Consider the following 115343-nt stretch of genomic DNA (forward strand, 5'->3'; position numbering starts at 1 on the left):
GTGGCGGCAACTGGGCGGCAAGCGCCGGCATATTCTGTTTTCCCGCAAGCGGCTGGTGGCTCAGGCCCAGGCAGCATTGCGTTATTAATCTTTTTACCCCCCAACCTTCAGGAGTTTCAGTTGATGGAATTGTCAGCATTAACGGCCATTTCCCCGGTCGATGGCCGTTACGGCAGCAAAACCGAGGCGCTGCGCGCCATTTTTTCCGAATTTGGTCTGTTGCGTTTTCGCGTGGAAGTGGAAGTGCGCTGGCTGCAGGCGCTGGCGGCCGAGCCGGCCATTGCCGAAGTGCCCGCCTTCTCTGATGAAGCCAACGCCCTGCTTGACGCCATCGTGGCCAACTTCAATGAAGCTGACGGTCAGCGCATCAAGGACATTGAGCGCACCACCAACCACGACGTAAAAGCCGTGGAATACTTTCTGAAGGAAAAAGTAGAAACCCTGCCCGAGCTGGCTGCGGTGAGCGAGTTTATTCACTTTGCCTGCACCAGTGAAGACATCAACAACAACGCCCATGCCCTGATGCTGAGAGCCGGCCGCGATGATGTGGTAGTGCCTTATTGCCAGCAGCTGGTGGATGAAGTGAAGCGCCTCGCCGCTTTGTATCGCGATCTGCCCATGCTGAGCCGCACACATGGTCAGCCCGCCTCCCCCACCACTCTGGGTAAGGAAATGGCCAACGTGGCCTACCGCCTGGAGCGCCAGCTCAAGCAAATCAAGAGTATTGAACTGCTGGCCAAGATCAACGGTGCCGTGGGTAACTATAACGCGCATATCTCCGCCTATCCGGAAGTGGACTGGCACGCTTTTTCTGAAAAGTACGTGACTGGTCTGGGTCTGACCTGGAACCCCTACACCACCCAGATTGAACCCCACGACTACATTGCCGAGCTGTTTGATGCGGTCGCCCGTTTCAATACCATACTGCTCGACTTTGACCGGGACGTATGGGGTTATATCTCTGTGGGTTACTTCAAGCAGAAAACCGTGGCCGGCGAAATCGGCTCCAGCACCATGCCCCACAAGGTCAACCCCATCGATTTTGAAAACTCCGAGGGCAACCTGGGGCTGGCCAATGCCATCTTCAACCACCTGGCTGCCAAGCTGCCGGTGTCCCGCTGGCAGCGCGACCTGACCGACAGTACCGTGCTGCGCAACCTGGGTGTGGCCGTAGGCTACTCATTGATTGCCTATCAGGCCACCCTGAAGGGTATCAGCAAGCTGGAAGCCAACCCGGACGCGCTGGCCGCCGATCTGGATCAGAACTGGGAAGTGCTGGCCGAGCCGGTGCAGACCGTCATGCGCCGCTACGGTATTGAAAAGCCCTACGAGAAGCTGAAAGAGCTGACCCGTGGCAAGCGGGTAGACGGTGCCGGCATGCGCGCCTTTATCGACACCCTGGAACTGCCCGAGTCCGTTAAGGATGAACTCAAGCAACTGACTCCCGCAAACTATATCGGCCGCGCGGTTAAACTGACTGACGAGCTGAAGTAATACTCAAACAGGACGAAGCAAGCCTGCTTCGTCCTGCTTCACAAATTTGCTTTGCTGCTTTGGTGGCAGCTTGCGGCAGACCACAAAACGCTCACTCCCCCTTCGCTTTCCTTTCGTTGATGTTATTAACATATGCTCCGGACTTAATGAGGAGCAACGGTGTAATGAACAGTCGTACGGGAGAAATGGCGCATATTGTGATGCGCGGATTTGATGCGTTTCACCGCTATTTTCTGGTGATCACACAAGGTGCAAAAAGCCGCTTTGAAGCTCAGGACTGGAGTGGCGTGCAACTGGCCTCACGCCGGCGCATCTGGCTGTATGATGAATATGTGAATAATACGGTGCGTGCCGTCCTCGACTATAACCGGGGTCCGCTGCGCCACCATGAGCTGAAAGCCCTCAAACAGTCTTTCAATGACTTGCTGATCGGCCACCCTAATCCGGATATGGCCGAGTCTTTCTACAACTCGGTATACCGGCGATCTACCCGTCATCGCAGCATTCGTGCCGAAAATCTTTATATCCATCCCTTTGTGCCTCAGCCCGGCGAGCAGGATCTTTCATCATGCACCTGGCGCTATACCATGGCACCGGGAGAAATAGCGCATACCTTGCGAGCCTTGCTTGCCCGCCTGAAGCTGGACAGGCCTTTTATTCAGCTTGAACAGGGTCTGGCCCAGGCTGAACAAAAGCTGGCCGAACAAGGACTGGCAGACGCATCTCTTGAACTGACCGTGATTAATACTCTGTTTTACCGCAACAAGGGAGCTTATCTGATTGGCCGCCTGGAGCGGCCTGAAGGGCCTTTGCCTTTTATTATTCCGCTGATACATGGTGACGGCGGCCTGCTCCTGGATACCCTGCTGCTCAGTCATGATGATGCGTCCATTCTGTTTGGATTTGCCCGGGCCTACTTTATGGTCTGGTGCCCCGGACCTTCACTGCTGGTACAGTTTCTGCGCCCTCTGCTGCCCAATAAGTCCGACTATGAAATTTACAACGCCATCGGCTGGCAGAAGCACGGAAAAACCATTTTCTACCGGGACTTTCTGCAGCACCTGCAGCATTCAAAAGATAACTTTGTCCCTGCCAGAGGTATAAAAGGCATGGTGATGTGCGTCTTTACCCTGCCCTCCTTTGACGTGGTATTCAAAATCATTAAAGATCACTTCACACCACCCAAAACCGTAGATCGTGATACTGTCAAGGCAAAATACCGGCTGGTAAAACAGCATGACAGAGTGGGCCGAATGGCCGACACCATGGAGTTTACCAACTTTGAATTGCCCCTTAACCGCATCAGCCCCGAGCTGCTTGATGAGCTGCAAAGGGAGGTCCCTTCGTTATTAACCATTAAAGATGACCGGTTAATCATTCATCATCTGTATACCGAGCGGCGCATGACGCCTCTTAACCTCTATCTGGATCAGGCGGAAGGAGAGCAACTGAGTGATGCGCTTGAAGAATACGCCAATGCACTCAAGCAGCTGGCAGCGGCCAATATCTTTCCCGGTGACATGCTGTTCAAGAACTTTGGTGTTACCCGTCATGGCCGGGTAATTTTCTATGACTATGATGAAATCGCCTATATGACAGAATGTCATTTTCGCGACATTCCCAGAACCGACCATCTTCAGGATCAGCTCAGTCCTGAGCCCTGGTACTCGGTAGGACCCAGTGATGTATTCCCGGAGGAGTTTAAAACCTTTCTGCTCTATAACCCCCGTATTCGTGCTGCCTTTAACGAACAGCATATGGAGTTATTCAGCGCACAGTACTGGCGACAGTTGCAACGCAACATTGAGCAGGGACGAGTAGCAGATATATTTCCTTACCGCCGGCGGCAGCGGTTTAAATATAAGGATGGTGAGGAGTGAGGTGATCTCCTCACTCCTCACACAAACATCAAAGCTGTGGATGGCCCAGGGGTTCGCGGGAAATCAGAACACCGTTAAGATCGGAGTAAACGTAGTCACCCGGCTGAATGGTGACACCTGCAAAAGTGACCGGCACGTCTACCACACCTTCGCCGCGCTTCTCGGAGCGGACAGGGCAGGCCGCCAGCGCCTTGATCCCCAGAGAAAGTCCCCCAAGCGTGCCGGCATCGCGAATGGCACCATGAATAACAATGCCTTCCCAGCCATTTTCCAGCGCTTTTTCAGCCAGCATATCGCCCATCAACGCGCAACGCAGCAGGCCGCCACCGTCCACGACCAATACCTTACCGGTCCCGGGCTGAGCAACCAGCTCCCTGACCCGGGAGTTGTCTTCATAGCAACGTACCGTGACCGCCTGCCCCCAGAACAGCGGACTGGCACCAAAATCGCGGAAGATGGGATCCAACACTTTTACTTTATCTGCATGTTCATCACACAGATCCGGCAACAAATCGAGCATGTGTCCTCCGTTATCAATACAGGCTCAGACCTGAGCCCCGGGCTGCAGAGTGTAACAGTTCGCTAAAAAAACAGCAGTTTTGTTAAATTGATGCTTGACCTGGATCAAACCAGGCCATAAAACAATTTAACAATATCCGCCGCAAACTGTTGTTATGCCCCTGTTAACTGTTAAAATAACATCAAACTATTAAAAGGACCTCTGTTCTTCCCGTTTTCTAATCTGTTGGGTATGACGCAGCAACTGCATGGGATGCATATAAAAAATAATAACTGCACTGTGGTCCAGGCGGGCCGTTTTCGCTTGATATCGTAAGTTTGTTACACAAAAAACGGACAACTCAGCCTTCGCTGCTATCACAGTGCCGATGACAGTATTTTTACATTCAGAGAACAGGTAAGCTCATGCAGACTCCACACATTCTTATCGTTGAAGACGAACTGGTCACCCGCAATACCCTTAAAGGCATTTTTGAGGCAGAAGGCTACGCTGTACTGGAAGCCACCGATGGCGAAGAGATGTACAAAGCCCTGTCCAGCCATAAGGTGAACCTGGTCATTATGGACATCAACCTGCCCGGCAAGAACGGTCTGCTGCTGGCCCGTGAGCTTCGCGAGCAACACAATCTGGCGCTGATGTTCCTCACTGGTCGTGATAACGAAGTCGACAAGATCCTGGGCCTTGAAATCGGCGCCGACGACTACATTACCAAGCCCTTTAACCCTCGCGAGCTGACCATTCGTGCCCGTAATCTGCTGGGTCGTACCATGCAGGCTCCCGATGCTCAGGAAGATGACAAGCAGGTAGAAGCCTATCGCTTCAACGGCTGGACTCTGGACATCAACAGCCGTGCATTACTCAGCCCCAACGGTGAAGTGTTCAAGCTGCCGCGCAGTGAATTTCGTGCCATGGTGCATTTCTGTGAGCATCCGGGCCAGATCCAGAGCCGTGCCGAGCTGCTGAAGAAAATGACCGGCCGTGAGCTCAAGCCTCACGATCGCACCGTGGACGTCACCATTCGCCGCATTCGCAAGCATTTTGAGTCGGTGCCCGACACTCCTGAAATCATCGCCACTATTCACGGCGAAGGCTACCGTTTTTGCGGCGAGCTGGAAGGGTAAACGCCCGTCATGCCGGGTCTTGATCCGGCATTCTGAATTCCGGCTCAGGGCCGGAATATGAAAAGCCAGCCCACACACCGAAAAAAATACCGGCCAGATGGCCGGTATTTTTTTGCAGGTAAAGCCTTACAGCACGTTAACGGCATTCAGCTCACGGAACGCCTGCTCAAGGCGGGCGATCATGCTGAGCTGACCTTCACGCAGCCAGACACGGGGGTCGTAATACTTTTTGTTGGGCTTGTCGTCGCCGTCCGGATTGCCTATCTGCCCCTGCAAATAGGCTTCCTTTTCCTTGTAGTAATTCATCACGCCGGCCCAGGTGGCCCACTGAGTATCGGTGTCGATGTTCATCTTGATCACACCGTACTCGATGGATTCCTTAATCTCTTCCGCAGAAGAGCCGGAGCCGCCATGGAACACGAAGTTCAGAGACTTGGGTGCCAGGCCAAACTTTTCCGAGACGAACTTCTGGGAGTTATCCAGAATTTTCGGGGTCAGCTTGACGTTACCGGGCTTGTACACACCGTGCACGTTGCCAAAAGACGCGGCAATGGTGAACTTGTCACTGATGGCACTCAGCTTCTCATAGGCATAAGCCACGTCTTCCGGCTGGGTGTACAGCAAAGAGCTGTCCATGCCGGTATTATCAACGCCGTCTTCTTCACCACCGGTGCAGCCCAGCTCAATTTCCAGGGTCATGCCAATCTTGCTCATACGCGCCAGGTACTGAGCACAGATCTCGATATTTTCTTCCAGGCTCTCTTCAGAGAGATCAATCATATGAGAGCTGAACAGCGGCTTGCCGGTTTCGGCAAAGTGTTTTTCGCCGGCGTCAAGCAGGCCGTCAATCCAGGGCAGCAGTTTTTTGGCGGCGTGGTCAGTGTGCAGTATCACCGGCACACCATAGGCTTCAGCGACCGCATGCACATGACGGGCACCGGAAATGGCACCCAGAATGGCAGCCTGATGGCCTTCCATCTTAAGCCCCTTACCGGCGAAGTAGGCGGCACCGCCATTGGAGAACTGCACAATCACCGGTGATTGAACCTTGGCTGCAGCTTCAATGACAGCGTTAACCGAATCGGTACCCACAACGTTAACCGCCGGCAGGGCAAATTTACCGGCCTTGGCGATTTCAAAAATCTTCTGCATGTCATCGCCGCTGACTACACCCGGCTTGACCACATCGGAAATCTTCTGAGACATTATCTTGCTCCTGTAAGCTTGCTTACGGCCGGAGTAACCAGCCGCAGTAGTAAATAAGAGTTAGCCCTGAGCACGTTGCTCCAGAATAGCCACCGCCGGCAGAGTCTTGCCTTCTACAAACTCAAGAAAAGCACCGCCACCGGTGGAAATGTAAGATACCTTGTCCTTGATCCCAAACTTGTCGATGGCCGCCAGAGTATCGCCGCCACCGGCAATGGAAAAGGCATCGCTCTCGGCAATGGCGTTGGCCACGACTTCGGTGCCGTGAGCAAACTGATCAAACTCAAACACACCCACCGGGCCGTTCCACAGAATGGTTTTGGCTTCTTTCAGGATCCTGGCCAGGGCGTCGGCAGAGTCGGGGCCAAGATCAAAAATCATATCGTCGGCTTCCACTTCGTTAACCGGCTTGACAGCAGCATCGGCCTGCTCGGAAAACTCGGTGCCCACCACAACATCAGTGGCCAGAGGAATGGCACATTCGGCTGCCAGCTTTCTGGCGGTATCGAGCAAGTCGGGCTCATAGAGTGATTTACCCACATCATGGCCGGCCGCCGCAATAAAGGTATTGGCAATACCGCCTCCCACTACCAGCTGATCGGCCACCTTGGACAATGACTCCAGTACGGTCAGTTTGGTAGATACCTTGGAGCCGCCTACTATGGCCACCATGGGCCGGGCGGGCTTATCCATGGCCTTGGCCAGGGCCTCCAGCTCGGCAGACAGCAGCGGACCGGCACAGGCCACGGGGGCGTATTTGGCAACACCATGAGTAGAAGCCTGGGCACGATGTGCTGTTCCAAACGCATCCATCACAAAGACATCACAGAGCGCAGCATACTGGCGCGACAGGGTCTCATCGTCTTTTTTCTCGCCTTTGTTAAAGCGCACATTTTCCAGTACCACCAGCTCGCCCTCAGCAATATCGAGGCCATTCAGGTAATCACTGGCCAGACGCACCGGCACAGACAGTTTGCCAGCCAGATAGTCCACCACCGGTTGCAGAGAGAACTCGTCGGCAAACTCACCTTCAGTGGGGCGTCCCAGATGCGACGTCACCATCACCTTGGCGCCCTTGGCCAGGGCTGCTTCAATCGTGGGAAGAGAAGCGAGAATACGGGCATCTGAGCCGACTTTGCCGTTTTTTACCGGCACGTTCAGGTCAGCACGGATCAGTACCCGCTTGCCGGACAGGCTGAGTTCATTCATTTTGATGACAGACATATTACGTCCTCTAAATTGGCAGTACGGTTGTGTTATGGATTTATTTTCCCGCGGCCAGCCAGGCCAGACTGGTGTCCAGCATGCGGTTGGCAAAGCCCCATTCGTTATCACACCACATCAGCATTTTAATCAGGTTGGCATCACTGACCCGCGTCTGGGTGCCGTCAATAATGGAAGAATGGGGATCGTGATTAAAGTCTACCGACACCAGCGGCGCTTCGGTGTAATCAAGAATACCTCGCAGTGGTCCGGCGGCGGCGTCTTTCAGTACCCGGTTCACCTCTGCTACTGACGCATGCTTTTCCACAATAATACTCAGATCCATGGCGGTCACGTTAATGGTAGGAACACGCACGGAGATAGCCTCAAACTTGCCGGCAAAATGTGGCAAAATGCGCTCAACCCCTTTAGCCAGCTTGGTATCTACCGGAATAATGGACTGACTCGCTGCACGGGTCCGGCGCAGATCGCTGTGATAAGCGTCAATCACCTGCTGATCGTTCATGGCGGAATGAATGGTGGTGATATTGCCACACTTGATGGTAAATACTCGATGCAGGGTCTCGATCACCGGTACCACGCAGTTGGTAGTGCATGACGCGTTGGAAACAATGGTTTCATCACCGGTCAGCTGCTGATGGTTAACCCCATACACTATGGTGGCATCCACATCGCTGTCGGCCGGGTGGGAAAACAACACCCGCCCCGCTCCCGCGGCCATGTGCAGGCCGGCATCAGCACGGCTTGACAGCACACCGGTGCAATCGAGCACCAGATCTACGCCAAGCTCGCTCCAGGGCAACTTGTTTGCTTCTGGCTCGTGACACAAGCGAATAAGATCGTCACCAATACGCAGATGGTGACCATCCAGCGTTACTTCCTGACCAAAACGACCATGGCTGGAGTCATAACGGGTAAGATGCGCCATGGCTTCAGGTTCAGCCAGCTCGTTAATGGCCACAATTTTCATGTGTTGATCAAGTCCACGCTCATAAAAAGCGCGCAACACACTGCGGCCGATACGGCCGTAACCATTAATGGCGAGTCGAATCATGGCTGTTTGCTTCCTGCTTGGCTCAAGGCTCAGTATTTAAAACAATGCCAAGTCTAACGAGGATTGAAAGCAAGGGGAATGGTGAAGGCAGTGATACAGGCCCGAAAAAGGAAAAACCCCGGCCAGTGGCTGGCCGGGGGAACAAAATTCACACAACTTCCAGATCAGGCTCAGGCTCGGTAACAATCGGAATAACCTCTGCCTGTCCGGCTTGTTGCTGCAACCAGTGCAGCACTCTGGCAGGGTAACAGTCATCCGCCGACCAAATACAGGCGGGCGGGGTCGAGACAGCCTTCATAAGCGGCACACTATCCATGGACTTGTCCTCGCTGATTGAAACCAGACTCAGAATACCGCCGGTCAGTGACGGTTTAATGACACTACCCCATTTCTGCATGAAAGGCCAACCCGTGCGCATCAGGCCGGTATCTGCTCCGCTTTTTCGGCCTCAGGTACAGTCAGCTCCAGCTCCATCTGACCAGCACTGGCCTCGGCAATGGCTTCCTCTTCCAGATCCGGAAACACCTCCTCCATGGGCAAGTCCACAAATTCTTCATTCCGGGGATCCAGCTCGGTGATCACCCCGGCAGTGTCTACCGGCGTAGCAATATAAGCCGCTTGCTCTTCCACCGGTAATTCAGGAGTACGCCGCTGCCACCACCAGGTGTAAGTACCCAGCAACAGCGCCACACCGGCACAACCGATATAAAGCCCCTGAGGGCCGAGCCAGCTCATCATGGCGGAGCTGAACAGCGGCCCCAGGGAGCTGCCAAGCCCATAACTCAGCAGCAGGGTGGTGCTGGCAGCCACAATATGCTCAGCTTCCATACGGTCATTGGTAATGGCCACCGCCACCGGGTAGATGGAAGCCACCATCCCCATATAGAGAGCTGAGAAACCAATCAGAATGCCCAGATGATAACCACCGGCAATAATCACGCCGGCCGCACTCAGGGCTATCACCAGATTGATGGCCAGCATGATGCGGCCGCGATCCAGCCGGTCACACAAGCGCCCCAAAGGCCAGGCAAACAGAATAAAAGTAAAAATGGACGCAGCCATAAAATAAGACAACTGATCCACCGGCAGCCCCACCTGAATGGCATAAACCGGTGCCATGGCATAAAAACTGCTGATCAGCACACCACTGCACAGGGCCGCCAGCAGGCCTACCGGCGCACTGCGCACTATGGCCTTCAAACTGATACGCTCACTGTGCTCTACCGTAGGTGCTTCCATGCGCGTCAGTGACAGTGGCACCAGAGCGGCGGTCAGCAAAATGGCCCCGAGCGTAAAAGGCACAAAGGCGGCGGGATCGATAAAGCCAATCAGCAGCTGACCGGCGGTGGCCGCCATGTAAGCACAAATTTGGTAAGCGAAAAACAGGGTAGCCCGGTTATCACTGGTAGCCACGGCACTGAACCAGCTTTCAATCACCACAAAACTGCCGGCCACGGCAATGCCGCTCAGCGCACGCAGCAGCGCCCAGATAATAATGCTGTCGGTAAGCGGAAAAATCAGAGTAGAGCTGGCCAACACAGCACTGAACACCGCAAAGGCACGAATATGCCCTACCCGCTTGATCATTCTGGGGCCATACAGTGAACCCAGCACAAAGCCCACCGAATAGCACACCATAATGCTGCCGATAAGCGTCGGCTCCACCTGCCTGAGCCCCAGGTTAACGCCCAGCAGGGTCATCACAAAGGTATTCCCCCCCATCAGCAGAAATACACTGAAAATAAGCGACGACAGCGAGATAACCAGACGTCTTATCATGATGGCAACACTCTGAATAAAAAATGAATATTGCTCAGATTGGCAGCAAGCCGCGGAGCTGAACAAGCCTCATTCATTCAAAACCCGCGACAGATCACTGTTCTTGTCTCTTCACCGGAATGAATGCTGAAAGGAGGGCAAAAGGAGCAGGTTCACGACCAGGATGGCATTGGCCGGACGCTACAGGGAGGTACTCGAAACGTGTCGGGAAGCCGGCCGTTTGGCCGACTTTTTCTGTACATACAGGCGACACCGCCCACAAACAAAAACCCCCGGCCTGAGGCCGGGGGTTTTTCGTTAAGCAAAAGCCGGGCTTAACCCTGAGCTTTCAGCTTGCGACGGTAGGCGTGCAGCAGCGGTTCAGTGTAACCGCTGGGCTGAGTGGTACCCTCGAACACCAGAGCACAGGCTGCCTGGAAGGCAATGCCGTCAAAGTCGGGAGCCATGTTGCGATACAAAGGATCACCGGCGTTCTGCTCGTCTACGATGGCGGCCATGCGCTTCATGGACTCCATGACCTGCTCTTCAGTCAGAATGCCGTGGCGCAGCCAGTTGGCAATGTGCTGAGCAGAAATACGCAGGGTAGCGCGGTCTTCCATCAGGCCCACGTTGTTGATGTCGGGCACCTTGGAGCAGCCAACACCCTGGTCGATCCAGCGAACCACGTAACCCAGGATACCCTGAGCGTTGTTGTCCAGCTCATTCTTGATCTCATCTGCAGTCAGGGCATCACGATCAGCCTTGGTCAGCAGCGGAATGGTCAGCAGATCATCCAGCTTGGCAGGCTTGCGCGACTTCAGCTCGTCCTGACGCTCTTTCACATTTACCTGATGGTAGTGAGTGGCATGCAGCACGGCGGCAGTCGGAGACGGAACCCATGCAGTGTTGGCACCGGCCAGCGGGTGAACGATTTTGGTTTCCAGCATGGTGGCCATGTTATCGGGAATCGCCCACATGCCTTTACCGATCTGGGCTTTGCCCTGCAGACCGGCAGCCAGACCCACGTCTACGTTGTTGTTTTCGTAAGCATTGATCCACGCCTGTTTACGCATGTTGCCCTTGCGTACTACGGCGCCGGCTTCCATGCTGGTGTGGATTTCATCGCCGGTACGATCCAGGAAACCGGTGTTGATAAATACAACACGGTCACGGGCTTCATAAATAGCAGACTTCAGGTTGGCGCTGGTACGACGCTCTTCATCCATGATACCGACTTTCAGCGTGCTCTCCGCCAGACCCAGTACTTTTTCGATGCGGCCGAACAGTTCAACAGCAAAGGCCACTTCTTCAGGACCGTGCATCTTGGGCTTAACGATATATACACTGCCGGTACGGGAATTACGGAACTGGCCGTTGCCCTTGAGGTCGTGAATGGCGATCAGACAGGTTACCAGACCGTCGATGATGCCTTCCGGAACTTCGTTACCGTCTTTGTCCAGAACGGCTTCGTTGGTCATCAGGTGACCCACGTTACGGACAAACAGCAGGCTGCGGCCGTGCAGAGTAAAGGCTTCACCCTGCGGATTCAGATATTCGCGATCCGGATTCAGGGCACGAATGATTTCTTTATCGCCCTTCTGAATTTTCTGGGTCAGGGTGCCTTTCATCAGGCCCAGCCAGTTGCGGTATACGCCGACTTTGTCTTCGGCATCCACCGCCGCTACGGAATCTTCGCAGTCCATGATGGTGGACAGGGCCGCTTCAACGATCAGATCCTTGATGCCGGCCTTGTCGAGTTTGGCAACCGGGTTGGCAGCATCGAACTGCAGCTCAATGTGCAGACCGTTGTTACGCAGCAGTACCGAAGCAGGTGCAACAGTGTCACCCTTATAACCGGCGAACTTGTCGGCATCGGCCAGAGTAGTGATATCACCGTTTTCCAGCGTGATCTGCAGCTGACCGTTAACAACGGCATAAGCAGTGGCATCGGCATGGCTGCCGGCAGCCAGGGGAGCGGCCTGATCCAGCAGATTACGACCCCAGGCGATTACCTTCTCGGCACGACGCGGGTTCAGTGACTTGGTTTTTTCAGCGCCATCCGTCTCGGCAATGGCATCGCTGCCATACAGAGCATCATACAGGCTGCCCCAACGGGCGTTGGCGGCGTTCAGGCAATAACGGGCATTATTGACCGGAACCACCAGCTGCGGGCCGGCCAGTGTCGCCAGTTCAGCATCTACGTTGGTGGTGGTAATTTTGTAGTCTTCCACCTCCGGCACCAGATAGCCGATGTCGGTCAGGAATTGTTTGTAGGCCGCGGCATCGTGGGGCTTGCCAGCATTGGCATGGTGCCATTCGTCAATCTGCTTCTGCAGTGCATCGCGCTTTTCCAGCAGAGCGCGGTTTTTAGGGGCCAGATCGTTAACAATCTGTTCCATGCCACTCCAGAACGCGGCGGGCTCAACGCCGGTACCGGGAATGATTTCATTAACTACCAGATCATGTAGAACGGTAGCGACTTGCAAAGTGCCGAGGTGAGTACGTTCCGTCATAGTTGCTTCTTCTATTCTAGTTGTCAGTAGTGTTCGACCGATCACTAACCCTAATCGCATGGGAGCGATAGTTTACCTGCGAAGGAGGAAAGAGGCAAAGTCGAATTGTTTTATATAGTCACAGGATCTTCACAATTTGTGAATAAAAGATTATTACCAAAAATTTATTACTTATAATTCAAACATATGGTCAAAGCGCTGGAATTTTAACCTTTGATTCAGGATCCATCAAGGATCGGGGATCAGTTTGGCGCTTTGGTCGCGTCTGCATACAAAAAAACGCGCCGAGGCGCGTTGTTGTAAAACCGTTCTGCTCAGTCCAGCATGCTGTGAATATCTTCATCACTGATGTGGCGCACATCTTTTCCCTTCACGAAATAAATGATGTATTCGCAGATGTGCTGGACTCTGTCTCCTACCCGTTCCAGGGAGCGGGCGCACCAGAGCACATTAAGCACATGAGGAATGGAACGTGGATCTTCCATCATAAAGGTCATCAGCTCGCGAATAATCGACTCGTATTCTCTGTCTACCTTGTCATCTTCCTTGTGCACTTCGATGGCCGCCTCCACATCCATGCGGGCGAAGGCATCAAGCGACTCGTGCAGCATGCGCACGGTACGCCGGCCCATGTTCTCCATGGACACCAGCGGCGGCTGCTTTTTATTGGCATTGTCGAGCAGCATCATGCCGATGCGTTTGGCCACATCACCGATACGCTCCAGATCGGTAATGGTCTTGATAATGGCCAGCACCAGACGAAGATCCGAGGCTGCCGGCTGGCGCTTGGCAATAATGCGGGTGCACTCTTCATCAATCTGCACTTCCAGCGCATTAACCTTGTGATCGTTGGCCACAATCTGCCGGGCTGTGGTCATGTTCTGCTCATGAATGGCAGTAATGGCATCGGTCAGCTGCTGCTCTACCAGCCCGCCCATCACCAGCACCTGATTGAGCACCCCTTCCAGCTCGGTATTAAACTGGCCTGAAATATGTTTATTAAGATTCAGCTTATCCATTGCGGGCTCCTTAGCCATATCGACCGGTAATATAGTCTTCGGTCTTTTTCTTGCTGGGGGTGGTAAACAGGGTGTTGGTATCGGCGTACTCAATCAGTTCCCCCATATACATAAAGGCGGTCTGATCCGACACCCGCGCCGCCTGCTGCATGTTATGGGTCACAATCACCACAGTGTATTGAGATTTTAGGGTGTTGATCAGCTCTTCAATCACCAGGGTGGAAATGGGGTCCAGCGCCGAGGTGGGCTCATCGAGCAACAGTACTTCCGGCTCGATAGCAATGGCCCGGGCAATCACCAGACGCTGCTGCTGACCGCCGGACAGGCCAAAGGCATTGTCGTGCAGCCGGTCCTTTACTTCATCCCACAGGGCAGCCCCGCGCAGTGAACGCTCCACCGCCTCATCCAGCCGGCGGCGATCATTAATGCCCTGCAGCCGAAGGCCGTAAACCACGTTTTCATAAATGGATTTAGGAAAGGGATTGGGACGCTGAAACACCATGCCAACTTGCCGGCGCAACGCCGCCACATCCACTTCCTTGCCGTAGATATTCTGGTTATGCAGCAGAATTTCACCTTCTATGCGGCAGGTTTCCACCAGATCGTTCATGCGGTTAATACAACGCAGCAGGGTAGACTTGCCACAGCCGGACGGACCGATAAACGCAGTGACCTGCCCTTTGCTGATATTCATGTTGACATCAAACAAGGCCTGCTTGGCACCGTAGAACAGATTAAGCCCGCGCACTTCCAGTGCCGTCTGTTGCAGTGACGGAGCCTCGGTAACAATATCCTGATCCAAAGTGGTCGCCAGGTTAATCATGGTTTGTACCTCTTTCAATGTTGGCAGGCTGAATTACTGATCCAGCGAGCGGAATTTTTCACGCAGATGATTACGAATACCGATGGCGGTCAGGTTAAGCCCCACAATGACGGTGACCAGCAGGAATGAAGTGGCATATACCAGGGGGCGGGCCGCCTCAACATTGGGGCTCTGAAAACCCACATCATAAATATGAAAGCCCAGATGCATGAATTTGCGATCCAGATGCAGATAGGGAAAGTTGCCGTCCACCGGCAGATTGGGTGCCAGCTTAACCACTCCCACCAGCATCAGTGGGGCTACTTCCCCCGCCGCCCGTGCAATGGCCAGAATAAGGCCGGTCATGATGGCCGGGCTGGCCATGGGAATAATGATGCGCCAGAGGGTTTCTGCCTTGGTCGCCCCCAGCGCCAGCGAGCCCTGCCGTACCGAGGTGGGTATGCGTGACAACCCCTCTTCGGTAGAGACAATCACCACCGGCAGGGTCAGAATGGCCAGAGTCAGCGCCGACCAGAGCACACCGGGCGAGCCAAAGGTAGGGCTGGGCAGGGCTTCGGGATAAAACAGCTTATCGAGAGAGCCACCCAGCATATACACGAAAAAACCAAGACCAAACACACCGTAAACAATGGATGGCACCCCGGCCAGATTGATCACCGCAATGCGAATAACCCGGGTCAGGCTGTTCTTGCCGGCATACTCATGCAGATAAATAGCGGCCACCACTCCCAGCGGAGTAACAATAATGGCCATCAGGATCACCATGAACACAGTGCCGAAAATGGCCGGAAACACACCACCTTCCGTATTGGCTTCCCGCGGGTCACTGCTCACAAACTTGCCGATGGCAGTAAACCAGTGTCCGGACTGTGCCAGCAGGCTCATGTTGTTAGGCCAGGCCACATCCAGTACTTCGCCAAGCGAAATGGTCACCTCCTGACCACGCATGTCTCGTACTATCACGCTGTCGCGACGGGCCTGTTCACGCAGGGCAAACAGCTCTTTTTCCAGTACACGATAGTCAGCACGCAAGGTTTCTTCCTGAGCACGGATATCGGCCAGCGCATCGTCAGTCAGCTCTCCGTCCAGTTCCAGACCACGCTGTTTCAGCCGCAGCCGCTCAAGCTGATGGTTGATGCTGCCAATATCCCCTTTTTGCAGCGTTTCCATACGTTCGTTCAGCTCGTCTACACGAGCAATACGGGATATCAGCTGCTCATGCGTATCACCTGCAACGCTGCTGCCGTTTTCCAGCACCCGTTCAACATAACCATAAAAATTGCCGTTATGAGAACGTTCAATGACCGCCAGGTCTGCCGGTTCGCTACGGGAAATAATGTCGGTTTCCAGGATCCAGCGAAAATCGAGAGGCACGAACTCCCGGTTGCCGGTTTTTACCAGATAACGGGTCAGGCTTTCTTTGGTCACCCCTTCAAGTGCCAGTCCGGCACCACGCAGCTGGGCCACCGGCACCTGTTCACGATCATGAATTTCACCGATCACGGTATAGCGCTCTCCTTCCGGCGTGCTCAGCTGCCATTCATAGATGGTATGCGGCCAGAAGTAAGTAAGACCACGCCAGCCAATCATCAATAACAGGCCAAGCACTGCTACCAGGCTGAGGCTGACTGCACCGCCGGTCATCCAGATCCAGGGCGTCCCTGATTTGAACCATTTATTCATCGTATCGCCCCTTACATTGAGCTGTACTTGTCACGCAGCCGCTGACGCACGAACTCCGCAATCGTATTGAACAGGAAGGTAAACACAAACAACACAAAGGCCGCCAGGAACAACACCCGGTAGTGAGAGCTGTTTACTTCCGCTTCCGGCATTTCCACCGCTATATTGGCCGCCAGGGTACGCATGCCGTTAAAAATACTTAAGTCCATCACCGGCGTATTGCCGGTGGCCATCAGTACTATCATGGTTTCCCCTACGGCCCGGCCCAGCCCCATCATGACCGCCGAGAAAATTCCCGGGCTGGCGGTCAGCATGACCACCCGGGTCAGGGTCTGCCATGACGTTGCGCCCAATGCCAGAGAGCCGTTGGTGAGATGCCGGGGCACCGAAAACACGGCGTCTTCAGCAATAGAGAAAATGGTAGGAATAACGGCAAAGCCCATGGCAATGCCCACCACCAGAGAGTTGCGCTGATCAAAGCCCACGCCCAGCTCATTGGTCAGAAAACTGCGGGCATCACCGCCAAACAACAGGTTTTCTACTGCCGGACTGAAAGCAAAACAGGCCCAGCCCACCAGCACTACCACCGGCAGCAACACCAGACTGTGCCAGCCTTCGGGCACGGCATTGCGCAGCCGCTTCGGTAAAAAGCGCCAGCCAAAGGCAGTCAGCAGCATGGCCGCTGGCATCAGCACCAGCACCAGCACCACACCGGGCAGATGCGTTTCAATTAAGGGTGCCAGCCAGAGACCAGCCAGAAAACCGAGAATGACGGTGGGCAGGGCTTCCATGATTTCTACCGTCGGCTTGACCACCTTGCGCAACCCGGGCGACATGAAATAAGCGGTATAAACCGCACCGGCAATGGCGATGGGCACCGCAAACAGCAGCGCATAAAAGGCCGCTTTCAGGGTCCCGAAGGAAATAGGCACCAGACTCAGTTTGGCTTCAAAATCACTGCTGCCGGAGGTGGACTGCCATACATACTGGGGTTCGGGATAGCCTTCATACCAGACTTTGGTCCACAGCGCTTTCCAGGTCACTTCCGGATGCTCATTCTCCACCTCAAAGAAAGCCAGACGATTATTTTGCTCCAGCAACAGCAGATTATTACGCGGAGACAGGGCAAGGGACGAGACGTTTGCACCAGCCAGGGTGTCCGAGAAGAGATGACTGTCACCCGTGGTATGGAAAATATCGATATCACCCCGGGTACTGACAGTCACAAAGCCCTTACGGTTAATTTCATTGGCTATCTGCGCTACCGGTCCTGCGGCTTCAAACTCACGAATGAAGGTAAACTCGCGTTTACCGTCTTTGGCCACTTCAAACCACTGAGACACAACGCCGTTATCATTGCCAACCAGCAAGGAATTGCCGCCGGCCAGCAATATCATGGTGCTGATATTCCCCCCCGGTGCATTCATGGAAATGACAGAACGCAGCCGTACCTGATTGATGTTACGCACATCATATACCGACACTTCATTGCCACTGCGTACAAACATAAAACGCAGATTTGGCGTGACCAGCATCTGATCTACCCGGGCCGGCAAACCGGGAATCGCGACCTGAGTCGGCGTCAGCTCAAGTTCACCGGTGAGAAAGTTTTCCTTGCCGGCAAAGCGGGTCAGCACCATATCACCGCCGGCCACTACGGCTGCAGTCAGCAGATCCTCACCATTGGTCGCAAAGCTCAGCCGCTCAAGCGCCCTGCCCTGTTCGTCCACCTGCAGCGGCGCTGCACCAAAAGGCTGAGTGATGCCGGGGGTAATGGTGCGCACATTATCGGGATAGCTGACATCAAATTTGGGTGCCAGCACCCGTATGGTACCGTTATCAAAACCATAGGCCACCATGGGCTTGCCATCGTTGGCCGCGGCCGTGGTGATGTTTCCGGGCACCGACTCGCTGGCCAACAGCGCCCCGTTTTGCCGCAGGGAATAAAAGTGAATATCGCCGAGGGCCGAAAAAGTAAAGGCCTGCTCGTTCTGCTCCTCCACTCCCAGCAGCAACGGTGCTTTATCTCCGGCAAGGGCAAACTCCCCCGCCGGCGTCACCTTGGCTCCGTTAAAAATCGGTTTTACCACATACAACAAATAGAAAAAGATAAGCAGCAGGGCCACCAGTACAATAATGCCGCCGGCGGTCACGCCCATACGGGCTGCTCTGTCCTTGAGCCAGCGCTTGCGGCTGCCGGTCAGGGCCATGGTTTGAGTCTGGGTTGACATGCAGTCACTCCGTTTGCTTTGCAACTGCACGCATTCTATGGCGATGAAATGACAATTTTGTTACAGAGCACAAAAGCGGGCCGCCAGCCTGTAAAAAAAACCGGTGGCGTGTATCTTGAACAATGAAATGGTTTCATTCATCAAGGAGAGAAGGTATGAAAACCCTGGTCGCCACCCTGATAGGTCCCGATAAAACCGGGCTGGTAAGGCAGCTGGCTGCACTGGTGCGCCGGCACCACGGCAGCTGGCAGAGCAGCGCCATGAGCGAACTGGCCGGCTATTTTGCCGGTATTGTGGAAATACAGGTGCCCGCTGAGCACAGCGAGGCACTGGAACAGGCGCTGCTGTCACTGCCGGACTTTCAGGTCCAGCTGGTGGAAGGGAAAGGGCCTGCCCCCCATGGCCAGCGGTTAAAACTGACCGTCACTGCCAATGACAGGGTCGGTATCATCGACGAGGTCACCGACATCATTAACAGCCTGAATATCAGTGTCAAAACCCTGAAAACAGACAGCCATCCCGCTGCCATTACCGGCATTGCCCTGTTTGAAGCACAAAGTACCCTGACGCTGCCTCACGGTCAGACCCTGGAAGATCTGCAAACCCGGCTGGAAGCCCTGAGTGATGATCTGGTAGTAGATATTGAGCTGATATAACCGTCAGCCGGTCTGCTGGCGGGCGGCTTTTTTTTCGGCCCGCCGGCGCTTGAAAAAAGCACTCAGCTGGGCGGAACACGGCTCAGCCAGTACCCCCGACTGCCAGTCAATGCGATGATTCAGCCCGGGCGTGGCCAGCAGTTGCAGCACTGAATCCACCGCGCCGGTTTTGGCGTCACTGGCACCGTAGACCAGACGCTGAATACGGCTGTGCACCATGGCCCCGGCACACATGATGCAAGGCTCCAGAGTCACATAGAGTGTGCATTCCAGCAGGCGATAATTACCTAAATGTGCGCCAGCCTGACGCAGCGCCATAATCTCGGCATGAGCGGTGGCATCGTGATGGCCGATGGAGCGGTTCCAGCCCTCACCCACACAGTGCCCGTTGTGCACCACCAGGGCCCCTACCGGCACTTCTCCTTCCTGCTCGGCCCGCATTGCCAGCGCCATGGCCCGGCGCATCCAGTATTCATCTTGCTCGTTCATTACCGCCTCCTGAAGGCGGCTATTATGGCAAAAGCCGGCCCGGCTGCAAGCAAAGCAAAAAACAGCCGTAAAAACCGCCAGCACGGACAATAAAGCGACAAACGAACACAAAAGCCTGAAACAGGGCTTGCAGCAAAGCAGGCAGATCTTTATAGTTGCACTCGATTCGGCGTGTAGCGCAGCCTGGTAGCGCACTGTCATGGGGTGTCAGGGGTCGGAGGTTCAAATCCTCTCACGCCGACCAAATCATCCTGAAAAAGCCCACTGCAATGCAGTGGGCTTTTTTGTTGTGTTATGCCTTGTACTCCATCAACAGCACCTGCACCGGCTGGCCATGACGCTCAAGCCGGCGCTGCTCTACTTCAATAAAACCCATGGCCTCAAAAAAAGGCCGGGCATTAATGCTGGCATCACAATACAGACGGCTCAGCCCTCTTGATGCGGCTTCGGCCTTGAGTCGCTGCATCAGGGCACGACCTATGCCTTCCCCCTGCCTGTCATGATGCACATAAAACAAGTCAATACGGCCGTCATCGTCCAGCTCGGCAAAACCAAGCAGCCGCTTTCCTTCCATTGCCACCAAAGGCCGGGTGCGTATAAAACGGCTGACCCAGCGCGGCTCGTCATAATCCTCAGGTGCCCAGACCGCCCGCTCACTTTCACTGTAATCGGCCTGACTGATCCGGTGCACGGTATCGTGGAACAACTGCCAGATACTGCCCGTTTCACCACTGTGGATCGTCCTGATTTCCATAATTGCTCCTGCGTAGATACTGCTTACATGCTTCCTTCTCTATATAGCCACAGTTACTGCCAAGAAAAAAGTGGTCTGGCAGCCAGTTTCTGACGCTTAAGCCGATTTCTTATACTATTGGACTAACAAAGCCCTGTTAATGAACATAAAAAAGCCCCGGACCAGCCGGGGCGCAAACAACAACCATAACGAAACAGTAAAACCTTACAGACCCAGCTTCTTGAGATCCGCTTCTACTACGGCAGCGGGCACAGGCACATAGCCGTCTTTATCAACAATCTGCTGGCCCTGTTTGGACAGCATCAGCTTGACGAACTCGGCTTCCATCGGTCCCAGAGGCTTGTTCGGGTGCTTGTTCACATAAACATACAGAAAGCGTGACAGCGGATAGTCGCCGCTGATGGCGTTATCGGCATTGGCTTCCACATAATCAGCAGAGCCGGCCGGTGCCAGAGGAACGGCACGTACACTGGACGTGCTGTAACCCAGACCGGAATAACCGATGGCATTCAGGGAAGAAGACACTGACTGTACCACGGACGCAGAGCCGGGCTGCTCATTTACGTTGTTCTTGAAATCACCTTTACACAGCGCCTCGTCCTTGAAATAACCGTAGGTGCCGGACACAGAGTTGCGGCCATAAAGCTGAATATCACGGTTGCTCCAGTCACCATCCAGACCGGCCTGACCCCACTGGGTAATTTGCTCGGCCATGCCGCAGGCCAGGGTGCTGGAGAAAATGGCATCTACCTGATCCAGGCTCAGGCCATCAATCGGATTGTCTTTGTGGACGAACACGGCCAGCGCATCAATGGCCACACGAATGGGCGTGGGCTTGTAACCATGACGCTTTTCAAAGGCTTCAATTTCATTGCTCTTCATGGCGCGGCTCATGGGGCCGAACTGGGAGGTACCCTCGGTGAGGGCCGGCGGCGCGGTAGAAGAGCCGGCTGCCTGAATTTGCACGTTGACGTTAGGATACTGGCGCTTAAATTCTTCCGCCCACAGGGTCATCATATTGGCCAGGGTGTCGGAGCCGACAGAAGACACGTTACCGGATACACCACTGACTTTCTCATAATCCTTCAGCGATTCATCTACGGCAGCAGCAGCTGAGGCAGCGGCCATGGTGAATGTTAAACCCAGTACAGTTGCCAGTTTGTTCAGTTTCATCCTTAATCTCCAGTAAGTTCGGTCTTTCAAGACGCGGCCAGTATGGTTGCCGGCAATGACAATGCTATGAAACCCTGATGACGGTTTTATGACAGGGTGTCAGTTACTCTCTGGCTGCTGTCGGTAACCAGCAGCCGGGCAGGCAAGACAAAGCTGAAACAACTGCCTTTACCGGCGCGGCTGCTGATTTCAAGATGGCTGTCATGGTGGCTGAGTGCATGTTTCACGATGGCAAGCCCGAGCCCGGAGCCGCCGGTCTGACGACTGCGGGCCTTGTCAACCCGGTAGAAACGCTCGGTCAGGCGGGCAATGTGCTCCGGGGCTATGCCCTCGCCGTTGTCGGTCACGGCAAAACGGCCGGCCTCTCCTGCCCGCTTCCATTCCACCACAATATGGCTGCCTGCCGGTGTGTGACGCACGGCGTTATACACCAGATTGGAGACGGCGCTGCGCAACTGCTCCGGCTCACCTCGCACCTTGAGACCGGGTTCGACATCAAAGCTGAAGGTATGTTGTCGCTCGCCGCTCAGGGCCACGGCTTCCTGCTCCAGCATATGCAGCATGGCCGGCATATCCACTACCTTGCTGAAGTCGGGCTGAGTGGCAGCTTCATAGCGGGTCAGGGTCATCAGCTGATTGACCAGGGCGTCCATGCGCTGGGTCTGCTCCAGTAACACCCCTTGTGTTTTCTGCCAGCGCTGCGCAGAAGGCAGCTCTTCCAGCATTTCCAGGTAGCCTTTTAATACCGTCAGCGGCGTGCGCAACTCATGGGACACGTTGGCTACAAAGGACTTGCGCACCTGCTCCAGACTGCGCAACCGGGTCACGTCCCGCACCACCAGCAGCGCCTGATCATCGGTATAAGGCATGATGCGGCATTCCAGCAGCCGCTCTTCACTGAGGGGAGAAGGCATTTCCAGCGGCTCACGAAAGTCTGCCCGCTTCAGGTAAGCAATAAATACCGGCATGCGAATCAGGTTGCCGATATGCTGGCCGGCATCGTCGGGCCAGCGAAATCCCAGCAGCTGCTGAGCCAGCTTGTTACACCAGATAATACTGCCATCGCGGCGAATCACCACGGCAGCATCGGGCAGGGCCTCGGCACCTTCCCGAAACCGGCGCACCAGTCGTGCCAGCTCACGCCGCCGGGCTCGCTGGCGCTGCTGTAACCGGTAAATACCGTTAAAGATTCCTTCCCAGCTGCCCTTTCCTTCCGGTGGGGTCAGGCTACGATCCTGCCACAGCCATATCGATAAGCGACGCTGGGAACGGTAGTGCAAAAACAGCTGTATGATGGTGCCAGCCAGCAGACCGGCCGCCAGGTTGCCCGCCAGCAAGCCGGCAAAGCCCAGCACGGAATAAAACAGCGCCCAGCGCCACCAGCGGCTTTGGCCGGATGTTTGTTGCTGCATAAAGCCTCAGAGGCGAACGGAAAAACGGTAGCCGGCACCCCGTACCGTCTGAATCAGCTGGTCATGGCCACCGGCAGAAATGGCCTTGCGCAGCCGGCGAATATGCACATCCACGGTACGGTCTTCCACAAATACATTGGTGCCCCAGACGTTATTGAGCAGTTGTTCGCGGCTGTAAACCCGCTCCGGATGCGTCATAAAGAAGTGCAACAGTTTGAATTCGGTCGGCCCCATCTCAAGTTGCTGGCTGTCAGTACTGACACGATGGCTCAGCGGATCCAGCCGCAGTCCCTGCACTTCAATCACATCTTCCACCGAGGTCGGTGCCACCCGGCGCAATACTGCCTTCAGGCGGGAAGTGAGTTCTTTGGGTGAAAACGGCTTGGTAATGTAATCATCGGCACCCACATCCAGGCCCTTGATTTTGTCTTCTTCTTCAGCCCGGGCGGTCAGCATGATCACCGGGATCTGACGGGTCAGCTCGTCTTGCTTCAGATGTTTGATAAGCTGAATACCACTGCCACCGGGCAGCATCCAGTCGAGCAGAATAAGCTCAGGATAAGGCTCTTTAATCAGCTCCAGAGCCTGGTTGTAGTCTTCGGCTTCCTGCGTTGCAAATCCTTTTTCTTCAAGCACGAAACACAACATTTCACGAATGGGTGCTTCATCCTCAACCACCAGTATTTTCCGTGTCATTTTCCCTTGCCTCTTGAGATGGGTCTTTTGGATGGAACCCATTATTGGAAGCAAGTATGACATTTTTATGAAACCATGACGCAAAGGTTTCATTTATAAGGCGGTATTAAAGCCCATGCACAGCTGTGGCTGGCCTGTGCCCGGATCCGTGCTTTCATCAGTAACGGTAAAACCGTGCTGACGATAGAAGTTCACTGCGATATCGTTTTCACAATATACGTTTAAGATCAGCTGCTTGCGACGGCGTTTGGCGGTGGCCATCAGGGCCCGGCCAATGCCTTTTTGCTGGCAGTCCGGACGAACAAACAGCGCCGCCAGATAATTATCTGCCAGCGCAATAAACCCCTGTATATGCCCTTCCCGCTCGCACACCCACACTTCTGCCGAGGGCAGATAGCGGGCCCGCATCTGTTCCTGCTGCTGCCACCAGTAGGCGGCAGGCACAAAATCGTGAGCCTGCAAGGATGCCAGCAACCAGACATCCAGGATGGCATCAGTATCTTCCGGCCTGGCCTGTCGTATCATTCCCTTTCCTCCGCCCCCGCTGATAACGTCATTGTATGGAGTCGCAGCCGGCCGGCGCGCGAATTTGTTCACCTCTGTGAGCAGGGTCCGCATTTATCATTCGGTAATGAACCACTGATCACAAAGTCGGATTACAGTACAATGCCTGTTTTTCGGCTCATGACCGAGGACGCCATGTGGTTTAAGAATCTGCAAGTTTACCGTTTTACCCGCCCCTTTGAACTCAGCCTCGAGGAGCTGGAAACCCAGCTGGAGAGCATGACTTTCAGCCCTTGCGGCAGCCAGGAACAAGCCAAGTTTGGCTGGATTTCCCCGCTGGGCAAGCAGGGCCAGGCCCTGACCCACAGCGCCGGCAATCAGATTTTGCTCTGTGCTAAAAAAGAAGAAAAAATGCTGCCGGGCTCTGTGGTCAATGATGAAGTCGCTGAAAAAGTGGAGTCTCTGGAAGCGGAACAGGGCCGGGCCCTGAAGAAAAAAGAAAAAGATGCCATCAAGGAAGAAGTGATTGTCAGCCTGCTGCCCCGCGCCTTCAGCCGCTTTCAGCAAACCTGGGCCTGGATTAACCCTGATGACGGCTTTATTGCCGTAGATGCCAGCTCCGCCAAGCGTGCCGAAGATCTGCTGGCGCTGCTGCGCAAGTGTATCGGCAGCCTGCCGGTGGTGCCTCTGGCCATGACCACGCCTCCGGAGCTGACCCTGACCGACTGGCTTAAAGAAGGTGCCGCTCCCGCCGGCTTTGCGCTGGAAGATGAAGCCGAACTGCGCTCGGCACTGGAGCACGGTGGTATTATTCGCGCCAAGCAGCAGGATTTGCTGAGCGATGAAATGAAAGCCCACCTCGACGCCGACAAACTGGTCACCAAACTGGCGCTGAACTGGAGCGAGGCCATCAGCTTTATTATCGGCGATGACATGAGCATCAAGCGGCTCAAGTTTTCCGAAGAGCTGCGCGAGCAGAACGATGACGTAACCAGCGAAGATGCCGCTGCCCGCTTTGACGCCGACTTTGCCCTGGTCACCGGCGAACTGTCCCGTTTTATTCCCGAGCTGATTGACGCCATGGGGGGGGAAGAAAGCCGTTAATCGGACTCGGCTACAGCCCGCCGCCAGACACCTCTTTTTGCCCCCCAAACGTGGGCCTGCAACATACAGATTCCGCGCTCAGTCCCTGAGCTCCAGCCATAAAAAAGCCCCGCTCGCTGGCGGGGCCTTGAATATCTGCTGCAGACCGGACTTAGTTGGCCAGGGATTCGGGCAGATGCTCGCGAATGGTGGACAGCATGCTTTTCAGTACCTTGGGATTGGCACAGACCACGTTGCCGCTGCGATCAAAATTGTGGCCACCTACAAAGTCGGTCACGATGGCACCGGCTTCCCGGGCGATCAGACTGCCGGCGGCGGTGTCCCAGGGCTTGAGGCCCAGCTCCCAGTAACCGTCTACCCGGCCGGCGGCTACATAAACCAGATCCAGGCTGGCGGCACCGGCACGGCGAATGTCGGCACACTGCAGGAACATGCCCTTGAACATGGCCAGATAGGCATCAGTCTGGTGCTTTTGTTTGAACGGAAAACCGGTGGCCAGCACGGTATTGGTCAGATCTTTGGCCTTGCCGGTGCGAATGCGGTAGCCGTTAAGCTGAGCGCCGGAGCCGCGGCTGGCGGTAAAGAGTTCATCACGGATGGGATCGTATACAACCGCCTGCTCGGTGCGGCCTTTTACGCGCAAAGCGATGGAAACGGCAAAGTGAGGGATGCCTTTCATGAAGTTGGTGGTGCCATCAAGGGGGTCGATAATCCACTGATAATCCGGGTTGCTGCCCGTCAGCTCACCACATTCTTCACCAATAATGGTGTGCTCGGGATAAGACTTGCGAATGGTGTTTATTACGGCACTTTCCGCGTCAAGATCGACATTGGTAACGAAATCATTCTGGCCTTTTTGACGAGTTTCCAGATTGTCCGGATTGGCAAAACCCTTGACGATAACCTGACCGGCGTTACGCGCAGCGCGTACCGCAATATTCAGCATCGGATGCATATGAGAAGACCCACTTGATGTTAAAGAACAAAATTCGAGCGCGAATTATACCAGCGTGCCCATGGCAGGCAAGGATTAATATGAATGGCTGTTAAACCGTCTGCGAGCAGTAACAAGGGCACAGGCAGCACCTTGGCCTGGTCTGTGCCGGGAGTATAAAGACGCGACCACTATGCCTGATGATGCAGCACCACAAATTTGTCCCAGAGCTGCTCTTCGGTTTCCTGATGTTCCGGATCGTTAATAATGCAGTCGATGGGACAAACACTGATGCAGGTGGGCTTGTCGTAATGGCCCACACACTCGGTGCACAGGTCCGGGTCTATCTCGTAGATCTCCGGACCGTAATAAATGGCACCGTTCGGGCACTCCGGCTCGCACATGTCGCAGTTGATGCAGTTGTCCTTAATTAACAGCGCCATCAGCCTGCTTCACATGAGGGTTGCGGGTGTCCTGCTGTTCACCCAGGTTGCGCATCAGAATGCCGTAGGTCACATCAATGTCGGCGTCGATGGGAATATACATGACATGGCCGTTACCCGGAGCCACGTCCACCTGCTCGCCCTTGCGGTTTTTCATTTGCTCCAGGGTAAAGGTGATGTTGCCCTTGGGCGTCATCAGCTCCAGGCTGTTGCCCACCAGGAACTTGTTTTTCACTTCCACTTCTACCCAGTCGCCGTCGCGCTTGGTGATCTCGCCCACAAACTGCTGGCTGGTGGACACAGAGTAGCCGTAGTCGTAGTTCTGGTAGTCGCCGTGAGCATGACGCTTCAAAAAGCCTTCGGTATAGCCGCGATGCGCCAGGTTTTCCAGGGTGCTCATCAGAGTGGTATCAAAGGGCTTGCCGGCCACCGCATCGTCAATGGCCTTGCGGTACACCTGAGCGGTGCGGGCCACGTAATAGAAGGACTTGGTACGGCCTTCAATTTTCAGTGAATGCACACCCATACTGGTCAGGCGCTCCACATACTGCACCGCGCGCAGATCCTTGGAGTTCATGATGTAGGTGCCGTGCTCGTCTTCATAGGCGGCCATATACTCGCCCGGACGGTTGCCTTCTTCCAGCAGCACCGGCTCGTCATGGGGCTTGCCGGCACCCAGAGTGGGGCTGATGTCGCTTTCTACCGGCTGCACCAGGATCGGCTCCTGCTTGTGCACTATCTGGCCGGCGTCGTCTTCCTTGGCCTCGTGCACTTTATATTCCCAGCGGCAGGCGTTGGTGCAGGTACCCTGGTTGGGATCGCGCTTGTTGATATAGCCCGACAGCAGGCAGCGTCCGGAATAGGCCATACACAAAGCGCCGTGCACAAACACTTCCAGCTCTATGGTGGGACAGTGGCTGCGAATTTCTTCAATCTCTTCCAGCGACAGCTCCCGGGACAAAATCACCCGCTCAATGCCGTAATCCTGCCAGAACTTGACCGAGGCCCAGTTAACGGCGTTGGCCTGCACCGACAGGTGAATGGGCATGTCGGGAAAATGCTCACGCACCAGCATGATAAGACCCGGATCGGACATGATCAGCGCATCGGGGCCCATGTCGACCACGGGTTTCATGTCGCGCAGAAAGGTTTTCAGCTTGGCGTTGTGAGGCTGAATATTGACCACCACATAGAACTTTTTGCCCAGCGCATGGGCTTCGTTAATGCCTATCTGCAGGTTTTCGTGGTTGAATTCGTTGTTGCGCACCCGCAGGGAGTAGCGGGGCTGGCCCGCATATACGGCATCGGCACCATAGGCAAAGGCATAGCGCATGTTCTTGAGCGAGCCGGCGGGAGAAAGTAATTCGGGTACAAACATAAGGTTCTCGTCTGATGTCAGGTCAGCAGGCCGCCACCTGATGGCAGCCGGGGCCGGTATCTTACTCTTATGTTCCCCTGATTTCGAGCATACCGTTACCGATAAGCCGGGCGTACCCGCTCCACCTCCAGCTCATTGCGACCGTCGTCCCTGTCGACTTCGGCCCAGATCAGAATTCTGCCCCGGCGGTGGCGGCGCAGTTTACGCCAGTCGTCGTCATCCATTTCTATTTTGATGGTGCCGGTGCCGTCACTGAACAGAAACTCGTCGTCATCGAGCCGGCGTACGATATGCCCGGACAGAATTATGCGGCTGTCATCCCGCAGATGTTTGGCTTCGGCCACGCTGGTGACGGGCAGCCGCTCACGGTAATTATCACGATATTCACGATCCTGGTCGTAATGCCAGTTGTCATGAGCCTGAGCTGGGGCCAGGGTCAGCCACAGCAGTCCTGCCAGACTGAAAAGAGAAACCTTGCGCATAATAGAACTCCTGCCACTGTGATGAAGCGCCAATATAGGGAGTGGTTGCGAAGGAAACGGTCGCAGGCGGCAGTCACAGCCAAAGACATGCTGAAAAGAGAAACCTGTGGGACAGTTCTGGTCATATGGTGCGTCAATGAGGCATCGGCCCATTCGGTTAACACCGGGCATGCAACAAAAAAAGCCCGCCGGTATTTGCCGGCGGGCTTTTTTATTCAGCGTGAAACGGGATTAGCCGTTCAGACGCTTTTCGTTGCGACGGGGGCGGAACTTGCCGCGCTCACCACCACGCTCATCCTTGCCACGGAACTGGCGACGGGGCAGCGGGCCACCTTCGTACTTGGCCAGGTTCAGCGGACGCTGACAAACCCGTACTTTCTGCAGTACCTGCTGCAGCTCGGAAGGAATGCCTTCCGGCAGATCCACGGTAGAGAAGTCGTCATGGATCTGGATCTGGCCGATAAAGCGGGATTCCAGATCGGCCTCGTTGGCAATGGCACCCACCAGATGGCCCGGCTTGACGCCATGTACCCGACCCACGTCAACGCGGAAGGTTTCCATGGTCACACCAGACACCTCGTCCTTGCCACCACGGCGCGGGCGCTCGCCACGCTCGGGGCGGTCACCACGGCCACGGGGCTCACGGGCTTCACGCACATCCGGGCGACGGGCCGACATCGGCTTGTCTTCCACAAACAGCGGACGGTCACCCTGCAGCAGACGGGCCAGACCGGCGGCCAGGGCGGCAGTGTCCATGCCATCGGCCTGCAGCTCAGTGACCATTTCCACGAAAGGTGCCAGGGCTTTTTCGTCAGCCTCTACGCTGGTACGAATACGGGCCTTGAAGCGCTCGGCACGAATCTTGTTGATATCATCAGCGCTGGGCATGCTCATTTCTTCAATGGGCTGGCGAGTATGACGTTCCAGATTGTACAGGCTGCGCTTTTCACGGCCGGTCACAAACAGGATGGCGTCACCTTCGCGGCCGGCACGACCGGTACGGCCAATGCGGTGCACGTAAGACTCGTTATCATGGGGCATGTCGTAGTTGATAACATGACTGATGCGCTCCACGTCCAGACCACGGGCTACCACATCGGTGGCAACCAGCACGTTCAAACGGCCGTTTTTCAGACGATCTACCACTTTTTCCCGCAGTTTCTGCGGAATATCACCGTGCAGAGCTTCACAGGCATGGCCTTCACGGGTCATCATTTCAGCCACATCTTCCGCATCTTTGCGGGTGCGCACAAACACCAGACAGGCGTCCATGTTTTCAGTTTCTACCAGACGGCACAGGGCTTCCTGCTTGGGCATGCCACGCACAAACCAGTAACGCTGGCGAATGCTGGCGTTGGTGCGGGTTTTGTTGGCAATGCGCACTTCCTGCGGATTCTTCAGGTATTTCTGAGCAACACGCTGAATGGCCGGCGGCATGGTGGCAGAGAACAGCGCGATCTGACGGGTGTCCGGAGTGTGCTCCAGAATCCATTCCACGTCGTCGATAAAGCCCATGCGCAGCATTTCGTCGGCTTCATCCAGCACCAGCGCCTGCAGGTTGTCCAGCTTGAGGGTGCCACGGCGCATGTGGTCCATGACCCGGCCGGGAGTACCCACTACGATATCAACACCGCGCTTGAGAGCACGGATCTGGCTGTCGTAGGCCTGACCACCGTAGATGGACATGATACGAATGTCTTTCTGATATTTGGCGTAGTTTTCAAAGGACTCAGCCACCTGAATGGCCAGCTCCCGAGTCGGGGCCAGTACCAGCACCTGCGGATAGGCGTTACCGCCGGTAATGCGGCTCAGCATCGGCAGAGCAAAAGCAGCCGTTTTGCCGGTACCGGTCTGGGCCAGACCCAGTACGTCGCGCCCGGTCAGCAGCGTCGGAATGGCGGCGGCCTGAATAGCAGAAGGCTGCTCATAACCGGCGTCGGTCAGAGCTTGAAGAACGGCAGGCGCCAGCCCGAGGTCAGCAAAAGCGGGTACTACAGAGGTATTTGTCATTTATTAACAGTTCCGAAAAAATAAAATGTCGGCGGACTGATACAGTAAAAGGCCGGGGAAAAGCCAATACTCACTCAAAGCGAGGGCTTTTCTTTACACGAAATGTGTCACATAAGATACACAAGGCTAATCTGGCCGTTTTTGTCTCAACACCGCCATGGTTAACCGGCTGGTACATACCAGGCGGTTACGCTCGTCATGGATGTCGATCTGCCAGACTTGTGTCGTCGCGCCCAAATGGAGGGGACGTGCGGTTCCTGTTACCAGGCCGCTTCGTTTGGCGCGGACGTGATTTGCGTTAACTCCCTGACCAACGCAATAAAAACCCGCTTCAACGCACATATTGGCAGCTACTGAACCCAGGGTTTCGGCAAACGCGACACTCGCGCCGCCATGTAACATGCCAAGAGGCTGATGAGTACGGCTGTCTACCGGCATGGTGCCGCGTAGAAAATCGTGACCCACTTCACAAAAGGTCATGCCCAGCTGGGCTGCGAGCGTATTCTCCGACAGTTGGTTCAAACTGTCCAGTGTAAATTCACGTTTCCACATATTTAACTGCAGGGATTGGGGAATGGGATCGCTAACCCCTGATCCCGAGTCCCTATTCCCTCATCTTTTTTTGATTTTGCCGACGATAAAGATAAGCAGCACGGCACCGGCCACCGAGGTGACCAGAGAGCCGATAATGCCGGTGCTTTTAAGGCCGATCAGCCCAAACACCACGCCGCCCAGAAAGCCGCCCACCAGTCCAATAACAATATTGCCCAGCAGGCCAAAGCCACCGCCTCTGGTCAGATTGCCGGCAATCCAGCCCGCCAGACCACCGATAATCAGTCCTAAAATAAGACCCATATGTTTCTCCTTGTTGGTTTACGCCAACAAGCTTAGCAAGGCCTGCACCGGATGGCGAAGCCCCTCGCCCTCAATACGTTTGACCTGACTGCGGCAGGAGAAGCCAGTGGCCAGGCAACGTTCCCGTGGCAGCTGGCTCAGAGGCTCGGCCCAGCTCATGGCAAACAGGGTCCGCGAGCCCTCGGCGTGTTCCCGCTCGTGGCCATAGGTGCCGGCCATGCCGCAGCAGCCCACGGGCACGGCTTCCAGTGTTGCACCCAAATGGGCAAAAATACGGCTCCAGTCCTGATGGGTGGTGGGCTTGGCGGTTTTTTCGGTGCAGTGAGCAAACAGATGCCAGGACTCGCCGGTGCTTTCCCGGGCCGGAATCCTGTCCAGCATACCCAGTAGCCACTCCTGAGGCAGTAATACCTCAAAGTCACCCCGGGCCGGCCCCAGTACTTTGGCGTATTCATCCCGGTAGCAAAGTACCAGAGACGGGTCCACGCCCACCATGGGAATATTGAGCCGGGCCAGCCGGTTCAGAAACTGGGCGCTGTCGGCAGCCATACCGGCAAAACGGCGCAAAAAACCCTTTACATGAGCCGGCTTGCCGTTGGGCCTGAACGGCAGCACCACCGGATTAAAGCCCAGTGCCGTGGCCAAGCGCACCAAATCGTGCACCACGCCGGCGTCGTAGAAGGAAGTAAAGGGATCCTGTACCACCAGCAGGGTGTTGGCCCGCTCTTCATCCCCCAGCGCTTGCAACTGTTCCAGGTCAAACTGCGCCGCCGGACTGTTGCCAAGGCGCTTTTTCAGGCTGGGCTGGCTCAGGGCCGGCATATCTACCATGCCAAGCAGTGAGGAGGTACCGCTCTGCACCCACTTGTGGTTCATAATGGGGTTGAACAAGCCCGGTGCTTTGGCCATCCAGGGGGTATAGGTTTCTACCCAGGACACCAGATAATCCCGGGGCGGACGCTGATAGCGCTGATGATACAGCTGCAAAAAGCGCGCGCGGAAGGTGGGCACGTCCACCTTGATCGGACACTGGCTGGAGCAGGCCTTGCACGCCAGGCAGCCATCCATGGCCTCTTTCACCTCATGAGAGAAATCGTACTCGCCACGGCGCTTGTCGAGGGTGTGCTTGATGCGCAGCACCATGTTCTTGACGCTGGTGCTGCGGCTTTGCACCGCGGCCTCGCCGGTCATGGGGTCAAAGCCCTGAGCCGACAGCTGACGCAGCCACTCCCGCACCAGACCGGCCCGCCCCTTGGGCGAGTGACGACGGTCGGCGGAGAGCTTCATCGACGGGCACATGGGCGAGCGCACATCAAAATCAAAGCACAGGCCGTTGCCGTTACAGTCCATGGCCTGGGTAAAGCCGTCGCGCACATGCACCGGAATTTGCCGGTCAAAATAACCACGCTTGGTGGCATCCACCGATACCAGCTGCTCCAGGCTGTTCAGCGGCGTGCAGATTTTGCCCGGATTCAGCCGGTTAAAGGGATCAAAGGCCGACTTGATGCGGCGCAGCTCGGTAAACAGCACCTCGCCAAAGAAGGTAGGGCTGTATTCGGAGCGAAAACCCTTACCATGCTCACCCCACATCAGGCCGCCATATTTGGCGGTGAGCGCATTCACCTTGTCAGAAATACGCCGCAGCATGACTTCCTGCTCGGGATCGGTCATGTCGAGAGCAGGGCGAACATGCAGCACACCGGCATCCACATGGCCGAACATGCCGTATTGCAGGCCATGATTATCCAGCAGCTCGCGGAACTCCATAATATAGTCCGCCAGGTGCTTAGGGGGCACAGCGGTATCTTCCACAAAAGCTACCGGCTTTTTGCGGCCCTGAGTATTGCCCAGCAGGCCCACCGCCTTTTTGCGCATGCCGTAAATGCGGTTGATGGACGAAAGATCATCGCACACCTGATAACCAATAACGCCCGCTTCGCCACGTTCAATCAGGCCGTCGAGCCGCTGGCACAGCGCCTCCACTTTTTCCCGCTGGGCGGTCTCGTCCTCGTCGGCGTATTCCACCATGTTCAGGCCGTCCATCACCTTGCCGGGCACGTCCTGAATGAGATCGCTGACCGAGTGCCAGACAATGTCTTCCCGGGCCAGATTCAGTACCTTTGAGTCGACGGTTTCCACCGACAGCGCCTTGGCCTCCACCATCAGGGGGGCATTGCGCAGAGCCGACTCAAAACTGTCGTACTTGACGTTGACCAGGGTGCGGCAGTTGGGAATGGGCGTCAGATCCAGCCAGGCTTCGGTAATAAAGGCGAGCGACCCTTCCGAGCCGCACAGAATGCGGGTCAGATCCAGGGTATGGGTACGCTTGTCGTAAACGTGTTTCAGATCGTAACCAGTGAGAAAACGGTTCAGTTTGGGAAAGCGCTGCTCAATTTCTCCGGCATGGCCGGTCACGCTGTGATATACGCAACGGTACAGCTCCCCTTCCCGGCTGTCTTCTTCCAGCTTCTGGTCGAGCGCCTCGCCGGAGACAGGGCCGGTTTCAATCAGGGTGCCGTCTACCAGTACGGCAGTCACGCCCAGCACATGATCCGAGGTTTTGCCGTACACCAGCGAGCCCTGACCGGAGGCATCGGTATTGATCATGCCGCCGATTGTAGCCCGGTTACTGGTGGACAAGTCCGGCGAGAAGAACAGGTTGTGGGGTTTGACCAGCTGGTTGAGCCTGTCTTTTACCATGCCGGTCTGAATGCGCACCCGGCGGCCAGCAGCGTCCATGGTGACCAGTTGGGTCATGTGCCGGGACAGGTCCACCACTATATTGTCGTTGAGAGACTGGCCGTTGGTGCCGGTACCACCGCCCCGGGGAGAGAAACGAATTTCCTTGTAGGCGTCCCTGGACGCCAGGGTCAGCATCACCACCAGATCCTGGGAGGAGCGCGGAAATACCACCGCCTGGGGCAGGCACTGATAGACGCTGTTGTCGGTGGCCACTGCCAGCCGGCTGGCGTAACTGCGCTCTATATCGCCACGAAAGCCGCTGTCAGCCAGCGCGTCAAGAAATGAATAATAGGTGGGGGTTGTCTGCTGTTGCAGCGCTAACCTTGGGATCATGACCTGCGTCCCCTTTGTCCTTGTCGGTATTGCCCAGAGTGGCGGTCATTATACACCGCCACGGCATTTGAGCGAGAGCCACAAGGACGTCCGGACATCTTCAGATAAAGAGATAGCCTCAGTCTTTTTTACTGCGGCCCGATGCAGGCCCCTTCCAGCGTTGAATGCGAGAGCTGCCCGGCTTGTTGTTCTGGCCATCTCGTTCTTTGCGCGGGTTTCCCCGAGACTGCCCCTGAGGCTGTGGTTTGCGGCGTTCATTATTAACCGGACGGCGAGCCTGGGCAGATGCCGCACGTGGCCCCTGGCGAGCGGCTTTGGGCTGGGCCAGCACAGAGGCTTCTTCGGTTTTACTGGAGCCGGCAATCATGTTGTTAATCAGAGCCAGCTCTTCTTCAGTAACATAGCGCCACTCCCCCGGCTTAAGATTGCCGAGGTGAATATTCATGATGCGTACCCGCTTCAGGCTGGTTACCCGGTAATCAAGATATTCCGCCATGCGCCGGATTTGCCGGTTCAGCCCCTGAGTCAGAATAATATTAATGGTTCTGGGGCCGATTTTGCGTACCTTGCAGGGTTTGGTGACGGTATCGAGAATGGGCACCCCTGCCGACATTTTTGCTACAAAGTCATCGGTGACCGGCTTGTCCATGGATACGATATATTCTTTTTCATGGGCATTGCCGGCGCGCAGTATCTTGTTGACGATATCACCGTCGTTGGTCAGCAAAATCAGCCCACAGGACGGCTTGTCGAGCCGGCCGATGGGAAAAATGCGGGCGTGATAGTTCACCGCATCCACGATATTTTCGGGCACGGCGCTGTCGGTGGTGCAGGTAATGCCAATGGGCTTGTTGTAGACCAGATAAACCGCTTTGGGTTTGGCCCGCAATGGCTTGCCACGCACAGTAATGTTATCGGCATCACTGACCCGCACGCCCATGCCGGCCACCTCGCCGTTTACTTTCACCAGTCCCAGTTCAATCAGCCGGTCGGCTTCCCGCCGGGAGCAGATGCCGGTTTCACTGATAAATTTATTCAGGCGGGTATCAAGAGGGGTATCGGTCATGGCAGCTCCTTACCGGTAATTGAAAACAGCCGGGCAAAGGCTGAAAAGAGCAGGCCTGGCTAAACCGCGCCAGTGTAAGGCGCAGCCCTCCACCCCGCAAGGGCTGGCGCTCGCTGAAAGAGTCTGCCATGCGAAGCAACAGCGCGGTTGCGCTCCGCCGACACGCTTCGAGCACATCCATGTGACGCTCGGCAAATGTCATCCATGACAGAAGTAGTGCGCTTTGTCCGACGAGAGTGCACGGGCTTACAGGCAAGGAGTTAAAGCCAGCGCCGTACCCGATTGCAATAGTCGGTGTAGGCTTTGCCAAAGCGCAGCGCCAGGGCGCGCTCTTCGGCGGCGATCTGCACTCGGTTCATGTAAGCCACAAACAATACCGGCCCCGCCAGCGCCGGCCAGCTTTGCAGCCAGAGCGCCCAGGCCAGCAGCAACAGAGCATCCCCCAGATAAATGGGATTACGGGAATAAGCAAACACGCCTGTGGTCACCAGACTGCTGGCCCGCTCTGGGGTAAAAGGCAGCAAAGTAGTGTCAGCCCGGTTCAGCTCCCGGGCCGCCAGCAGCATAAGGCTGATGCCGGCCAGTAAAGGCAGGGCCGCCAGCCAGCCCGGCCAGAATCCGTACCGCTCTGGCAGCAACCACATCAGGCCTGCTACCAGCGTCGCTATGGCCGGCGGCGGCAGCCACAATAAAAAACGGGCCTTGTTCATGCTTCGCTCCTTACCGCCTCGGCCACTTCCGTCGTCACCGCCGGCGCGGGCGTGTGATAGCAGCGGGTCATGCGTAGTGCTTCATACAAGTCCGGGTAAACCAGCACGCCTTCTTCCCCCACCCGAATCCCCGCCTGCTGCAGCCAGTGGGTCATCTGACTGCGCCGGCCCGCCATCACCATATGAATGCCGCGGCGTTTCAGCTCCTTGTGCAGCTCTCCTACCACACTCATCACACTGATATCCTGATGAGTAAAACAGGACACCGCATCAATGATCAGACAATTGGGCTGTGCTTTCTCCAGTCCGATTAATGCCAGCACCCGGCGCTTGAAATAAGAGGCGTTAAAGTAGGTAAGCGGCGAATTGAACCGGTAAATAAGCACACCGGCAATGGCCTTCACTTCTTCATTACGGCCAAGAGTGTGCACCACCCCCTCTTCGTTCATGCCCATCAGCTGATCCGTGGGCCGCATCACATTGCGCAGAAACTGAAACAGCCCCAGCAACACCGCCAGCGTAATACCGGGAATAACCCCCATAAAGAGTACGCTGATAAAAGTAATCCAGGCCAGCCAGAAAGCGGGCTTGTCAGACTTGTGCAACTGCCACTGGCCACGCAGATTAATCAGAGACCAGGACGCCATCACCAGCACTATTCCCAGTGCAGCGGTAGGAATATATTGCAATGGTTCGGTCAGAAAAAAAGTCACGCCAGCAATTACACCGGCAGCCACAATGGAAACCAGCTGACTTTTGCCGCCGTTGGCATCGTTCACGGCAGTGCGGGAGTCGGCCCCGCTGATGGCAAATCCCTGAGAAACAGCCGAGGCCAGATTGGCCACTCCCAGCGCACGAAACTCTCTGTCAGCATCGATATCATAGCCGTTGCGGGCGGCAAAGCTGCGGGCAGTGAGCATCATGGATACAAAGCTCACCATGGCCAGGTTCAGTGCCGGCAGCACCAGATCCCGCATCAGACCGGGAGGAAACTCAGGCAGCTGAAAATCGGGAATGCCCTCTGACAAACTTCCTACCACGGCAATATTCAGTCGCTCCGGACCCAAGTACCAAAGCACACCAGCAGCGACAACCAGCGCCAGTAAACTGCTGGGCCAGAGCGGACGGTAGTGCCGGCATAACAGCATAATAATCAGTGTCAGGGCACTGACTCCCAAGGTGGGCCAGTGCACCAGGGCCAGATAATCCGGCGTGGCAGCGAGACGCTCTATTAACTGGGATTCATCAAAGGTAAAGCCAAAAATCCGCGACAGCTGACCCACCATAATGGTGATGGCCACCCCGTTAAGCAGACCCAGTAAAATAGGCCGTGATAAAAAGTCGGCCAGCACTCCCAGCCGAAAATAACTGGCCGCCAGGCACCAGAGACCGGTCATGGCCGTCATCGTCATGACCAGCTGCCAGTGTCGGGTGGCATCGCCGGCAGCCAGAGGCATCACTACAGCGGCAATTACAGCGCAGGTGGCCGCATCCGGTCCCACTATCAACTGACGGGAAGTACCAAAAAACGCGTAAGCGATCATGGGCAAAATACAGGAGTAAAGCCCCACCACAGCACTCACACCGGCAAGCTCGGCATAGGCAATGGCAACCGGCAGGGCTACCGCCGCCACCGACAGGCCGGCACGAACATCATCAGCCAGCCAGTCACGCCGGTAATCCAGCAGTGTGACCAGGCCGGGCATCCAGCGCGACAACGAAAAAAAATCCTGCATGTTTAAACACATTCCCGTGCAACGAGCCACTGCTCCTCGTTTTCAATATGAGTCAGACGGCACTAATTCACAATATATTAGCTTGATTATCAACTGGTTAGATATTAACCATTCATTTGGGCGCACTGATGGTGTGCGGTTGCCAGGCGTCAGCCTCAGGAATATACCGCCCTTTATACAGACTGCCTACTGCCTGCGCTTTTTTACGTAAAGTTTATGTGGTTAAATCGTTAATACTCACACCAACGCTGCCGGGGCCGCACTGCCATGACCATTCAAATATTGATTTGCGATGACTCGGCGGTTGCCCGTAAGCAAATGGCCAGATCCCTGCCCGAAGACTGGCAAGTCAGCCTGCATTTTGCCGGTCATGGCCTTGAAGCGCTGGCCATGCTGCGCCAGCAGACGTTTGACCTGCTGTTTCTCGATCTCAATATGCCGAAGCTGGACGGTTTTGGTGTGCTGGAAGCGCTGCGCCGGGAGCAGCTGGAAGTATTCACTCTGGTGGTATCGGCAGATATTCAGCCCAGAGCACGGGAGCGGGTGATGGCGCTGGGAGCCATGGCGTTTATTGCCAAACCTGTCAACAACATGGAGCTGAGCGGCCTGCTGCATCAATATGGGCTATATCAACCCGATAATACCCGTTTTGCTGCGCCGGCCCGGCTCCCGGAACACGGGTTGCAACTGACCGATTATCTGCAGGAAGTGGCCAATATTGCCATGGGCAGAGCATCGGATCTGCTGGCCCGGCTCTTGAATGTATTTGTACCCCAGCCCATTCCCAGAGTGGCCCATATTGCCCGCGGTGAACTGAGCATGGCCATCAGCGCCGCTGATGAGCACAGTGGTTTTTCTGCTGTGTGTCAGGGCTTTGTCGGTGCCGGCATTTCAGGCGAGGCGTTACTGCTGTTTTCCGACAAAGGCATGGATGCCATGATGCAGTTACTGCACTACGACGCCGCCGATGCGATATCTCCGGATGTGGAAGTGTTAATGGATATGTCCAGCATACTGTTTGGTGCCTTTCTCAAAGGCCTTGGCGATCAGCTGGATGTACGTCTGGGCCTGGGCCAGCCTACCGTGCTGGGCAGACATCAGCCCATCAGTACACTGCTTGAACATCACCGCCATCGCCAGGAACAACTGCTGTGTATTGAAATTCCTTATGTGCTCGAGCAACAGCACATTCACTGCAACCTGCTGGTACTGCTGACAGAAACCTCACTCAGCCGGCTGCAGCAAAAGCTTGCCTATCTGACGGAGTAGATTTATGCCCCTGACCGGAAACAGCCCGCGGGAGTTTCACTGGCTTATCGATATGCTGGAGTCGGTTGATATTGGCCTGGTGGTACTGGATAAGGACTTCAGTATTGCGCTGTGGAACGACTTTATGGAAAACCACAGCGGCCTGAACGCGGCCGAAGTCCGTGGCAAGAATATCTTCAGCCAGTTTCCAGCCCTGCCGGAGCAATGGCTGAGACGCAAGGTAGATACGGTGGTCACGCTCAATACCCGTACCTTTACCAGCTGGGAGCAACGCCCCTGGCTGTTTCCCTTTCGCAGCACCCGGCCTATTACCGGCACTCATGACTATATGTTCCAGAACCTGACCATACACCCGCTGGCTGAGCCTGACGGCAGCATTCAGCGCGTATGTCTTATGGTGTATGACGTGACCGACGTCGCCACCAGCAAGCTGGCACTGGAGCAGGCCAATGAACAGCTCTCTCTGCTGAGTATCACGGATCCGCTGACCGGCCTGCAGAACCGGGGCAGCTGGGAAAATCTGCTCCAGGCAGAATTTTCCCGCTTTCAGCGCTATCACCAGGCCGGTACCCTGGTCATGCTGGATATCGATCACTTCAAGGTCATTAACGATCGTTATGGTCACCCCGCTGGTGACGATGTGATTCGTCACCTGGCCAGTCTGATTAAGTCCCTGCTGCGGGATGCTGACACGGCAGGCCGCTATGGCGGTGAGGAGTTTGCTCTTATTTTGCCGCAAACCGATGCAGAAGGTGCGGGTGTGATTGCCGAACGGCTGCGTCTGGCCGTCAGCAGCGAGCCGGTAATGACTCATGGTGAAATCATCCATTACACCATCAGCCTGGGTCTGGCAGCTCTGACCCCGGACCTGAGCAGTGCTGCAGACTGGTTGCAGCGTGCAGACAAAGCACTGTATCAGGCCAAAAACTCGGGCCGTAACCGGGTGTGTGTCTGCCAGGCATAAGCATCACTTATCTGAGGATATCATCCAGAATATAACGGACGTTTTCCGTGGCAAGATCCACCAGCACCGCCTTGTTATCAACCCGCCGCCACTCATAACCTTCATAGTAAGGCAGACGCTCACGCAGGCGGGGATCAAAGCGTTTGGCAATGCCCGGTGGCAGTGGCTTGCCCCGGCGCAGATTTTTGGCTATGCCCGGCGGCAGACTGTGTCTGTCATCATAATCCAGCCAGTCTCTGTGCTCGCGGAACAGCCGGCGCAGCAGCCGTTCATCAATATCGGGATCACGGCGGTAACGGCGGTCATTCTCGTGGCGGTCATCGCGTCTGTGCTCACGGTATTCATCACGCCGGTCATCCTTGCGCCGATCATCGTGCTGCCATTTGTGCTCTTTCTCACGACCTGGCGCATGATCAGGTCCCTTGCCTTCCGGCGGCTGGGCCTGCACCGGCATTGTCAGCCCAGCCAGCAGCGCCGAAGTGATAATGGTTTTTCTGTTCATGATGCCCCCGCTCTCCTTACTGTATTCAGTAACTCTAGTGTGAGTCAGGCCCGCTGACTATTTACGCCGGCCGGTCACGGGACACATATTGGCGCAGTTATAAAAAAAGCCCCTTGCGGGGCTTTATCAGAATAGCTCAATCAGCTCAGGCCAGTTCAATCACATCAAAGTCGACTTGGGTATCCACATCGGCGTCGTAATCCACGCCCTGCAGGCCAAAGCCGAACAGGCGCAGGAATTCGTCCTTGTAGCCCTGATAGTCGGTAAGCTGGTAGATATTGTCATCCTGCACCTGCTGCCAGATCTCACGGCAGGCGTTCTGTACTTCATCACGCAACTCCCAGTCGTCCAGGCGCAGGCGATTTTGTTCATCCACCGATGCCGGCTGGGCGCTGTAGAGGCGATCATAAAACAGGCGCTGAATCTGCTCGATGCAGCCTTCGTGAATGCCCTGCTCCTTCATCACCTTAAAGGCCATGGAGATGTACAGCGGCATCACCGGAATGGCGGCAGAGGCCTGAGTAACGACGGACTTCAGCACCGCCACGTGGGCATTACCGCCGCGCGCTTTCAGCTTGCCGTCGATGGCGTGGGCGGCGCGATCCAGATCTTCCTTGGCCTTGCCAAGAGTACCGTGCCAGTAGATGGGCCAGGTGAGATCGGTGCCAATGTAGGAATAAGCCACGGACTTGGCCCCCTCGGCCAGCACGCCGGCCTCTTCCAGGGCGTTCATCCACAGCTCCCAGTCCTGGCCGCCCATCACTTGAATGGTGTCGGCAATTTCCTGCTCATTGGCAGGCTCTACCACGGCTTCTACCAGTACATCTTTGTTGGTGTCCAGGGCAGTAGACTTATAGGGCTCGCCAATGGGCTTGAGCGCGGAACGCACCACTTCACCGCTGTCGGGCAGTTTGCGCACCGGAGACGCCAGGGAATAGACCACCAGATCGATCTCGCCCAGATCCTGCTTGATAAGCTCAATCACTGTTTCGCGACATTCGTTGGAGAAGGCATCGCCGTTGATGCTCTTGGCGTACAAACCTGCTTCCTTGGCGGCCTTGTCAAAAGCGGCGGCATTATACCAGCCGGCGGTGCCGGTTTTTTTCTCGGTGCCCGGCTTTTCAAAGAAGACACCTATGGTGGCGGCATCGCTGCCAAAGGCGGCATTAATGCGGGACGCCAGACCGTAACCGGTGGATGCGCCGATCACCAGCACCTTTTTCGGCCCCTGCGCCAGTTTGCCCTTGCTTTTGACGTAGGCGATCTGCTCACGTACATTCGCCTCACAGCCAACCGGATGGGTGGTGGTGCAGATAAAGCCACGAACCTTGGGTTTGATGATCATAAACTTGATAGCCTCGGTTATTACAAACGATAGGCGCTAAAGATACCCTATTCCGAGGCAAATGTGAGGCCCAAATTGCCTGCCGCCAGCCTCACGATGCAGCAGCAGGGTTACCTGCGCCGACACGCTTCAAGCCCATCCATGGGACGCTCGGCAAATGCCATCCATGGCATTTGACGGTCGGCTCCGGCAATCCCTGCTGCTGCATCGCCTGACTTCGAGGCCGCCTGTTGGTGCTTCGCATGGCGGAGGTAACAGACGACGTGCAGATTTCGAGCTTTAGTGAGAACAATGTTTACATTACGTCCCTATCAGCAGGAGGCGGTTGACCGCACTCTTGCCTATTTTCGCCGTCACAGCGAGCCCGGCGTGCTGGTGCTGCCCACCGGGGCCGGCAAGAGCCTGGTGATTGCCGAGCTGGCACGACTGGCCAAAGGCCGGGTGCTGGTACTTGCTCATGTGCGCGAGCTGGTGGAGCAAAACCATGCCAAATACCAGGCTTACGGCGTTGACGCCGATATTTTCTCTGCCGGCCTGAAGCGCAGGGAAAGCCGCCGTCAGGTGGTGTTTGGCTCGGTACAGTCGGTGGCCCGTAACCTGGAGGCTTTCAGCGGCTTCAGCCTGGTGATTATCGACGAGTGCCACCGGGTTTCCGATGATGACAACAGTCAGTATGCGCAGGTGATTAATCATTTGCGCCGGAGCAATCCGGCGCTCAAGGTACTGGGACTGACCGCCACTCCCTACCGGCTGGGGCTGGGCTGGATTTACCGCACGCATCATAATGGCATGGTGCGCAGCCGGGGCCCGCGTTTTTTTGAGCATTGCCTGTTTGAGCTGCCGCTGCGGCTGATGATTAAACAGGGCTACCTGTGTCCGCCGGATCTGGTGGATGCCCCCGTGGTGCATTACGATTTTTCCCGTTTGTATGAACAGGGGCTCTTTACCGAGCAGGCGCTGGAGCGGGAGCTGGCCCGTCAGCCCAGGGTCACCCCCCATGTGGTGGAGCAGATAAAAGACTACGCCGAAGAACGCCGGGGCGTGATGATCTTTGCCGCGACAGTGCGCCATGCCACCGAGGTGGCCGGCCTCTTGCCTGAGAAACAAACCGCGCTGGTAACCGGCGAGACTCCCGGGCCGGAGCGGAATGCCATTATCCATCGCTTCAAGGCGCGTGAGCTGAAATATCTGGTGAACGTGGCTGTGCTCACCACGGGCTTTGATGCTCCCCATGTGGATCTGATTGCCATTTTGCGCCCCACCCAGTCGGTGGCCTTGTACCAGCAGATCATCGGCCGGGGACTGCGGCTCAGCCCGGGTAAAACCAACTGTCTGGTGCTGGATTATGCCGGCAACAATATGGATATTTTCGCGCCGGAAGTGGGTGAGCCCAGACCCAACCCGGATACCACTCAGGTACAGGTGCTCTGCCCCGCCTGCGGCTTTGCCAATATTTTCTGGGGCAAGACCGACAGCGAGGGCCGCGTGCTGGAACATTTTGGCCGTCGTTGTCAGGGGCTGTTCGAAACCGATGACGGCGAGCAGGAAGAATGCGGCTATCGCTTTCGCTTTAAAAGCTGCCCTCAGTGTCTGGCGGAAAACGACATTGCCGCCCGTCAGTGTCATGACTGTGGCGAGGTGCTGGTGGATCCGGACAAAAAACTGAAAGACGCGCTGGCGCTGAAGGATGCCCTGGTGCTGCGCTGCGCCGGTCTGACCCTTGAAAGCGCCGCCGGCAAACATGGTCCTGCGCTCAAGGTGACCTATCACGACGAGGACGGCACCGAGCTGCAGAAATGGTATGCTTTTGACAAAAAAGGCCCCAAGGGCCGTTTTTACAAGGAATTTGTGCGTCCACACTGGCCGGCACCGGGCACTGAGCCCGAGTTTGCCAGTCTGGAGCAGGTGCTGGCTGCCGCCGGCCGTTTTCGTCATCCGGACTTTGTGATTGCTCGGGCCTTTAAACGGGGCTGGCAAATTCGGGAAACCATTTTTGATTATCGGGGTCGGTTTCGTACCGCCCATGCCTTATAAGAGAGCTTATGAAACGGTTAACAAGTGCCCTGCTGTTGTTGTTCAGTGCCGGTGCCGCGGCCATAGAGCCGCCGGCCCATGGCCAGAGCGCCTGGATGCTGGCCGACGCCAATACCGGCAACATAGAAATGCGCCATCAGGATGAATTACTGATGAAACCGGCCTCAACCCAAAAGCTGGTCACCGTGCTGGCTGGTGCGCTGACACTGGGGCCGGACTGGCAATATGAAACGCGCCTGCAGTACAGGGGAGATCTCGACCAGGGACGGCTCACCGGTGATTTGCTCATCGACTTTGCCGGCGATCCCAGCCTTACCCGTGAGCAGCTGGCTGAGCTGCTCAGACGCAGCGGCATTCGCCATATCAGCGGCAAGGTACTACTCAACCAGTATCACTTTACCGGCTATGACAGAGGAAATGGCTGGTCCTGGAACGATCTCGGCGTTTGCTACACGGCACCCGCTGCCGCGCTGATTCTGGATCGCAACTGTGTGCAGGGTGCCCTCTATGCCCGCACCGGCAGTCCGGCCCGGGCCACAGTGCCGGCTCATCAGCCCGTCAGTGTCAGTGCCGAAGTGGCCGTGCTCAACCGCACCGAGCGGGAGCAGAGTTTCTGTGAGCTGGAGCTGGACATGGGGCCGGACAATCAATATCACCTCACCGGCTGTATCGGTCCGCGCAAAGAGCCCTGGCCCCTGCGTTTTGCCATTCAGGATGTGTCTCACTGGGGCACACAGCTGACCGGCTGGGCACTGAAGCAGGCCGGTATCGTTCATTCGGGCACGATGGAAGGCAGCAGAATCAACGCCAGCCAGTGGCCAGTACTGGCCAGTCATAAGTCACCGCCTTTTGCGGAGCTTGCCGAGCGTATTCTGGTCTATTCCGACAACCTCTATGCCGACAGCCTGCTGCGTACCCTGGGGGCCATGCACTTCAGTCAGCCCGGCAGTTTTCGCAATGGCACTCAGGCAGTGCGGGAAATTCTCAAGGCTCAGGCCAATATCGATCTGGGTCCCAGCTGGCTGGCCGATGGCTCAGGTCTCTCGGCTCATAATCTGCTGCGCGCCCGTGATCTGATGGCGGTGCTGCTCACCATCAGCCAGGATCCGCGCGCCCAGTGGCTGCTTGCCCGTCTGCCGGTCAGTGGTGAAAGCGGCACCCTGCGCTATCGCAAGAGCGTGCAGGGGCCGGCACTGAAGGGCAAGGTGATTGCCAAGACCGGTACCATAGCCCATGTGCAGAACCTGGCGGGTTTTATCGATACACCCAACGGCGAGCGCAAGGCCTTTGTGCTGCTGCAAAACGGCCTGTCCATCAGCCCCGAGCAGTCTGACGCCATGGCACAAGGCCAGCTGGAATGGCCGGCCCGGCGCTTTGAGCGCAACTGGCTGACCGGTATTACCGAACGGGCATCCATCGTCAGTACCAATCAATAAATCAAGAATTAACAATTTTCATGGTAGTCAGGCTAGCCCTATACTGCCGCCATTCGATATAAAGGAGAACAAGATGTTTGCAGTGATTTTCGGCCGTCCCGGCTGTCCCTTTTGTGTGCGCGCCAAGGATCTGGCAGACAAGCTGTCTGCCGACAGGGATGATTTCAAATACCGCTATGTGGATATTCATGCGGAAGGCATTTCCAAAGAAGATCTGGAAAAAACCGTGGGCAAGCCGGTAGAAACAGTGCCACAAATCTTTCTGGATCAAGCTCATATTGGCGGTTTTACCGAATTTGAAGCCCATGCCAAAGAGCATCTTGGCCTGTACAGCTAAGCATTACCGAGGCGGCCCGGGTGCCGCCTTTTTGGTGTGTTTCACGCCTTATTCATCTGAAAACTCCCTTTATCAGCATTTTTTTCGTTCAAAGCCCGCTTTAACCTCTTTTCATTCCGCAGCCAAAGCTCCATTATGGGCCATTGATTTTGATACTGCCGCATCCGCTCTGACACAAAATACCGGCTTGTACCGGTTTTTTCTGTTGTGGGCCATCATCAGGCAGCTCCATGATTCCGAGGCCGTCACCACTTATGTATTCTGTAGAAAAATCCCACAAACTGGATAACGTCTGTTACGACATTCGCGGGCCAGTACATAAAGAAGCCCGCCGCCTTGAAGATGAAGGCCACCGGATTCTCAAGCTGAACATCGGCAACCCGGCTCCTTTTGGCTTTGAAGCACCGGAAGAACTGCTGAAAGACGTGATCATGAACCTGCCCACCAGCCAGGGCTATTGTGACTCAAAAGGGCTGTTTTCCGCCCGTAAGGCGGTGATGCAGTATTATCAGCAAAAAGGACTGCGCACCACCGACATCGACGATATCTATATCGGTAACGGCGTGTCCGAGCTGATTGTGATGGCCATGCAGGCGCTGCTGAATAACGGCGATGAAATTCTGGTGCCCGCCCCCGACTATCCTCTGTGGACCGCTGCCGTGACCCTGTCCGGCGGTAAAGCGGTGCACTATATGTGTGATGAGCAGGCCGACTGGTATCCGGATCTGAATGATATCAAGTCCAAAATCAGCCCACGCACCAAGGGCATAGTGCTGATCAACCCCAACAATCCCACCGGTGCCGTGTATGGCAGCGAGTTTTTGCTGGAAGTGATTGAAATTGCCCGCCAGAACAAGCTGATTATCTTTGCCGACGAAATTTACGACAAAATTCTCTACGATGATGTGGCCCACCATTCGGTGTGTACCCTGTGCGATGACGTGCTGGTAGCCACCTTTAACGGTCTCTCCAAAAGCTACCGCGCCGCCGGTTTTCGCCAGGGCTGGATGATGCTGAGCGGCCCCAAGCATCAGGCCAGGGATTATATCGAAGGGCTGGAAATGCTCTCCTCCATGCGGCTGTGCGCCAACGTGCCCATGCAGCACTGCATTCAGGCGGCATTGGGCGGCTATCAGAGTATCAACGAGCTGGTGCTGCCCGGCGGCCGGCTGCGCCGCCAGCGCGACCGGGCCTGGGAACTGCTGAATGAAATTCCCGGCATCAGCTGCGTCAAACCCAAGGGCGCTATCTATATGTTCCCCAAAATGGATCCCAAGGTGTATAAGATCAAAGACGATCAAAAGATGGTCTACGATCTGCTGCTGCAGGAAAAAATGCTGATTGTACAGGGCACCGGTTTTAACTGGCCCAAACCGGATCATTTCCGGCTGGTGACCCTGCCCAGAGTCGACGACATTACCGATGCCGTCGAGCGTATTGCCCGCTTTCTCAAGCATTACCAGCAATAGAAGCTGGAAGCTGGAAGCTGGAAGCTGGAAGATTAAGACATGGCGCTGTCTTCAGCGCCATTTTTATTGCTGATAGCTACTGAACTGTACGAGACTCATCTTTTGCCCGTACAGCAACGCTTGGGCTGCTTCAAGCTTCCAGCTTTAGAGCAGCGGGCTGAGCAGATAAAACAGGTTTTCCAGCAGGCGTTTGCGCAGCGGGCGTTTGCGCCATTCCATCCAGGACAGAGGACGCGCCTGAGACAGGTAACCGTCGGCCAACTGCAGTAACTCGCCCATCGCCTTGCCGTCGTCGATCAGCAGGGTCATTTCAAAATTCAGCCAGAAACTGCGCTTGTCCAGGTTGACCGTGCCCACCAGACCAAACTGGTGATCCACCAGTACACACTTGGTATGCAGCAGGCCGGCAGAATACAGGTGAATTTCCACGCCGGCCCGCAGCAGCTCATCAAAGAAAGCATTGCAGGCATGATTGACCATGCGTGAGTCGTTTTTTTCCGGCAGTACCAGCTGTACTTCCACCCCCCGGTCAGCGGCGGAGCATAGCGCAGCCACCAGCGGATCGTCAGGCACAAAGTAAGGGGTGATCAGCACCAGCCGGCGGCGCGCCTGATACACAGCACAGAGCAGGCTCTGAGAAATGGCATCCCCCCCCATAAAGGGGCCGGAAGGCAACAGCTGCAGCTTGAGCTGATTATCCAGACAGCTGATCGGGTGATACTCCAGCTGCTCCAGCAGGCGCTCGCCGGTTTCCATTTCCCAGTCCCACACAAACAGCGACCAGATAATGGGCACAATGGGGCCGCGAATACGCAGCATGATATCCACCCACTGGCCCACACCGGCGTTTTGCTTGAAGCAGGCAGGATCAACCAGATTCATGGAGCCGGTGTAGGCCACATCGTCGTCGATCACCACCAGCTTGCGGTGCATGCGCAGATCCTGTCGCTCAAACAACACGCGAAAGGCACCTACCGGTAATACTTCCACCACCTTGATGCCCGCTTCTTTCATGCGCCTGGGCCAGTGGCTGCGAAAAAAGTCGGCGCTGCCCACCGAGTCCAGCAACAGCCGGCAATCCACCCCCCGGCGGGCAGCGGCCATCAGTGCATGGGCCACATCATCCGCCATGCCACCCGCATGCCAGATATAAAACTCCATGTAACAGGAGCTGCGCGCTCGCTCTATATCTTTTACAATCGCATGCAGAATAGTGTCGGGCTGCTGCAGCAGCGTCATGCCGTTGCCGCTGAGCATGGGCATATTGAACCGGGCCCTGACCAGCTCATAAATAGGCCTGACCTGATCGTTCACTTCAAACTGCTGGCCGGGAAAACGGGTGACCAGCACATTGATCCAGTCGGCGTGAGGCCGGTACATGGCCCGGGCACGCTCGGCCCGCTTCCGGCCCAGCCGTACCTCACCAAACAGAATATAGGTAGCGGCACCGGCTACCGGAATAGCATAGATCAGTGCCAGCCAGGCCAGGGAAACCCCCACCGGCCGGCGCTTCATGATCACCCTGAAAGTTACCCCCAGTACCAGACTGGTATGGGCAGCGAACAGCAACCAGCCCACCATGGTAGAGATGTAATCGTTCAAAAACGCCTTGCTCCTTATTAACCAGACGGGGCAGACTGTAGCAAATGACTATTCACATCGTGAGTACAGCATGATGAAAAGTATACTTTTTTTCCTGATATTTAGCGTATCTGCAGCATTATCTGCACAAACCCTGACACTGACAGAGCAACAGATCAACCAGCACCTGACTACACAGCTGGGCCGGGACTTTCCCATCAACCTTGGCAGCTGGCTGAAAGCCGGTGTGCGCCTGGCCGATATACAGGTGGCGCTGGGCCGGCAGGAGGCCGACAAGGCAAGGGTGTCAGGCCGCGCAGTGGTGATACTGGAGCAGGGCGGCGTGCGCAGGGACTGGGACATCAGTGGTGATTTCAGTGCCCGCCCACGCTTTAACAGCGAAGAGGGAGCACTTTATCTGGATGAGTTTGAGCTGCTCGGCTACCGGCTCAATAATCAGGATGCCAGCGGTCAGGCCAATTTCATTATGCCATTGCTGCTGCAAAGCCTGGCCGAATATCTGGCTCAGAATCCGGTTTACCGGCTGGATGAGCAGGATCCGCTGCAGCGACAATTAAAAGAAAGTGTACTGGGGCTGAGTATCAGCCCCGGACAACTCACTCTGCAAGGGCTGGAATAAAACTCGGCACTTGTGCTGGTGGCAGAGGGCTGGCCACCAGCGCCCCCTGCACCTGCTGACAGCCATATTGCCGCAACAGAGCAAGCTGTGCCTGCGTTTCCACACCACAGGCAACCGTTGTCAGCCCAAGGGTACGCGCCAGCGCCAGTAACGACTGGATCACCGCCCGGTCAAATTCGTCCATGCTGTCGCTAAGCAGGCCCCGGTCAAGCTTGATGCCGTCTATGGGCAGACTTTTCAGTGTATCGAACCGAAACCGGCCATGACCCACGTTATCCAGATAAATGGTGGTGCCAGCATCGCGAAAGGCGGTTAATACCCGCATCAGAGACTCACTGCGGCGCATAATAAAATCACTGCGCAGCTCCAGCTCAAAGTCTGCCGGACTGACTCCCTGCTCACGCAACCTATCCAGCAGCCGCAGAATACGCAGTTGCTCAAGCTCCGGCTCCAGCCCGCTCATGTTCAGGCTGATACGGCCGGACCATCCCTGCTGCCGCCACTCTACCAGCTGAGCAGCCGCTTCGGTACACACCCATTCAGCCAGCCGGCCCAGCAGCCCTGCATCCCGGGCCGCCGGTAAAAAAACATTGGGCATGACCACACCCAGCACGGGATGATGCCAGCGCAACAGTGCTTCCACCGCCGGCAATGTCTGATGCTGCAGAGTGATACGAGGCTGATATTCCAGGTATAACTGCTGTTGCTCAAGGGCTTCCCGCACCTCCTGTGCCAGCCGGGTGCGTTGTTTAAGACGGGAAAAACTGTGGCTGTCAAAAAGCGATATATGAGAGCGGCTGCGGCTTTTAGCCTCATACATGGCAGTATCGGCATACCGCAGCAGAGTTTCAATCTCAAGGCCATGAAGAGGGTACAGACTGATGCCCACACTGGCCCCCACACTCAACTCATGATGATCCACCCGTACCGGAGCTTCAAGCGCTTCCACCAGCCTGCCGGCCCGTTCAAACAACTGACTTTCTTCATCAATATCGCGCCACACCAGTACAAATTCATCACCACCGATGCGCGCAACAATTTCATTGTCACCCGTCATCTTTTGCAAACGGCCGGCCAGCGCTTTAAGCACCCGATCACCCACGCCGTGGCCAAAACCATCATTAATGGGCTTGAACCTGTCCAGATCGATAAACAGCAGGGCCAGCTGCTCGTCGGTAGCCAGTGCCATACTGATGCGGTTAAACCAGCTGATTAAAAATTCACGGTTGGCGGTGCCGGTCAGGCTGTCGTGATGAGCCAGAAAGCTGAGCCGCTCTTCCGACTGACGCAGCCGGCTGATGTTATCCACTATGCCGATAATATGGCTGATAATACCGGCTTCATCACGGATCAGCCGCAGCATCAACCAGTGCGTAGCCACCTCGCCATGGCGGTTGATTTGCTCAACCTCCCCTTCCCACTGCTCCTGATATTGCAGTCGTTTCCAGATGCGACGGTAGTAGCGGCCATTATGCAGGCCCTTACTGACGTGGGTCAGATGGCGACCAAGCAAGGTCGACGCATCCAGCTCACAATGCTGACAAAAGGCCGGGTTCACTTCCACTACCCGCCCTCTGGCATCCATAATCACAATGCCCTCACGGGTGTATTGCATAATTCTGCGTGTCAGGAGCTGGCTGTCACAAGATATATCCGGCACGCCGCCGATATTTGCTTCCACCTTTTGTAACCAGTGTTGTTGTTCCATATCGCATCTTTCATTAGTAAGAGCACTGCGTGCGTGACCTGATATGGCAGGATTCAGGCGAGAATTTTTATTATAAGCTGCTCCATCATATAGGCTCATTTGATAAATAAAAAGCCCGCAATTGCGGGCCTTTTATTTTGAGATGCAAATGGCAAATTCAGCCGAGATGCTTGCGGGCATTGCGGAACATCCGCATCCAGCCACTGTCTTCGCCCCAGTTATCCGGATGCCAGGAATTGGCCACGGTGCGGAATACCCGCTCCGGGTGCGGCATCATAATGGTCACCCGGCCGTCTTCGCTGGTCAGGCCGGTAATGCCGTTGGCAGAGCCGTTGGGGTTAAACGGATAACGTTCAGTGGCCTGGCCGTGATTGTCCACAAAGCGCAGCGCTACCGTGCCGCTGGCTTCCAGGGTGGCAATGTCGGCACGCTTGGGCTGCACCCGGCCTTCACCGTGAGACACGGCAATAGGCAGGCGGGAGCCGGCCATGCCGGACAGGAACAGGCTGGGAGATTCCTGCACCTCCACCAGGCTGAAACGGGCTTCAAAGCGCTCTGAAGTGTTACGCACAAAGTCCGGCCAATGGGCCGCACCGGGGATCAGATCCCGCAGCTGGGACAACATCTGGCAACCGTTGCACACGCCGAGAGCAAAGCTGTCGTTGCGCTGGAAGAAGGCCTCGAACTGAGCCCGCAGCGCCTCATTAAAGAGAACACTCTTGGCCCAGCCACCACCGGCACCCAGCACGTCGCCGTAAGAGAAGCCACCACAGGCCACCAGGCCGGCAAACTCGTCCAGGCGCAGACGGCCACTTTGCAGATCGCTCATATGCACGTCCACGGCGCTGAAGCCGGCCCGGTCAAAAGCGGCAGCCATTTCCATGTGGGAGTTAACGCCCTGCTCGCGCAAAATGGCCATTTTCGGATGCACACCCCTGGCAATGTAAGGCGCGGCGATATCTTCCTTGGGATCAAAGCTGAGCGAAGCGGACAGACCGGGATTGCTTTCCAGCTTGGCCTCGAACTCGGCCTTGGCACACTCGGGATTGTCGCGCAGCGCCTGCATGCGATAGCTGGTCTCGGACCAGAGCCGGCGCAGCTCAGTGCGACTTTCAGCATACACTTCTTCGCCGTTGGCCAGCACACGCAGGGTATCGTCGTTATTGAGACCGCCAATCACATGGGTGCAGGCAGCCAGACCGTGGCCGGCCAGGCAGGTCAGTACCGCTTCCTTGTCATCACGGCGCACCTGCAGCACGGCCCCCAGCTCTTCGCTGAACAGGGCGGCAAGATGATCAGCGCCCAGCAGATCCAGCTCCACATTCAGACCGGTATTACCGGCAAAGGCCATTTCCGCCAGGGTCACAAACAAGCCGCCGTCGCCCCGGTCGTGGTAGGCCAGCAGTTTTTTATCGGCCACCAGTGTCTGCATGGCATTAAAGAAGCCCTTGAGTTGCTCGGCATCGTCCAGATCCGCCGGCTGGTCGCCCAGCTGACGATACACCTGTGCCAGTGCCGACGCACCGAGGCGGTTCTTGCCGTTACCCAGATCCACCAGAATAAGATCGGTGTCACCCATATCGGTACGCAGCCAGGGAGTGACGGTACTACGCACATCGGTGACCCGGCCAAAAGCGGAAATCACCAGCGACAGCGGCGCGGTGACGCTTCTGTCGTCACCATCCTGCTGCCAGCGGGTCTTCATCGACATGGAGTCCTTGCCCACCGGAATGGTCAGCCCCAGCACCGGGCACAGCTCTTCGCCCACGGCCTTGACTGCCTCGTACAGACCGGCGTCTTCACCAGGGTGACCGGCGGCAGACATCCAGTTGGCGGACAGCTTGATGCGGTTGAGCTCGCCAATTTCGGTGGCGGCAATGTTGGTGATGGCTTCGGCCACCGCCAGCCGGGCAGAAGCGGCAAAATCAAGCAGCGCCACCGGGGCGCGCTCGCCCATGGACATGGCTTCACCGGCATAAGTATCGTAGGCGGCGGCGGTCACCGCACAGTCGGCTACCGGCACCTGCCAGGGGCCTACCATCTGATCCCGGGCCACCAGACCGGTGACGGTGCGGTCACCGATGGTGATCAAAAAGCCTTTATCAGCCACAGCAGGCAGTGTCATAACACGCTCGGCGGCGTCCTTCAGGTTGATGCCGTGCAGATCCAATGCCGGGCTCTGATGCTGTGCACTTTCCACGTCGCGGTGCATTTTGGGCGGCTTGCCCAGCAGCACCTCCAGCGGCATATCGATGGGCTGGTTATCGAAATGCTCATCATGCAGGCTGAGGTGACGCTCGGCAGTGGCTTCACCGATCACCGCATAGGGAGCCCGCTCACGGCGGCAGAAGGCTTCAAACTCAGGCAGACGGTCATCGGCCACCGCCAGTACATAGCGCTCCTGAGACTCGTTACACCAGATCTGCAGCGGGCTCATGCCCGGTTCGTCGTTGGGAATATCACGCAGGTAGAAACGGCCACCACGATCACCGTCGTTGACCAGTTCCGGCATGGCGTTGGACAGGCCACCGGCACCGACATCATGAATAAACACAATCGGGTTGTCATCACCCATGGCCCAGCAACGGTCAATCACTTCCTGGCAGCGACGCTCCATCTCGGGGTTATCCCGCTGCACCGAAGCAAAGTCCAGATCTTCACAGGACTGGCCCGAGGTCATGGAAGAAGCGGCACCGCCGCCCAAACCAATGTTCATGGCCGGACCGCCCAGCACCACCAGTCTGGCACCGACCGGAATCTCGCCTTTTTCCACATGTTCGCCGCGAATGTTGCCCAGACCGCCGGCGATCATGATGGGCTTGTGATAACCGCGCACTTCCTCGCCGTTAAAGCTGGCAACCTGCTCTTCATAGGTACGGAAATAACCCAGCAGGGCCGGACGGCCGAATTCGTTATTGAAGGCAGCACCACCCAAGGGGCCGTCGATCATGATATCGAGGGCGCTGACAATGCGCTCGGGCTTACCGAAGTCCTGCTCCCAGGGGCGTGCATAACCGGGAATCTTCAGGTTGGACACGCTGAATCCCACCAGACCGGCTTTGGGCTTGGAACCCCGGCCGGTGGCACCTTCATCACGAATTTCACCGCCGGAGCCGGTGGCAGCACCGGAATAGGGCGCAATGGCGGTAGGGTGGTTATGGGTTTCCACCTTCATCAGAATATGAATATCTTCCTGATGATAACGGTACTCGCCAGACTCTGGGCTGGGGAAAAACCGGCCCGCCGGCGAGCCGGCCATCACGGCGGCGTTGTCCTTGTAGGCAGAAAGCACATACTCAGGGTTCTGCTCAAAGGTATTTTTGATCATTTTAAACAGCGACTTGGGCTGCTCGACGCCATCTATGGTCCAGTCGGCATTGAAAATTTTATGACGACAATGCTCCGAGTTGGCCTGAGCAAACATATAGAGTTCAATGTCGTTGGGGTTACGGCCCAGCTTGCTGAAGCCGTCAAACAGATAATCAATTTCATCATCCGCCAGCGCCAGCCCCATGCGCAGGTTGGCCTCGGCCAGGGCGTCGCGGCCACCACCGAGAATATCCACCGAGGTCAGCGGGGCCGGTTGAGACTCGGCAAACAGGCACTCGGCCTCGGCAAGACTGGCAAAGGTGGCTTCGGTCATGCGGTCGTGCAGCAACTGGCTGACGGCATCAAGTTCGGCGGCAGACGGCTCACGCTCAAAAGAAAGATAATAGATGATGCCACGTTCAATACGTTTGACCTGCGTCAGGCCACAGTTGCGGGCAATGTCGGTGGCCTTGGACGACCAGGGAGAAAGGGTGCCGGGGCGTGGGGTCACCAGCACCAGGTGGCTGCCGGCAGCGGGGGTAATGCCATCGGCGGGGCTGTCGAGCAACTGAACCAGAGTTTGCCGGCCCGTCTCGTCGAGTTCGGCGGTCAGAGCGACAAAGTGCACATACTCGGTTTCAATGGCGGATAACGGCAGGGACTGTGCCTCGGCACGACGAATAATCGCCTGGGTTCTGAAACCGGATAAGGCCGGTAAGCCTCTCAGTATTTCCATAGTGGCTAATTCTCAAAGCGTGAGTGTATGGGGGGTTCTCAAACTGGCGGTATTATAGGTTTACGCCCCTGCCCTGTCGACGCCGATTTACCCCTGTCTGATGTGACAGACTGCCGTAAATATCGGCAATAACCTGACTAAAGCGTCGGCTTTTGCTATAAAGTGGCGTGATTTTTTCTCTTGGAGTTGTCAGTGCTGACCATGCGTATGCTTGCTAGACAATGGCTGTTGCTGGGGTTGCTTATTTTGGCCGGCTGTGATGACAGCGATAACAATGCCAACCAGCACAGCCACATTCAGGCCAGAGGAGAGCTGAGGGTAGGCACCCTTTATCATCCGCTTTACTACTTTTTGCGTAATGAGCAGGAAGAAGGCCTGGATTATGAACTGGCCCGCGGCTTTGCTGATTATATGGGAGTACAGCTGACCATGGTGCCGGTATACAGCCTGGAAGAGCTGTTTGCTCTGCTGGATAACGGCCGGGTCGATATGCTGGCTGCCGGTCTGGTGGGTAGCAGCACCCGCCGGGAACACTACCGTTTTGGGCCCGCTCTCTATGAAGTGGCCCAGACTCTGGTCTATCGCAAGGGCGAAGCCCGGCCGCAGGATCTGCAGCAGTTACAGGGTACTGTCAGGGTGATGGCCGGCTCCAGTCAGGCGGAATGGTTGCAGCGCCTTGAACAACAACAGCCGGCGCTCAGCTGGGAGTCCCGTAAAGACACGGATGCAGAAGATTTATTGCGGCAGGTGGCCGAGGGCCGGGCCGATTATACCCTGGTGGAAGATACTCTGCTGGCACGCACTCAGCGTTATTACCCGGGCATAGATGCCGCTTTTACTTTACCCGGCTCTCAGCCGGTATCCTGGGTGATGGATAGCCGTGACGATGACAGTCTGCTGGCCGCCATGCTGGATTACTTTGCTATCGAACGCGACAGTGGCACCCTGGCCCGGCTGAATGAAAAATACTTTGGTCATATTCAGGACTTTGATTACGTCGATACCCGTATTTTTTTGCGCCGGGCTGAAGATCTGCTGCCTCAATATCGTCCGCTGTTTGAGCGACATGCCGGCTCCCTGGACTGGCGACTGATTGCTGCAGTCAGCTATCAGGAGTCGCACTGGCAGCCCGATGCCCAGTCCTATACCGGTGTGCGCGGTATGATGATGCTGACCGAAGACACCGCCCGGCAAGTGGGTGTGGATAACCGGCTTGATCCCGAGCAAAGTATTCGTGGCGGAGCAAGTTATCTGGCTTCATTGATAGAGAGGTTGCCGGAAAGCATTCCTCACAGCGAACGCGTCTGGTTTGCGCTGGCGGCCTATAACATAGGCCTGGGGCACCTGCTTGATGCCCGCCGGATTACCCGGCTGCGCGGTCAGGATCCCAATGCATGGGCAGAGGTCAAAGCCAATCTGCCTCTGCTGCATCAGCCCAAATGGCATCGTAAAACCCGCTACGGCTATGCCAGAGGGCGGGAAGCGCAAAAATTTGTCAACAATATCCGTCAGTACTATCAAAGCCTGCAGTGGCTTTATAAGCCCACCACTGACACTCAGCTTACCAGCACTCAGCATGAGAGCCAGCCGACAAAATCGGCACTTTAACGGTATTGTCACTTTACGCCGTTATGATCAGCTGATAATAAAACAAAAAGGCCGCTGATGCGGCGGCCCCGATAATAAGGAGCATGAGAATGCTGAGAAGAAAACGTAATCTGCTGAAACATCACAAGCCCGCAGCCGGCTCCCGCCGCCGGCTGATGATGCAGGATGTGCGCCGCAAGATATTGCGCCGCAGCACCACTTATTTTCTGACCCAGGCCAGTTTTGACTGACCCATTCAGCGAACAGTGATCACGCCGCACTTGGCGCTGTTGGCCACCTTGTGAGACACGCTGCCCATCACCAGACCAGCCAGATCACCCAGGCCTCTGGTGCCCAGCACCACCACATCCACACCGAGTTTTTCGGTCTGTTTTAAAATGGTCCGGGCAGGTTCCCCTTTATCGACATGGGTATAAATATTGCCCACACCCAATTTTTGCGCTTCGGCCTCCGCTCCTGCCAGAATACGATTGCCCAGCGCTTCCATTTCTTTAAGCTCATCACTGATGGCCACCGCTCCAATTCCCCAGATTAAGGTTGCTTCATGGGGCAGCACTTCGGGCACATGCAGTATGTGCAGCTCCGCATTGTCTACCCTGGCAAGATGACAGGCCAGCTCCAGCGCCTTGCGGCCATGTTTGGAACCATCTACCGCAACCAGTAACGATTTGTACATATATCCTCCATGGAATCAAAATATGGCAATGCATATCAAGACTAGGCAGGAGTAGCGCTGTGCGCAAAAAGGATGGGGGTCATTTGAGAAAAAACGCCGGCAGAGCCGGCGTTTTGAACAGATTACTTTTTCTTCAGGTGCTTCATCAGACGCTTGCGCTTACGTAACTGGCTGGCGGTCAGCTTGTTCTTGATACCGGCATAAGGATTATCCCCTTCCTGAAACTCGACGCGAATGGGCGTGCCCACCACCTGCAGCGAGCGGCGGAAGTAGTTGATCAGATAGCGCTTATAAGAATCAGGCAGGTCTTTCACCTGATTACCGTGCACGATAATACGCGGCGGATTATAACCACCGGCATGGGCATATTTGAGTTTCACCCGGCGGCCCCGTACCAGCGGCGGCTGATGATCGTCCTGAGCCATCTGCATAATGCGGGTCAGCATGGAGGTATTTACCCGTTTGGTGGCTGAAGCGTAAGCTTCTTTTACCGACTCAAACAGATTACCCACGCCACTGCCGTGCAGTGCTGAGATAAAATGCAGGCGGGCAAAATCGATAAAGCCCAGCCGGCGATCCAGCTCGCGCTTGATTTCATCACGCACGTCTGTGCTCAGGCCGTCCCACTTGTTCACCGCCAGCACAATACTGCGGCCGGCATTGAGCACAAAGCCCAGCAGACTGAGATCCTGATCGGAAATGCCTTCCCGGGCGTCCAGCACCAGCAGCACCACGTTGGCGTCTTCAATGGCCTTGAGCGTCTTGATCACCGAAAATTTTTCTACCGCCTCATGTACCCTGCCACGGCGGCGCACACCGGCGGTGTCGATCAGAATGTAATCCTGCTCGTCCCGCTGCATGGGAATATACACGGAGTCACGAGTGGTGCCGGGCATGTCATATACCACCACCCGCTCTTCACCCAGAATGCGGTTGGTCAGGGTAGACTTGCCTACATTGGGCCGGCCTACAATGGCCAGCTTGATGGGCGCATCTTCAAAGGGAATGGCCTCTTCTTCCTCTACTTCATCCAACACTGCCATGGCGTCTTCCAGCATGGCATCGTCAAATTCCAGTCCGTCTTCATCAATGTCCCCGGCCTCGTCAGCCGGTGCAGAGCCGGCGGCAAGCTGCTCCAGCTGCGGTGCCAGGGCTGTTTCCAGCAAAGTCAGCACACCCCGGCCGTGAGCCGCGGCAATCTGATAAATCTCTCCCAAACCCAGCTGATAGAATTCACCGGTGGCCGAGTCGGCATCAATACCGTCTGTTTTGTTCGCCACCAGCAGGGTTTTCTTCTGGCAACGGCGCAGATGAGCAGCAATGGCCTCATCGGCCGAGGTCAGGCCGGCACGGGCGTCTACCATAAACAGCACCACATCGGCTTCGTCAATGGCAGCCAGCGACTGAGTCGCCATTTCCAGCTCGATACCCTGCTCGCTGCCGTCGATACCCCCGGTATCTACCAGAATATATTCAAGCTCATTAAAGCGGGCCTGACCGTATTTGCGATCCCGGGTCAGGCCGGGAAAGTCTGCCACCAGGGCATCACGGGTGCGGGTCAGGCGGTTAAACAGAGTGGACTTGCCCACATTGGGACGGCCCACCAGAGCCACAACTGGCATCATAAAAACATCTCCAAAAAACAATAACGGCTCCTGATTGTTGGGATCAGGAGCCGAGGGCAACACCGCGGAACTCAATCAGGGGCGGGCTATCGCCACCAGTTCACCATCACGGCTTTGCACATAAAGCGTATCTCCGGCAACCACAGGGGCCACATACAGGCCGGCGCTGTCTATGCGTTCCAGCGAGAGCAACTCGCCGCTGTTACGATCCAGCCAGTAAAGATAGCCGTCACCATCGCCAGCCACCAGATAATCACCAAACACCACAGGTGCGGTCAGGCGGCGGTTTTCCAGCTCGGTGTTGGACCAGACTTCGCTGCCACTGCGGGCATCCACCGCAAACAGGTGACTGCGGCTGTCGGTAATAAACAGCAGACGGCCGTCTGTACTCAGATCTTCCGACCCCTGATACTGGCGTTTCCATAATTGCTGGCCGGAAACCAGCTGGTGCGCGGTCAGCTGGCCATTATAAGCCATGGTGAACAAAATATCGCCCAGGATCACCGGCTTTGAGGCCACATCCACCATCCGCTCCAGCTCGGTGGCACCGCGGGGGCTGGCAATACGGGTGTCACGCACCGGCTGACCATTGGCCAGCAGGGCAATGCCCAGACGCCCGTCGGCGCGGCCATAGAGCACGGCGCCACCGGTGGTAATGGGCGTGGCCATGCTGCGCAGGGTCAGGCTGGGCTGCTCGTTGCGCAACAGCCACTGCTGCTCACCACTGGCAGAATCCAGCGCCACCAGGTTACCGGCACTGGTATGCACCACCACCTTGCCTTCGTCCACTGCCGGCGCCGCCAGCACTTCACCGGGCACGCTTTGCGTCCACAGCACGGCACCATCGTCCTGAGACAAGGCATAAACAACGCCATTCTCGGAGCCGAAATAGAGGTTGCCATAGGCGGCGGTCAGGCCCCCGGCAAGACGCGGGCTGCGCTGATTCCGGTTAATATCCAGCTCATCCAGTTCGGCTTCCCACAGCTCCTCGCCACTGGCGGCATCAAAGGCCTTGATAACACCATTTCGGGCAGCGGCGAATAAACGCTCTCCGTCTATAACAGGGCTCAACTGAGAGTAATATTCCCCTACGCCTTTGCCTACAGAATCAGACCAGCGAGTGTTAATCTCAAAGCGGTTATCAATCTCTGGCAACGGACTGGCCGGCGCAACCGGCGTCTGGCTTGAACAAGCAGCAAGCCCCAGGGCCAGTGTTAACGGCAACAAACGATGCAGTGGTGTACTCATCCTTATTCTCCTTGTGGCGCTGCAGCAAGATTATCGAGTTTCAGCGTCAGCGCCGGATTTTCTCCCACACCACCTGCGCTGCGGGCCTGCTCATAAGCACTGCGGGCCTGCTCCGGCTGATTTTGAGCAAGGTAAAGGTCACCCTGCACTTCCGCTTTCTGTGCAGCAAAGGCAGCACCATTCACGGCATCAAGCCGGCCTTGCGCGGCACTGAACTCTTCCGTGGCAATTAGCACACGGGCCAGGCGCAGCGCTATGGTGTTGCTCAGCACCTCATCGGTAGTTCCTGCCAAAGCTTGCTCCAGCTGAGTTTTAGCCAGCTCGAGATCATTGGCTTTTACCGCTTCTGCTGCCAGCAGCATGGCCGCCAGCTCACCGTAGTTGTTGCCCTGATTTTCGGCCACAAAAGTGGCAGCGCTGTCAAAGGCAGCACTACCCCGGGTTGCCAGACTGCGGCTTACCTGTTCAAAGGCTTCGGCACCGGCAGAGCGGGTTTCTACCTGATGACTCTGGTAATAACGCCAGCCGAATAAACCGGCCAGACCAATGGCAGAGCCCAGAATAATGGCCTTGCCGTATTCATGCCACCAGCGTTTGATGGCTTCAATCTGTTGTTCTTCCGTGCTGTAAACGTCCAACTCAAATCCCCTTTTGTTCGAGCAGTGTAACCAGCTCACTCTGGCTCAGCGTTTGTTGTTCACCCTGACCACGCAGATATTTAACGGTCACCTGAGCGTTGGCAACTTCATCTTCTCCGAGGATAATCGCCACGGCGGCGCCACTCTTGTCAGCCCGCTTGAGCTGCTTTTTGAAGTTACCGCCACCGCAATGGCTCATCACTCTGAGGGCCGGCAGGGCATCACGCAGCTGCTCAGCCAGGGCAAAACCTGCCGCTCTGGTGCTGTCACCCATCATGGCCACATAGATATCGGCCTGAGCCGGCTGCGCTGCCACCTGATTCAGGGTTTCCAGCAGCAATACCAGCCGCTCCATGCCCATGGCAAAGCCCACCGCCGGGGTGGCCTGGCCGCCCAGCTGCTCCACCAGGCCATCGTAACGGCCGCCGCCACATACGGTACCCTGCGCACCCAGGCTTTCGGTCACCCACTCAAACACGGTGAGATTATAATAATCGAGACCACGCACCAGCCGGGGGTTTATCTCGAACTGAATACCGGCTGCGCTCAGCAGCGCCTGCAACCCCTTGAAGTGGGCTTGAGTGTCTTCACCGAAGTAATCGGACAGTACCGGCGCATCGGCCAGCAGGGCCTGTACATCAGGGTTTTTACTGTCGAGCACCCGCAGCGGATTGGTATGCATCCGCCGGCGACAGTCTTCATCCAGGCGGTCTTCATGCTGCTGCAGAAAGTCCACCAGCGCCTGACGGTATTGCGCCCGCTCTTCCGGCTGGCCCAGGCTGTTCAGCTGCAGGGTCAGGTGCTCGGTCACGCCCAGCGCTTTCCAGAGCCGGGCGGTGAGCATAATCAGCTCGGCGTCGATGTCCGGGCCATTCAGGCCGAATACTTCTACTCCGAACTGGTGAAACTGGCGGTAGCGGCCTTTTTGCGGACGCTCATAGCGAAACATGGGACCCATATACCACATGCGCCGCTCCTGATTGTAGAGCAGGCCATGCTCTATGCCGGCGCGCACACAACCGGCGGTGCCTTCCGGACGCAGGGTCAGACTGTCGCCGCTGCGATCCTCAAAGGTGTACATTTCCTTTTCCACCACATCGGTCACTTCACCGATGGCGCGCTGAAACAGGCCGGTTACCTCCATGATGGGCAGGCGGATCTCGCTGTAACCATAGGCGCTCATGGTGTTGCGCAGCACGCTTTCTGCCTGTTGCCAGGCCGGCGTCTGTTCCGGCAGGCAGTCGTTCATTCCTCGAATTGCTTGGATTTGTTTGGCCACAAAAAAGTTCTCTGGGTTAAATCATTAAAATAAGAAGCGGATTCAGTCTTTGCCCTGCACCGGAATGCGGGCGGCGGGATCCATCATGGCTACCTTGGCACGGATGCGGCTTTCAAGAGCATCCACCAGATCAGCATTATCCAGCCGTCCTACCCGCTCGCCGCCATCATAAAGGGCACTTTTGCGCTGGGCACCGGCCAGCCCGAGATCGGAAATCAGCGCCTCACCGGGGCCGTTAACCACACAGCCGATAATGGACACATCCATGGGAGTGGTGATGTCTTCCAGCCGGCTTTCCAGCGCATTGACGGTGCCAATCACATCAAACTCCTGGCGGGAGCAGGACGGGCAGGCAATAAAATTGATACCCCGGGCACGAATACGCAGGGACTTGAGAATATCAAAACCTACCTTCACTTCTTCTACCGGATCGGCTGCCAGGGAAATGCGCAGGGTATCGCCGATGCCCTCCGCCAGCAGCATGCCCAGGCCAATGGCCGACTTGACTGCGCCGCTGCGAAAACCGCCGGCTTCGGTAATCCCCAGGTGCAACGGTTGCTCAATCTGACGCGCCAGCTCCCGGTAAGCACCTACCGCCAGAAATACGTCGGAGGCTTTAACACTTACCTTAAACTGGTCAAAGTTGAGTTTATCGAGAATATCCACATGGCGCAGGGCCGACTCCACCAGCGCTTGCGGGGTAGGCTCACCGTATTTTTCCTGCAGATCCTTTTCCAGCGAGCCGCCGTTCACACCAATGCGAATGGGAATACCTTTATCCCGGGCACAATCCACTACGGCACGAACACGGTCTTCCCGACCGATATTACCCGGGTTGATACGCAGGCAATCGGCCCCGTATTCGGCGACCTGCAGGGCAATACGGTAGTCAAAGTGAATGTCTGCCACCAGAGGGATGGAAGTACCGGCACGAATGACTTTAAAAGCTTCTGCCGCCTCCATGGTAGGCACAGACACCCGCACTATGTCGGCACCGGCCTTTTCCACTGCCCGAATCTGCGCCAGAGTGGCTGCTACATCGGTGGTAGACGTATTGGTCATGGTCTGCACACTGATGGGAGCATCGCCCCCTACCAGCACAGAGCCGACACGAATTTGCTTGGACTTGCGGCGAATAATGGGTGATTCGTGTTGGGACATGGTTACTCTTGCTCGTTATATCAGGATTTCGGTACAGTCAGGCGGGCGACCCGTCCGGCACGGAAGGAAGTCAGATCCACCATCTGATCCAAATATTCGACAGTGGCAGCCTGGGGCGCACCCAGCACAAGGCTGAACGGCGGCTTGCCTGTTAACTCAAGACGGTCACTGGATGTTTTTACACCTTCAGACAGCACCCGGCCCTCGGCATCGGTCACTTTTATCCAACAATCGGCGGTAAAGCCCAGCACCAGTCGCTCGGGATCCGGCGCTGGCTCTGCCGGCATAGCGGCGGCCGCAGTGTCAGCAGGCGTATCAGGTGCAATGACTTCGCTGCCGGCCGGCTGAGACAGGCCGGACAGTGTCTCAGGGGCGACTGCCGGTTCGTTCGCCGGCTCCGGTTCAGCTTCCGGCACAGGCTCAGCCTCAGTAACAGGCTCGGGCTGCGTCGTTGCCGGTGCTTGTGTGGCAGAGTCCGACGCCGGCTCGATAACGGGCGACTCGGTATAGCCATTACTGCTATTTTGCCACCACCAGAACACCAGCGAGGCCACCAGCCCCAGAACCACCAGCCAGCTGGTGAGTTTGAGCCACTTGTCACTGGCCTGTTGCCGGGTCTTTTTGGAAAAGCTTTGCATGGGAGCCGGACCGGCACTACGCAACTGCTCGGTGCCTGACATGGTATCAAAGGACGACAGTGCCAGTTGCTCGCTCACTCCCACCAGCTTGGCATAGGCTTTGACGTAACCACGCAAAAAAGTCAGGGCAACGCCAGCCGTATAATGATCGTCATCTATCGACTCAATCACGGCCAGGCGCAGATTAAGCCGGCGCGCCACATCCTGCTGACTCCAGCCTCTGCGTTCACGTGCGTCACGCAATAGTTTACCCGGGCCAGTATCAGTGTTGTTCTGTTCGTCTCCCGCAAGAGACTGGGGTTCATTCATTGTCATGTGTCAGGAATCGCTCGGCTTGTTCTGAATCCGGAAATAAACGTACCAGCTCAGCTCCCGCTGTCTCATACTCTTGGCTCAGCCCCAATGCTCGGGCACTGAGCACACTCAGCCACAAACTTTTTGCTGAAGGAGCATATTGCTGCCGGTAGCGGTCAAGGTACACCCGGGCCATGTTCGGGTCCTGCTGCGCAAGCTCAAGCTCAGCCAGCCCCAGTAACGACTGAGATCTGTCAGGAGCATACTCCAAAGCACGCCGATAGTATTCCCGGGCCACCTTTACACGGCCGCTTTTAGCAGCACACACAGCAGCATTCTCGAGGGTATCGGCAACTTTGACATAGCCTGCTACAGCCATTGCCCTGCTGAACATGACATCAGCCTGGTCAAATCGTTCCCTGTCACACAAAAAAGCACCGTAGTTATTCAGTCCGTCACCATGCTCGGCATCCAGCACCAGCACACGCTGATAATGCTGTTCTGCCTTGTCGTATTCAGTTACTCGCTGATAAAAGTACGCAAGTGACAGATGAATATCAGGGTTAGTCTCGTCTTGCGTCAGGGCTCGCTCGAGGTTGAATTTGGCCTGGCTGATATTTCCCTCACGCAAATAAGCCAGACCAAGGTTCATGCGAGCTTGTGCTGCCTGAGGCAGTTCAGGCCTGACATTGGCAGCCGGCCGCCCCTGGGTCAGGTTTACGGTTTCGCTTACACAAGCCGTCAGCACCCCCGCCATCAGCAGCGCCGGCACCAAAAAGGCCTTTCGCATTACTTTTCCGCCAGTATTTTTGAGTTAAACCATTGTGACGGATATATTTTGTTCCTGCATCCGTTTTTTCATGGTGCGCTTGGTTCTGTCAATCACATCGCCCACCAGCTGCCCACAGGCGGCATCAATATCATCGCCCCGGGTTTTGCGAATGGTGACAGTGTTGCCATATTGCATCAACACCTTGTTAAAGCGGTCAATGCGGCTGTTGCTGGGCTTGCCGTAGGGGTTTCCCGGGAACGGATTGAACGGGATCAGATTGATCTTGCAGGGCAGATCCTTGAGCAGCTCGGCCAGCTCGTGAGCATGCTGCATATCGTCATTGACATGATCCAACAGCACATACTCTATGGTCACCTTGCCGTGGTTGGCATTGGACACCGCCAGATAACGACGAATGCTGGCGATCAGCTCGGCAATATTATATTTGTCGTTGATCGGCATAATCTCGGAGCGCAGCTTGTCGTTGGGCGCATGCAAAGACACCGCCAGGGCCACGTCTATCATGTCGGCCATTTTGTCGAGTGCGGGCACCACACCGGAGGTAGACAAGGTTACCCGGCGCTTGGACAGACCAAAGCCATAGTCTTCCAGCATCAGCCGCATGGCAGGTACTACGTTATTCAGGTTAAGCAGCGGCTCGCCCATACCCATCATCACCACATTGGTGATGGGTTTGCGGCCGGAGTCACGCACAAAACCAACCCGAGTGGCAGCACGCCAGACCTGACCGATAATTTCAGATACTTTCAGATTACGGTTAAAGCCCTGCTGAGCGGTAGAGCAGAATTTACAATCCAGGGCACAGCCCACCTGGGAAGACACGCACAAAGTGGCACGGTCACCATCGGGAATATAGACGGTTTCCACTTCCTGTCCGCCCACCATCATGGCCCACTTGATGGTGCCATCGGCAGACTTTTTCTCAACGCTTATCTCTGGCGCACGAATTTCGGCGCGCTCCTTCAGCTTGCCTCTCAACACCTTATTGATGTTGGTCATCTGATCAAAATCGTCGCAACCGAAATGATAAATCCACTTCATCACCTGGTCGGCACGAAAAGGTTTCTCTCCCATCTCCTGAAAGAGTGCTCGCATGCCGTCACGATCCAGATCCAGCAGATTAATTTTGGTTTCACTCATCGGTTGCCTCACGCGTTTTACCAGAGCCTACAGGGCGCAAAATTGTACAGAGTTTAGCACCGGGTTGCCAGTGGCAAGCAAAACCAGTGCCGTATGCGGCCGGGCCTTTCAGAGCAGTAAAATAACAGGTACAAAAAAAGGCGCCGAAGCGCCTTTTTATTGCCGTTCAGCTCGTGATTAACGAGTGCGCGGGCAGATTTCTTCGTCGCTGAAGAAGTAAGCGATTTCGCGAGCAGCAGACTCGGGAGCATCGGAGCCGTGTACGGCGTTTTCGTCGATGCTGTCAGCGTAGTCGGCACGCAGGGTACCGGCCAGGGCGTCGGCGGGGTTGGTGGCACCCATGATTTCGCGGTTACGCAGAATGGCGTTTTCACCTTCCAGTACCTGAACCATTACCGGACCGGAGGTCATGAAGTCAACCAGAGCCTTGAAGAAGGGGCGCTCGCTGTGCTCGGCGTAGAAGCCTTCAGCCTGCTCACGGCTCAGGTGAACCATTTTGGAAGCAACAATCTTGAGGCCAGCAGACTCAAAACGGCCGTAGATAGCGCCGATCAGGTTTTTGGCAACAGCGTCGGGCTTGACGATGGAGAAGGTACGTTCGATAGCCATAGGAGTATCCTTTAAATCAACAGGTTCTGTTTTCGATAGTAAAAACGCGCGGATTATACGAAAACCGGCGGCGAGTTAACACCGCCGGCGATGAATTTTATTCGCCTTGTGCCTGACACACCTGGGCCAGCATAGCGGCAATGGTGCGCACGCCGTGGCCTTTGCCACCGGCAGCCCAGAGGTCGTTGGGCACCTTCTGGTAAGAGCCTGACAAATCCATATGCACCCAGCTGCGGCCGTTGTCGGGCACAAAGCGGGACAAAAACGCCGCGGCGGTAGAGGCACCGGCCTGGCCTTCACCCGCATGAATATTGGCCATATCGGCAAACGAGGAGGTCAGCAGGCCCTGATGAAACGGCTCCAGCGGCAGCGGCCAGGCTTTTTCACCTTCCGCTTTGGCCGCCTGCACGGTTTGCTGCGCCAGCTCATCATTCATGCTGAACACGGCGTTGTAGTCCCGGCCCAGCGCCATCTTGGCGGCCCCGGTAAGGGTGGCTGCATCAAGAATAAAGGGCGCGCCGGTGGCCGAGGCCGCCAGCAGGCCGTCTGCCAGCACCAGCCGGCCTTCGGCATCGGTATTAAGAATTTCCACGGTCAGGCCGTTGCGGTAGGTAAGAATATCCCCCAGCTTGAAGGCATGGCCCGATACCAGGTTTTCGGCACAGCACAAAAACAGTTTCACCCTGTGATTCAGGCCCCGGGAAATAGCCAGCGCCAGCGCACCGGTAACGGTGGCGGCACCGCCCATGTCTGATTTCATGACCGACATGCCGTCAGAGGGCTTGATGCTGTAACCGCCTGAGTCAAAGGTAATGCCCTTGCCCACCAGACAGGCCGCCACCGGCGCATTCGGGTTACCACCGGGGTTATAGTCCAGCTCCAGCAGAGTGGGTGGCCGGCTGCTGCCCCGCCCTACTTCATAAATGCCGATATGCCCCAGATCCTTAAGCTGCTCGCCGCTGTAAATGCGATAGGTCACGGCATCGGGTGCCAGCGACTGTATAAACTTACCCGCTTCCGTGGCCAGTGACGCCGGATAAACGTCTTCCGGCGTGCCGTTAATCATTTCCCGAACCCAGTTAATGGCAGTGCGGCGGGCATTGAACTCTATTTCATCATCGGCGCTCAGCTCGGCCAGCTCCAGCTGCTGGCCGCCCTTGGCGTTGTAAAAGCCCTGAGCAAAAGCCCAGCTGGTTTCCAGAGTCCAGCCATCACCACAAAGTGTCAGCTGCTTGATGCCCATGCCATCCAGCTTGCGGCCGGCCTGCTGCACCCGGCGGGTAACATCATTTTCACCGGTGTGAATATGCACTTCGTCATTATGAAAACTGAGCAGTGCCTTGTCGCCCCAGCAGGCGGGGGCCGCGTCTGTGGTCAGCATGACCTTCATGGTTGCAGACATCATGACTCCTTGTTCTTTGATAAATAATGTTTGGTCGAAAAACAGAAAAAGCCACAGTATCACTGTGGCTCGAAAGAAAGCTATAAGCGGTGAGCTGAAAGCTGGAAGTCTAAAATTATTCTGGCAGGCTTCTAGCTTCCGGCTTCAAGCTTCTGGCTTTCAGTCAGTCGACTTCGTCCATCCAGGCGAGGATAATGGCTTCCAGAATGCGCTCGTTGGAGTGCTCCGGCTCATCGTCAAACTCGTCCAGCGCACAAATCCACTGATGCAGATCGGTAAAGCGCACCGTTTTGGGATCCACCTCGGGATATTCTTCCAGCAGGGCCAGCGCTATGTCCTGGCTGTCGGTCCATTTCAGGCTCATATCAACTCCTTGGTGAATCGCTACGCTTAATGGCCTTCCGACACCATATTGATGGTATAGCGCGGAATTTCCACCACCAGATCTTCATCATCCACAACTGCCTGACACCCCAGGCGCGACTCCGGCTCCAGCCCCCAGGCCTTGTCCAGCATGTCGTCTTCCAGCTCGGTGCTTTCTTCCAGTGAGTCAAAGCCCTCACGCACTATCACATGACAGGTGGTACAGGCGCAGGACTTCTCACAGGCGTGCTCAATGTCAATGCCATTGCGCAGTGCCACATCCAATACGGTTTCACCGGTCTTGGCCTCCAGCGCGGCCCCTTCAGGGCACAGCTCGGCATGAGGCAAAAATACAATTTTCGGCATGGTTACACCTTGTCCACTCGTTGGCCGGCCAGCGCCTTGCGAATGGAGGCATCCATTCGGCGGGCGGCAAAGTCGGCCGTTTGTTTGTCGGTCTGTTCAATGGCCTGCTTGATGGTCTCCGGATCTTCACCCTGAGCTGCCTGCTGCAGAGACTCCAGCGCGGCGATAATCCCGGCCTGCTCCTGCTCGCTGAGCAGCGCATCGCCATCGGCCTGCAGGGCGCTGATGATATTTTCCACCACCCGGGCCGCTTCCACTTTCTGCTCTGCCAGCATACGGGCGGCAATGTCTTCCTGAGCATGCTCAAAAGAGGCCTTGAGCATGCTGGATATATCTTCTTCCTTCAGGCCGTAAGAGGGTTTCACCTCAATGCTGGCCTGCACGCCGGAAGATTTTTCCATGGCGCTGACCGACAGCAGACCGTCGGCATCCACCTGAAAGGTCACGCGAATATGGGCGGCACCAGCGGCCATGGGCGGAATACCGGTGAGCTCAAAGCGGGCCAGGGAGCGGCAGTCGGCCACCAGCTCACGCTCACCCTGCACCACATGAATGGCCATGGCGGTCTGGCCGTCCTTGAAGGTGGTGAATTCCTGGGCCTTGGCCACGGGAATGGTGGTGTTGCGGTGAATCACCTTCTCCACCAGGCCACCCATGGTTTCCAGCCCCAGCGAGAGCGGAATCACGTCCAGCAGCAGCATGTCGCTGTCGGGCTTGTTGCCAATCAGAATATCCGCCTGAATGCTGGCACCAATCGCCACCACCTTGTCGGGATCGATGCTGGTGAGCGGTTCACGGGCAAAGAAGTCCCCCACCCGCTCCCGCACCAGCGGAACCCGGGTAGAGCCACCGACCATCACCACATTCTGCACCTCGTCCTGACTGACGCCGGCGTCTTTCAGCGCCCGGCGACAGGCCATCAGTGTCTTGTTCACCCAGGGCTGAATAAGACTGTTGAACTGCTCACGGGTCAGCTCCCCCTGCCAGTCCTGCCAGCTGACGGTAATCGTCTCACTGTCGGTGAGTGCCACCTTGGCGGCGTTGGCCACATCCAGCAGATTGCGCTGCTGTGCCGGTGTCAGTCCGGCAATACCCGCCTGCTGCTGAATCCAGTCGGCCAGAGCATGATCGAAGTCATCGCCGCCCAAAGCAGAGTCACCGCCGGTGGCCAGTACTTCAAACACGCCCTTGTGCAGACGCAGAATGGAGATATCAAAGGTACCGCCACCCAGATCAAATACCGCTATGACGCCTTCCTGTCCGGAATCAAGGCCGTAGGCAATGGCGGCGGCGGTAGGTTCGTTCAGCAGGCGCAGCACATTCAGGCCGGCCAGCTGAGCGGCGTCCTTGGTGCCCTGACGCTGAGCATCATCAAAATAGGCCGGCACTGTAATCACAGCACCATTCACCGGATTGCCCAGCACCTGCTCGGCCCGCTCACCAAGGGCCTTGAGAATATCGGCAGACACCTGCACCGGGTTCATCGGTCCCTGAGGGGTATTAAGCTCGATGATGCCGGCACCGGTATCGCAAAAGTCGTAGGGCAGCTTGTGCACCGGCACGTCTGCCAGGGCCTTGCCCAGCAGCCGCTTCACCGAAATAATGGTGTTTTGCGGATCCAGCTCGGCTTCCTGTTTGGCGCTATAACCAATGCGTTTTTCGTCTGCGGTGTAATGCACCACAGAGGGCAATAACTCCCGGCCTTGATCATCAGCCAGGGTTTCTGCCAGACCACTGCGCACCACGGCCACCAGTGAATTGGTGGTACCCAGATCGATGCCAATGGCCCATTTATGCTCGTGAGGAGCCGCGCTCTGGCCCGGCTCGGATATTTGTAATAATGCCATGAGATTCAGAATTCCTGCTGCGCGTCTTCTACCCGCTCAAGCTCAGCATGCAGCTTGGCCATAAATTTAAGTTTGCGCACCGTGTCGGCGGCCTGCTCCCAGTCTGCGGCGCTCAGCTGTTGCTCAAGCTCACGGAAGTACTCATCGGAAGCCTGCTTCAGCTCCCGCTCAAAGGCCATGATGGCAGCAAATACATCGGTGGCGGCAGGAATCTCTTCCAGCTGCTCGCGCCATTCCATTTGCTGCATCAGAAATATGGGATCTTTCAGGGTTTGCTGCTCGCCGCGAATATCCATGCCCTGCAGCGATAACAGATATTCGGCTCTGCTCAGAGGGTTTTTGAGGGTAGAAAAGGCGTCGTTGATGCGGGCGGCCTGTTGCACCGCCTGCAGGCGCTCCCGCTCGGGGCGGGAGGCGAATTTATCGGGATGGAACTGAGTCTGTAACTGACGATAGGCCTGTGCCAGTACATCACCGTCAATCCGGAACTGGGCCGGCAGGCCAAACAGCTCAAAATAATTCATGCTGCCTTCCTTAAACGTTAAAGCTCTCGCCGCAGCCGCATTCCCCGGTCATGTTCGGGTTGTTGAAGCGAAAGCCTTCGTTCAGGCCTTCTTTAACAAAGTCCAGCTCGGTGCCATCCAGGTAAACCAGGCTCTTGCTGTCGACGATCACCTTGACCTCGCCATGCTCGAACACCTGATCGCCTTCGGACAGCTCATCCACAAACTCCAGCACATAAGCCAGGCCGGAGCAGCCGGAGGTTTTCACCCCCAGGCGCAAGCCAAGGCCCTTGCCTCGGTTGGTAAGAAAGGTCTGCACCCGCCGGGCGGCCGCGTCGGTAATGGTGATCGCCATAATATCTCCGTTACGCCAGGTTCTTTTTCTTTTTGTAGTCGTCGATGGCCGCCTTGATGGCGTCCTCTGCCAGAATAGAGCAGTGGATCTTCACCGGCGGCAGTGCCAGTTCTTCGGCAATATCGGTATTTTTGATGCTGGCTGCTTCATCCAGACTCTTGCCCTTTACCCATTCGGTAATGAGTGAGCTGGAGGCAATGGCAGAGCCACAACCATAGGTCTTGAATTTGGCATCTTCAATAATGCCGTCATCGGTGATTTTCAGCTGCAGCTTCATTACATCGCCGCAGGCAGGCGCACCTACCATGCCAGTAGCAATGCTCGGGTCGTTTTTGTCAAAACCGCCCACGTTACGGGGGTTTTCATAGTGATCAATTACTTTTTCGCTGTAAGCCATGATTCTGCTCCTCTCGCAATCCGTTTACACCTTAATGGTGTGCCCACTCAACTTTATTCAGGTCCACGCCGTCCTTGAACATTTCCCACAACGGAGACATGTCGCGCAGGCGGCCAATGGACTCATTTACCAGACGAATGGCGTAATCAATTTCTTCTTCCGTGGTAAAACGACCAATGCTGAAACGAATGGAGCTGTGCGCCAGTTCATCAGTCAGGCCAAGTGCACGCAGCACATAAGACGGCTCCAGGCTGGCAGAGGTACAGGCCGAGCCGGAAGATACCGCCAGATCTTTCAGCGCCATCATCAGTGACTCGCCTTCCACATAGGCAAAGCTGATGTTGAGAATGCCGGGAACAGACTGTTCCAGATCGCCGTTTACATGCACTTCTTCAATGTCTTTCAGGCCATTGTACAGACGCTGACGCAACGCCAGAATACGCTCGCTTTCAGCCTGCATTTCTTCTTTGGCAATACGAAAGGCCTCACCCATGCCCACAATCTGGTGAGTGGGAAGCGTGCCGGAGCGCATGCCCCGCTCATGACCGCCGCCGTGCATCTGAGCTTCCAGACGTACCCGCGGCTTGCGGCATACATACAGAGCACCAATGCCCTTGGGGCCGTAAATTTTGTGTGCCGACATGGACAGCAGATCAATGTTCATGCTCTGTACGTCCAGCGGAACCTTGCCCACACTCTGGGCCGCATCCACATGGAACATGATTTTGCGGCTGCGGCACAGCTCACCAATGGCTTTCACATCCTGAATGACACCGGTTTCGTTATTCACGTGCATCAGGCTTACCAGCACGGTGTCATCACGCAGAGCACCTTCAATCTGCTCCAGGGTAAACAGGCCGTTGGACTGCGGCTCAAGGTAAGTCACTTCATATCCTTCCCGCTCCAGCTGACGGCAAGGGTCCAGCACGGCTTTGTGCTCGGTTTTTGAGGTGATAATGTGCTTACCCTTTTTGCCATAGAAGTGGGCAATGCCCTTGATGGCCAGGTTGTCGGACTCGGTGGCACCGGAGGTGAACACAATTTCACGGGGATCAGCGTTGATCAGATCGGCAATCTGATTACGGGCAATGTCTACCGCCTCTTCCGCCTGCCAGCCAAAGCGGTGGGAGCGGGATGCCGGGTTACCAAAGAAGCCGTCCGGTGTCAGGTATTGCATCATTTTTTCAGCAACGCGCGGATCTGCCGGGCAGGTGGCCGCATAATCCAGATAAATGGGCAGTTTCATCATATTCTCCGTTCCAGCGCTGCCCTTTGAAGGCAGTCTTGTCATCGACATTTTAAAGTTGAACTTTCAGGCTCACTTGCTGACCGTCTTTCTCATTCAGGCTCAGCATGCTCAGATGTTTGTCTTGCTCTCCGGATATACGCCGGACCTCATTCTGGCTGACCAGCTCCGCCAGGGAGATGGCATCCAGAAAGTTGCTGATGCGCTCACTCAGGGCACACCACAATGAATGCGTAAGACACTGATTACCACCGTGGCAGTCACCCTTGCCCTGACACTTGGTCGCATCGACCGACTCATCCACAGCGGCAATCACGGCCCCGACAGAGATATCAGCGGGCTCAAGCCCCAGCAAATAACCGCCTCCCGGACCACGGACACTGCTCACCAGCCCTTGTTTGCGCAGGCGGGAAAACAACTGTTCCAGATAAGACAGAGATATCCCCTGTCGCTCGGAAATATCGGCCAGAGATACCGGTCCGTTATTGGCATGCAGCGCCACATCCAGCATGGCGGTGACAGCATAACGCCCTTTCGATGTCAGTCTCATGAAGTTAAACCGTTTTCGAACATGGCTTCAGATTGTCATACCTGAGTGTTTTAGTCAAGTATATAGCCGAGTGAAATACTGGGTTATTCTGCTTTTCTGTGAGTGCCAAAACGCTGTACGGAAGTCAGTATACCGCGCAAAATATTCAGTTCATGATCCTCTGGCCGGGCCCGGTTAAACAACCGGCGCAGCTTGGTCATCACCTGTCCCGGATGGGGCTTAATAATAAAGCCGGTCTCCAGCAGAGTCTGCTCCAGATGAGCATAAAAGCGCTCCAGGTCATCGGCCAGCGGATAATCGGTGGCTTCCGGCTCATGATGGCTGCCCGCCAGCCAGGCCATACGCACTTCATAACTGAGCGTCTGCACGGCCATGGCCAGATTAAGGGAGCTGTAGTCCGGATTGGCAGGAATGGAAACGTGATAATGACATTGCTGCAGCTCCTCGTTGGTCAGGCCGGTACGCTCCCGGCCAAACACCAGCGCTACTTTGTGATTGGGCGCTTCAGTCATGGCTTTTTCCCCCGCCTGACGAGCATCCAGCATGGGCCAGGACCAGGTACGGGAACGGGCACTGGTGCCAATCACCAGACCGCAGTCGGCCACTGCCTCGGCAAGCGTGGGCACAATGCGGGCATTGGCCAGAATATCGCTGGCACCGGCTGCAAGTGCCACCGACTGACCATCGGGAGGAGAAACCGGATCCACCAGGCAGAGATCGCTCAGCCCCATGGTTTTCATGGCCCGGGCGGCGGAGCCGATGTTGCCGGTATGAGACGTGTTTACCAGCACGATGCGTACTTGCTCAAGCATATTGACTTTGTTTCCGTTGCGCTTAAGGCGCAGGATTTTAACACAGTCGTACCGGTGGATCAGGTTTTAATCGTGAGCCGGCTCAGCGTTTCAGTCTTGCCTGCTGACCAATCAAGTCCAGTTCCAGCAACGCATAACGATGTTCGACAAAATCATAAATGTTAGTCGCCAGGGCCAGCTTGAGATATACCTCGGCCTGCTCGGGCTGAGCATTGTGCTGAGCCAGCTTGGCCAGATAGAAATAGGCTTCGCACAGCATTTCCGCCAGCTCCTGATTATCCTGGCTTTGCTCGGAAATACGGCTTAACAGCACCTCGGGAGCCAGCCGGCCCAGATAGACATCCACTATGTCCCAGGCCCATTCATCAGTGCCATATTGATCACGGTGAGCAGCCAGTGTCGTCAACGCATCTTCGGCATCAATCTGGTAACGGGCCAGATGCCACCACAGCAAACGATAAGGATCGGCGGGCTCGGCATCCAGAAACACCCGTAAATCCCGCGCGGCAAGCTCGGGCCGGCCACCATAATACAAGGCAATACCCCGGTTCAGGTTGGCATAGACATAATCCGGTGCCAGCTCCAGTGCCGAGTCGAACGACTCGTAAGCTTCGTCAAATTCCTGATTCTGAGTCAGATAGACGCCGTTAAGATTATAGGCATCAGCAAAATCAGGCTGTTCCCGTAATGCCCGGTTAAAGTCAAGGCGGGCCATAGCACGCAGACCAACCCGGTCAAACACCACACCGCGCTGAAAAAACAGCTCGGCTCGCTGCTCCGGGGTTAATCCCGGGGCATTAAGCATCTGTCCCAGACGGGCAATGCCCAGTTCGCTTTGGTAGGAAACCTGCATCGGCACCGGCAACACCAGAGTGGGTGTGACCACACCGGGTGTACTGCAACCACTTAGCATCAGGCCAAACAGGGCCAGAGCAGCAGGCAAAAATCTGTGTTTCAAGTAGGCTCCGAACTTGTCTTTTTCTATTTCCCCATGTTATGCAGCCACAGCGCGTTTGTCATGCTGCAAATGCAATCAATCGGCATAAAGCGCCGAAAAATAAAAAAGGAGCCCGCAGGCTCCTTGTTTTTCATTAAATCCGGCTTAGGTCAGGGGCTCCTGATCTGCTCCTTCCTTTTCTACCACGGGCGGCAGCATATGCTCCCGGGTTACTCCCAGCAGCATGGCCCAAGCACTGGCAATATAAATAGAAGAGTAGGTACCAAAACCAATACCCAACAGCAGTGCTGTGGCAAAACCGTGGATCAGGGCACCGCCCTTGAGGAACAGCGCCACTACCACCACCAGGGTGGTGGCCGAGGTGATCAAGGTCCGGCTCAGGGTATCGGTGATGGCTTCGTCAAATACCCGCTCCGTGGTAGTGTCACGGACCCGGCGAAAGTTTTCCCTTACCCGGTCAAATACCACTATGGTGTCGTTGAGGGAGTAACCTACCACCGTCAGCAATGCCGCAACTATGGTGAGATCCACCTCAATCTGCATCCAGGAGAATACGCCCAGTGTAATGATCACATCGTGCGCCAGTGACAACACGGCACCGGACGCCAGACGCCACTCAAAGCGAATTCCGACATAAATCAGGATACACAGCAGCGCCACCAGAATGGCCAGACCACCCTGCTCTGCCAGCTCTTTACCGATAGACGGCCCTACAAACTCCAGCCGTTTCATTTGCGCATCCGTCGACAGCTGCTGCATGGCAGCCATGACTTCCTCACCCTGCTGTTGCACATTGGCACCGTCTTGAGGTGGCATACGGATCAGCAAGTCACGGCTGGTGCCAAAGTGTTGCACTGTAGCCCCGCCAAGACCGGCTCCATCCAGCTGATTGCGCACTTCATCCAGCTCCACTGCCTGCTCAAAGGCCACTTCCACAACGGTGCCGCCGGTAAAGTCCAGCCCCCAGTTCAGGCCCTTGGTGGCCAGGCTGAAAAAGCACAGGGCCATCAGGATCAGTGAGAGTACTGTCGCGCCCTTTGAAAAGCGCATGAAAGGCAATGGCTCTCTGGTCTTGAGGATTTCAAACATCGCTCAAACTCCTCATATCGACAGCTTTTTGAGACGCTTGCCGCCCCAAATCAGGTTAACAACGGCCCGGGTACCGACAATGGCGGTAAACATGGAAGCCAGAATACCGATCATCAGGGTCACGGCAAAGCCCTTGATGGGGCCGGTGCCCACAGCAAACAAAATGATCGCCGTAAGGAAAGTAGTGATGTTGGCATCGGCAATGGTACCAAAGGCTTTTTCATAGCCTATGTGAATAGCCTGCTGCACACTGCGCCCGTCCCTCAGCTCCTCACGGATACGCTCGAAGATCAGCACGTTGGCATCCACCGACATACCTATAGTCAACACTATGCCGGCAATGCCCGGCAGTGTCATGGTGGCACCGGGTACCATGGACATGACGCCGATAATGATCACCAGGTTGGCCAGCAGTGCCACGTTAGCCACCAGACCAAACTTGCGGTAGTAAATAGCCATAAACAGCACCACTGCCAGCAAGCCGTAGATCATGGCCAACAGGCCGTTTTCCACGTTCTGCTTGCCCAGACTCGGGCCTATGGTGCGCTCTTCCACAATCTGAATGGGCGCAATCAGGGCACCGGCACGCAGCAGCAGCGCCAGGTTCTGAGCTTCGGCCATGGAGTCGATGCCGGTAATGCGGAAGCTGCGGCCCAGCCGGGACTGAATGGTGGCCACGTTGATCACTTCCTGCTCTTTGCGCAGGGTCGGCTTGCCTTCTGCGGTCAGCTCGTCACCGGGTTTGTATTCGGTGAATACCGTGGCCATGGCCTTGCCCACATTGTCTTTGGTGAAGTCGGCCATGCGGCTGCCACCGGGGGCATCCAGACTGATGTTTACCTGCGGACGACTGAACTCATCCATGCCGGAATTGGCATCCACTATATGCTCACCGGTGAGGATAACGCGCTTTTGCAGTACCACAGCGCGGCCATTGCGATCACTGAACAGTTCGGAACCGGGCGGCACTCTGCCCGCCGCCGCCGCAGCGGCGTCGGCACGCTCATCCACCAGACGAAATTCCAGGGTAGCGGTAGCACCAAGAATTTCCTTGGCGCGGGCGGTGTCCTGAATGCCGGGCAGCTGCACCACAATGCGTTCAGCACCCTGGCGCTGTACCAGCGGCTCGGCCACGCCCAGCTCATTCACCCGGTTACGGATAATGGTGATGTTCTGCTGCAGGGCGTACTCCTTTACTTCCTTAAGCCGCTGCTCACTCATCACCGCAAACAGGCCCACATTGTCACCGTTATCCCGCGTGGTAAACACCAGCTCCGGATATTGCTGGCGCAGATGGCTGATGGCCTTGTCGCGGGTGTCCGCATCACGGAACAGTACCAGGGTGCCGCCGTCCCGGTTCAGCACGCCGGAATAGCGCAGCCGCTCCTGACGCAGCTCGGTACGAAAATCCTGTACCGTCTGCTCCTGCACCCGGCTCAGGGCTTCGTCCATGTCCACTTCCATCAGAAAGTGCACACCACCACGCAGGTCCAGACCCAGTTTCAGCGGGCCGGCCCCAATGGCTTCCAGCCAGGCGGGTGTGGACGGGGCAAGGTTAAGAGCAGTGATATAATCATCACTCAGCGCCTCGGACACTATGTCTTTGCCTCTGAGCTGATCATCGGTATTGGTAAAACGAATAAGTAGCTGATCATTTTCCAGGGCGGCACTTTTCACATCAATGCCGGCCTGAGTCAGGCTTTGCTGCGCCTGGACCAGCGTCTCGGAAGAAACCTGAGTGCCACGGCTGCCGGACACCTGAAGCGCCGGATCTTCACCAAACAGGTTGGGTGCTGCATAAAGAAAACTGATGGTGATCACCAGGATCACCATCAAGTATTTCCACAGCGGATATCGATTCAACACGCTGTGCTCCTCGACAGGAAAGAATTAGAGGGACTGAATAGAGCCCTTGGGCAGGACGGCAGTAATGAAGTCCTTCTTGATGGTCACCTGACTTTGCTCGCTCAGGCTCAATACCACGTAGTCGTTGTCGTCGGAGATCTTGGCAATTTTGCCTACCAGACCACCGTTGGTCAGCACTTCGTCTCCCTTGCTCAGAGAAGACATCAGGTTTTTGTGCTCTTTAACCCGCTTGGACTGAGGACGAAAAATCATAAAATAGAAAATCAGGCCAAATACAACCAGCATGATGATCATTTCCATACCGCCACCGGCGGCACCGCCACCCTGGGCGTAAGCACTGGAGATAAAATCCATTCTTGCAGTTTCCTCGTTAATGGTTAAAAACGGTTACTGTTCTTCGCGATGTTCGGCGTTGTTCTGATCCAGAGGCGGCACGGGCTTGCCCTGCCGACGATAGAACTCTGCCACAAAGTCGTCTAATTTACCCTGCTCAATGGCACTCCGTAAACCTTCCATTACCCGTTGATAGTAACGCAGGTTGTGAATGGTGTTTAAACGCGCGCCCAGAATTTCATTGCACTTGTCCAGATGATACAGATAAGCACGGGAGTAATTCTTGCAGGTGTAGCAGTCGCAGTCTGCATCCAGCGGGCCTGTATCTGTCTTGTGTTTGGCGTTACGAATCTTGACCACGCCGTCGGTGGTGAACAGGTGGCCATTGCGGGCGTTGCGGGTAGGCATCACACAATCAAACATGTCCACGCCCCGGCGCACCCCTTCCACCAGATCTTCCGGCTTGCCCACGCCCATCAGGTAGCGGGGCTTGTCTTCAGGAATTTTCGGGCAGGTATGCTCCAGCACCTTGTGCATTTCGTGCTTGGGCTCCCCTACCGCCAGGCCACCCACGGCATAGCCGTCAAAGCCGATTTCAAGCAAGCCGTCCAGAGACTGATCCCGCAGATCTTCGTAAACACTGCCCTGAATAATGCCGAACAGGGCGTTCTTGTTGCCCTGCTTGTCGAAGTGATCCCGGGACCGCTTGGCCCAGCGCAGTGACATTTCCATCGACTTTTTGGCTTCTTCCCAGGTGGCCGGATACGGAGTGCATTCGTCCATGATCATGACAATGTCGGAGCCCAGATCATACTGGATCTCCATGGACACTTCCGGCGACAGGAAGATCTTGTCGCCGTTGACCGGGTTGCGGAAATGTACGCCTTCTTCGGTGATCTTGCGAATATCACCCAGGCTGAACACCTGAAAACCGCCGGAGTCGGTGAGGATCGGTCCCTGCCAGTTCATAAAATCGTGCAGATCGCCGTGCTGTTTCATCACTTCCTGCCCGGGGCGGATCCACAGGTGAAAAGTATTGCCCAGCAGAATATGAGCACCGGTGGCGGCCACTTCTTCCGGTGTCATGCCCTTGACGGTGCCGTAAGTGCCCACCGGCATAAAGGCGGGAGTTTCCACCACGCCCCGGTCAAAAATCAGCCGGCCGCGGCGGGCACGTCCGTTTGTGGTATCCAGTTCAAATTTCATTGTTACCTCACTGGCCGGAGAAACAGTCCGACCTTGATATTGGGGATTGGGGACTAGGGAGCAGGGACTGGGGAATGGCAACTCCCTAATCCCTATTCCCCATTCCCTGTTGCCGAGTAATAAACATGGCGTCGCCGTAACTGAAAAAACGGTAACGCTCGGCCACCGCCTGACGGTAGGCTTCCATGATATGATCCTGGCCGGCAAAGGCACTGACCAGCATGATCAGGGTCGATTCCGGCAGGTGAAAATTGGTGACCATGGCATCCACCAGCTGAAAGCGATAGCCGGGGTAAATAAAAATATCGGTGTCGCCATAAAAAGGTGCCAGCGGCTCGCCTTTGGCCAGGCTGGCCTGAGCGGCGCTTTCCAGCGAGCGCACCGAGGTGGTGCCCACGGCAATCACACGGCCGCCCCGGGCTCGGGTTGCGTCAATCTGTGCCACCACCTCGGCAGGCACTTCGATATATTCCGCATGCATTTTATGATCGAGCACATTGTCGACCCGCACCGGCTGAAAGGTGCCGGCCCCCACATGCAGGGTAATAAAGGCAAGCTCCGCGCCCTTGGCGCGAATGGCACTCAGCAGCGGCTCATCAAAATGCAGGCCGGCAGTGGGTGCCGCCACGGCACCGGGCTTTTCATTATATACGGTCTGGTAGCGCTCTTTATCGGCGTCGGTATCAGGCCGGTCAATATAGGGCGGCAGCGGCATATGGCCCACCGCTTCAAGGATCTCCAGCACGGTGCGCTCGTCGTCAAATTCAATTTCAAACAAGGCATCGTGGCGCGCTACCATGGTGGCGTTGACATCGGGCTCCAGAATCAGTCCGGTGCCGGGTTTGGGGGCCTTGGACGAACGCACATGAGCCAGCACTCGCTTGTCATCCAGCATGCGCTCCACCAGCACTTCCAGCTTGCCGCCGCTGGCCTTGCGGCCGAACATTCGGGCCGGAATCACCCTGGTGTTGTTGAACACCAGCAGATCACCAGGGTGGATCAAGTCCAGAATGTCGCCAAAACGGCCATGGGTCAGGTTCCCGCTGTTACCGTCCAGCTGCAGCAAACGGCTGCCGGTGCGCTCGGCCATGGGGTGGCGAGCAATCAGTTCATCGGGAAGCTCAAAGGAAAAATCGTGGACCTGCATAACTACCTCTGTGTCGGACGAGCGCTAGTCTAGTGAGCGCACCTGATGGGATCAAGGCAATTCGACGTTGAAATAATCGCCGGCCGGCCTCGCCACCGACAATCTTTGCCTTTGCCGTGATCCCGGTCAGGTTACTGGCCCATCTTGTTGAGCTATCTTGATACTAAAAGAGGAGAGCCACTATGCCCGCTATTGTTTCCGAGATAATGTCATCCCGCGTTCTGGGGTTGCCTCCTTCCGCCAGCCTGGCCGAAGCCCGCACCCTGATGCAACGCCACCATATTCGTCATTTGCCGGTGATAGAAAACGACAAGCTGATAGGCCTGATCAGCCAGCGGGATATTCTGGCGGCTCAGGAGTCCAGCCTGGAGCAGGGCCTTAACGGTGAGTTTCTGCAACAACATCAGCTGTCGGAAATCATGATCACCGGCGTCACCACCGTCAGCCCCCATGCCGGCGTGCGCGAAGCGGCACTGTATCTGCAAAAGCACAAATACGGCTGCCTGCCGGTAGTTAACAAAGGCAAACTGGTAGGCATAGTGACCGACAGCGATTTTATCGGCGTGGCTATTCATCTGCTGGAAGTGCTGGATAACCAGCTGAACGAGCAGGACGACGAGCCGGATCTCGACGACTGGCAGGCAGAAGCCGACAGCACCGGCTACCGGGATGACTCCCCCAACGGATGAATTACCTGGCGCATCTGCATCTGGCGGAACTCAGCAATACCAGCCTGGCCGGTGCCCTGCTGGGGGAATATGCCAGGGGCGCAATAGACGCTTCTCTGCCTGCTCCGCTGCAAACCGGCATTGTGCTGCACAGGCGCATCGACAGCTTTACCGACGCGCACCCGCTCCATGCCGGGCAAGTGCGCGCCCTGCCGCCGCCGTTTCGCCGCTTTGGCGGTATTATTACCGACATGATGTTTGATCACTTTCTGGCCCGGCACTGGCAGCGTTTTCATTCTCTGTCCCTTGAAGGCTTTGTGCAGCAGGCTCATGCTCAGCTTGAGCCCGACCGGCACTGGCCCCATTCCATGGTATTACTGGTGGCGCGCATGAAACAAAATAACCTGCTGCTGTATTACCGGGAGTTTGACGGCATCATTACCGCCCTTGGCCGGATTGATCAGCGCTTTAAACGCCCTACGCCCCTGCCCCGCTGCCGGCCCGTACTGGAGCAGCACTACACCGGTTTTGAACAGGCTTTTCTCGATTTTTATCCCCAACTACAGCATTACGTTCTGCGCCAGGTGCGAGGGTTGGCCGGATAAAAGCAGTCGGGCTGCACCGGCTGATGCGTAAAGTGACGGGTATTTTTAAAAGGCAGCTTCATAAAGCCCCCCACGCCCACATCGGTGATCAAAGGAATATGCTGCACAATCTGCGCCAGCAGGCCGGCAAATTCCGCCTCTGCCCTGGCGTCGAGCAGACGATAATAACTGTGCAGCTTAAGGTGCTCGGCGGTCACCTCAAAAATAATGCAGCCACTGTGATGAAGCTGGTTCAGCCTGGCAATCACCGCCATGATCTCGGCGGGCAGCATCAGTTGCTCGTCCGGATCCCGGCCATCCTCAAAATAAGAATGCGGCTGGCGGTCGGCACCGGTATCGGGCCTGTCTGCCAGCCGGTAGGGAATCTGCATCTCTGGCGGCGGCACAAAAGGCTGTTCCGGCCCGTTTCGGCTCAGATGCAAGGTATTACGGGCATTAAATAAACAGGCCTTGAACACACCGGTTTTGCTGATGGCCCGCGCCAGGGTCACCACATTATTGACCGCCACCACAAAGGCCGGCTGCAGCGACTCGTCATATAAATTCAGGCTGGAGTCGATATTCAGGCCTCGCTCATGCCAGTGAATGGCCAGCCCCCCCATCACCGGATAACGCCCCAGCCGGCTGACCGCGGCCACAAAGGCTTTTTCGGTTTCGCCCATGCCTTCCAGATATTGCTTGTAGTAGCGCTCCAGCTGGGCATCTGCTAACTGCTGTATATCTTCCTGCTCACTGTGCTCCCGCAGAAACGACTTGCGCGAAGAATACACCACGGTTTCTATCTCCCGCCCGCCCCTGCTGAGCCACACCGGCAGCTGAGGCTCATCGTCAAACAGCGGCAGCTCGGGCAACACCAGCCGTTTTAACCGGGGCATGGCCGCCAGCCAGTAATCCCCGGCCCGGCGGCTGAGTTCAGCGTCGTCCGACAGCATGGCATCCAGCAGCAAAGCAAACTCTTTGGGCAAGCCCAGACTGGTGGAGGGCATGGCCTTGCGGCCAAAACGACAGGCCTGCCCCGAGGCCAGCGCATACAGGGTGCCGGCTACCCCCTGCTCGTCAAAACGAGGGCTGGACAGCGCGCCCGCCAGTTGCTCAGGGCCGATAAAATACACATCCCCCATGCGGGCATTGGACTGCTGCAAATCTCCCGACAGCAGCGCCAGCCCCTGAGCGCCGGCCCAGTTACCGTCGGCGTCCAGTTGCGCAAACACCGAAGAGCCCCAGTCCACCAGACTGATGCGGCCCGTATTTGAGTCATACATAATATTGGACGGTTTGATATCGCCGTGCACCACGGGTGCCGGCTCGCCATGATTGCGGTGGTTGCGTAATACCAGCAGGACCTCCGCCAGCTGAGCGGCAATGTCGATCACTTCCCGCGCCGGCAGCCGGCCACGGCGCAGACTGTAGTGATCCAGATCTTCACCGGCAGCCCGGCTCATCAACAAAATGCCCTGACGGCCGCGCAGGGCATAGGCAATATAATCCGGAATTAACCGGTGCTGCACACAAGACAGCATATAGGCCTCGTCTGCCAGCCGCTCCCGCACCGCCTCGGGCAGATCAATGCGGGAGAACTTGAACGCCACCTGCTCACCCTGTGCGCCGGTGCCGGCAAAGGTGAACCCATAAACGCCCTTGCCCGCCAGGCTGATATTGCGATAACCCAGCTTTTCCAGCTCGGCAATGCACAGGGCAATCCAGTCTTTCAGCTTTTGGGCATCATTGGCACTGAGCAGATAAACCGACTGCTCCTCGGGAATATAAAAGTTGCCCAGGGCATCCATCAGTGCAGCCGTGCCAGCATACGCCCGGGGTGTTCAAGATACTCCTGCCAGCAGCGGTTAAAGCGAGCCATGGTGGCCCCGTCTATGACCCTGTGATCCGCCGACCAGCATACCGTCATGATATGAGTGGCCACTACCCTGTCCTGCTCGTCAAAGCGGAGCAGGCGCTGCAGCCTGCCCATGGCGGCAATGGCCAGCTGGGGCGGATTAACGATGGGGGTAGACACGGTGCCGCCCAGCATACCGATATTGGACAGACTGATGGTGGCCCCCGTAAGCTCGGCCTGAGTCAGGCGGCCATGGCGCGCCGCGTCCGACAAACGGCTCAGCTCCCGAGCAATGGTCAGCAGTGATTTATCTTCACAGTGATGCAGCACCGGCACCAGCAGGCCCGCCGGCGTATCCACCGCCACGCCCACATGATGGCCGTCTTCATACACCAGGCTCTGGCCGTCTTCATCGAGCCGGGCACCCAGCAGCGGATAGTCCGACAGCGCCAGCGACAGCGCCTTGATAAAAAACGGCAGCAGCGTCAGTTTCACTGCTTGCTGCTCAAATTCCGGTGCCAGCTGCTGCTTAAGCGCCAGCAGCTCATTCAGGCAAAACTCATCACAGAAGGTAAAACGGGGAATACTGAGGCTTGCGGTCATGTGCCGGGCCATGGCAGCACGTACGCCGGTAATGGGCTCGCGCCAGCCGGAGTCGCTGTGCATGTGCCGGTGCTTACTGCCCTGCAGCCAGGCTTCCACATCTTCCTTATACACCCGGCCCTTGTCGCCGGAGCCCGGCACCTCGGCAAGGTCGATATTGTACTCCCGGGCCAGCCGGCGCACCGCGGGGCTGGCCACCGCCCGGCTGCCGGCAGATTCGGATGTAGATGGCAGCTCCGGCTGGCTTTCGGCGTCAGAGCTGACGTCAGAGTCAGAGCTGGAGTCCGAGCTGGAGCCTGAGTCAATATCACTCTCGTGCTCAGGCCCGGCATCACTCTCCTCAACGGCCAGCTCCATTTCAAACAGCGGCGCATGCACTTTGGCCATCTCTCCCTTTTTTACATGCAGCTGGCTGATGATGCCCCCATGCACCGCCGGTATCTGCACCAGCGCCTTGTCGGTCATCACATCACAGATGGCCTGATCCTCTTCCACCCGGTCGCCTTCGGCCACCAGCCACTCCACCAGCTCGCACTCCACTATGCCTTCGCCGATATCCGGCAGAAAAAAGTCCTGCTTCATACCGTTCTCCTAAAAATGAATGGTGGCCTCAAGAGCATCGAAAATCTTGTGCTCATCAGGCATATAATGCTTTTCCAGCGCCAGTGGAAAAGGGGTGTCGGGGCCGCATACCCGGGCGACGGGACTTTCCAGATATAAAAAACAACGCTCCTGCACGGTAGCGGCAATTTCGGCACCTACCCCACCGGTCAGCGGTGCCTCATGGCTTATCAGCAGCCGGCCGGTTTTCAGCACGGAATTGACCACGGTTTCTTCATCCCAGGGCAGCAGGCTCTGCAGATCAATCACCTCGCAGGAGATGCCCTCTTTTTCCGCCATGTCCGCCGCTTTCAGCAGATATTCCAGCTGCGCCCCCCAGCCCAGCAGGGTAATATCGCGCCCTTTTCGCACTATCTCGGCCCGGTCCAGCGGCAACTGATAATAGCCTTCATCCACCTCGGCCACCGCCGCCCGGTACAGCCGTTTAGGCTCAAAGAAAATCACCGGATCCGGACAGTCAATGGCGGCCAGCAGCAAGCCCTTGGCCTGCACCGGGCCTCTGGGGATCACCACTCTCAGGCCGGGCGTATGCACAAAATAGGCTTCCGGCGACTGACTGTGATAGTGCCCGCCGGCAATGCCGCCGCCATAAGGAGCCCGCACCACCAGGCCGCCCACATTAAACTCGTTACCGGAGCGGTAACGAAACTTGGCGGTCTCATTCACAAGCTGATCAAAGGCGGGAAAGATATAATCGGCAAACTGAATTTCTGCCACCGGCTTCAGCCCTTTGGCCGCCAGGCCATTGGCAAAGCCGGCAATGCCCTGCTCGGTAAGGGGCGTATTAAAGCAGCGCGCCTCGCCAAACTTGTCCTGCAGGCCGCTGGTGGCCCGGAACACACCGCCGAAGTGACCCACGTCTTCACCAAAGCAGAGCACACCGTCATCCCGCTCCATGGCCAGATGCAGCGCCTGATTCACCGCCTGCAACAGGTTCATTTGTTTCATTGTGCTCCTCCCCGCTTGTTGGCGCTGGCTTTAAGCTGCTTCAGCTGCCGCTGCAAGTGAGCCGGCGGCTCGCCATACACATCCTCAATCAGGCTGTCCAGCGGCGGTTTGGGCACCTGCTCCGCCTGCTTCATCGCCTCCAGAATGTGCCGGCGCAGCGCATCCTGCTGGCGGCGATCCTCGTCTTCGCTGAGCCAGCCCTGATGCTGCAGCCAGCGCCGGTAACGGCCGATGGGATCCCGCTTGCGCCAGCGCTCTTCTTCGGCTTTGGAGCGATAACCGCTGGGATCATCGGAAGAAGAATGCGCCCCCAGCCGGTAAGACATGGCTTCAATCAACACCGGCTGCGACTCCTTCAGCATCAGTTGCCGGGCCTGCAGCGTGGCCTCATACACCGCCAGGGCATCGGCTCCGTCCACCCGCAGGGTGCGAATGCCATAGCCCACCGCCCGGCTGGCAATGCCGTCTCCCACAAACTGCTCGCTGGCCGGCGTGGAAATGGCATAACCATTATTGCGGCAAAAGAAAATCACCGGGGTTTTCAGCACCGCCGCCATGTTCACCCCCGCATGAAAGTCTCCTTCCGAGGCGGCCCCTTCGCCGAAATAGCAGAGCGTAACCGCCTCCTCACCGGCCAGCCGCTGGCCATAGGCAAAGCCGGTGGCCTGAGGAATTTGCGTGGCCAGCGGGGAAGAAATGGTCATAACGTTAAGCTCACGGCTGCCGTAATGCACCGGCATCTGCCGGCCCTTGCCCAAATCCCGCTCGTTGGAAAACAGCTGATTCATAAATTGCTCAAGGGTAAAACCCCGGTGCAGCAGAGCACCCTGCTCCCGGTATTGGGCCATTATCATGTCTTGCGGGGCCAGCGCCGCCGCACTGGCTACCGCCTGGGCCTCTTCACCCAGACTCTGCAGATAAAAACTGATGCGCCCCTGACGCTGAGCCGCCAGCATGCGTTCATCCAGCAAGCGGGTGGCCACCATGCTGTGATACATGGCCAGTGCCTGCTCCTTGCCGATATCGGGTGCACTGGCCCCCGCATAAAGCTGGCCGTCGTCTTTCAGCAGGCGAAAGGTAGGAATGGTCAGGCCGTGGCCGTCCACAAACCGGACCCGGTGCATCAGGCTAATGGTGGCGTTATTGGGATTGGTCATGCCGTCCTCACAGTCCAGACTGGAACCCTGAGGCTAATTCTAGTAGAGCGGGCAAAATTGAGCCCAGACGAAAAAAGGCAGCCCTCACAGGGCTGCCAAAAACGAGATGGAATATGCGATGTTATTGTTGTGCGTATGACCCGGCTCAGATGTTTTCGAACTGACCCATGGTGTTGTCTTTACCACCGGCCTTGAGAGCGGCCTCACCGGCAAAGAATTCTTTATGGTCGTCACCAATGTTGGAGCCGGCCATGTCCTGGTGTTTGACGGTGGCAATGCCCTGACGAATTTCCTGGCGCTGAACACCTGCCACATAGGCCAGCATGCCTTCGTCACCGAAGTAACCCTTGGCCAGGTTGTCGGTAGACAGGGCCGCAGTGTGGTAAGTAGGCAGGGTGATCAGGTGGTGGAAGATACCGGCTTCACGGGCTGCGTCGCGCTGGAAGTTTGCGGTCCACTCATCGGCCAGCTGAGCCAGCTCGGTGCTGTCGTAATCGGCGCTCATCAGGCGGTCGCGGTCATAGGCGGATACATCCTTACCTTCTTCGGCCCAGGCATCGAACACCTGCTGACGGAAGTTCAGAGTCCAGTTGAACGACGGGCTGTTGTTGTACACCAGCTTGGCATCGGGCACCACGGCGCGAATGCGGTCAACCATGCCTTTGATCTGGCCGATGTGCGGTTTCTCGGTTTCAATCCACAGCAGGTCGGCACCGTTTTGCAGGCTGGCAATACAGTCCATTACCACACGGTCTTCACCGGATCCTTCCTTGAACTGGAACAGACCGGAAGCCAGACGCTTGGGCCGAACCAGTTTGCCGTTTTGCTTGATAACCACATCGCCGTTGGCAATGTCGTCGGCACTTTGAATTTCGTCACCGTCAATAAAGCTGTTGTACTGGTCACCCAGATCACCCGGCTCATTGGTCACGGCAATTTGCTTGGTCAGGCCGGCACCCAGAGAATCGGTACGGGCAACAATTACACCATCGTCCACACCCAGCTCAAGGAAGGCCAGACGCACGGCGTTAATCTTGGCCAGGAAGTCGGCGTGCGGCACGGTCACCTTGCCGTCCTGGTGGCCACACTGCTTCTCGTCGGATACCTGGTTTTCCAGCTGAATACAGCAGGCACCGGCTTCAATCATCTTCTTGGCCAGCAGATAGGTGGCTTCCGCATTACCAAAACCGGCGTCAATGTCGGCAACAATCGGCACTATGTGGGTTTCATGGTTATCGATTTGGGCGGTGATCTCTTTTGCTTTAGCAGTATCACCGGCTTTCTGGGCCTCTTCCAGCGCACGGAACAGATGGTTCAGTTCCCAGGAATCAGCCTGGCGCAGAAAGGTGTACAGCTCTTCAATCAGGGCCGGCACAGAGGTTTTCTCGTGCATGGACTGATCCGGCAGCGGACCGAACTCGGAGCGCAGGGCGGCCACCATCCAGCCAGACAGGTAGAGGTAGCGGCGCTTGGTGCTGCCAAAGTGCTTCTTGATGGAAATCAGCTTTTGTTGGCCGATAAAACCGTGCCAGCAGCCCAGAGACTGGGTGTATTGCGCCGGATCCTTGTCATAGGCAGCCATGTCTTCACGCATGATTTTGGCGGTGTATTTGGCAATGTCCAGACCGGTCTTGAATTGATTCTGCACGCGCATGCGGGCGGCATGTTCAGGTTTAATGGCACTCCAGCTCGGGTTTTGCTTGATAAGAGTGGCCAGGGTATCTATCTCGTTTGCGTATGGCATGGTTCCAGTCCTGTCTTGTTTGAAGTTGTCGTCCATCTCTGTCATACCAGCCTGTTCACCGCCGCTTGGCTGATCTGTCAGTTCACATAGTTATTTTTATAGAGCGCCTGGTAGCGCGTTTCCGTTTGTCTGGCTTGTTACAGCAAAAACTTTACCGAACAGTGCCGTTTCTTGTTGTGTTGCGGTGTGGTTATTAAGTTGCGCAAAAAATCAGATTTGTTCAAGATCCGATTTAACTAAAACACAACACACATCACACTCCTTCACCTGCTTGCTACCAAAGTCGCATGGCACCAAACACCTGATAAAACCGGTCTTGCAAAGGTGACTCAAATCACAGCAGCCTCCACAAAATGAAATAAATTAACGTAATAAAAAAACATAAACCAAACAAAGATTAGAGTTAACTCTACTCTTGATTATGTACTGTCAGCATAGTGCCATTTCGTTTGAAAAGGCTGAGGGCGGGCTTTACAAGCCGGCGCAGATCATTTTTTGCGATCGCAAAAATAAGCCATTGATGATTAAGAAGGGGCGGCCTGTCACCCTGAGTGGTTGTTTGGTCAGAATTTACTGGCGGACAGGAGCAGCCGGTTTACCTGAGTAAAGTGGCATGATCTGGTGTTATTACAGACTCATGGCCGGCACAAAAATTTTTTTGAAAAACGGCTTAAAAAAAACCAATTGATAGCTTTTAGCAATCAATGGGAAAGATAATAACGACTTAACCTAACAATAAATGGTCTCTAGTATGGACAGCGTTCGAGACAGGGTCTCATTCGTTAACCTCAATAAGGAGCTTTACATGGCTGTTTCCATCAATACCGAAATCAAACCTTTCACTGCCGATGCGTTTTATCAGGGCGATTTCGTCAAAGTAAGCGATGCAGATCTTAAGGGTAAATGGTCTGTGGTGTTCTTCTACCCCGCCGACTTCACTTTTGTGTGCCCCACCGAGCTGGGTGATCTGGCCGACCATTATGAAGAGCTGCAGAAAATGGGCGTGGAAGTGTACTCGGTATCCACTGACACTCACTTCACCCACAAGGCCTGGCACGACAGCTCCGAGACCATTGGCAAGATCAACTACTACATGGTGGGCGATCAGACCGGCACCATTACCAACAACTTCGGTGTGATGCGTGAAGGTCAGGGCCTGGCAGACCGCGCCACCTTTATCATTGATCCTCAGGGTGTGATTCAGGCCATTGAAGTCACTGCCGAAGGCATTGGCCGCGATGCCTCCGACCTGGTGCGCAAGATCAAGGCTGCCCAGTATGTAGCTGCGCACCCGGGTGAAGTATGCCCCGCCAAATGGCAGGAAGGCGAAGCCACTCTGGCTCCGTCGCTCGACCTGGTAGGCAAAATCTAAATTTTTGTTGCCCTGTGCCCGCCGCCTGCGGCGGGCCTGTTACAAACCTTTTCTATTTGTTTACCACACAGGACATCACCATGCTGAACGATAATCTCAAACAACAACTTTCTACCTATCTGCAAAACATTACCTCGCCGGTAGCCCTCAGCGTGTCCGGTGATGGCTCTGCAAAATCCAATGAATTAAGAGAGCTGGCCAGTCAGATTAGCGGGCTCTCAAATCAAATCAGCCTGACTGAAACTCAGGCTGCACGCACGCCCAGCATGAGCATTGCCGCCGAAGGCCAGGAGCCGCGCATCAGCTTTGCAGGCATTCCGCTGGGTCACGAGTTCACCTCTCTGGTGCTGGCCCTGCTGCAGACCGGTGGCCATCCGTCCAAGGCTGCCCCCGAGCTGCAGCAGCAGATTCGGGATCTTAAAGGTGAATTTCACTTTGAAACCTATGTGTCGCTGTCGTGCCAGAACTGCCCGGACGTGGTGCAGGCGCTGAACCTGATGGCTACCCTCAATCCCAACATTACTCATGTAATGATTGACGGTGCCCTGTTTCAGGACGAAGTGAACGAGCGCCAGATTATGGCGGTGCCTGCGGTTTACCTGAATGGCGAGCACTTTGGGCAGGGCCGCATGACCCTGGAAGAAATTGTCGGCAAGCTCGATACCGGTGCTGCCGAGCGCCAGGCAGAGGCCCTTAACGAACAGGCCCCCTTTGACGTGCTGGTGGTGGGCGGTGGCCCCGCCGGTGCCGCAGCGGCCATTTATGCCGCTCGCAAAGGAGTGCGCACCGGTCTGGTGGCCGAGCGCTTTGGCGGCCAGGTGATGGACACGGTGGGCATTGAGAACTTTATTTCCGTGCCCTACACCGAAGGCCCCAAACTGGCCGCCAGCCTGGAGCAGCACCTGAAGGAATATGACGTTGAGCTGATCACCAGCCAGCGTGCCGCCGGCATACATCAAAACGAGCTGATTGAAGTGCCGCTGGCAAGCGGTGCCGTACTTAAGAGCAAGTCAGTCATTCTGGCCACCGGTGCCCGCTGGCGCGAGCTGAATGTGCCCGGCGAAGCTGAATACCGTACCAAGGGGGTGGCCTACTGCCCCCACTGTGACGGCCCCTTCTTCAAAGGCAAGCGGGTGGCCGTGGTGGGTGGCGGCAACTCCGGCATTGAAGCCGCCATCGATCTGGCGGGTATTGTCGAGCATGTCACCGTGCTGGAGTTTGCCGATACCCTGCGCGCCGACGAGGTGCTGCAGCGCAAGGCCCGTTCCATGGGCAATATCGACATCATTATGAATGCCCAGACAACACAAGTGCTGGGTGATGGCAACAAGGTCACCGGCATGCAGTATACCGACCGCGTCAGCGGCGACAGCAAGCAACTCGATGTGGCAGGTATTTTTGTACAGATTGGTCTGGTGCCTAACACCGAGTTTCTGCAAGGTTCGGAGATAGAGCTGACCCGCTTTGGTGAAGTCATCATAGACGCCAAAGGGGCCACTTCCATGCCGGGCGTGTTTGCCGCCGGCGACGCCACTACCGTGCCCTACAAGCAGATCATTATCTCAATGGGTGCCGGTGCCACCGCCGCGCTGGGAGCCTTTGATCACCTGATCCGGAGTTAACACCCAAGGAATCGGGAATAGTGATTGGGGAATAGTAAATCCCTGGTCCCTATTCCCTGCTCCCTTGCAGTTGCGCCTTGAGGTTGGGCGGCGTGCCCCTGATGGTCAGGGTGTCGGTGGCGGGGTCATATTCAATGCGCTCCCCCAGCAGCTTCTGATCAAAACTGATGGTCAGACCGCCGCCGGATCCCACGTATTTGGTCAGCCCTTTGAGGGAAGATCTGTCCACCGGAAAACGCTCTTCCAGCGCATATTCCTCGCTCACAAACTGATAAAAGTCGAGATCGTCGTCCGAGCCCAGCTCGGCCGACAGCTCCCGCAACTCCAGCTCTTCCCCTTCCTTTAACTGCTCCCGGCAGTATTTGCTGATGGTGGCCTTGCTTTCTTCCCGCTCTTCCTTGCTCAGCTGACGGGCATCGCAGTAGTCATCCACCGCCTTCATCAGGCCCTGGCTCTGCACCTTGGGATCCATGCCCTCAACGCAAGACAGAAAGTTAAGAAAGAAGTCCGACACCTTGCGTCCTGCCCGGCCCTTGATAAAGGAAAAATACCGTTTTGACTCGGGCCGGGTTTGCAACTCGGTCAGATCCAGCCGTGCCGCCAGCTGCATGCGCCCCAGGTCCAGATAGCTGGCCCGGCTCACATCCAGCTTTTCGGTCACGGTGACGCTGTCTTTGTTATCCAGCAGGGCTATCAGTAAATAACGGGCACCCAGCCACTGATAATGCACAAACAGCAGCACGCCTTCTTCCTGCATATCCAGCCGGTTCAGCTCCCCCAGCAGCCGCTCGGCGGCCTGATGAGAAAAGGCCGCAAAGCCCAGGCTCTGATCTTCCATTCGCCGCACCAGATCTCTGAAACCGGTGTCTTCCTCACTGAAATAACCAAACACCTTGCCGGCCTTGGTATTGTAAACATGATGCAGCTCGCTCATCAGCTGATTTACTGCCGGGCCAGTGGCCAGCTCATCGTCACGCTTGGCAAGGGCGGTCTGCCCCTGCTCATTCAGAAACAGGGAATGTACTATGATGTGTTCTATGTCCAGGCTCATATCAGATTGCCATAGAGTTGCCGAATGGGGTGGGGTATTATAGACGCCCTGTTACCAAGTTAAATGACTGAACGCCCATGCCTGTTATTTCCAAATACGACAAACAATTCGACCAGCTGCTGAGTGAACTGGAAGCAGTCATGGACAACCATAAAGCTCCGGCAGATCTTCGCCTGATGGTGCTGGGCAACCTGGCTACGCATATCATCAATCATCAGATTGCTCCCGGCCAGCGCAAGGCCATTGCCGACAAGTTTGCCAGCGTGCTCACTTCATCCGTCGACACACAAAAAGGGGCGCACTAAGCGCCCTTTGCTTCACCGAGAATCATACCGCTCATGGTTGAAACCGGCCCCCAGTATCGTGACCACGTTTCCCGCCTGATTGGCTGGGGTCACTGGTTTGTGTTTTTCAATATTCTGCTGGCCATGGCGGTATCGGTGCGCTATTTGTTTGCCGCCGGCCTGCCCGACACTGTGCTGGGCACCGTCTATATGCTGGTGAGCTGGGTCGGGCATTTTGCCTTTCTGACCTTCTGCACCTATCTGCTGACGCTGTTTCCGCTCACATTTTTATTTCCGAAACTGAAAGCAGTGCAGTTTCTCGGAGCTGGCCTGGCCACAGGGGCACTTACCCTGTTACTGATAGACACTCAGGTATTCAGCCTGTTTGGATTTCATTTAAATCCCTCGGTGTGGCGGCTGCTGCTGGATCAGGCCCAGGCGGAAGGAGCGTCCGGCTGGGGCTGGCTGTTTGCCCTGGTGCCGGTGCTGTTTGTGCTGGAGCTGTGGCTGGGTGCCTGGCTGTGGCGCTGGAGCCCGCGCCGTTCACGCAGCCTGTCGCGCCCGCTTGGCCTGCCGCTGCTGGTGTGTTTTTTTCTCACCCACAGCGTGCATATCTGGGCAGACGCCACTCTGTATACGCCCATTACTCTGCAAAAAGCCAACTTTCCGCTGTCTTATCCCATGACCGCCAAAAGCTTTTTAATCAAGCAGGGCTGGCTGGATGAAGCAGAATATCGCGAACGCTCCGAGCAAATTATCGATAAACCCAAGCAGCGGCTGAATTACCCGCTCCGGCCGTTATCGGTACAACCGCCGGAGCGGGCACCCAATATTCTGCTGGTGGTGGCAGATGGTCTGCGGGCGGATTACCTCGATCATATTACCATGCCCAATCTGAGCCGTTACGCTGAACGCCATCTGCGTTTTGACGATCACCTCAGTGCCGGCAACCGGCCGGAACCGGCACTGTTCAGCCTGTTTTACAGTCTGCCTGCCCATTACCGCCGGGAAGCCGAGCTGGAGCGCACCGCCCCAGTGCTGCTAAACGAATTGCAGCGTCAGGACTATCGCTTTGGTTTGTTTGTCAGCGGTGGCACCGGCTCACCTCTCTATAAAGACGCTATTTTCAGCAATCTTCGCTCGCCAGGCATGCAGGCGGCTCCGGAAGGTGCCGAAGGTGACCGGCAAGCACTGAGTAATTTTGCCAACTGGCTCAATACTCAGAGTAAGGAGCGGCCCTGGTTTTCTTATGTGTATCTGGATGCGCTGAATTCACTGTCAGTACCCGCGGGATTGCAAGGGCCGTTTCAGCCAGCGCTGGATCAGCTGAACCCGGCAGCGCCTTTTCAGTCCGGGCAAAGAGATGCGCTGCTAAATCATTACCGCAACGCCGTATTTTATACCGATCAGCTGCTGGGTGCTCTGCTGGGGCTGGTACAAAATGCCGAACGCGACACCATAGTGGTAGTGACCGCAGGGCATGGCATGGAGTTTAATGACAACGGTAATAACACCTGGGGTTATGGCAATGCCTATTCACCGGCACAGCTGCGGGTACCACTGGTAATAGGCTGGCCCGGCAAACCTGCAGAACACATCAGTTATCCCACCAGTCACCTTGATCTGGCCCCTACCCTGCTGCAACAGGCGCTGGGTGTGACGACGCCGCTGCGCAGCTATGCCAGCGGTCAGTCACTGTTCAGAGCTCGTCCAAATCGCTGGCGGATGGCCTCTGATGAAGAGGAATATGCCATTTATCAGCAAAACGATATTACCCTGTTCAGCCGTCGTGGCGAGCTGCAGCTGGTGGATGCCACAAGCTTTCAGGAGCGCAAAGACAGCAGCCCGGAGCTGACACTGTTAATGCAGGTAATGAACGAACTCAACCGGTTTCAGGGGGAATGAACACCGGGGATTAGGGATTATCGGTTACGATTCCCTGTTCACCAGTCCCTGTTCCCTGTCATTTAATCCAGTACCCGTCGCGCCTGCCAGTAGCGGCTGCGCCAATAGACATTATCCAGGCTGGAAATGGTCACGCCTACGCTGGACGACGCATGAGCAAACTTGCCATTGCCCACATACACGCCGTTATGACGGGTGCTGCGGCCGGTGCGGAAAAACACCAGATCACCCGGGCGAAGCTCACTGCGGTCAATTTCACGCCCCAGCAATACCTGCTCATAGGTGCTGCGGGGCAGCTCCATGCCAAACGCTTCCTGATACATGGTCTGAGTAAAGGCAGAGCAATCTATGCCCTGCTCACTCTCACCACCAAAGCGATAGGGAACACCACGCCAGCGCTGATATACCTGCTGCAGATCCGCCAGTGCAGAAAGCGGGCGATTGGGTTTCATGGGCGAGGTACTGATGCTATAAGTCAGGGAAGAGGACGGCTTTTTACCAGTCATCCTTTTGCCTGACTCGGAATCGTGAGTGCTGCTGCACCCCGTCATTACCAGCAGACTGCCAACAACAATGATATGTTTAAGCATTATGAACAATGGCAACCGAACAATGGGTTCCAGCATAGTCCAGTTGCTGCGTATTTTGCAAAGCGAAAAATGAGTAAAAACAAGGATATTTTTGCAGAGCTGTTAATTTGTGACGCCATGGCGATAAATTCGCCGAAAGATGCTTATAAGCTGCTCTCAACTCCGGAAAAACAGCGCCTGGCAGCCATCAAAAATGCGCAGCAGGCGCACCTGTATTTGCTCAGCCGCTACCTGCTGCGCCAGCGGCTGGGCAGTCTGCTGGCTGTGCCTCCCGACAGCCTTGACTTTTATCATACCGACAAAGGCAAACCCGAGCTGCATGGCGAACCGCTCAGATTCAACCTGAGCCACAGCGGCTCACTGCTGGCACTGGCCATTTCCAGCGAGCCCGTTGGCGTGGATCTGGAAAGCCGGCTGCTGGCACCTGCCGGCATTCAGCGGCTGGCCCGGCGCTATCTGGCAACGCAAGAACAAACCTGGCTGGCACAAAGTACACAGCCTGCCAGTGACTTTCAGCAGCTCTGGACCATCAAGGAAGCGGTCCTGAAAGCTGATGGCAGCGGCATCGCCAATAATCTGCACAGAGTATGCTGGCAGCCCGGCAGTCATAGCGCCCGCTTCAACGAACGGGAATACCGGCTGCAACACTGGCCTGTTGGCACCGGTACATTAACGCTGGCTTCAGCCCGGAGTACGCCGGTGCGGCTGCCGGACCTGGCTGATTATGGGCCGATGCTTGAAATTACCGGTGTGCAACCCAATCTAGCCATAAACCCCTAAAGAGACATTTACATGATCCTTGATATCACGGTAGAAAATTTTCAGCAGGCGCTGATCCAGGCATCCATGGAAAAAACGGTAGTGATCTTCTTTCATGCCGCTCAGGTGCCCGAATGTGAGCCAATGCGCATTCAGGCAGAGCAGCTGATCGGTGCCGACAACAGCCATGTGGATCTGGCCAGGGTAGATGTGGCCGATCCGCAGCTGCAAAGTCTGGCCATGCAGCTGGGACTGCAGGCGCTGCCGGCGCTGGTGGCTTTTAAGGAAGGACAGCCGGTAGACGTACTGGAAGGCCCGCAGGATGAACATGCCCTCAAGACTTTTCTCAAGCCCTATCTGCCCAACGAGGCGGAACTGCTGCTGGATCAGGCCAAGCAAATGCTCGGTATGGATCCAAAAGCCGCTTACGGTCTGCTGCAGCAGGCCAGAGCGCTGGACGACACCCCGGCCATTCGCCTGACCCTGGCCGAAACCGCCCTCGCCCTGAACAAACTGGAAGAAACTCAGCAGCTGCTCGGCACCATCGGCATGGCAGATCAGGACAGTCAGTATCAGCATATTCTGGCCCGGCTGGAGCTGGCTCAGGAAGCCGCCGACAGCCCCGAGCTGCGCGAGCTGGAGCAGAAACTGGCTGCCGCACCGGACGACCTTGGACTGAAAGAAGAGCTGGCAGTGCAGTATTTTCAGGCCGGCCGGCAGGAAGAAGGTTTACAGCTGCTGATTGAAATATTGCAGAAAGACCTCGCTTTTGGCGAAGCCAAAAAACACCTGCTGGATATGCTCACCAGCATGGGTGCCGATCCGCTGGCATCACGCTACCGCCGCAAGCTGTACAGTATGTTGTACTGATCGGGACCAGGGATATCGTTGGCGACGAGCGAAGCGAGTCCCAACAATCGAGCAAGCCGTGACAGTGTTGGGATTCGCGCTGCTCATCCCAACCTCTTCTTACCGCTGACAGCTTATGGCTCCCCGAAGGGGGTTACCAGCTGGCAGCAATCACCAGCACTACCAGCAGCGGGCACACCAGCCGCACATACCAGGGCCAGATACGCCAGAACAGGCTGCCGGCAAGCTCGGGAGTACCTTTCACCAGCTCGTCAAACAGCTTGGCCCGGCCCCACATCCAGCCCCCCAGCACACAAAAGCCCAGCCCCACCAGCGGCTGAATATTCTGGGTAGACAGGCGAATAACAAAACCGAACAAAGCGCCGAAATTCAGACAGATCACCACACTGAACAGCGCCAGCGCCCCTCCCAGCAACCAGGTCACCATGGGTCTGGGAGCATTAAAACGCTCTGTGGTGTAAGACACAGGTACTTCCAGCATGGAAATCGATGAGGTCAGTGCTGCTATCCCCATCAGCACAAAGAACACCAGCGCCATCACCAGGCCCACGGGCCCCATGGTCTCGAACAAGGCCGGTAGTACCTCAAATACCAGGGTATCACTGCTCAGCAGGCTGCCGTCTTCGGCATAAATGGTCACACCGTTATGCATGGCCACAAACATGGCGGGCAAAATCACCAGCCCCGCCAGAAAGGCCACGCCGGTATCCAGCAACGTCACCTGAAAAGCAGTGGCGGGAATACTTTCCTGCCGGCTCAGATAAGAGCCGTACATCAGCATGGAACAACCGCCGATGGTCAGAGAGAAAAACGCCTGCCCCATGGCACTGATCAACAGCTGACTGTCCATCACTTTGCTGAAGTCAGGCACCAGATAATGACGCAACCCTTCCATGGCCCCATTCTGAGTGAGAATGTAGCCAAACAGCAGAATAAACAGCACAAACAGCGCCGGCATCAGCCGTGCCGACCAGCGTTCTATGCCCTTGCGCACACCGGCCTGCACCACCAGAATGGTGAGCAGGTAAAACACCAGGGTCCAGACAATATTACGGCCCAGGCCAAAGGCTTCCAGCCAGCCGGTGGCGGCCTGCCAGCCCAGCATACGGGTTACGCTGGCGGCCAGAAAAGCCAGCAGCCAGCCCGCCACAATGGCATAAAACGACAGCACCAGGCTGGGTACCAGCATGCCTGCATAACCCACCAGGGCCGCCAGCTGCTTTTGCAGCCGGGTTTTACCCAGTTTGCGCACCGAGTCCACCGGGTTGGCCTGACCGTGCCGGCCAATGGCCACTTCCATAATCAGCATGGGAAATGCCAGGATCAGCACCAATACCAGATAGGCCACCAGAAAAGCTCCGCCGCCATTGCTGGCCGCCTGGGTAGGAAAGCCCCAGATATTACCCAGTCCTACCGCTGCTCCCGCGGCCGCCATAATAAACCCGAAGCGGGAAGCAAAATGTTCTCTCACTCTGTATTCCTTGAATTATTGTTTGTTACTAGATCAAGCCGGCTTATCAGGTAATGCATTCTGCCGCGGCCAGGCGTTGATCACCGCCTTTACCAGGGTGGCCAGCGGAATGGCAAAAAACACCCCCCAAAAACCCCAGAGGCCACCGAACACCAGCACAGCGACAATAATGGCAATGGGGTGCAGGTTAACGGCTTCCGAAAACAACACAGGTACCAGCACATTGCCATCCAGTGCCTGAATAATGCCATAGGCCACAATCAGATAGAAAAACGGCGGCGTAAAACCCCACTGAAACAGCCCTACCATGGCCACCGGCACTGTGGCCGCAGCAGCACCTATGTAGGGGATCAGCACCGAAAAGCCCACCAGCACCGCCAGCAGCAGGGCATAATTAAGCCCCAGCAGCGCAAAGGTGACATAACTGACGCTGCCCACTATCAGAATTTCAATCACCTTGCCGCGCACGTAGTTGGCAATCTGCACGTTCATCTCATGCCACACGCGGGAAATAAGCTCCCGGTTTTCCGGCAAAAAACGGTTCATGCTCTGCAGCAGCAACGGCTTGTCCTTCAGCATAAAAAACACCAGCACAGACACCAGAATAAGATAAACCAGCATCACAGCCACATTGGTCAGCGAGCTGATAGAGACACTTAAGATGGCATCAGCTGAGCCCAGCAGCCGGCCGCGCAGCTCGGTCAGCAGGTTTTGCATCAGAGTCACATCCACCAGCTCAGGGTAGTCTTCCGGCAGGGTCAGCAGCACCTCCTGAGCCCGGTTGATCATGGTGGGAATTTCCCGTGCCAGATTAGTGCTCTGATTGAGAATGGAGGGCACCAGACTGACCAGTGACAATACCAGCAAGACCGCAAACAGCAGCAAGACCACCCCCGCCGCCGGCCCCCGGCCCAGCCCGAGGCGGCGCAGACGGCCCACGGGCCACTCCAGCAGATAGGCAATCACAATGGCAGCAAAAAACGGGGTCAGTATGCGGCCCATGAAATACATGACCACAAAGCCGAACAGCAACAGCAGAAACAATACCACGGCACCCGGATCGGAGAAGCGCTGCCGATACCAGTGCTTGATTACATCCAACATGACCTGTCCTTATGAGAGTTTGGTAATGATAAGCCTGAGCCGGTGGGAAGAGTGTGACACTGTTTTCACGCTGTGCCCGACGCGCTCCAGATAGGCGGGAATATCCCGGCGCGAGCCGGCATCAGCCAGCACCAGTTCAAGCTGCTGGCCACACTGTGCCTGTTTTAGCCAAAGCTTGACCTCAAGCAGGGGCTGAGGGCAACGCAGGTGGCTTACATCCAGCTGTTCCATGTTCTGCCCCTTATGCAAAGGGGCATTATCCCCTGCCTGAGGTTCGCAAACAATGCTTGTTCCCCTTGAAACGGCCGGTTATTCTGCCTGTCCCCTTCGGCAAAAGGTTGAACTATGCGGTTTTACTCCACGCCCCTGTTACTGGCTCTTTTTCTTGGCAACAGTCTGCCCGCTCAGGCCGACAACCGGTTGCCCGATATCGGCACCGCCGGTGTCAGTGCCATGTCGGTGGAGCGGGAAGCCCGCTTTGGGGAAGCCTTCAGCCGCTTTGCCCGGGCTAATCAGCCGGTAGTGAATGACCCTGTGCTGAACGAATATATCACCAGTCTGGGACACCGGCTGTTATCTCAGGCAGACTCGGTACGGTTTCCGTTCCGGTTTTTGTTGATCCGAGACGACAGCATCAACGCCAGCGCCTTTCTGGGCGGCGTGGTGCAGTTGCATACCGGTCTGTTCCTGTACGCCGACAACGAAAGTGAGCTGGCCTCGGTAATGGCCCATGAAATCACTCACGTTACCCAGCGTCATATCGCCCGCTATCTGGAGTCCCAGTCGCGCAGCACACCATTAACGATTGCCGGTCTGGTAGGCTCGGTCGCGCTGGCGGTGGTGAACCCGCAGGCAGGCATGGCGGCGTTACAAACCACACTGGGGCTGAAAATGCAGTCGGCCATCAACTACACCCGGGACAACGAATTTGAAGCCGACCGCTTAGGCTTGAGGTTGTTGCATAATGCCGGCTTTGATCCCAATGCCATGGCTGGCTTTTTTCAGAAACTGGCCGAAAAATATCAGTTTGCCAGTACACCGCCACAAATGCTGCTGACCCACCCCCTGCCCGCCAGCCGTATTGCCGAAGCCCGCTCCCGGGCTGCTGATTATAAAGCAGACAAGGTCCCCCCTTCACTCGATTTTCAGTTTGCCAAGGCGCGCATTATGGTGCGCTTGCAGCAGTCGGGAACCAGAGAGCTGCACAAGTACTTTGCCAGAGAGGTCAACGGCCATGGCAGCTGGCTGCCCGACGCCGCCCGTTATGGTCAGGCCCTGGGGCTGCTGGATATTAACAAGCCGGAAGAGGCCAGACCCCTGCTGGAGCAGCTGGCCCAGCGTCATGGCAACAATTTGTTTGTGCTCGATGCACTGACGGATCTGGATAACGCCGAAAGCCGCCATCAGGCCGCCATTACCCGGCTTACTCAGGCTCAGCAACGTTTACCCGAGCACAAGGTGGTGGTAATTAACCTGGCCGATACTCTGCTGCAGGCAGGCCGGCATCAGGATGCCGCCACTCTGCTGGATGACTACGCCCGCCGCCATCCTGAAGAGCCGCTGGTGTGGGATTTGCTGGCCCAGGCGCTGCGTCCATTGGGTGATGAGTCGGCCTTTCGCCGTGCCCGGGCCGAGCTGGCCGCGCTGGAAGGTCGCTATGATATAGCGGTACAGCAAATGGAGCTGGCCGCCACCCTGTCTCAGGACACCATGCAGCGCGCCCGCCTGGGGGCCCGTCTGGAGCAGCTGCGCCAGCAACAACAGGAATGGGACGCGCTCAGAAACTAACTTCAGAGAATAGGGAATGGGGAGTAGTGAAGCCATTCCCTGCTCCCCATTCCCTATTCCCAGTACTTTTCCCGCCAGCGGACAATATCTTCCGCCTTCAGCTCCCCCTGATGGCGTTCCGCCAGCTGGCCGTCGGGATCGATTACAAAAGTGGTGGGCAGCACCCGGGGCGACTCAAAGGGCCAGGGGCCACTGAGACTGGCCGCCACCGGCATGGTCATTTGGTGGCGTTCGCCCAGGGCCTGCAGCGCCTCCGGGGCCAGTGCATCAAAACTCACCGCCAGCACCTTGGGGCCCTGCCTGTCGTTCAGCTCATTGAGTAATGGCAGCTCCCGCAAACAGGGTTGGCACCACTCGGCAAAATAGTTCACCACCAGCCAGTTTCCCTTAAAATCATTCAAGGTCTGCTGCCGGCCGTCGGCCAGTGTGAGGCTGGCCGGCTCGCCGCAACCGGCCAGCGCCAGCAGCGCCGTTAAAAACAGAAGGCGAAGTTTGCCCATTCCGAGGTCCCTTCTATACAATGCCCGCAGCCACGCCACAGGAGTGAAAAATGAATCTGTTTATCTATCATAATCCCCGCTGCTCTAAAAGCCGGGAAACCCTGGCCCTGCTGCAGGAAAAAGGTCTGGAGCCCGAGATTATCAAATACCTCGACACGCCCCCTGATGCAGAACAAATAACACAACTGCTGAACCAGCTGGGCATGAGCTCGGCCCGGGAACTGATGCGCACCAAGGAAGAAATATACAAAACCCTGGCACTGGCTGACGTGACCGACGAAGCCGCCCTTATCAATGCCATGGTGGCCAACCCCAAACTGATTGAGCGCCCCATAGTGGTATGCAATGGCAAGGCAGCGCTGGGCCGCCCGCCGGAGCAGGTGCTGAGCATACTGCCATGACCACTTCATTTGCGCGCAAACTGGCGCTCACCGGTTATCTCGGGCTGATTGTCTGGGTGGCCTTGTGGCACGGTGTGCTGTCTCCTCATCCTGAGCTGGGATCTGTCTTTATGCTGGTCATGTGGCTGCCCTGGCTGTTTATTCCCATGCCGGGCATGCTCAAGGGTAATCCCTACACTCACGCCTGGGCAGTGTTTTTAATCATGCCCTACTTTCTGCATTCACTGACGTTGCTGTGGGTGGATGAAGGCGAACGCTGGCTGGCACTGGTGGAGCTGCTGCTGGCCACCACCATGTTTGTGGGCAGCACCTATTACGCCAAACTACGCGGCCGCGAGCTGGGCCTGAGCATTCGCAAAAAGAAGGATTAACGGCCAGGGACTGGGGATTAGGGAATTGTAGCCGCCGCTTCAGCTGGCGGGACCTGCTTCGCAGGCCCTGCCGACTAAAGTGGCAGCCACAAAAACATGCCCAGCCCGCATATTCAGGTTTAACTTACAGCTGACCGCTTATGGCTTACAGCTGGCCCGAAGGGCCGTTAAAGCCCCAGTATTTCCCGGGTGAAGGGCAGGCTTAGCTTGCGCCTGGCCTGAAACGAGGCATTGTCGAGCAGATCAAGAGCGGCAAGCAGCGTGCTCATGTCCCGGGACAACCGGCTCAGCAGCAGCCGGCCCACATCGGTGGGCAGCTTGAAGCCACGCAGCTCGGCGCGCAACTGCAGGGCACTGAGCTTGCCTTCGTCATCCAGGGTTTTCAATTGATAGGCCACGCCCCAGTCCAGCCGTGAGGCCAAATCCGGCAGGCTCAGCCCCAGATTGCGGGACGGTGCCGGGGCGCTGATCACCAGGCTGCCACCGGCCCGCTCCCGCCGGCGGTTAAAGAAGTTAAATACCGCCCGCTCCCATTCTTCCACGCCGGCAATGGCATCCAGATTATCCAGGCACACCAGGGGCAGCAGCTCCATGCCCTCCAGCAGGCTGGGCGTCATACGCTGGTAAGACTGTAAAGGCAGGCAGGTGGCCGCCTCGCCGGCGGCATTTACCTCGGCGCAGGCCGCATGCAGCAAGTGAGAGCGGCCCGAGCCGGGCTGCCCCCAGAGATAAATAACTTCATCCCCCTGACCCACGGCGGCATTTTTAAGGGCGGTGATCAGCTGGGCATTGTCACCCGGATAAAAACTGGCAAAGGTTTCATCATCGGGCAGCTGCACCGCCAGCGCCAGCTGGGCTGGCTGCTGTTCCTCGTCGCCGTCGCGGTTCACTCGGTGCGCTCCAGCCGGTAGCGGCGCTCACCCAGGGCACTCAGTCCGGCCCGGCTCAGCGCCGGGCGGACAGCAGCAGACTCAAGCTCAAGCCGAAAACGGGCCTGATCACCGGCGCTGTCCAGCACAGAGACACCGGCCACACCATCAAGGTCGCTCAGTCGCTGCTCCAGACGGACCATATCGGCAAACTGTGTCAGGCCGGTTACCACTATGGTGAGTTCACCGGGGGCATCGGCACCAGCCTGCAGTGCCTGCGCCGGCGCGCTGTTATCTGGTCGGGTCTCGGCCATGGCAGCCTGCCGGGCTACCCAGTAGTTATTCACGTCGGCAAGCACTTGCTCTGCCGACGCCGCCGCTCCCTGAGTCAGAGGCTGCTCAGCGTCTTTGTGATAAAGCCGCCAGTTCAGACGATGCTCCTGTTGCTGCACCGCCAGCCACACTTCAGCGCCATAGCGCTGGCTGGCTTCAGCAAGGTTCTGAAGGCTGGTTTTATCAATCTGCATATGCTCCTGCAGATCCCAAAGAGGCCAGAGCAGCGGAATGGCATAATAACGTGATGCCTTGCGCCAGCTGGTGTCGGGCATGTCTTTGGCCTGGCCGTCATTCACCTGCCATACCAGAATCGCCGGGCGTTTGCCCCGCCACAGGCTCAGGCCGGCACTGTGAAACAGGGGGCTCAGCTCGGCTTCGGCAAACTGCACTGTATAGCCCCCCGCGGTTGATGTGCTCAGGGTATAGCGGGACCAGTCATTCAGAATTTCCTGCGCCACCCAGGAGCCGGCGGCAGCACTGCCTCCAAGGCGGGACAGCAGAATGTTAACCGCCTGCTCCCGGGCCTTTTCTCGGCTGTAAGGAGCGGCGTCGAGTTGCACATCAAATACCGATGCGGCTGCGGTGGCGGAGACACACAACAGCATCAATGACAGCAGCAGTTGTTTCAGCATAACCGGGCCATTGTCGTAAACAGGACGCTTATGATAACCACTGACCGAAGCGCATGCCAGAATCAATGGGGCCGCTCTTTGGGCAGCACCAGGTTCAGCAGAATGCCGACAATGCCGCACAAACTGATGCCCTGCAGGCTGAACTCACCAATGCCAAAGGCCATGCCGCCAATACCAAATACCAGGATCACCGCCACTATGCACAGATTGCGTGCCTGCGACAGATCCACCTGATGCTTGATCAGACTGTTAAGGCCCACGGTGGCAATGGAGCCGAACAGCAATATCATGATGCCGCCCATCACCGGCACCGGAATGCTCAGCATCAGGGCACCGAACTTGCCCACAAAGGCCAGCGCAATGGCAAAGCCGGCGGCCCAGGTCATGATCACCGGGTTGAAGTTTTTGGTCAGCATAACTGCACCGGTCACTTCGGAATAAGTAGTGTTGGGCGGCCCGCCAAACAGAGAAGCCGCGCCCGTGGCCAGGCCGTCGCCCAGCAGGGTGCGGTGCAGACCGGGCTTTTTCAGATAGTCCTTGCCGGTCACGGAGCCAATGGCCAGCACATCGCCAATGTGTTCAATGGCGGGAGCGATGGCCACCGGAATCATGAACAGTACCGCCTGCCAGTTCCACTCCGGTGCCACAAAATTGGGCATTGAGAACCAGGCCGCGTCCCGCACCGGAGAAAAGTCGACCACGCCCATAAACAGCGCCATGCCATAACCCACGGCAATGCCAGCGGTAATGGGCACCAGCCGGAATACGCCTTTGGCCAGGGTAGACACCAGCAAAGTGGTGATCAGAGACGCCAAAGACAGCCACAGCGCCGTGTTGTGCTCCACCAGCACGGCGCTGCCGTCGCCGCTTTTGCCAATGGCCATGTTGACCGCCATGGGGGCCAGCCCCAGACCAATCACCATAATCACCGGACCCACCACCACAGGCGGCAGCAAACGGGTTAACAGGGCGGTACCGCGCCAGCGCACCAGCTGGCTCAGCAGCACATACATAATGCCCGCCGCCATCAGGCCGCTCATGGTGGCGGGAATGCCCCAGGTTTGCACGCCGTAAAGAATGGGCGCAATAAAGGCAAAGGAAGACGCCAGAAAAATCGGGATCTGGCGCCTGGTGCACACCTGAAATACCAGAGTACCGATACCGGCGGTAAACAGCGCCACGTTTGGATCCAGGCCGGTAATCAGCGGCATCAGCACCAGGGCACCAAAGGCCACAAACAACATCTGGGAGCCGGCCAGGGCCTGGCGCAGGGGCGTGTTCACCACCGGCTGGCCGGATGCCAGCTGCTCGGTGCGTTCAGCGGAATTCATTAACTGCTAACCTCAAAAAATAACAGAAAAAAACCGGCCATTGCCGGTTTTACGTGCTTACTTGGTACCAAAAATCTTGTCGCCGGCATCGCCAAGGCCGGGAATGATATAGCCGTGCTCATCCAGCCGCTCATCCACGGAAGCACAATACAGCTCCACATCCGGGTGAGCTTCGGCCAGCGCCTGCACCCCTTCCGGTGCCGCCACCAGTACAATCACCTTGAAGTGAGTGCAGCCGTTTTGCTTGAGCAGGTCTATGGTGGCGATCATGGAGCCGCCGGTGGCCAGCATGGGGTCCACTATCAGGGCCATGCGTTCGTCAATGTGGCTGACCAGCTTACTGAAATAAGACACCGGCTGCAGGGTTTCTTCATCCCGGTAAACCCCCACCACACTCACCCGGGCGCTGGGCATATGCTCGAGCACGCCGTCCATCATGCCCAGGCCGGCACGCAGAATGGGCACGACCGTGACCTTTTTGCCTTTCAGCTTGTCGACCTCGGTGGGGCCGGTCCAGCCGTCTATGGTGGTTTTTTCGGTTTCAAAATCGGCAGTGGCTTCATAGGTCAGCAGGCTGCCAACCTCCTTGGCCAGTTCACGAAAGCGTTTGGTGCTGATATCGGCTTCCCGCATCAGACCCAGCTTGTGTTTCACCAAAGGGTGCTTAACCTCAACGACTTTCATTGACAACTCTCCCGACGCACTGAATAACGAATCAAAAAACCGCGGAACTTTAGCATAAAATAGTGAGCCACGGCAGACTTTCAGCACTTATTTTAGCAAACCCAGAGCCGGCTGCTTACACCATCTGTTGGCGCTGCCAGTGGCACTGACACCCGCATTAAATTAGAATAGCCGGCGAAACACATACCCTCGGGCCGGCAAGGGTGCCGAAGAGCACCGCGCAGGCCAAACACCAATGACAAGGTAACAACACGTGACGCAGAACAAACCCCTGAGCTATAAAGACGCCGGTGTCGATATTGACGCGGGCAACGCCCTGGTTGAACGCATTAAAGGCGTCAGCCGCCGCACTCAGCGCCCGGAAGTCATGGGCGGCCTCGGGGGCTTTGGTGCCCTGTGCCAGCTGCCCACCGGTTATAAAGAGCCGGTGCTGGTAGCCGGCACCGACGGTGTGGGCACCAAGCTGCGCCTGGCCATTGATCTCAAGCGCCATCAGGGCGTGGGCATCGATCTGGTGGCCATGTGCGTGAACGATCTGATTGTGCAGGGTGCCGAGCCGCTGTTCTTCCTCGACTATTACGCCACCGGCAAGCTGGATGTAGACACCGCCGCCGACGTGGTGACCGGCATTGGCGAAGGCTGTGAGCTGAGCGGCTGTGCCCTGATTGGTGGTGAAACCGCGGAAATGCCCGGCATGTATGAAGCCGGCGACTATGATCTGGCAGGCTTTTGTGTGGGTGTGGTAGAAAAAAGCGGCATTATCGACGGCACCAAGGTGGCCGCCGGCAACGCCCTGATCGCCCTGGGCTCAAGCGGCCCGCACTCCAACGGCTATTCCCTGATCCGCAAAATTCTGGAAGTAAGCCAGGCCGATCTCAACCAGCCCCTGGGCAACGCCACCCTGGCCGATGCCCTGATGGCCCCTACCCGCATCTATGTAAAGCCGGCGCTGGAGCTTATCAAGCAGTTCGACATTCATGCCCTCAGCCACATTACCGGCGGCGGCTTCTGGGAAAACATTCCCCGCGTGCTGCCCGAAGGTGCCAAGGCGGTGATAGACGGCGCCAGCTGGCAATGGCCGGAAGTGTTCACCTGGCTGCAGCAGGCCGGCAATGTGGAAACCCATGAAATGTATCGCACCTTCAACTGTGGAGTGGGCATGGTGATTGCCCTGCCTGCCGAGCAGGCCGACGCCGCCGTGAAGTTTATGCAGAACGCCGGCGAAACCGCCTGGGTGATCGGCCACATTGAACAGGCCGCCGAGGGCGAAGAGCAGGTCGAGATTAAATGAACCGCATAGTGGTGCTGATCTCCGGCAACGGCAGCAACCTGCAAAGCTTGCTTGATCAGGCGGCTAACCGCCGCCTGAATGGCAGCGTGGTGGCGGTGATCAGCAACAAGGCCGACGCCTATGGCCTGGAGCGGGCCCGCGCCGCCGGCGTGGCCACGGCGGTGCTGCCGGGCAAGGACTATGCCGAGCGGGAACGCTTTGATGCCGATTTGATGGCACTGATAGACAGCCACCAGCCCGACTTGCTGGTGCTGGCCGGCTTTATGCGCATTCTCACTCCCGGCTTTGTGCGCCACTATGCCGGGCGCATGCTCAATATCCATCCGTCTCTGCTGCCCAAATATCAGGGGCTGAACACGCATCAGCGGGCCATTGATGCCGGCGACGCCGAGCATGGCTGCAGCGTGCACTTTGTTACCGAAGAGCTGGACGGCGGCCCCGTGGTGTTACAGGCCCGGGTGCCGGTATTTGCCGAAGACGACGCCGCCGCCGTGGCCGAGCGGGTGCAAGTGCAGGAGCACGCCATTTATCCGCTGGCAGTGCGCTGGTTCTGCGACGGCCGGCTGGCCATGAAAGACGGCCGGGCCTGGCTCGACGGTACCCCCCTGCCGCCGCAGGGTCATGCCGGCGACTGAGCCGCTCACAACACTGAATAAAAAAGAATGCCTTGGCATTCTTTTTTTATATCTGCTCCTTATTATCTGACTGAGCCTGCAGCTTATTCTGCACCTTTGCCAGCCGTGCCAGCCGCTGCTGTACCCGGCCATTGACCGAGCTGGCAGGATATTGGCCGTTTTTGCCGGGCTTGCCGGCGCTGATGCCGGTAAGCAGCGCCAGTGCTTCATCCAGCTCGCTGACGGCATAAATATAAAACAGCCCTTGTGCGACTGCCTGGCGAACTTCCTGGCTCAGCATCAGATTATCCAGATTGGCGGCAGGAATAATCACCCCCTGCCCGCGGGCCAGCCCCCGCGCCCGGCACACCTCAAAAAAGCCTTCAATTTTTTCATTGACGCCGCCAATGGGCTGTACCCGGCCAAACTGGTTAATGGAGCCGGTCACTGCCAGCGCCTGATTAACGGGCACCTCACCCATGGCAGAAATCAGCGCGCAACACTCGGCAATGGACGCGCTGTCACCTTCTATCATGCCGTAAGACTGCTCAAAGGCGAGGCTGGCAGATACCGGCATGGGCCCTTCGGCGGCATAACGCTGGCTTAAAAAACGCGATAAAATCAATATGGCCTTAGCATGCACGGCACCGCTTAGTTTCACTTCCCGTTCAATATCGAGCACAGCTCCTGTACCCAGCCTGGCGGTGGCGGTAATGCGCGCCGGCTGACCAAAACGGTAATTACCCAGATCCAGCACCGTCAGGCCGTTAACCTGCCCAACCACAGCGCCTTCGGTGTCGATCAGTTTGCTGCCCCGCAGAATCGACTGTTCCATTTGCCGGTGAATACGCGCCGCCCGCATGCGGGCGGCTATTTGTGCTCGCTCCACCGCCTCACCGTTTATATGAGGCTGGCCGTGACTTTCACTCAGATAGTTGGCTTCCTGCAGCAAATCGGTCAGATGCTCGGTCAGGGCCGACAGCCGCTGCTGATCACTGGCCAGCCGGCCGGCATATTCAATGACACGGGCCACGCCGCAACGGGTAAGCGGACGCAGATCCTGCTGACGGGCCAGCCAGCCAATAAAACGGGCATAGCGCTGCAGGTTTTCATTACTCACTTCTATGTCATCGTTGTAATCCGCCTGCACCTTGAACAGCTTGCCAATGTCAGGATCATGGGCCGCCAGCAGATAATAAAACCGCCGGTCACCTATCAGGATCACTTTAAGATCCAGCGGCACTGGCTGGGGCTCCAGGCTCACAGTGCTGGCCAGACCATAGATATGCTCCGGTGATTCAATACGGATCTCCCTGGCATAAAGCGCCCGTTTAAAGATCTCCCACACCATGGGCTGCTGCAGCAAGCGATGCACATCCAGAATAAGATAACCGCCGTTAGCTCTGTGCAGCGCACCGGCACGGATCAGCGTGAAGTCGGTTAACAGCGCCCCCTGCTCCACCTGATGCTCCACCCGGCCCATTAATCGCGCCAGATTGGGCCAGTCTTCATAAATAACCGGGGCGCCGTCGGTATCCGCATTATCTACCAGCAAATTCAGCCGGTAGCGGGTCAACAGGGCTGCCGGCAGCTCACCTTCACGCATATGAGTCAGCAGCAGGTTCACATTGCCCGACAAGTCCTGCTGAATGGCTTCCAGATGCTGAATAACCGGCTCGCAGCCTGCATATTCAGCGCGCAGCTCATCAATCAGGCTGCCAACGGCAAATACCAGCATCTCTTCATTCAGCCACTGTATATGCTGCTGGGTTTCCCGCTTCCATTGAGGAAACTGCTGCAATACCGCCTGCAGGCGAGCCTCTACCCGTTCAATGGCCTGTTCCAGTGCCATCCGCTCTGCCTCGGGTAACTGTTCAAACTGCCGGGCGCTCATTACGTCATCGTTATAACCGGGTACCAGGTTAAATCCGGTGGGCGTTTTAAGCAGCGCCACCTTTTCGGCTTCTGCCAGTGCCTTGATTTCATTGATGGCCGTGGTCTGACGCTCGGCCAGCTGCTGATTCAGTTCATCCACCCGGCTCTGGTATTCTTCTGCCTGAAAAATAGCCGGAATGGCCTGCAGCAATTCATCCACCAGCCGATCCAGACTGGCACGAAAGCGCCGCCCCACTCCCGCCGGCAGACGCAGCAGCCCGGGCTTTATCGGATCTTCAAAACCGTGCACATAGCACCAGTCGGCGGGCACGATTTCACTTTCGGCCCGGCCACGAAGAAAGCGGTTAATCAGGGTATGCCGGTTACAGCTTTCCGGTGCCATCATGTAAATATTAAAGCCCTGCCGGCGAATGCCGGTGCCAAACGCCAGCGCCTCAAGCAACTGCTCCTGCCCGACCAGGGCACCGCTGTCGCTGAGTTCGTCTGTGGTAGCAAAACTGAACAGAGCTTCATCGCAGGCGCGATAAAGCCGGTAGGGTTCAAGCGGAGATATAGCTGTCATGGCAAGCCTCATGCAAACTTTCTGCACAAAGCTTAGCCAATAAGCCTTAAGGCGTGGGATTTTCGCCGTTACCGGCCACCCGCTCGCCCAGCCAGAACAGGTTGTATTCACCTGGCTGCATTTTGTGCCACTGCTCGTTATTGGTCAGCGGTTGAGTGGCGATCACGGTCACAATGTCGTTGGGGGTGGTTTCTTTCTGAAAGTCGATTTCCACGTCTTCGTCGATGAGCCGGGCCGGGCCAAAGGGCGCGCGCCGGGTGATCCAGTGCAGATTATTGCTGCAGTAGGTCATCAGGTATTCGCCGTCGGTGAGCAGCATATTGAACACACCCAGACCACGCAGCTGATCGCACAGGGTGGCCACATAGCGGAACATGGCCGCCATATTGCCGGGCTTGCGCGGATATTTCTGCTCCAGCTCGTGCAGTATCCAGCAAAAGGCCAGCTCGCTGTCGGTGTCGCCCACCGGCTTGTGGCGGCCGGTTTTCAGCTTGTTATAGCCACTCAGCTGGCCATTATGGGCAAAGGTCCAGTAACGGCCCCATTGTTCACGGGTAAAGGGATGGGTGTTTTCCAGGGCAATGCCGCCCCGGTTGGCCTGGCGTATATGGCTGACCACGGAGCAGCTTTTGATTGGATATTCCTGCACCAGCTGCGCAATACGCGACTGGCTGGAGGGCTGCGGATCCTTAAAGGTGCGCAATCCCTTGCCTTCGTAAAATACAATGCCCCAGCCGTCTTTATGGGGGCCGGTACGCCCGCCCCGCTGCATCAGGCCGGTAAAGCTGAAGCAGATATCGGTAGGTACGTTGGCGCTCATCCCTAGCAGTTCACACATGGCGGTTACTTGTTCTCCATTTCCTTTTCAACCAGCTGGATCAGAATGTGAATGATCTTGATGTGCACTTCCTGAATGCGATCGGCATAGCCAAAGTGCGGCACACGAATTTCCACGTCGGCCAGGCCGGCCATTTTGCCACCGTCTTTGCCGGTAAGAGCAATGGTTTTGATACCGTTGGCCCTGGCTACTTCAATGGCCCTGAGAATATTGGCCGAGTTGCCGCTGGTGGATAAGCCCAGCAGCACATCGCCCTGGCGGCCTACCGCTTCCAGATAGCGGGAGAACACAAATTCAAAGCCAAAATCGTTAGACACACAGGAAAGATGGCTGGGATCGGAAATGGCAATGGCGGGGTAACCCGGGCGGTTTTCCCGGTAGCGGCCGGTCAGCTCTTCGGCAAAGTGCATGGCGTCGCAATGAGAGCCGCCATTGCCGCAAGACAGCACCTTGCCACCGGCCTTGAAGCTGTCGGCCAGCAATTTGGCGGCCTGCTCAATGGCGGCAATATTGGCGTCATCGGCCAGAAAGCGATTCAGTACCTCGGCGGCTTCGTTCAGCTCACTGCGGATCAAACTCTGATACATGTAATGGCCTCATTCTTGCGGTAAAAACGCATTTTGGCATAACTGCTGCAAAGCGGAAAGCCGGCGGCGGCCCCCGGGTTAGTTCAGCCGCACCTGCGCTATATTGCCGGGCAGTTTTTCAGGCCGCCGGCTGACAATAAATTCATAAAACTGATCAATCTGCTGCCGGCACCGCGTGTTGACGGGCCAGACCAGATAATAACCGTCGCCGGTGGCCACCGCCGTGTTAAAAGGCAGCGCCAGCAGGCCGCTGTTGATTGCCTCCCGGCTGAGAAACAGATCTCCTACCGACACGCCATGACCGCTGATGGCCGCCAGACTGCCCTGCTCCAGGGTGTCGAACACCTTGCCGGTGAACAGCTCAACCTGCTCGCTGCGGCCGGTGGCGGCCAGCCAGCGCTGCCAGTCGCGCCGGTCCGGCGAAGGATGGATCAGCTCACACTCAGCCAGATTTTGCCGGGCCCGGGGCAGCAGTGCCGGCGCACACACGGGGATCAGCCACTCTTCAAACAAGGGCAGGCTTTGGGTGCCCGGGCCGAACTGGCCCTTGCCCAGCAAAATGGCGCAGTCAAAGGCTTCCCGGCTGAAGTCCACCTCGTCCACATCCATCCACACACTGCTTATTTGCACCCGCGGCGTTTTGTGGCGCTGCTGAAACTCGCTCAGCACCTGCAGCAGCCAGCGCATGGTAAGGGTGGACGGTGCCTTCAGCCGCAGCTCCTGCTGCTGCCGGCGAAAGCCGTGACAGGCTTTTTCCAGCAGCTGAAACCCTTCGCCCAGCTGGCCCGCCAGCACCTTGCCGGCGGCGGTAATGTCCACCCTGGGGCCCTTGCGCACAAACAGCTCACAGCCAAACCAGGCTTCCAGAGTGCGAATATGCCGGCTTACCGCCCCCGGTGTCACATGCAGGCTGGCGGCGGCCTTGCTGAACGATCCCAGGCGGGCGGCGGCTTCAAAGGCGCGTAAGGCATAGAGAGGCGGAAGAGACACGGAAGGCTCCATATTGAGTTTTACTCACATTAAATGGCAGCTTTATCCGCTTTTCAAGCACGGCTGTTATGGCAACAATGCCGTTATATTTTATTGATGATGCCGAGTTGTTTATATGAACCTTGCTCTGCTGCTGGCCTATATCAGTGCCGTGCTTCTGCTGTTGCTCACTCCCGGCCCCGTGGTGGCCCTGGTGACCGGCACCGCCGCCCGTCATGGCCCGCGCCGGGCCTTTGCCACTGTGCTGGGCACCAACGCTGCGTCTTTGGTGCTGATTATGCTGGCGTCCCTGATGCTGGCGGGCCTGCTCACCCTGCCCGGACCGCTGTTATACGGGCTGGCAATGGCGGGCTCCGGTTATATTGGCGTAACGGCCTGGCAGGATTTGCGGGCCGGCCCGGCGGGCGGCCTGGCTGAGGCCGGCAGCGGCGGTTTGGCCAGAGGATTCTGGACCGGCCTTTCCAACCCCAAGGATCTGTTGTTCTTTGTGGCGTTTTTTCCTCAGTTCATCAGCATTACTCACAATACCGGTGCCAGCCTGCTGATCCTGTCCGGCCTGTGGGTGCTGTTCGATCTGCTGGTGCTGTCTTTATACATTTGGGTTATCGGCCGCTGGATGGCGAGCAAACAGGGCGAGCGAATTGGCCGGCTTTCCGCCTGGCTGCTGTTGCTGCTGGGCTTGGCGGGTGTGTTTTATAACGGGGCTCGCTGCCTGGAATTGTTTTCGTGACATTGGTCACACTCGGCTTTTTAAGTACAATGTTGCCAAGCTTTTAATACAAATTACTTACAGGTCTGGCACATGGACGCAAAACACCGCATTGCGGCACTGATCGAACACCTGCAGCATGGCCTGCTGGAGCGGGAAACCCCGGCCCGGCTGGCGCTGCTGGCGGCCCTTTCCGGCGAGCACCTGCTGCTGCTGGGCCCGCCCGGCACCGCCAAGAGCGAGCTGTCACGGCG

General features: G+C 56.6%; 108 protein-coding genes and 1 tRNA gene (2 of these 109 cut by a window edge). 31 read left to right on the plus strand and 78 right to left on the minus strand.

The genetic code is table 11. The features are described from left to right. The 3 genes from hflD to aceK all read left to right on the plus strand — a co-directional run. Positions 1-88, plus strand: partial view of a high frequency lysogenization protein HflD gene (gene hflD / locus G364_RS0105895; RefSeq protein WP_019934227.1) — the 3' end only. The gene continues 536 nt to the left of window position 1, outside the view; 88 of the gene's 624 nt are visible here — the last part of the coding sequence; its start codon lies beyond the left edge, outside the window; it ends in the stop codon at positions 86-88. 35 nt (positions 89-123) lie between these two features. Further along, positions 124-1494 carry an adenylosuccinate lyase gene (purB, locus tag G364_RS0105900; protein WP_019934228.1) on the plus strand — a complete coding sequence of 457 codons (1371 nt, stop codon included), beginning with the start codon at positions 124-126 and terminating at the stop codon, positions 1492-1494. Between the two features lie 164 nt (positions 1495-1658). Then, positions 1659-3374 carry a bifunctional isocitrate dehydrogenase kinase/phosphatase gene (aceK, locus tag G364_RS0105905; RefSeq protein ID WP_026344726.1) on the plus strand — a complete coding sequence of 572 codons (1716 nt, stop codon included), beginning with the start codon at positions 1659-1661 and terminating at the stop codon, positions 3372-3374. A 28-nt stretch (positions 3375-3402) separates the two neighbouring features. On the opposite strand, the gene G364_RS0105910 is transcribed toward aceK, so the two are convergent. After that, complete coding sequence (locus tag G364_RS0105910; RefSeq protein WP_019934230.1) at positions 3403-3894, minus strand: putative 4-hydroxy-4-methyl-2-oxoglutarate aldolase; 492 nt, start codon at positions 3892-3894, stop codon at positions 3403-3405. Positions 3895-4298: 404 nt separating this feature from the next. On the opposite strand from G364_RS0105910, the gene arcA reads away from it, so the two are divergent. After that, positions 4299-5015, plus strand: coding sequence for a two-component system response regulator ArcA (gene arcA, locus G364_RS0105915; RefSeq protein WP_019934231.1), 717 nt, complete (start codon positions 4299-4301; stop codon positions 5013-5015). Positions 5016-5141: 126 nt separating this feature from the next. On the opposite strand, the gene fbaA is transcribed toward arcA, so the two are convergent. The 10 genes from fbaA to G364_RS0105965 form a co-directional block, all read right to left on the minus strand. Continuing rightward, a complete protein-coding gene (gene fbaA, locus G364_RS0105920; protein WP_019934232.1) occupies positions 5142-6221 on the minus strand; it encodes a class II fructose-bisphosphate aldolase in 1080 nt (359 codons plus the stop codon). 60 nt (positions 6222-6281) lie between these two features. Beyond that, positions 6282-7445 carry a phosphoglycerate kinase gene (locus G364_RS0105925; RefSeq protein ID WP_019934233.1) on the minus strand — a complete coding sequence of 388 codons (1164 nt, stop codon included), beginning with the start codon at positions 7443-7445 and terminating at the stop codon, positions 6282-6284. 40 nt (positions 7446-7485) lie between these two features. After that, entirely contained in the window at positions 7486-8499 is a 1014-nt protein-coding gene (gene epd / locus G364_RS0105930; protein WP_019934234.1) for an erythrose-4-phosphate dehydrogenase, read from the minus strand. Between the two features lie 148 nt (positions 8500-8647). After that, the gene (locus G364_RS0105935) at positions 8648-8896 is read right to left on the minus strand and encodes a hypothetical protein (RefSeq protein ID WP_156816457.1); all 249 of its coding nucleotides are present in this window, start codon (positions 8894-8896) and stop codon (positions 8648-8650) included. A 20-nt stretch (positions 8897-8916) separates the two neighbouring features. Further along, positions 8917-10278, minus strand: a complete 1362-nt coding sequence (locus tag G364_RS0105940) for an MFS transporter (RefSeq protein WP_051089264.1) — start codon at positions 10276-10278, stop codon at positions 8917-8919. A gap of 314 nt (positions 10279-10592) precedes the next feature. Beyond that, positions 10593-12770, minus strand: a complete 2178-nt coding sequence (locus G364_RS0105945) for a malate synthase G (protein ID WP_026344727.1) — start codon at positions 12768-12770, stop codon at positions 10593-10595. 314 nt (positions 12771-13084) lie between these two features. Further along, positions 13085-13789 carry a phosphate signaling complex protein PhoU gene (gene phoU, locus G364_RS0105950; RefSeq protein ID WP_019934238.1) on the minus strand — a complete coding sequence of 235 codons (705 nt, stop codon included), beginning with the start codon at positions 13787-13789 and terminating at the stop codon, positions 13085-13087. Positions 13790-13799: 10 nt separating this feature from the next. Then, a complete protein-coding gene (gene pstB, locus G364_RS0105955) occupies positions 13800-14612 on the minus strand; it encodes a phosphate ABC transporter ATP-binding protein PstB (RefSeq protein WP_019934239.1) in 813 nt (270 codons plus the stop codon). Between the two features lie 33 nt (positions 14613-14645). Beyond that, positions 14646-16295 (minus strand): phosphate ABC transporter permease PstA, encoded by a 1650-nt coding sequence (pstA, locus tag G364_RS0105960; RefSeq protein WP_026344728.1) that lies wholly within the window; start codon positions 16293-16295, stop codon positions 14646-14648. An 11-nt stretch (positions 16296-16306) separates the two neighbouring features. After that, positions 16307-18526 carry an ABC transporter permease subunit gene (locus G364_RS0105965; RefSeq protein ID WP_019934241.1) on the minus strand — a complete coding sequence of 740 codons (2220 nt, stop codon included), beginning with the start codon at positions 18524-18526 and terminating at the stop codon, positions 16307-16309. Positions 18527-18681: 155 nt separating this feature from the next. On the opposite strand from G364_RS0105965, the gene G364_RS0105975 reads away from it, so the two are divergent. Then, positions 18682-19182: a glycine cleavage system transcriptional repressor gene (locus tag G364_RS0105975; RefSeq protein WP_019934242.1), complete on the plus strand. Its 501-nt coding sequence runs from the start codon at positions 18682-18684 to the stop codon at positions 19180-19182. A 3-nt stretch (positions 19183-19185) separates the two neighbouring features. Here the strand turns inward: G364_RS0105975 and tadA are convergent, their stop codons facing one another. After that, on the minus strand, positions 19186-19671 hold the full coding sequence (tadA, locus tag G364_RS0105980) for a tRNA adenosine(34) deaminase TadA (protein WP_019934243.1): 486 nt from the start codon (positions 19669-19671) through the stop codon (positions 19186-19188). A 167-nt stretch (positions 19672-19838) separates the two neighbouring features. On the opposite strand from tadA, the gene G364_RS0105985 reads away from it, so the two are divergent. Further along, positions 19839-19915 (plus strand) — tRNA-Pro (locus tag G364_RS0105985). A 48-nt stretch (positions 19916-19963) separates the two neighbouring features. Here G364_RS0105985 and G364_RS0105990 read toward each other — a convergent pair. From G364_RS0105990 to G364_RS0106010, 5 genes are all read right to left on the minus strand, one after another. After that, on the minus strand, positions 19964-20425 hold the full coding sequence (locus G364_RS0105990; RefSeq protein ID WP_019934244.1) for a GNAT family N-acetyltransferase: 462 nt from the start codon (positions 20423-20425) through the stop codon (positions 19964-19966). Positions 20426-20629: 204 nt separating this feature from the next. Further along, positions 20630-21598: a PstS family phosphate ABC transporter substrate-binding protein gene (locus G364_RS0105995; protein ID WP_019934245.1), complete on the minus strand. Its 969-nt coding sequence runs from the start codon at positions 21596-21598 to the stop codon at positions 20630-20632. Positions 21599-21684: 86 nt separating this feature from the next. Beyond that, positions 21685-23010 (minus strand): phosphate regulon sensor histidine kinase PhoR, encoded by a 1326-nt coding sequence (gene phoR, locus G364_RS0106000; RefSeq protein ID WP_019934246.1) that lies wholly within the window; start codon positions 23008-23010, stop codon positions 21685-21687. 6 nt (positions 23011-23016) lie between these two features. Further along, on the minus strand, positions 23017-23706 hold the full coding sequence (gene phoB / locus G364_RS0106005; protein ID WP_019934247.1) for a phosphate regulon transcriptional regulator PhoB: 690 nt from the start codon (positions 23704-23706) through the stop codon (positions 23017-23019). 93 nt (positions 23707-23799) lie between these two features. Continuing rightward, positions 23800-24231: an N-acetyltransferase gene (locus G364_RS0106010; protein ID WP_019934248.1), complete on the minus strand. Its 432-nt coding sequence runs from the start codon at positions 24229-24231 to the stop codon at positions 23800-23802. A gap of 174 nt (positions 24232-24405) precedes the next feature. Here G364_RS0106010 and rdgC point away from each other — a divergent pair, with 174 nt between their 5' ends. Continuing rightward, complete coding sequence (gene rdgC, locus G364_RS0106015) at positions 24406-25314, plus strand: recombination-associated protein RdgC (protein WP_026344729.1); 909 nt, start codon at positions 24406-24408, stop codon at positions 25312-25314. Positions 25315-25465: 151 nt separating this feature from the next. On the opposite strand, the gene suhB is transcribed toward rdgC, so the two are convergent. The 11 genes from suhB to G364_RS0106070 all read right to left on the minus strand — a co-directional run bounded on the left by suhB (position 25466) and on the right by G364_RS0106070 (position 38003). Further along, the gene (gene suhB / locus G364_RS0106020) at positions 25466-26269 is read right to left on the minus strand and encodes an inositol-1-monophosphatase (RefSeq protein WP_026344730.1); all 804 of its coding nucleotides are present in this window, start codon (positions 26267-26269) and stop codon (positions 25466-25468) included. A gap of 170 nt (positions 26270-26439) precedes the next feature. Next, positions 26440-26691, minus strand: coding sequence for a YfhL family 4Fe-4S dicluster ferredoxin (locus G364_RS0106025; RefSeq protein ID WP_019934251.1), 252 nt, complete (start codon positions 26689-26691; stop codon positions 26440-26442). Then, the gene (gene trhP, locus G364_RS0106030) at positions 26675-28069 is read right to left on the minus strand and encodes a prephenate-dependent tRNA uridine(34) hydroxylase TrhP (protein ID WP_019934252.1); all 1395 of its coding nucleotides are present in this window, start codon (positions 28067-28069) and stop codon (positions 26675-26677) included. The genes G364_RS0106025 and trhP overlap by 17 nt, the downstream gene beginning before the upstream one ends. Positions 28070-28164: 95 nt before the next feature. Next, the gene (locus G364_RS0106035; protein WP_019934253.1) at positions 28165-28551 is read right to left on the minus strand and encodes a YgiW/YdeI family stress tolerance OB fold protein; all 387 of its coding nucleotides are present in this window, start codon (positions 28549-28551) and stop codon (positions 28165-28167) included. Between the two features lie 231 nt (positions 28552-28782). After that, complete coding sequence (locus G364_RS0106040; protein WP_019934254.1) at positions 28783-30561, minus strand: DEAD/DEAH box helicase; 1779 nt, start codon at positions 30559-30561, stop codon at positions 28783-28785. A 126-nt stretch (positions 30562-30687) separates the two neighbouring features. Further along, positions 30688-31113, minus strand: coding sequence for a hotdog fold thioesterase (locus tag G364_RS0106045; RefSeq protein WP_019934255.1), 426 nt, complete (start codon positions 31111-31113; stop codon positions 30688-30690). 60 nt (positions 31114-31173) lie between these two features. After that, on the minus strand, positions 31174-31416 hold the full coding sequence (locus G364_RS0106050; RefSeq protein WP_019934256.1) for a GlsB/YeaQ/YmgE family stress response membrane protein: 243 nt from the start codon (positions 31414-31416) through the stop codon (positions 31174-31176). A gap of 18 nt (positions 31417-31434) precedes the next feature. Beyond that, complete coding sequence (gene ydiJ, locus G364_RS0106055) at positions 31435-34491, minus strand: D-2-hydroxyglutarate dehydrogenase YdiJ (protein ID WP_019934257.1); 3057 nt, start codon at positions 34489-34491, stop codon at positions 31435-31437. A gap of 118 nt (positions 34492-34609) precedes the next feature. Then, positions 34610-35557 carry a 23S rRNA pseudouridine(2604) synthase RluF gene (gene rluF / locus G364_RS0106060; protein WP_019934258.1) on the minus strand — a complete coding sequence of 316 codons (948 nt, stop codon included), beginning with the start codon at positions 35555-35557 and terminating at the stop codon, positions 34610-34612. A 260-nt stretch (positions 35558-35817) separates the two neighbouring features. Next, the gene (locus tag G364_RS0106065; protein ID WP_019934259.1) at positions 35818-36267 is read right to left on the minus strand and encodes a methyltransferase family protein; all 450 of its coding nucleotides are present in this window, start codon (positions 36265-36267) and stop codon (positions 35818-35820) included. After that, positions 36264-38003 (minus strand): SulP family inorganic anion transporter, encoded by a 1740-nt coding sequence (locus G364_RS0106070; RefSeq protein WP_019934260.1) that lies wholly within the window; start codon positions 38001-38003, stop codon positions 36264-36266. The genes G364_RS0106065 and G364_RS0106070 overlap by 4 nt, the downstream gene beginning before the upstream one ends. 267 nt (positions 38004-38270) lie before the next feature. Here G364_RS0106070 and G364_RS0106075 point away from each other — a divergent pair, with 267 nt between their 5' ends. After that, a complete protein-coding gene (locus tag G364_RS0106075) occupies positions 38271-39272 on the plus strand; it encodes a response regulator (RefSeq protein ID WP_019934261.1) in 1002 nt (333 codons plus the stop codon). Positions 39273-39276: 4 nt separating this feature from the next. Next, positions 39277-40236 (plus strand): GGDEF domain-containing protein, encoded by a 960-nt coding sequence (locus tag G364_RS0106080; RefSeq protein WP_019934262.1) that lies wholly within the window; start codon positions 39277-39279, stop codon positions 40234-40236. Between the two features lie 7 nt (positions 40237-40243). On the opposite strand, the gene G364_RS0106085 is transcribed toward G364_RS0106080, so the two are convergent. Continuing rightward, entirely contained in the window at positions 40244-40738 is a 495-nt protein-coding gene (locus G364_RS0106085) for an anti-virulence regulator CigR family protein (protein ID WP_019934263.1), read from the minus strand. Between the two features lie 145 nt (positions 40739-40883). Beyond that, positions 40884-42083, minus strand: a complete 1200-nt coding sequence (gene fabV / locus G364_RS0106090) for an enoyl-ACP reductase FabV (RefSeq protein WP_019934264.1) — start codon at positions 42081-42083, stop codon at positions 40884-40886. 291 nt (positions 42084-42374) lie between these two features. On the opposite strand from fabV, the gene radD reads away from it, so the two are divergent. From radD to G364_RS0106110, 4 genes are all read left to right on the plus strand, one after another. Beyond that, positions 42375-44117 (plus strand): DNA repair helicase RadD, encoded by a 1743-nt coding sequence (radD, locus tag G364_RS0106095; RefSeq protein WP_019934265.1) that lies wholly within the window; start codon positions 42375-42377, stop codon positions 44115-44117. An 8-nt stretch (positions 44118-44125) separates the two neighbouring features. Continuing rightward, on the plus strand, positions 44126-45553 hold the full coding sequence (dacB, locus tag G364_RS0106100) for a D-alanyl-D-alanine carboxypeptidase/D-alanyl-D-alanine endopeptidase (protein ID WP_019934266.1): 1428 nt from the start codon (positions 44126-44128) through the stop codon (positions 45551-45553). A gap of 73 nt (positions 45554-45626) precedes the next feature. Continuing rightward, positions 45627-45890 carry a GrxA family glutaredoxin gene (locus G364_RS0106105; protein WP_019934267.1) on the plus strand — a complete coding sequence of 88 codons (264 nt, stop codon included), beginning with the start codon at positions 45627-45629 and terminating at the stop codon, positions 45888-45890. A 254-nt stretch (positions 45891-46144) separates the two neighbouring features. Further along, complete coding sequence (locus G364_RS0106110) at positions 46145-47359, plus strand: pyridoxal phosphate-dependent aminotransferase (RefSeq protein WP_019934268.1); 1215 nt, start codon at positions 46145-46147, stop codon at positions 47357-47359. Between the two features lie 144 nt (positions 47360-47503). Here G364_RS0106110 and cls read toward each other — a convergent pair whose 3' ends face one another. Continuing rightward, positions 47504-48940, minus strand: a complete 1437-nt coding sequence (gene cls, locus G364_RS0106115) for a cardiolipin synthase (RefSeq protein ID WP_019934269.1) — start codon at positions 48938-48940, stop codon at positions 47504-47506. Positions 48941-49031: 91 nt separating this feature from the next. Here cls and G364_RS0106120 point away from each other — a divergent pair, with 91 nt between their 5' ends. Then, complete coding sequence (locus tag G364_RS0106120; protein WP_019934270.1) at positions 49032-49580, plus strand: YceB family lipoprotein; 549 nt, start codon at positions 49032-49034, stop codon at positions 49578-49580. On the opposite strand, the gene G364_RS0106125 is transcribed toward G364_RS0106120, so the two are convergent. Both G364_RS0106125 and purL read right to left on the minus strand, forming a co-directional pair. Beyond that, the gene (locus G364_RS0106125; RefSeq protein WP_019934271.1) at positions 49558-51288 is read right to left on the minus strand and encodes a putative bifunctional diguanylate cyclase/phosphodiesterase; all 1731 of its coding nucleotides are present in this window, start codon (positions 51286-51288) and stop codon (positions 49558-49560) included. The genes G364_RS0106120 and G364_RS0106125 overlap by 23 nt on opposite strands. Positions 51289-51445: 157 nt before the next feature. Beyond that, positions 51446-55333, minus strand: coding sequence for a phosphoribosylformylglycinamidine synthase (gene purL, locus G364_RS0106130; protein ID WP_019934272.1), 3888 nt, complete (start codon positions 55331-55333; stop codon positions 51446-51448). A gap of 201 nt (positions 55334-55534) precedes the next feature. Here purL and mltF point away from each other — a divergent pair, with 201 nt between their 5' ends. Together mltF and G364_RS17180 are read left to right on the plus strand one after the other, a co-directional pair. Continuing rightward, positions 55535-56941, plus strand: a complete 1407-nt coding sequence (gene mltF, locus G364_RS0106135; RefSeq protein ID WP_040614533.1) for a membrane-bound lytic murein transglycosylase MltF — start codon at positions 55535-55537, stop codon at positions 56939-56941. Between the two features lie 89 nt (positions 56942-57030). Further along, complete coding sequence (locus tag G364_RS17180; protein WP_019934274.1) at positions 57031-57171, plus strand: hypothetical protein; 141 nt, start codon at positions 57031-57033, stop codon at positions 57169-57171. A gap of 5 nt (positions 57172-57176) precedes the next feature. Here the strand turns inward: G364_RS17180 and G364_RS0106145 are convergent, their stop codons facing one another. The 26 genes from G364_RS0106145 to queA all read right to left on the minus strand — a co-directional run bounded on the left by G364_RS0106145 (position 57177) and on the right by queA (position 81482). Beyond that, entirely contained in the window at positions 57177-57617 is a 441-nt protein-coding gene (locus G364_RS0106145; protein ID WP_019934275.1) for a universal stress protein, read from the minus strand. Between the two features lie 122 nt (positions 57618-57739). Then, positions 57740-59242, minus strand: a complete 1503-nt coding sequence (gene der / locus G364_RS0106150) for a ribosome biogenesis GTPase Der (RefSeq protein WP_026344732.1) — start codon at positions 59240-59242, stop codon at positions 57740-57742. 75 nt (positions 59243-59317) lie between these two features. Then, positions 59318-60490 carry an outer membrane protein assembly factor BamB gene (gene bamB, locus G364_RS0106155; RefSeq protein ID WP_019934277.1) on the minus strand — a complete coding sequence of 391 codons (1173 nt, stop codon included), beginning with the start codon at positions 60488-60490 and terminating at the stop codon, positions 59318-59320. Between the two features lie 2 nt (positions 60491-60492). Continuing rightward, on the minus strand, positions 60493-61128 hold the full coding sequence (locus G364_RS0106160; protein ID WP_019934278.1) for a YfgM family protein: 636 nt from the start codon (positions 61126-61128) through the stop codon (positions 60493-60495). Position 61129: 1 nt separating this feature from the next. After that, positions 61130-62407, minus strand: coding sequence for a histidine--tRNA ligase (gene hisS / locus G364_RS0106165; RefSeq protein WP_026344733.1), 1278 nt, complete (start codon positions 62405-62407; stop codon positions 61130-61132). Positions 62408-62449: 42 nt separating this feature from the next. Beyond that, positions 62450-63568 (minus strand): flavodoxin-dependent (E)-4-hydroxy-3-methylbut-2-enyl-diphosphate synthase, encoded by a 1119-nt coding sequence (gene ispG / locus G364_RS0106170; protein WP_019934280.1) that lies wholly within the window; start codon positions 63566-63568, stop codon positions 62450-62452. A gap of 20 nt (positions 63569-63588) precedes the next feature. After that, positions 63589-64515, minus strand: coding sequence for a RodZ domain-containing protein (locus G364_RS0106175; RefSeq protein ID WP_019934281.1), 927 nt, complete (start codon positions 64513-64515; stop codon positions 63589-63591). Continuing rightward, positions 64508-65290, minus strand: coding sequence for a type IV pilus biogenesis/stability protein PilW (pilW, locus tag G364_RS0106180; protein WP_019934282.1), 783 nt, complete (start codon positions 65288-65290; stop codon positions 64508-64510). Before pilW ends, G364_RS0106175 begins: the two co-directional genes overlap by 8 nt. Before the next feature lie 24 nt (positions 65291-65314). Next, complete coding sequence (gene rlmN, locus G364_RS0106185; protein ID WP_019934283.1) at positions 65315-66433, minus strand: dual-specificity RNA methyltransferase RlmN; 1119 nt, start codon at positions 66431-66433, stop codon at positions 65315-65317. Positions 66434-66610: 177 nt separating this feature from the next. Beyond that, positions 66611-67042 carry a nucleoside-diphosphate kinase gene (gene ndk, locus G364_RS0106190; protein ID WP_019934284.1) on the minus strand — a complete coding sequence of 144 codons (432 nt, stop codon included), beginning with the start codon at positions 67040-67042 and terminating at the stop codon, positions 66611-66613. A 97-nt stretch (positions 67043-67139) separates the two neighbouring features. Continuing rightward, positions 67140-68444, minus strand: a complete 1305-nt coding sequence (gene pepB, locus G364_RS0106195) for an aminopeptidase PepB (RefSeq protein WP_019934285.1) — start codon at positions 68442-68444, stop codon at positions 67140-67142. 163 nt (positions 68445-68607) lie between these two features. Further along, positions 68608-68808 (minus strand): Fe-S cluster assembly protein IscX, encoded by a 201-nt coding sequence (gene iscX, locus G364_RS0106200; RefSeq protein WP_019934286.1) that lies wholly within the window; start codon positions 68806-68808, stop codon positions 68608-68610. A 26-nt stretch (positions 68809-68834) separates the two neighbouring features. Beyond that, positions 68835-69173 (minus strand): ISC system 2Fe-2S type ferredoxin, encoded by a 339-nt coding sequence (gene fdx, locus G364_RS0106205; protein WP_019934287.1) that lies wholly within the window; start codon positions 69171-69173, stop codon positions 68835-68837. A 2-nt stretch (positions 69174-69175) separates the two neighbouring features. Next, entirely contained in the window at positions 69176-71020 is a 1845-nt protein-coding gene (gene hscA, locus G364_RS0106210; protein WP_019934288.1) for a Fe-S protein assembly chaperone HscA, read from the minus strand. Between the two features lie 5 nt (positions 71021-71025). Then, entirely contained in the window at positions 71026-71544 is a 519-nt protein-coding gene (gene hscB / locus G364_RS0106215) for a co-chaperone HscB (protein WP_019934289.1), read from the minus strand. Positions 71545-71554: 10 nt separating this feature from the next. Beyond that, positions 71555-71878: an iron-sulfur cluster assembly protein IscA gene (gene iscA, locus G364_RS0106220; RefSeq protein ID WP_019934290.1), complete on the minus strand. Its 324-nt coding sequence runs from the start codon at positions 71876-71878 to the stop codon at positions 71555-71557. Positions 71879-71888: 10 nt separating this feature from the next. Beyond that, positions 71889-72275 carry a Fe-S cluster assembly scaffold IscU gene (iscU, locus tag G364_RS0106225; RefSeq protein WP_019934291.1) on the minus strand — a complete coding sequence of 129 codons (387 nt, stop codon included), beginning with the start codon at positions 72273-72275 and terminating at the stop codon, positions 71889-71891. A 31-nt stretch (positions 72276-72306) separates the two neighbouring features. Beyond that, a complete protein-coding gene (locus G364_RS0106230) occupies positions 72307-73521 on the minus strand; it encodes an IscS subfamily cysteine desulfurase (protein ID WP_019934292.1) in 1215 nt (404 codons plus the stop codon). A 52-nt stretch (positions 73522-73573) separates the two neighbouring features. Continuing rightward, positions 73574-74071 (minus strand): Fe-S cluster assembly transcriptional regulator IscR, encoded by a 498-nt coding sequence (iscR, locus tag G364_RS0106235; RefSeq protein ID WP_026344735.1) that lies wholly within the window; start codon positions 74069-74071, stop codon positions 73574-73576. Between the two features lie 83 nt (positions 74072-74154). Further along, complete coding sequence (trmJ, locus tag G364_RS0106240) at positions 74155-74883, minus strand: tRNA (cytosine(32)/uridine(32)-2'-O)-methyltransferase TrmJ (RefSeq protein WP_019934294.1); 729 nt, start codon at positions 74881-74883, stop codon at positions 74155-74157. Between the two features lie 82 nt (positions 74884-74965). Next, the gene (gene nlpI / locus G364_RS16415; protein ID WP_019934295.1) at positions 74966-75841 is read right to left on the minus strand and encodes a lipoprotein NlpI; all 876 of its coding nucleotides are present in this window, start codon (positions 75839-75841) and stop codon (positions 74966-74968) included. Between the two features lie 144 nt (positions 75842-75985). Beyond that, positions 75986-76930: a protein translocase subunit SecF gene (gene secF, locus G364_RS0106255; RefSeq protein ID WP_019934297.1), complete on the minus strand. Its 945-nt coding sequence runs from the start codon at positions 76928-76930 to the stop codon at positions 75986-75988. A gap of 12 nt (positions 76931-76942) precedes the next feature. Beyond that, positions 76943-78796 carry a protein translocase subunit SecD gene (gene secD / locus G364_RS0106260; RefSeq protein WP_026344736.1) on the minus strand — a complete coding sequence of 618 codons (1854 nt, stop codon included), beginning with the start codon at positions 78794-78796 and terminating at the stop codon, positions 76943-76945. A 24-nt stretch (positions 78797-78820) separates the two neighbouring features. Further along, positions 78821-79150, minus strand: coding sequence for a preprotein translocase subunit YajC (gene yajC, locus G364_RS0106265; RefSeq protein WP_019934299.1), 330 nt, complete (start codon positions 79148-79150; stop codon positions 78821-78823). Positions 79151-79183: 33 nt separating this feature from the next. Beyond that, positions 79184-80335 carry a tRNA guanosine(34) transglycosylase Tgt gene (tgt, locus tag G364_RS0106270; protein ID WP_019934300.1) on the minus strand — a complete coding sequence of 384 codons (1152 nt, stop codon included), beginning with the start codon at positions 80333-80335 and terminating at the stop codon, positions 79184-79186. Positions 80336-80420: 85 nt separating this feature from the next. Next, positions 80421-81482: a tRNA preQ1(34) S-adenosylmethionine ribosyltransferase-isomerase QueA gene (queA, locus tag G364_RS0106275; protein WP_019934301.1), complete on the minus strand. Its 1062-nt coding sequence runs from the start codon at positions 81480-81482 to the stop codon at positions 80421-80423. A 182-nt stretch (positions 81483-81664) separates the two neighbouring features. Here queA and G364_RS0106280 point away from each other — a divergent pair, with 182 nt between their 5' ends. Then, the gene (locus G364_RS0106280) at positions 81665-82171 is read left to right on the plus strand and encodes a CBS domain-containing protein (RefSeq protein ID WP_019934302.1); all 507 of its coding nucleotides are present in this window, start codon (positions 81665-81667) and stop codon (positions 82169-82171) included. Continuing rightward, positions 82168-82755 (plus strand): acyl carrier protein phosphodiesterase, encoded by a 588-nt coding sequence (locus tag G364_RS0106285; RefSeq protein ID WP_019934303.1) that lies wholly within the window; start codon positions 82168-82170, stop codon positions 82753-82755. Before G364_RS0106280 ends, G364_RS0106285 begins: the two co-directional genes overlap by 4 nt. On the opposite strand, the gene G364_RS0106290 is transcribed toward G364_RS0106285, so the two are convergent. The 5 genes from G364_RS0106290 to G364_RS0106310 form a co-directional block, all read right to left on the minus strand. Beyond that, on the minus strand, positions 82719-84542 hold the full coding sequence (locus tag G364_RS0106290; protein WP_019934304.1) for a protein kinase domain-containing protein: 1824 nt from the start codon (positions 84540-84542) through the stop codon (positions 82719-82721). The genes G364_RS0106285 and G364_RS0106290 overlap by 37 nt on opposite strands. Continuing rightward, complete coding sequence (locus G364_RS0106295; protein ID WP_019934305.1) at positions 84542-85774, minus strand: 2-oxo acid dehydrogenase subunit E2; 1233 nt, start codon at positions 85772-85774, stop codon at positions 84542-84544. The genes G364_RS0106290 and G364_RS0106295 overlap by 1 nt, the downstream gene beginning before the upstream one ends. A 9-nt stretch (positions 85775-85783) precedes the next feature. Beyond that, complete coding sequence (locus G364_RS0106300; RefSeq protein WP_019934306.1) at positions 85784-86761, minus strand: alpha-ketoacid dehydrogenase subunit beta; 978 nt, start codon at positions 86759-86761, stop codon at positions 85784-85786. Continuing rightward, on the minus strand, positions 86758-87918 hold the full coding sequence (locus tag G364_RS0106305) for a thiamine pyrophosphate-dependent dehydrogenase E1 component subunit alpha (RefSeq protein ID WP_019934307.1): 1161 nt from the start codon (positions 87916-87918) through the stop codon (positions 86758-86760). Before G364_RS0106305 ends, G364_RS0106300 begins: the two co-directional genes overlap by 4 nt. Before the next feature lie 145 nt (positions 87919-88063). After that, positions 88064-89662 carry an isocitrate lyase gene (locus G364_RS0106310; RefSeq protein WP_019934308.1) on the minus strand — a complete coding sequence of 533 codons (1599 nt, stop codon included), beginning with the start codon at positions 89660-89662 and terminating at the stop codon, positions 88064-88066. Between the two features lie 805 nt (positions 89663-90467). Here G364_RS0106310 and ahpC point away from each other — a divergent pair. Both ahpC and ahpF read left to right on the plus strand, forming a co-directional pair. Continuing rightward, the gene (ahpC, locus tag G364_RS0106315) at positions 90468-91034 is read left to right on the plus strand and encodes an alkyl hydroperoxide reductase subunit C (RefSeq protein ID WP_019934309.1); all 567 of its coding nucleotides are present in this window, start codon (positions 90468-90470) and stop codon (positions 91032-91034) included. 80 nt (positions 91035-91114) lie between these two features. After that, positions 91115-92656, plus strand: coding sequence for an alkyl hydroperoxide reductase subunit F (gene ahpF, locus G364_RS0106320; protein ID WP_019934310.1), 1542 nt, complete (start codon positions 91115-91117; stop codon positions 92654-92656). A 49-nt stretch (positions 92657-92705) separates the two neighbouring features. On the opposite strand, the gene yejK is transcribed toward ahpF, so the two are convergent. Beyond that, positions 92706-93707 (minus strand): nucleoid-associated protein YejK, encoded by a 1002-nt coding sequence (gene yejK / locus G364_RS0106325; RefSeq protein ID WP_019934311.1) that lies wholly within the window; start codon positions 93705-93707, stop codon positions 92706-92708. Positions 93708-93784: 77 nt separating this feature from the next. On the opposite strand from yejK, the gene G364_RS0106330 reads away from it, so the two are divergent. After that, the gene (locus G364_RS0106330; protein WP_019934312.1) at positions 93785-94012 is read left to right on the plus strand and encodes a YejL family protein; all 228 of its coding nucleotides are present in this window, start codon (positions 93785-93787) and stop codon (positions 94010-94012) included. Between the two features lie 33 nt (positions 94013-94045). Then, positions 94046-95896, plus strand: a complete 1851-nt coding sequence (locus G364_RS0106335; protein ID WP_019934313.1) for a DUF3413 domain-containing protein — start codon at positions 94046-94048, stop codon at positions 95894-95896. A gap of 62 nt (positions 95897-95958) precedes the next feature. Here the strand turns inward: G364_RS0106335 and G364_RS16420 are convergent, their stop codons facing one another. Further along, complete coding sequence (locus tag G364_RS16420; RefSeq protein ID WP_026344737.1) at positions 95959-96402, minus strand: NlpC/P60 family protein; 444 nt, start codon at positions 96400-96402, stop codon at positions 95959-95961. A 153-nt stretch (positions 96403-96555) separates the two neighbouring features. Here G364_RS16420 and G364_RS0106345 point away from each other — a divergent pair, with 153 nt between their 5' ends. Together G364_RS0106345 and G364_RS0106350 are read left to right on the plus strand one after the other, a co-directional pair. Continuing rightward, complete coding sequence (locus G364_RS0106345; RefSeq protein WP_019934315.1) at positions 96556-97266, plus strand: 4'-phosphopantetheinyl transferase family protein; 711 nt, start codon at positions 96556-96558, stop codon at positions 97264-97266. A 12-nt stretch (positions 97267-97278) separates the two neighbouring features. Continuing rightward, on the plus strand, positions 97279-98115 hold the full coding sequence (locus tag G364_RS0106350) for a tetratricopeptide repeat protein (protein WP_019934316.1): 837 nt from the start codon (positions 97279-97281) through the stop codon (positions 98113-98115). A 133-nt stretch (positions 98116-98248) separates the two neighbouring features. Here G364_RS0106350 and G364_RS0106355 read toward each other — a convergent pair whose 3' ends face one another. Genes G364_RS0106355 through G364_RS0106365 form a run of 3 tightly spaced genes read right to left on the minus strand, consistent with a single transcriptional unit; the run spans position 98249 to position 100921 of the window. Beyond that, a complete protein-coding gene (locus G364_RS0106355; protein WP_019934317.1) occupies positions 98249-99586 on the minus strand; it encodes a sodium-dependent transporter in 1338 nt (445 codons plus the stop codon). A 33-nt stretch (positions 99587-99619) separates the two neighbouring features. Next, entirely contained in the window at positions 99620-100690 is a 1071-nt protein-coding gene (locus G364_RS0106360) for an AI-2E family transporter (RefSeq protein WP_019934318.1), read from the minus strand. Positions 100691-100699: 9 nt separating this feature from the next. Next, positions 100700-100921, minus strand: coding sequence for a sulfurtransferase TusA family protein (locus G364_RS0106365; protein ID WP_019934319.1), 222 nt, complete (start codon positions 100919-100921; stop codon positions 100700-100702). A 114-nt stretch (positions 100922-101035) separates the two neighbouring features. Between G364_RS0106365 and bepA the strand changes: the two genes are divergently transcribed. After that, positions 101036-102478, plus strand: a complete 1443-nt coding sequence (gene bepA, locus G364_RS0106370) for a beta-barrel assembly-enhancing protease (protein ID WP_019934320.1) — start codon at positions 101036-101038, stop codon at positions 102476-102478. Between the two features lie 53 nt (positions 102479-102531). On the opposite strand, the gene G364_RS0106375 is transcribed toward bepA, so the two are convergent. Next, complete coding sequence (locus G364_RS0106375) at positions 102532-102978, minus strand: TlpA family protein disulfide reductase (protein WP_019934321.1); 447 nt, start codon at positions 102976-102978, stop codon at positions 102532-102534. A gap of 50 nt (positions 102979-103028) precedes the next feature. Between G364_RS0106375 and arsC the strand changes: the two genes are divergently transcribed. Beyond that, positions 103029-103379: an arsenate reductase (glutaredoxin) gene (gene arsC / locus G364_RS0106380; protein WP_019934322.1), complete on the plus strand. Its 351-nt coding sequence runs from the start codon at positions 103029-103031 to the stop codon at positions 103377-103379. Further along, positions 103376-103750: a DUF2069 domain-containing protein gene (locus G364_RS0106385; protein ID WP_019934323.1), complete on the plus strand. Its 375-nt coding sequence runs from the start codon at positions 103376-103378 to the stop codon at positions 103748-103750. The genes arsC and G364_RS0106385 overlap by 4 nt, the downstream gene beginning before the upstream one ends. A 167-nt stretch (positions 103751-103917) precedes the next feature. Here the strand turns inward: G364_RS0106385 and hda are convergent, their stop codons facing one another. From hda to upp, 4 genes are all read right to left on the minus strand, one after another. Then, the gene (hda, locus tag G364_RS0106390) at positions 103918-104640 is read right to left on the minus strand and encodes a DnaA inactivator Hda (RefSeq protein ID WP_019934324.1); all 723 of its coding nucleotides are present in this window, start codon (positions 104638-104640) and stop codon (positions 103918-103920) included. Beyond that, positions 104637-105587: a DUF2066 domain-containing protein gene (locus G364_RS0106395; protein ID WP_156816459.1), complete on the minus strand. Its 951-nt coding sequence runs from the start codon at positions 105585-105587 to the stop codon at positions 104637-104639. Before G364_RS0106395 ends, hda begins: the two co-directional genes overlap by 4 nt. Positions 105588-105649: 62 nt before the next feature. After that, positions 105650-106918, minus strand: a complete 1269-nt coding sequence (locus G364_RS0106400) for a uracil-xanthine permease family protein (protein ID WP_019934325.1) — start codon at positions 106916-106918, stop codon at positions 105650-105652. Between the two features lie 57 nt (positions 106919-106975). Continuing rightward, a complete protein-coding gene (gene upp / locus G364_RS0106405; RefSeq protein WP_019934326.1) occupies positions 106976-107602 on the minus strand; it encodes a uracil phosphoribosyltransferase in 627 nt (208 codons plus the stop codon). Between the two features lie 253 nt (positions 107603-107855). Between upp and purM the strand changes: the two genes are divergently transcribed. Both purM and purN read left to right on the plus strand, forming a co-directional pair. Next, complete coding sequence (gene purM, locus G364_RS0106410) at positions 107856-108893, plus strand: phosphoribosylformylglycinamidine cyclo-ligase (RefSeq protein ID WP_019934327.1); 1038 nt, start codon at positions 107856-107858, stop codon at positions 108891-108893. Beyond that, the gene (gene purN, locus G364_RS0106415) at positions 108890-109528 is read left to right on the plus strand and encodes a phosphoribosylglycinamide formyltransferase (RefSeq protein WP_019934328.1); all 639 of its coding nucleotides are present in this window, start codon (positions 108890-108892) and stop codon (positions 109526-109528) included. Before purM ends, purN begins: the two co-directional genes overlap by 4 nt. A 46-nt stretch (positions 109529-109574) precedes the next feature. Here purN and G364_RS0106420 read toward each other — a convergent pair whose 3' ends face one another. The 4 genes from G364_RS0106420 to G364_RS0106435 all read right to left on the minus strand — a co-directional run bounded on the left by G364_RS0106420 (position 109575) and on the right by G364_RS0106435 (position 114380). Beyond that, the gene (locus tag G364_RS0106420) at positions 109575-111965 is read right to left on the minus strand and encodes a Lon protease family protein (protein WP_019934329.1); all 2391 of its coding nucleotides are present in this window, start codon (positions 111963-111965) and stop codon (positions 109575-109577) included. A gap of 46 nt (positions 111966-112011) precedes the next feature. After that, positions 112012-112803, minus strand: a complete 792-nt coding sequence (locus G364_RS0106425) for a class II glutamine amidotransferase (protein WP_026344739.1) — start codon at positions 112801-112803, stop codon at positions 112012-112014. Between the two features lie 5 nt (positions 112804-112808). Beyond that, the gene (gene lpcA / locus G364_RS0106430) at positions 112809-113390 is read right to left on the minus strand and encodes a D-sedoheptulose 7-phosphate isomerase (protein ID WP_019934331.1); all 582 of its coding nucleotides are present in this window, start codon (positions 113388-113390) and stop codon (positions 112809-112811) included. A 78-nt stretch (positions 113391-113468) separates the two neighbouring features. Then, the gene (locus tag G364_RS0106435; RefSeq protein ID WP_019934332.1) at positions 113469-114380 is read right to left on the minus strand and encodes a LysR substrate-binding domain-containing protein; all 912 of its coding nucleotides are present in this window, start codon (positions 114378-114380) and stop codon (positions 113469-113471) included. 115 nt (positions 114381-114495) lie between these two features. On the opposite strand from G364_RS0106435, the gene G364_RS0106445 reads away from it, so the two are divergent. Together G364_RS0106445 and G364_RS0106450 are read left to right on the plus strand one after the other, a co-directional pair. Further along, entirely contained in the window at positions 114496-115110 is a 615-nt protein-coding gene (locus tag G364_RS0106445; protein WP_019934333.1) for a LysE family translocator, read from the plus strand. 72 nt (positions 115111-115182) lie between these two features. Continuing rightward, positions 115183-115343 carry the 5' end (the start) of an AAA family ATPase gene (locus G364_RS0106450; protein WP_019934334.1) on the plus strand. Its footprint extends 1294 nt past the window's final position, so only the first 161 of its 1455 coding nucleotides appear in the window; the start codon lies at positions 115183-115185; the stop codon falls past the right edge of the window.

It is taken from the genome of Oceanimonas smirnovii ATCC BAA-899, assembly GCF_000381965.1.
GTDB lineage: Bacteria > Pseudomonadota > Gammaproteobacteria > Enterobacterales > Aeromonadaceae > Oceanimonas > Oceanimonas smirnovii.

Bases quoted from the DNA above. Each gene is read 5' to 3' on its own strand.
- ahpF (WP_019934310.1), top strand. From the start codon at position 91,115: ATGCTGAACGATAATCTCAAACAACAACTTTCTACCTATCTGCAAAAC.
- suhB (WP_026344730.1), bottom strand. From the start codon at position 26,269: ATGCATCCGATGCTGAATATTGCGGTACGCGCTGCGCGTAACGCCGGT.
- G364_RS0106070 (WP_019934260.1), bottom strand. From the start codon at position 38,003: ATGCAGGATTTTTTTTCGTTGTCGCGCTGGATGCCCGGCCTGGTCACA.
- G364_RS0106025 (WP_019934251.1), bottom strand. From the start codon at position 26,691: ATGGCGCTGTTAATTAAGGACAACTGCATCAACTGCGACATGTGCGAG.
- G364_RS0106230 (WP_019934292.1), bottom strand. From the start codon at position 73,521: ATGAAACTGCCCATTTATCTGGATTATGCGGCCACCTGCCCGGCAGAT.
- G364_RS0106305 (WP_019934307.1), bottom strand. From the start codon at position 87,918: ATGACCAATCCCAATAACGCCACCATTAGCCTGATGCACCGGGTCCGG.
- G364_RS0106175 (WP_019934281.1), bottom strand. From the start codon at position 64,515: ATGAATGAACCCCAGTCTCTTGCGGGAGACGAACAGAACAACACTGAT.
- G364_RS0106425 (WP_026344739.1), bottom strand. From the start codon at position 112,803: ATGTGTGAACTGCTAGGGATGAGCGCCAACGTACCTACCGATATCTGC.
- purN (WP_019934328.1), top strand. From the start codon at position 108,890: ATGAACCGCATAGTGGTGCTGATCTCCGGCAACGGCAGCAACCTGCAA.
- G364_RS0106040 (WP_019934254.1), bottom strand. From the start codon at position 30,561: ATGACAAATACCTCTGTAGTACCCGCTTTTGCTGACCTCGGGCTGGCG.
- phoR (WP_019934246.1), bottom strand. From the start codon at position 23,010: ATGCAGCAACAAACATCCGGCCAAAGCCGCTGGTGGCGCTGGGCGCTG.
- G364_RS0106445 (WP_019934333.1), top strand. From the start codon at position 114,496: ATGAACCTTGCTCTGCTGCTGGCCTATATCAGTGCCGTGCTTCTGCTG.
- G364_RS17180 (WP_019934274.1), top strand. From the start codon at position 57,031: ATGCTGAGAAGAAAACGTAATCTGCTGAAACATCACAAGCCCGCAGCC.
- mltF (WP_040614533.1), top strand. From the start codon at position 55,535: ATGCGTATGCTTGCTAGACAATGGCTGTTGCTGGGGTTGCTTATTTTG.
- aceK (WP_026344726.1), top strand. From the start codon at position 1,659: ATGAACAGTCGTACGGGAGAAATGGCGCATATTGTGATGCGCGGATTT.
- pstB (WP_019934239.1), bottom strand. From the start codon at position 14,612: ATGATTAACCTGGCGACCACTTTGGATCAGGATATTGTTACCGAGGCT.
- iscA (WP_019934290.1), bottom strand. From the start codon at position 71,878: ATGGCGATCACCATTACCGACGCGGCCGCCCGGCGGGTGCAGACCTTT.
- bepA (WP_019934320.1), top strand. From the start codon at position 101,036: ATGCGGTTTTACTCCACGCCCCTGTTACTGGCTCTTTTTCTTGGCAAC.
- G364_RS0105945 (WP_026344727.1), bottom strand. From the start codon at position 12,770: ATGACGGAACGTACTCACCTCGGCACTTTGCAAGTCGCTACCGTTCTA.
- rlmN (WP_019934283.1), bottom strand. From the start codon at position 66,433: ATGAGTGAAACCAAAATTAATCTGCTGGATCTGGATCGTGACGGCATG.
- phoB (WP_019934247.1), bottom strand. From the start codon at position 23,706: ATGACACGGAAAATACTGGTGGTTGAGGATGAAGCACCCATTCGTGAA.
- G364_RS0106400 (WP_019934325.1), bottom strand. From the start codon at position 106,918: ATGAATTCCGCTGAACGCACCGAGCAGCTGGCATCCGGCCAGCCGGTG.
- der (WP_026344732.1), bottom strand. From the start codon at position 59,242: ATGATGCCAGTTGTGGCTCTGGTGGGCCGTCCCAATGTGGGCAAGTCC.
- G364_RS0105965 (WP_019934241.1), bottom strand. From the start codon at position 18,526: ATGTCAACCCAGACTCAAACCATGGCCCTGACCGGCAGCCGCAAGCGC.
- pilW (WP_019934282.1), bottom strand. From the start codon at position 65,290: ATGCGAAAGGCCTTTTTGGTGCCGGCGCTGCTGATGGCGGGGGTGCTG.
- G364_RS0105935 (WP_156816457.1), bottom strand. From the start codon at position 8,896: ATGCAGAAATGGGGTAGTGTCATTAAACCGTCACTGACCGGCGGTATT.
- G364_RS0106105 (WP_019934267.1), top strand. From the start codon at position 45,627: ATGTTTGCAGTGATTTTCGGCCGTCCCGGCTGTCCCTTTTGTGTGCGC.
- G364_RS0105940 (WP_051089264.1), bottom strand. From the start codon at position 10,278: ATGATAAGACGTCTGGTTATCTCGCTGTCGTCGCTTATTTTCAGTGTA.
- G364_RS0106375 (WP_019934321.1), bottom strand. From the start codon at position 102,978: ATGGGCAAACTTCGCCTTCTGTTTTTAACGGCGCTGCTGGCGCTGGCC.
- pepB (WP_019934285.1), bottom strand. From the start codon at position 68,444: ATGTCTGCAACCATGAAGGTCATGCTGACCACAGACGCGGCCCCCGCC.
- G364_RS0106035 (WP_019934253.1), bottom strand. From the start codon at position 28,551: ATGCGCAAGGTTTCTCTTTTCAGTCTGGCAGGACTGCTGTGGCTGACC.
- rdgC (WP_026344729.1), top strand. From the start codon at position 24,406: ATGTGGTTTAAGAATCTGCAAGTTTACCGTTTTACCCGCCCCTTTGAA.
- G364_RS0105995 (WP_019934245.1), bottom strand. From the start codon at position 21,598: ATGAAACTGAACAAACTGGCAACTGTACTGGGTTTAACATTCACCATG.
- G364_RS0106385 (WP_019934323.1), top strand. From the start codon at position 103,376: ATGACCACTTCATTTGCGCGCAAACTGGCGCTCACCGGTTATCTCGGG.
- hscA (WP_019934288.1), bottom strand. From the start codon at position 71,020: ATGGCATTATTACAAATATCCGAGCCGGGCCAGAGCGCGGCTCCTCAC.
- radD (WP_019934265.1), top strand. From the start codon at position 42,375: ATGTTTACATTACGTCCCTATCAGCAGGAGGCGGTTGACCGCACTCTT.
- rluF (WP_019934258.1), bottom strand. From the start codon at position 35,557: ATGACCGATACCCCTCTTGATACCCGCCTGAATAAATTTATCAGTGAA.
- arcA (WP_019934231.1), top strand. From the start codon at position 4,299: ATGCAGACTCCACACATTCTTATCGTTGAAGACGAACTGGTCACCCGC.
- yejK (WP_019934311.1), bottom strand. From the start codon at position 93,707: ATGAGCCTGGACATAGAACACATCATAGTACATTCCCTGTTTCTGAAT.
- upp (WP_019934326.1), bottom strand. From the start codon at position 107,602: ATGAAAGTCGTTGAGGTTAAGCACCCTTTGGTGAAACACAAGCTGGGT.
- yajC (WP_019934299.1), bottom strand. From the start codon at position 79,150: ATGGATTTTATCTCCAGTGCTTACGCCCAGGGTGGCGGTGCCGCCGGT.
- pstA (WP_026344728.1), bottom strand. From the start codon at position 16,295: ATGAATAAATGGTTCAAATCAGGGACGCCCTGGATCTGGATGACCGGC.
- purB (WP_019934228.1), top strand. From the start codon at position 124: ATGGAATTGTCAGCATTAACGGCCATTTCCCCGGTCGATGGCCGTTAC.
- G364_RS0105910 (WP_019934230.1), bottom strand. From the start codon at position 3,894: ATGCTCGATTTGTTGCCGGATCTGTGTGATGAACATGCAGATAAAGTA.
- epd (WP_019934234.1), bottom strand. From the start codon at position 8,499: ATGATTCGACTCGCCATTAATGGTTACGGCCGTATCGGCCGCAGTGTG.
- G364_RS0106350 (WP_019934316.1), top strand. From the start codon at position 97,279: ATGATCCTTGATATCACGGTAGAAAATTTTCAGCAGGCGCTGATCCAG.
- G364_RS0106300 (WP_019934306.1), bottom strand. From the start codon at position 86,761: ATGAAACAAATGAACCTGTTGCAGGCGGTGAATCAGGCGCTGCATCTG.
- G364_RS0106280 (WP_019934302.1), top strand. From the start codon at position 81,665: ATGCCCGCTATTGTTTCCGAGATAATGTCATCCCGCGTTCTGGGGTTG.
- hscB (WP_019934289.1), bottom strand. From the start codon at position 71,544: ATGAATTATTTTGAGCTGTTTGGCCTGCCGGCCCAGTTCCGGATTGAC.
- G364_RS0106125 (WP_019934271.1), bottom strand. From the start codon at position 51,288: ATGGAACAACAACACTGGTTACAAAAGGTGGAAGCAAATATCGGCGGC.
- G364_RS0106045 (WP_019934255.1), bottom strand. From the start codon at position 31,113: ATGTGGAAACGTGAATTTACACTGGACAGTTTGAACCAACTGTCGGAG.
- G364_RS0106085 (WP_019934263.1), bottom strand. From the start codon at position 40,738: ATGAACAGAAAAACCATTATCACTTCGGCGCTGCTGGCTGGGCTGACA.
- trhP (WP_019934252.1), bottom strand. From the start codon at position 28,069: ATGTTTGTACCCGAATTACTTTCTCCCGCCGGCTCGCTCAAGAACATG.
- G364_RS0106110 (WP_019934268.1), top strand. From the start codon at position 46,145: ATGTATTCTGTAGAAAAATCCCACAAACTGGATAACGTCTGTTACGAC.
- G364_RS0106080 (WP_019934262.1), top strand. From the start codon at position 39,277: ATGCCCCTGACCGGAAACAGCCCGCGGGAGTTTCACTGGCTTATCGAT.
- G364_RS0106420 (WP_019934329.1), bottom strand. From the start codon at position 111,965: ATGACAGCTATATCTCCGCTTGAACCCTACCGGCTTTATCGCGCCTGC.
- ispG (WP_019934280.1), bottom strand. From the start codon at position 63,568: ATGTCCCAACACGAATCACCCATTATTCGCCGCAAGTCCAAGCAAATT.
- G364_RS0105975 (WP_019934242.1), top strand. From the start codon at position 18,682: ATGAAAACCCTGGTCGCCACCCTGATAGGTCCCGATAAAACCGGGCTG.
- cls (WP_019934269.1), bottom strand. From the start codon at position 48,940: ATGGTGGGCTGGTTGCTGTTCGCTGCCCATACCAGTCTGGTACTGGGG.
- secF (WP_019934297.1), bottom strand. From the start codon at position 76,930: ATGTTTGAAATCCTCAAGACCAGAGAGCCATTGCCTTTCATGCGCTTT.
- arsC (WP_019934322.1), top strand. From the start codon at position 103,029: ATGAATCTGTTTATCTATCATAATCCCCGCTGCTCTAAAAGCCGGGAA.
- G364_RS0105925 (WP_019934233.1), bottom strand. From the start codon at position 7,445: ATGTCTGTCATCAAAATGAATGAACTCAGCCTGTCCGGCAAGCGGGTA.
- fdx (WP_019934287.1), bottom strand. From the start codon at position 69,173: ATGCCGAAAATTGTATTTTTGCCTCATGCCGAGCTGTGCCCTGAAGGG.
- bamB (WP_019934277.1), bottom strand. From the start codon at position 60,490: ATGAGTACACCACTGCATCGTTTGTTGCCGTTAACACTGGCCCTGGGG.
- iscX (WP_019934286.1), bottom strand. From the start codon at position 68,808: ATGAGCCTGAAATGGACCGACAGCCAGGACATAGCGCTGGCCCTGCTG.
- G364_RS0106050 (WP_019934256.1), bottom strand. From the start codon at position 31,416: ATGGGTCTTATTTTAGGACTGATTATCGGTGGTCTGGCGGGCTGGATT.
- iscR (WP_026344735.1), bottom strand. From the start codon at position 74,071: ATGAGACTGACATCGAAAGGGCGTTATGCTGTCACCGCCATGCTGGAT.
- G364_RS0106335 (WP_019934313.1), top strand. From the start codon at position 94,046: ATGGTTGAAACCGGCCCCCAGTATCGTGACCACGTTTCCCGCCTGATT.
- tadA (WP_019934243.1), bottom strand. From the start codon at position 19,671: ATGAACGAGCAAGATGAATACTGGATGCGCCGGGCCATGGCGCTGGCA.
- G364_RS0106075 (WP_019934261.1), top strand. From the start codon at position 38,271: ATGACCATTCAAATATTGATTTGCGATGACTCGGCGGTTGCCCGTAAG.
- ndk (WP_019934284.1), bottom strand. From the start codon at position 67,042: ATGGCTATCGAACGTACCTTCTCCATCGTCAAGCCCGACGCTGTTGCC.
- purL (WP_019934272.1), bottom strand. From the start codon at position 55,333: ATGGAAATACTGAGAGGCTTACCGGCCTTATCCGGTTTCAGAACCCAG.
- G364_RS0106395 (WP_156816459.1), bottom strand. From the start codon at position 105,587: ATGCTGAAACAACTGCTGCTGTCATTGATGCTGTTGTGTGTCTCCGCC.
- G364_RS0106065 (WP_019934259.1), bottom strand. From the start codon at position 36,267: ATGAACAAGGCCCGTTTTTTATTGTGGCTGCCGCCGCCGGCCATAGCG.
- G364_RS0106120 (WP_019934270.1), top strand. From the start codon at position 49,032: ATGATGAAAAGTATACTTTTTTTCCTGATATTTAGCGTATCTGCAGCA.
- iscU (WP_019934291.1), bottom strand. From the start codon at position 72,275: ATGGCTTACAGCGAAAAAGTAATTGATCACTATGAAAACCCCCGTAAC.
- G364_RS16420 (WP_026344737.1), bottom strand. From the start codon at position 96,402: ATGACTGGTAAAAAGCCGTCCTCTTCCCTGACTTATAGCATCAGTACC.
- dacB (WP_019934266.1), top strand. From the start codon at position 44,126: ATGAAACGGTTAACAAGTGCCCTGCTGTTGTTGTTCAGTGCCGGTGCC.
- G364_RS0106010 (WP_019934248.1), bottom strand. From the start codon at position 24,231: ATGATACGACAGGCCAGGCCGGAAGATACTGATGCCATCCTGGATGTC.
- ydiJ (WP_019934257.1), bottom strand. From the start codon at position 34,491: ATGATCCCAAGGTTAGCGCTGCAACAGCAGACAACCCCCACCTATTAT.
- fabV (WP_019934264.1), bottom strand. From the start codon at position 42,083: ATGATCATCAAACCCAAGGTTCGTGGCTTTATCTGCACCACCACCCAT.
- tgt (WP_019934300.1), bottom strand. From the start codon at position 80,335: ATGAAATTTGAACTGGATACCACAAACGGACGTGCCCGCCGCGGCCGG.
- trmJ (WP_019934294.1), bottom strand. From the start codon at position 74,883: ATGCTTGAGCAAGTACGCATCGTGCTGGTAAACACGTCTCATACCGGC.
- G364_RS0106365 (WP_019934319.1), bottom strand. From the start codon at position 100,921: ATGGAACAGCTGGATGTAAGCCACCTGCGTTGCCCTCAGCCCCTGCTT.
- G364_RS0106295 (WP_019934305.1), bottom strand. From the start codon at position 85,774: ATGAAGCAGGACTTTTTTCTGCCGGATATCGGCGAAGGCATAGTGGAG.
- G364_RS0105990 (WP_019934244.1), bottom strand. From the start codon at position 20,425: ATGGAAATCAGGACGATCCACAGTGGTGAAACGGGCAGTATCTGGCAG.
- ahpC (WP_019934309.1), top strand. From the start codon at position 90,468: ATGGCTGTTTCCATCAATACCGAAATCAAACCTTTCACTGCCGATGCG.
- G364_RS0106310 (WP_019934308.1), bottom strand. From the start codon at position 89,662: ATGCCATACGCAAACGAGATAGATACCCTGGCCACTCTTATCAAGCAA.
- G364_RS0106145 (WP_019934275.1), bottom strand. From the start codon at position 57,617: ATGTACAAATCGTTACTGGTTGCGGTAGATGGTTCCAAACATGGCCGC.
- queA (WP_019934301.1), bottom strand. From the start codon at position 81,482: ATGCAGGTCCACGATTTTTCCTTTGAGCTTCCCGATGAACTGATTGCT.
- G364_RS0106345 (WP_019934315.1), top strand. From the start codon at position 96,556: ATGAGTAAAAACAAGGATATTTTTGCAGAGCTGTTAATTTGTGACGCC.
- phoU (WP_019934238.1), bottom strand. From the start codon at position 13,789: ATGGATAAGCTGAATCTTAATAAACATATTTCAGGCCAGTTTAATACC.
- G364_RS0106360 (WP_019934318.1), bottom strand. From the start codon at position 100,690: ATGTTGGATGTAATCAAGCACTGGTATCGGCAGCGCTTCTCCGATCCG.
- G364_RS0106285 (WP_019934303.1), top strand. From the start codon at position 82,168: ATGAATTACCTGGCGCATCTGCATCTGGCGGAACTCAGCAATACCAGC.
- G364_RS0106290 (WP_019934304.1), bottom strand. From the start codon at position 84,542: ATGGATGCCCTGGGCAACTTTTATATTCCCGAGGAGCAGTCGGTTTAT.
- G364_RS0106330 (WP_019934312.1), top strand. From the start codon at position 93,785: ATGCCTGTTATTTCCAAATACGACAAACAATTCGACCAGCTGCTGAGT.
- lpcA (WP_019934331.1), bottom strand. From the start codon at position 113,390: ATGTATCAGAGTTTGATCCGCAGTGAGCTGAACGAAGCCGCCGAGGTA.
- fbaA (WP_019934232.1), bottom strand. From the start codon at position 6,221: ATGTCTCAGAAGATTTCCGATGTGGTCAAGCCGGGTGTAGTCAGCGGC.